At 73.8% G+C, this 115,343-nt stretch carries 94 protein-coding genes (2 of these 94 cut by a window edge); 46 read left to right on the forward strand and 48 right to left on the reverse strand.

Going from position 1 to position 115,343, the window contains the following annotated elements; genetic code table 11:
* The 3 genes in view from EV372_RS19320 to EV372_RS19330 are tightly spaced (each overlapping or abutting the next) and all read left to right on the forward strand, a layout consistent with a single transcriptional unit that may run on beyond the window.
* On the forward strand, positions 1-5,049 hold the 3' portion of the coding sequence (locus EV372_RS19320; protein ID WP_130397117.1) for a non-ribosomal peptide synthetase. 414 nt of this gene lie to the left of the window's left edge; the window shows 5,049 of its 5,463 coding nt (coding positions 415-5,463); its start codon lies off the left edge, out of view; it ends in the stop codon at positions 5,047-5,049.
* Positions 5,046-6,191 carry an NAD(P)H-binding protein gene (locus tag EV372_RS19325; protein ID WP_130397118.1) on the forward strand — a complete coding sequence of 382 codons (1,146 nt, stop codon included), beginning with the start codon at positions 5,046-5,048 and terminating at the stop codon, positions 6,189-6,191. Before EV372_RS19320 ends, EV372_RS19325 begins: the two co-directional genes overlap by 4 nt.
* Positions 6,188-8,146: a Gfo/Idh/MocA family oxidoreductase gene (locus tag EV372_RS19330; RefSeq protein ID WP_130397119.1), complete on the forward strand. Its 1,959-nt coding sequence runs from the start codon at positions 6,188-6,190 to the stop codon at positions 8,144-8,146. The genes EV372_RS19325 and EV372_RS19330 overlap by 4 nt, the downstream gene beginning before the upstream one ends.
* On the opposite strand, the gene EV372_RS19335 is transcribed toward EV372_RS19330, so the two are convergent.
* Entirely contained in the window at positions 8,136-9,356 is a 1,221-nt protein-coding gene (locus EV372_RS19335) for a cytochrome P450 (RefSeq protein ID WP_165436074.1), read from the reverse strand. The two genes, EV372_RS19330 and EV372_RS19335, sit on opposite strands and share 11 nt — an antisense overlap.
* Positions 9,357-9,580: 224 nt before the next feature.
* Here EV372_RS19335 and EV372_RS19340 point away from each other — a divergent pair, with 224 nt between their 5' ends.
* Both EV372_RS19340 and EV372_RS19345 read left to right on the forward strand, forming a co-directional pair.
* Positions 9,581-10,372, forward strand: coding sequence for a thioesterase II family protein (locus tag EV372_RS19340; protein ID WP_253797165.1), 792 nt, complete (start codon positions 9,581-9,583; stop codon positions 10,370-10,372).
* A 25-nt stretch (positions 10,373-10,397) separates the two neighbouring features.
* Positions 10,398-11,159 carry a methyltransferase domain-containing protein gene (locus tag EV372_RS19345; RefSeq protein ID WP_130397120.1) on the forward strand — a complete coding sequence of 254 codons (762 nt, stop codon included), beginning with the start codon at positions 10,398-10,400 and terminating at the stop codon, positions 11,157-11,159.
* 153 nt (positions 11,160-11,312) lie between these two features.
* Here EV372_RS19345 and EV372_RS19350 read toward each other — a convergent pair whose 3' ends face one another.
* Entirely contained in the window at positions 11,313-12,317 is a 1,005-nt protein-coding gene (locus EV372_RS19350) for an arabinan endo-1,5-alpha-L-arabinosidase (protein ID WP_130397121.1), read from the reverse strand.
* A gap of 932 nt (positions 12,318-13,249) precedes the next feature.
* Here EV372_RS19350 and EV372_RS19355 point away from each other — a divergent pair.
* Entirely contained in the window at positions 13,250-14,932 is a 1,683-nt protein-coding gene (locus tag EV372_RS19355) for a sodium:solute symporter family protein (protein ID WP_013152041.1), read from the forward strand.
* 49 nt (positions 14,933-14,981) lie between these two features.
* Positions 14,982-15,254: a hypothetical protein gene (locus EV372_RS19360; RefSeq protein WP_130397122.1), complete on the forward strand. Its 273-nt coding sequence runs from the start codon at positions 14,982-14,984 to the stop codon at positions 15,252-15,254.
* Positions 15,255-15,299: 45 nt separating this feature from the next.
* On the opposite strand, the gene EV372_RS19365 is transcribed toward EV372_RS19360, so the two are convergent.
* From EV372_RS19365 to EV372_RS19395, 7 genes are all read right to left on the reverse strand, one after another.
* Entirely contained in the window at positions 15,300-16,193 is an 894-nt protein-coding gene (locus EV372_RS19365) for an alpha/beta fold hydrolase (protein ID WP_130397123.1), read from the reverse strand.
* Positions 16,194-16,356: 163 nt separating this feature from the next.
* Positions 16,357-17,097: an SDR family oxidoreductase gene (locus EV372_RS19370; protein ID WP_130397124.1), complete on the reverse strand. Its 741-nt coding sequence runs from the start codon at positions 17,095-17,097 to the stop codon at positions 16,357-16,359.
* A gap of 324 nt (positions 17,098-17,421) precedes the next feature.
* The gene (locus EV372_RS19375; RefSeq protein ID WP_130397125.1) at positions 17,422-18,393 is read right to left on the reverse strand and encodes an RNA polymerase sigma-70 factor; all 972 of its coding nucleotides are present in this window, start codon (positions 18,391-18,393) and stop codon (positions 17,422-17,424) included.
* A gap of 319 nt (positions 18,394-18,712) precedes the next feature.
* On the reverse strand, positions 18,713-19,840 hold the full coding sequence (locus EV372_RS19380; RefSeq protein ID WP_130397126.1) for an MFS transporter: 1,128 nt from the start codon (positions 19,838-19,840) through the stop codon (positions 18,713-18,715).
* A gap of 155 nt (positions 19,841-19,995) precedes the next feature.
* Positions 19,996-21,528 carry a tripartite tricarboxylate transporter permease gene (locus tag EV372_RS19385; protein ID WP_197044450.1) on the reverse strand — a complete coding sequence of 511 codons (1,533 nt, stop codon included), beginning with the start codon at positions 21,526-21,528 and terminating at the stop codon, positions 19,996-19,998.
* 5 nt (positions 21,529-21,533) lie between these two features.
* On the reverse strand, positions 21,534-22,280 hold the full coding sequence (locus EV372_RS19390; protein WP_130397128.1) for a tripartite tricarboxylate transporter TctB family protein: 747 nt from the start codon (positions 22,278-22,280) through the stop codon (positions 21,534-21,536).
* The gene (locus EV372_RS19395; RefSeq protein WP_130397129.1) at positions 22,277-23,278 is read right to left on the reverse strand and encodes a tripartite tricarboxylate transporter substrate binding protein; all 1,002 of its coding nucleotides are present in this window, start codon (positions 23,276-23,278) and stop codon (positions 22,277-22,279) included. Before EV372_RS19395 ends, EV372_RS19390 begins: the two co-directional genes overlap by 4 nt.
* A 447-nt stretch (positions 23,279-23,725) precedes the next feature.
* On the opposite strand from EV372_RS19395, the gene acnA reads away from it, so the two are divergent.
* Positions 23,726-26,509 (forward strand): aconitate hydratase AcnA, encoded by a 2,784-nt coding sequence (acnA, locus tag EV372_RS19400; RefSeq protein ID WP_130397130.1) that lies wholly within the window; start codon positions 23,726-23,728, stop codon positions 26,507-26,509.
* A 111-nt stretch (positions 26,510-26,620) separates the two neighbouring features.
* Here the strand turns inward: acnA and EV372_RS19405 are convergent, their stop codons facing one another.
* From EV372_RS19405 to EV372_RS19415, 3 genes are all read right to left on the reverse strand, one after another.
* Entirely contained in the window at positions 26,621-27,562 is a 942-nt protein-coding gene (locus EV372_RS19405) for a GntR family transcriptional regulator (protein WP_130397131.1), read from the reverse strand.
* 128 nt (positions 27,563-27,690) lie between these two features.
* Positions 27,691-28,626, reverse strand: a complete 936-nt coding sequence (locus EV372_RS19410; RefSeq protein ID WP_130397132.1) for an alpha/beta hydrolase — start codon at positions 28,624-28,626, stop codon at positions 27,691-27,693.
* 380 nt (positions 28,627-29,006) lie between these two features.
* Complete coding sequence (locus tag EV372_RS19415) at positions 29,007-30,080, reverse strand: alkene reductase (protein ID WP_130397133.1); 1,074 nt, start codon at positions 30,078-30,080, stop codon at positions 29,007-29,009.
* A 113-nt stretch (positions 30,081-30,193) separates the two neighbouring features.
* Here EV372_RS19415 and EV372_RS19420 point away from each other — a divergent pair, with 113 nt between their 5' ends.
* A complete protein-coding gene (locus EV372_RS19420) occupies positions 30,194-30,571 on the forward strand; it encodes a MerR family transcriptional regulator (protein WP_130399004.1) in 378 nt (125 codons plus the stop codon).
* Positions 30,572-30,665: 94 nt separating this feature from the next.
* On the opposite strand, the gene EV372_RS19425 is transcribed toward EV372_RS19420, so the two are convergent.
* Entirely contained in the window at positions 30,666-31,175 is a 510-nt protein-coding gene (locus tag EV372_RS19425) for a hypothetical protein (protein ID WP_130397134.1), read from the reverse strand.
* A 307-nt stretch (positions 31,176-31,482) separates the two neighbouring features.
* Positions 31,483-32,139, reverse strand: a complete 657-nt coding sequence (locus EV372_RS19430) for a TetR/AcrR family transcriptional regulator (protein ID WP_130397135.1) — start codon at positions 32,137-32,139, stop codon at positions 31,483-31,485.
* A 54-nt stretch (positions 32,140-32,193) separates the two neighbouring features.
* Here EV372_RS19430 and EV372_RS19435 point away from each other — a divergent pair, with 54 nt between their 5' ends.
* The 4 genes from EV372_RS19435 to EV372_RS19450 all read left to right on the forward strand — a co-directional run bounded on the left by EV372_RS19435 (position 32,194) and on the right by EV372_RS19450 (position 35,888).
* Positions 32,194-33,168: an alpha/beta fold hydrolase gene (locus EV372_RS19435; RefSeq protein WP_130397136.1), complete on the forward strand. Its 975-nt coding sequence runs from the start codon at positions 32,194-32,196 to the stop codon at positions 33,166-33,168.
* A gap of 151 nt (positions 33,169-33,319) precedes the next feature.
* Positions 33,320-33,616 carry a hypothetical protein gene (locus EV372_RS19440; protein ID WP_130397137.1) on the forward strand — a complete coding sequence of 99 codons (297 nt, stop codon included), beginning with the start codon at positions 33,320-33,322 and terminating at the stop codon, positions 33,614-33,616.
* A gap of 324 nt (positions 33,617-33,940) precedes the next feature.
* The gene (locus EV372_RS19445) at positions 33,941-34,837 is read left to right on the forward strand and encodes an STAS domain-containing protein (protein ID WP_130397138.1); all 897 of its coding nucleotides are present in this window, start codon (positions 33,941-33,943) and stop codon (positions 34,835-34,837) included.
* Positions 34,824-35,888, forward strand: coding sequence for an acyl-CoA desaturase (locus EV372_RS19450; RefSeq protein WP_130397139.1), 1,065 nt, complete (start codon positions 34,824-34,826; stop codon positions 35,886-35,888). Before EV372_RS19445 ends, EV372_RS19450 begins: the two co-directional genes overlap by 14 nt.
* A gap of 225 nt (positions 35,889-36,113) precedes the next feature.
* Here the strand turns inward: EV372_RS19450 and EV372_RS19455 are convergent, their stop codons facing one another.
* The 4 genes from EV372_RS19455 to EV372_RS19470 all read right to left on the reverse strand — a co-directional run bounded on the left by EV372_RS19455 (position 36,114) and on the right by EV372_RS19470 (position 41,424).
* Positions 36,114-37,766 (reverse strand): CBM35 domain-containing protein, encoded by a 1,653-nt coding sequence (locus tag EV372_RS19455; RefSeq protein WP_130397140.1) that lies wholly within the window; start codon positions 37,764-37,766, stop codon positions 36,114-36,116.
* Positions 37,767-38,592: 826 nt separating this feature from the next.
* A complete protein-coding gene (locus tag EV372_RS19460) occupies positions 38,593-39,357 on the reverse strand; it encodes a cupin domain-containing protein (RefSeq protein ID WP_130397141.1) in 765 nt (254 codons plus the stop codon).
* Entirely contained in the window at positions 39,354-40,274 is a 921-nt protein-coding gene (locus EV372_RS19465; protein ID WP_130397142.1) for a DUF6807 domain-containing protein, read from the reverse strand. The genes EV372_RS19460 and EV372_RS19465 overlap by 4 nt, the downstream gene beginning before the upstream one ends.
* Positions 40,267-41,424: a Gfo/Idh/MocA family protein gene (locus EV372_RS19470; RefSeq protein ID WP_130397143.1), complete on the reverse strand. Its 1,158-nt coding sequence runs from the start codon at positions 41,422-41,424 to the stop codon at positions 40,267-40,269. Before EV372_RS19470 ends, EV372_RS19465 begins: the two co-directional genes overlap by 8 nt.
* 139 nt (positions 41,425-41,563) lie before the next feature.
* Here EV372_RS19470 and EV372_RS19475 point away from each other — a divergent pair, with 139 nt between their 5' ends.
* The 3 genes from EV372_RS19475 (at position 41,564) to EV372_RS19485 (ending at position 46,140) form a co-directional block, all read left to right on the forward strand.
* Positions 41,564-42,580 carry a LacI family DNA-binding transcriptional regulator gene (locus EV372_RS19475; protein ID WP_130397144.1) on the forward strand — a complete coding sequence of 339 codons (1,017 nt, stop codon included), beginning with the start codon at positions 41,564-41,566 and terminating at the stop codon, positions 42,578-42,580.
* A gap of 393 nt (positions 42,581-42,973) precedes the next feature.
* On the forward strand, positions 42,974-44,620 hold the full coding sequence (locus tag EV372_RS19480) for an amidohydrolase (protein ID WP_130399005.1): 1,647 nt from the start codon (positions 42,974-42,976) through the stop codon (positions 44,618-44,620).
* Between the two features lie 185 nt (positions 44,621-44,805).
* Positions 44,806-46,140: an MFS transporter gene (locus tag EV372_RS19485; protein WP_130397145.1), complete on the forward strand. Its 1,335-nt coding sequence runs from the start codon at positions 44,806-44,808 to the stop codon at positions 46,138-46,140.
* A gap of 244 nt (positions 46,141-46,384) precedes the next feature.
* On the opposite strand, the gene EV372_RS19490 is transcribed toward EV372_RS19485, so the two are convergent.
* Entirely contained in the window at positions 46,385-47,686 is a 1,302-nt protein-coding gene (locus tag EV372_RS19490) for a M20 family metallo-hydrolase (RefSeq protein ID WP_130397146.1), read from the reverse strand.
* Between the two features lie 229 nt (positions 47,687-47,915).
* On the opposite strand from EV372_RS19490, the gene EV372_RS19495 reads away from it, so the two are divergent.
* Entirely contained in the window at positions 47,916-49,064 is a 1,149-nt protein-coding gene (locus EV372_RS19495) for a helix-turn-helix domain-containing protein (protein WP_130397147.1), read from the forward strand.
* Between the two features lie 135 nt (positions 49,065-49,199).
* On the opposite strand, the gene EV372_RS19500 is transcribed toward EV372_RS19495, so the two are convergent.
* Together EV372_RS19500 and EV372_RS19505 are read right to left on the reverse strand one after the other, a co-directional pair.
* Positions 49,200-49,427 carry a hypothetical protein gene (locus tag EV372_RS19500; RefSeq protein WP_130397148.1) on the reverse strand — a complete coding sequence of 76 codons (228 nt, stop codon included), beginning with the start codon at positions 49,425-49,427 and terminating at the stop codon, positions 49,200-49,202.
* Positions 49,428-49,730: 303 nt separating this feature from the next.
* Positions 49,731-50,240: a TspO/MBR family protein gene (locus EV372_RS19505; RefSeq protein WP_130397149.1), complete on the reverse strand. Its 510-nt coding sequence runs from the start codon at positions 50,238-50,240 to the stop codon at positions 49,731-49,733.
* 169 nt (positions 50,241-50,409) lie between these two features.
* On the opposite strand from EV372_RS19505, the gene EV372_RS19510 reads away from it, so the two are divergent.
* A complete protein-coding gene (locus EV372_RS19510; protein WP_130397150.1) occupies positions 50,410-51,189 on the forward strand; it encodes an alpha/beta hydrolase in 780 nt (259 codons plus the stop codon).
* Positions 51,190-51,259: 70 nt separating this feature from the next.
* Here EV372_RS19510 and EV372_RS19515 read toward each other — a convergent pair whose 3' ends face one another.
* The 3 genes from EV372_RS19515 to EV372_RS19525 all read right to left on the reverse strand — a co-directional run bounded on the left by EV372_RS19515 (position 51,260) and on the right by EV372_RS19525 (position 55,254).
* Positions 51,260-51,730, reverse strand: a complete 471-nt coding sequence (locus EV372_RS19515) for a hypothetical protein (protein ID WP_130397151.1) — start codon at positions 51,728-51,730, stop codon at positions 51,260-51,262.
* 232 nt (positions 51,731-51,962) lie between these two features.
* Positions 51,963-52,823, reverse strand: coding sequence for an alpha/beta hydrolase (locus tag EV372_RS19520; RefSeq protein WP_130397152.1), 861 nt, complete (start codon positions 52,821-52,823; stop codon positions 51,963-51,965).
* 151 nt (positions 52,824-52,974) lie between these two features.
* Positions 52,975-55,254 (reverse strand): glycoside hydrolase family 3 C-terminal domain-containing protein, encoded by a 2,280-nt coding sequence (locus EV372_RS19525; protein WP_130397153.1) that lies wholly within the window; start codon positions 55,252-55,254, stop codon positions 52,975-52,977.
* Positions 55,255-55,355: 101 nt separating this feature from the next.
* Here EV372_RS19525 and EV372_RS19530 point away from each other — a divergent pair, with 101 nt between their 5' ends.
* The 11 genes from EV372_RS19530 to EV372_RS19580 all read left to right on the forward strand — a co-directional run bounded on the left by EV372_RS19530 (position 55,356) and on the right by EV372_RS19580 (position 71,204).
* The gene (locus EV372_RS19530) at positions 55,356-56,072 is read left to right on the forward strand and encodes a TetR/AcrR family transcriptional regulator (protein WP_486483998.1); all 717 of its coding nucleotides are present in this window, start codon (positions 55,356-55,358) and stop codon (positions 56,070-56,072) included.
* Between the two features lie 553 nt (positions 56,073-56,625).
* A complete protein-coding gene (locus EV372_RS19535; protein WP_130397154.1) occupies positions 56,626-57,021 on the forward strand; it encodes a Fur family transcriptional regulator in 396 nt (131 codons plus the stop codon).
* A 440-nt stretch (positions 57,022-57,461) separates the two neighbouring features.
* Positions 57,462-59,330, forward strand: coding sequence for an ABC transporter ATP-binding protein (locus EV372_RS19540; protein ID WP_130397155.1), 1,869 nt, complete (start codon positions 57,462-57,464; stop codon positions 59,328-59,330).
* Positions 59,327-61,069 (forward strand): ABC transporter ATP-binding protein, encoded by a 1,743-nt coding sequence (locus EV372_RS19545; protein WP_130397156.1) that lies wholly within the window; start codon positions 59,327-59,329, stop codon positions 61,067-61,069. Before EV372_RS19540 ends, EV372_RS19545 begins: the two co-directional genes overlap by 4 nt.
* Before the next feature lie 338 nt (positions 61,070-61,407).
* Positions 61,408-62,898, forward strand: a complete 1,491-nt coding sequence (locus EV372_RS19550) for an ABC transporter substrate-binding protein (RefSeq protein ID WP_130397157.1) — start codon at positions 61,408-61,410, stop codon at positions 62,896-62,898.
* Complete coding sequence (locus EV372_RS19555; RefSeq protein ID WP_486483999.1) at positions 62,898-64,769, forward strand: ABC transporter permease subunit; 1,872 nt, start codon at positions 62,898-62,900, stop codon at positions 64,767-64,769. Before EV372_RS19550 ends, EV372_RS19555 begins: the two co-directional genes overlap by 1 nt.
* Entirely contained in the window at positions 64,766-65,803 is a 1,038-nt protein-coding gene (locus EV372_RS19560) for an ABC transporter ATP-binding protein (protein WP_130397158.1), read from the forward strand. Before EV372_RS19555 ends, EV372_RS19560 begins: the two co-directional genes overlap by 4 nt.
* Positions 65,800-66,618: an ATP-binding cassette domain-containing protein gene (locus EV372_RS19565; RefSeq protein WP_130397159.1), complete on the forward strand. Its 819-nt coding sequence runs from the start codon at positions 65,800-65,802 to the stop codon at positions 66,616-66,618. Before EV372_RS19560 ends, EV372_RS19565 begins: the two co-directional genes overlap by 4 nt.
* Positions 66,619-66,851: 233 nt before the next feature.
* Complete coding sequence (locus EV372_RS19570; RefSeq protein WP_486484000.1) at positions 66,852-68,051, forward strand: MFS transporter; 1,200 nt, start codon at positions 66,852-66,854, stop codon at positions 68,049-68,051.
* Between the two features lie 582 nt (positions 68,052-68,633).
* On the forward strand, positions 68,634-69,947 hold the full coding sequence (locus EV372_RS19575) for an extracellular solute-binding protein (RefSeq protein WP_130397161.1): 1,314 nt from the start codon (positions 68,634-68,636) through the stop codon (positions 69,945-69,947).
* A 111-nt stretch (positions 69,948-70,058) separates the two neighbouring features.
* Positions 70,059-71,204 (forward strand): L-talarate/galactarate dehydratase, encoded by a 1,146-nt coding sequence (locus EV372_RS19580; protein WP_117198170.1) that lies wholly within the window; start codon positions 70,059-70,061, stop codon positions 71,202-71,204.
* Positions 71,205-71,377: 173 nt separating this feature from the next.
* Here EV372_RS19580 and EV372_RS19585 read toward each other — a convergent pair whose 3' ends face one another.
* Genes EV372_RS19585 through EV372_RS19595 form a run of 3 tightly spaced genes read right to left on the reverse strand, consistent with a single transcriptional unit; the run spans position 71,378 to position 73,874 of the window.
* Positions 71,378-72,667 carry a glycosyltransferase gene (locus EV372_RS19585; protein WP_130397162.1) on the reverse strand — a complete coding sequence of 430 codons (1,290 nt, stop codon included), beginning with the start codon at positions 72,665-72,667 and terminating at the stop codon, positions 71,378-71,380.
* Positions 72,664-73,278 carry a TetR/AcrR family transcriptional regulator gene (locus EV372_RS19590; protein WP_130397163.1) on the reverse strand — a complete coding sequence of 205 codons (615 nt, stop codon included), beginning with the start codon at positions 73,276-73,278 and terminating at the stop codon, positions 72,664-72,666. Before EV372_RS19590 ends, EV372_RS19585 begins: the two co-directional genes overlap by 4 nt.
* 47 nt (positions 73,279-73,325) lie before the next feature.
* A complete protein-coding gene (locus EV372_RS19595; protein WP_130397164.1) occupies positions 73,326-73,874 on the reverse strand; it encodes a hypothetical protein in 549 nt (182 codons plus the stop codon).
* Positions 73,875-74,120: 246 nt separating this feature from the next.
* Here EV372_RS19595 and EV372_RS19600 point away from each other — a divergent pair, with 246 nt between their 5' ends.
* On the forward strand, positions 74,121-74,777 hold the full coding sequence (locus EV372_RS19600) for a flavin reductase family protein (protein WP_130397165.1): 657 nt from the start codon (positions 74,121-74,123) through the stop codon (positions 74,775-74,777).
* Positions 74,778-74,924: 147 nt separating this feature from the next.
* On the opposite strand, the gene EV372_RS19605 is transcribed toward EV372_RS19600, so the two are convergent.
* Positions 74,925-75,968: an NAD(P)-dependent alcohol dehydrogenase gene (locus EV372_RS19605; RefSeq protein ID WP_130397166.1), complete on the reverse strand. Its 1,044-nt coding sequence runs from the start codon at positions 75,966-75,968 to the stop codon at positions 74,925-74,927.
* Between the two features lie 92 nt (positions 75,969-76,060).
* On the opposite strand from EV372_RS19605, the gene EV372_RS19610 reads away from it, so the two are divergent.
* Positions 76,061-76,750, forward strand: a complete 690-nt coding sequence (locus tag EV372_RS19610; protein ID WP_486484001.1) for a TetR/AcrR family transcriptional regulator — start codon at positions 76,061-76,063, stop codon at positions 76,748-76,750.
* 139 nt (positions 76,751-76,889) lie between these two features.
* A complete protein-coding gene (locus EV372_RS19615) occupies positions 76,890-78,857 on the forward strand; it encodes a M3 family metallopeptidase (RefSeq protein ID WP_130397167.1) in 1,968 nt (655 codons plus the stop codon).
* A gap of 179 nt (positions 78,858-79,036) precedes the next feature.
* On the opposite strand, the gene gcvH is transcribed toward EV372_RS19615, so the two are convergent.
* Positions 79,037-79,432: a glycine cleavage system protein GcvH gene (gene gcvH / locus EV372_RS19620; RefSeq protein WP_130397168.1), complete on the reverse strand. Its 396-nt coding sequence runs from the start codon at positions 79,430-79,432 to the stop codon at positions 79,037-79,039.
* 302 nt (positions 79,433-79,734) lie between these two features.
* Here gcvH and EV372_RS19625 point away from each other — a divergent pair, with 302 nt between their 5' ends.
* Together EV372_RS19625 and EV372_RS19630 are read left to right on the forward strand one after the other, a co-directional pair.
* Positions 79,735-80,502: an enoyl-CoA hydratase/isomerase family protein gene (locus EV372_RS19625; protein ID WP_130397169.1), complete on the forward strand. Its 768-nt coding sequence runs from the start codon at positions 79,735-79,737 to the stop codon at positions 80,500-80,502.
* A 215-nt stretch (positions 80,503-80,717) separates the two neighbouring features.
* A complete protein-coding gene (locus EV372_RS19630; protein WP_130397170.1) occupies positions 80,718-82,421 on the forward strand; it encodes an HD domain-containing protein in 1,704 nt (567 codons plus the stop codon).
* Between the two features lie 260 nt (positions 82,422-82,681).
* Here the strand turns inward: EV372_RS19630 and EV372_RS19640 are convergent, their stop codons facing one another.
* Entirely contained in the window at positions 82,682-83,803 is a 1,122-nt protein-coding gene (locus EV372_RS19640; protein ID WP_130397172.1) for an NADH:flavin oxidoreductase/NADH oxidase, read from the reverse strand.
* Between the two features lie 188 nt (positions 83,804-83,991).
* Between EV372_RS19640 and EV372_RS19645 the strand changes: the two genes are divergently transcribed.
* A complete protein-coding gene (locus tag EV372_RS19645) occupies positions 83,992-84,432 on the forward strand; it encodes a helix-turn-helix domain-containing protein (RefSeq protein ID WP_130397173.1) in 441 nt (146 codons plus the stop codon).
* Positions 84,433-84,616: 184 nt separating this feature from the next.
* Here the strand turns inward: EV372_RS19645 and EV372_RS19650 are convergent, their stop codons facing one another.
* Positions 84,617-85,624, reverse strand: a complete 1,008-nt coding sequence (locus EV372_RS19650) for an NAD(P)/FAD-dependent oxidoreductase (protein WP_130397174.1) — start codon at positions 85,622-85,624, stop codon at positions 84,617-84,619.
* A gap of 158 nt (positions 85,625-85,782) precedes the next feature.
* Between EV372_RS19650 and EV372_RS19655 the strand changes: the two genes are divergently transcribed.
* Both EV372_RS19655 and EV372_RS19665 read left to right on the forward strand, forming a co-directional pair.
* Positions 85,783-86,715 carry a hypothetical protein gene (locus tag EV372_RS19655; protein WP_130397175.1) on the forward strand — a complete coding sequence of 311 codons (933 nt, stop codon included), beginning with the start codon at positions 85,783-85,785 and terminating at the stop codon, positions 86,713-86,715.
* Between the two features lie 321 nt (positions 86,716-87,036).
* On the forward strand, positions 87,037-87,228 hold the full coding sequence (locus EV372_RS19665) for a DUF2795 domain-containing protein (RefSeq protein WP_130397177.1): 192 nt from the start codon (positions 87,037-87,039) through the stop codon (positions 87,226-87,228).
* Positions 87,229-87,240: 12 nt separating this feature from the next.
* Here the strand turns inward: EV372_RS19665 and EV372_RS19670 are convergent, their stop codons facing one another.
* Positions 87,241-87,996 carry a ZIP family transporter gene (locus EV372_RS19670; RefSeq protein ID WP_130397178.1) on the reverse strand — a complete coding sequence of 252 codons (756 nt, stop codon included), beginning with the start codon at positions 87,994-87,996 and terminating at the stop codon, positions 87,241-87,243.
* Positions 87,997-88,219: 223 nt separating this feature from the next.
* Here EV372_RS19670 and EV372_RS19675 point away from each other — a divergent pair, with 223 nt between their 5' ends.
* Both EV372_RS19675 and EV372_RS19680 read left to right on the forward strand, forming a co-directional pair.
* The gene (locus EV372_RS19675; protein ID WP_130399007.1) at positions 88,220-89,710 is read left to right on the forward strand and encodes an MFS transporter; all 1,491 of its coding nucleotides are present in this window, start codon (positions 88,220-88,222) and stop codon (positions 89,708-89,710) included.
* 14 nt (positions 89,711-89,724) lie between these two features.
* On the forward strand, positions 89,725-90,351 hold the full coding sequence (locus EV372_RS19680; protein ID WP_130397179.1) for a TetR/AcrR family transcriptional regulator: 627 nt from the start codon (positions 89,725-89,727) through the stop codon (positions 90,349-90,351).
* 215 nt (positions 90,352-90,566) lie between these two features.
* Here the strand turns inward: EV372_RS19680 and EV372_RS19685 are convergent, their stop codons facing one another.
* Positions 90,567-91,556 carry an ArsR/SmtB family transcription factor gene (locus EV372_RS19685; RefSeq protein WP_130397180.1) on the reverse strand — a complete coding sequence of 330 codons (990 nt, stop codon included), beginning with the start codon at positions 91,554-91,556 and terminating at the stop codon, positions 90,567-90,569.
* Positions 91,557-91,635: 79 nt separating this feature from the next.
* Between EV372_RS19685 and EV372_RS29475 the strand changes: the two genes are divergently transcribed.
* Complete coding sequence (locus tag EV372_RS29475) at positions 91,636-92,121, forward strand: cupin domain-containing protein (RefSeq protein WP_253797219.1); 486 nt, start codon at positions 91,636-91,638, stop codon at positions 92,119-92,121.
* A 63-nt stretch (positions 92,122-92,184) separates the two neighbouring features.
* Here EV372_RS29475 and EV372_RS19695 read toward each other — a convergent pair whose 3' ends face one another.
* Together EV372_RS19695 and EV372_RS19700 are read right to left on the reverse strand one after the other, a co-directional pair.
* On the reverse strand, positions 92,185-93,003 hold the full coding sequence (locus tag EV372_RS19695; RefSeq protein WP_130397181.1) for a lipase family protein: 819 nt from the start codon (positions 93,001-93,003) through the stop codon (positions 92,185-92,187).
* Positions 93,004-93,236: 233 nt separating this feature from the next.
* Positions 93,237-93,995 carry a hypothetical protein gene (locus EV372_RS19700; protein WP_130397182.1) on the reverse strand — a complete coding sequence of 253 codons (759 nt, stop codon included), beginning with the start codon at positions 93,993-93,995 and terminating at the stop codon, positions 93,237-93,239.
* Between the two features lie 116 nt (positions 93,996-94,111).
* Here EV372_RS19700 and EV372_RS19705 point away from each other — a divergent pair, with 116 nt between their 5' ends.
* Together EV372_RS19705 and mtnK are read left to right on the forward strand one after the other, a co-directional pair.
* Positions 94,112-95,824 (forward strand): FAD-dependent oxidoreductase, encoded by a 1,713-nt coding sequence (locus EV372_RS19705; protein WP_165436006.1) that lies wholly within the window; start codon positions 94,112-94,114, stop codon positions 95,822-95,824.
* An 81-nt stretch (positions 95,825-95,905) separates the two neighbouring features.
* Positions 95,906-97,186, forward strand: coding sequence for an S-methyl-5-thioribose kinase (mtnK, locus tag EV372_RS19710; RefSeq protein ID WP_130397184.1), 1,281 nt, complete (start codon positions 95,906-95,908; stop codon positions 97,184-97,186).
* A gap of 110 nt (positions 97,187-97,296) precedes the next feature.
* Here mtnK and EV372_RS19715 read toward each other — a convergent pair whose 3' ends face one another.
* The 5 genes from EV372_RS19715 to EV372_RS19735 all read right to left on the reverse strand — a co-directional run bounded on the left by EV372_RS19715 (position 97,297) and on the right by EV372_RS19735 (position 103,654).
* Complete coding sequence (locus EV372_RS19715) at positions 97,297-97,836, reverse strand: hypothetical protein (RefSeq protein WP_130397185.1); 540 nt, start codon at positions 97,834-97,836, stop codon at positions 97,297-97,299.
* A gap of 205 nt (positions 97,837-98,041) precedes the next feature.
* Positions 98,042-99,883 (reverse strand): IucA/IucC family protein, encoded by a 1,842-nt coding sequence (locus EV372_RS19720; RefSeq protein WP_130397186.1) that lies wholly within the window; start codon positions 99,881-99,883, stop codon positions 98,042-98,044.
* Entirely contained in the window at positions 99,880-100,509 is a 630-nt protein-coding gene (locus EV372_RS19725; RefSeq protein ID WP_130397187.1) for a GNAT family N-acetyltransferase, read from the reverse strand. The genes EV372_RS19720 and EV372_RS19725 overlap by 4 nt, the downstream gene beginning before the upstream one ends.
* Positions 100,506-102,011: a lysine N(6)-hydroxylase/L-ornithine N(5)-oxygenase family protein gene (locus EV372_RS19730; protein ID WP_130397188.1), complete on the reverse strand. Its 1,506-nt coding sequence runs from the start codon at positions 102,009-102,011 to the stop codon at positions 100,506-100,508. The genes EV372_RS19725 and EV372_RS19730 overlap by 4 nt, the downstream gene beginning before the upstream one ends.
* Positions 102,008-103,654 carry a pyridoxal phosphate-dependent decarboxylase family protein gene (locus tag EV372_RS19735; protein WP_130397189.1) on the reverse strand — a complete coding sequence of 549 codons (1,647 nt, stop codon included), beginning with the start codon at positions 103,652-103,654 and terminating at the stop codon, positions 102,008-102,010. The genes EV372_RS19730 and EV372_RS19735 overlap by 4 nt, the downstream gene beginning before the upstream one ends.
* Positions 103,655-104,140: 486 nt before the next feature.
* On the opposite strand from EV372_RS19735, the gene EV372_RS19740 reads away from it, so the two are divergent.
* Positions 104,141-105,394: a Kelch repeat-containing protein gene (locus EV372_RS19740; protein ID WP_130397190.1), complete on the forward strand. Its 1,254-nt coding sequence runs from the start codon at positions 104,141-104,143 to the stop codon at positions 105,392-105,394.
* A gap of 49 nt (positions 105,395-105,443) precedes the next feature.
* Here EV372_RS19740 and EV372_RS19745 read toward each other — a convergent pair whose 3' ends face one another.
* The 3 genes from EV372_RS19745 to EV372_RS19755 form a co-directional block, all read right to left on the reverse strand.
* Positions 105,444-106,088: a GOLPH3/VPS74 family protein gene (locus EV372_RS19745; protein WP_130397191.1), complete on the reverse strand. Its 645-nt coding sequence runs from the start codon at positions 106,086-106,088 to the stop codon at positions 105,444-105,446.
* A gap of 124 nt (positions 106,089-106,212) precedes the next feature.
* Complete coding sequence (locus EV372_RS19750) at positions 106,213-106,941, reverse strand: ABC transporter permease (protein WP_130397192.1); 729 nt, start codon at positions 106,939-106,941, stop codon at positions 106,213-106,215.
* A gap of 106 nt (positions 106,942-107,047) precedes the next feature.
* A complete protein-coding gene (locus EV372_RS19755; protein ID WP_130397193.1) occupies positions 107,048-107,932 on the reverse strand; it encodes an ABC transporter ATP-binding protein in 885 nt (294 codons plus the stop codon).
* Between the two features lie 409 nt (positions 107,933-108,341).
* Between EV372_RS19755 and EV372_RS19765 the strand changes: the two genes are divergently transcribed.
* The 3 genes from EV372_RS19765 (at position 108,342) to EV372_RS19775 (ending at position 111,404) form a co-directional block, all read left to right on the forward strand.
* Positions 108,342-108,944 carry a response regulator transcription factor gene (locus tag EV372_RS19765; protein ID WP_130397195.1) on the forward strand — a complete coding sequence of 201 codons (603 nt, stop codon included), beginning with the start codon at positions 108,342-108,344 and terminating at the stop codon, positions 108,942-108,944.
* A gap of 530 nt (positions 108,945-109,474) precedes the next feature.
* Positions 109,475-110,254, forward strand: a complete 780-nt coding sequence (locus tag EV372_RS19770; protein ID WP_130397196.1) for a DUF3159 domain-containing protein — start codon at positions 109,475-109,477, stop codon at positions 110,252-110,254.
* A 334-nt stretch (positions 110,255-110,588) separates the two neighbouring features.
* Positions 110,589-111,404: an SAM-dependent methyltransferase gene (locus EV372_RS19775; RefSeq protein WP_130397197.1), complete on the forward strand. Its 816-nt coding sequence runs from the start codon at positions 110,589-110,591 to the stop codon at positions 111,402-111,404.
* 201 nt (positions 111,405-111,605) lie between these two features.
* Here EV372_RS19775 and EV372_RS29480 read toward each other — a convergent pair whose 3' ends face one another.
* The 5 genes from EV372_RS29480 to EV372_RS19800 form a co-directional block, all read right to left on the reverse strand.
* A complete protein-coding gene (locus EV372_RS29480) occupies positions 111,606-111,734 on the reverse strand; it encodes a hypothetical protein (protein WP_275101186.1) in 129 nt (42 codons plus the stop codon).
* A 34-nt stretch (positions 111,735-111,768) separates the two neighbouring features.
* Positions 111,769-112,674, reverse strand: coding sequence for a carbohydrate ABC transporter permease (locus tag EV372_RS19785; RefSeq protein WP_130397198.1), 906 nt, complete (start codon positions 112,672-112,674; stop codon positions 111,769-111,771).
* A 1-nt stretch (position 112,675) separates the two neighbouring features.
* Positions 112,676-113,617, reverse strand: a complete 942-nt coding sequence (locus tag EV372_RS19790) for a carbohydrate ABC transporter permease (RefSeq protein ID WP_130397199.1) — start codon at positions 113,615-113,617, stop codon at positions 112,676-112,678.
* Complete coding sequence (locus EV372_RS19795) at positions 113,614-114,969, reverse strand: extracellular solute-binding protein (RefSeq protein WP_130397200.1); 1,356 nt, start codon at positions 114,967-114,969, stop codon at positions 113,614-113,616. The genes EV372_RS19790 and EV372_RS19795 overlap by 4 nt, the downstream gene beginning before the upstream one ends.
* Positions 114,970-115,037: 68 nt before the next feature.
* Positions 115,038-115,343, reverse strand: partial view of a sugar-binding domain-containing protein gene (locus tag EV372_RS19800; RefSeq protein WP_130397201.1) — the 3' portion only. Its footprint extends 1,539 nt past the window's final position; 306 of the gene's 1,845 nt are visible here — the last part of the coding sequence; its start codon lies off the right edge, out of view — the gene reads right to left on this strand; it ends in the stop codon at positions 115,038-115,040.

Genomic DNA, 115,343 nt, shown 5'->3' on the forward strand with positions numbered 1-115,343 from the left:
GTGCTTCCAACGATCCCGGAGACGCCGGTGCCGACCGCCGACCTGCGCGGTGCCGCCCCCGCCGAGGTCGAAGAGCGTGTGGACCTGGTGCGTCGTGAGCTGGCCTCCAGGGTTCCCCCCACCGACGTGCCGCCGCTGTTCGAGCTGCGCATGACGCGCTGCGACGACGAACTGATCCTGCACCTGTCGATCGACCAGCTCATCGTCGACTACGCCAGCCTGCTGCTGGTCCTGTCCGAGCTGGAGGACACCTACCTCGGCCGGGAGGGCGAGCCCCTGGAGATCGGGTTCCGCGACTACGTCCTGGCGCGCCGCAACCAGACCCTGACCGGCGAGTACGACCGGGCACGCGACTACTGGACCCGACGGCTGCCCACCCTGCCCCCCGCCCCCGACCTGCCGCTGCCCGCGGACGGCGGGCAGGTCGGCGCCTTCCGGCGCTTCGAGGAGGTGCTGAGCGCCGAGCAGCGCGCGTCCTTCGAGGCCAACGCCGTCCGCGCGGGCGTCACCGCCTCCGCCGCCGCGATGGCCGCCTACGCCGAGGTGCTGGGCCGCTGGAGCCGCAGCCCCCGCTTCACGCTCAACGTCCCCACCTTCACCCGCCTGCCCCTGCACGCCGACGTCGACCGCCTCGTGGGGGACTTCACCTCCGTCGAGCTCCTCGCCGTGGACCTGCGGCCCGCGCAGACGTTCGCCGAACGGGCCGCCACCCTGCGCGACACCCTGCTGGAGGACCTGGAGCACTCCCTGTACACCGGGAGCCAGGTCCTGGCCGACCTCACCCGTCGCAGCGACAGCGACACCGTGCTCATGCCGGTCGTGTTCACCAGCACGCTCGGCTCCGCGGCGGCCCGCCGCCCCGCGGCCGCGATCCGCCACGCCCAGACCCAGACCCCCCAGGTCTGGCTCGACTGCCAGGTCATGGAACGCGCCGATGAACTCGCCCTGAGCTGGGACGTCCGTGAGGGGGTCCTGGGCGGTGACACCGCCGCCGACCTCTTCGCCGCCTTCGCGGCCCTCATGACCCGCCTCGCGGAGGATCCGGACGCCTGGAACGAGGCGGCCCGGATCGAGCTGCCCGAAGCCACCCGCGCCGTCCGTGAGCGGGTCAACGACACCACCGCTCCGGTGCCGCGCGCCCTGTTGCAGGACGGGGTCCTCGCGGCGGCCGAGCGCGACCCCCAGCGCGTCGCCGTCCTGGACCGGGACCGCTCGCTGACCTACGGTGAGCTGGTCGCGCACGCGACGGCTGTCGCACGGGCGCTGGGCGCCAGCGGCGTCGGCGCGGGCGACCTCGTCGCGATCACGATGGAGAAGGGATGGGAGCAGGTCGCCGGTGTCCTGGGCACCCTGCTGGCGGGAGCCGCCTACCTCCCCCTGGACACCACGCAGCCGCCGCAGCGCCGCGGGGCGATCCTCGCCGATGCCGGTACCTCGGTGGTCCTGACCCAGTCCTGGCTGGTCGAGGAGGGCGAGTGGCCCCCGGGGTGCAGGACCGTCGCCGTCGACGCCCTCCCTCCCGTGCCCGGTCCCGCGCCGCGGCCCGACACCGGCCCCGACGACCTGGCCTACGTCATCTACACCTCGGGTTCGACCGGCGCGCCCAAGGGCGTCATGATCAGCCACGCCGCGGCGTTGAACACGATCACCGACGTCAACCGCAGGTTCGGCGTGACCGCCGACGACCGTGTCCTCGCGCTGGCCCAGCTCGGCTTCGACCTGTCCGTCTACGACATCTTCGGCCCCCTGGCGGTGGGGGCGGCCGTGGTGCTGCCCGACCCCGCGCGTCGCGGCGACCCCTCCGAGTGGATCGAGACCGTCCGGAACAGGCGGGTCACCTTCTGGAACTCGGTACCGGGACAGCTCCAGATGGTGCACGACTACCTGCGCGCCGACGACCCGCCCCTGCCGTCCCTGCGTGTGGCGCTGTTGTCGGGGGACTGGATCCCCACCGCCCTGCCCGAGGCCGTGCGCTCCTGGGCCCCGAACATGGCGGTGCACAGCCTCGGCGGGGCCACCGAGGCCTCCATCTGGTCCATCCACTACCCGATCGACCGGGTCGACCCCGCCTGGCGCAGCATCCCCTACGGCAGGCCGATGGACAACCAGACGTTCCACGTCCTCGACACGGCGCTGCGCCCCTGCCCCGACCTGGTCGTCGGTGAGCTGTACATCGGAGGCGTCGGACTGGCCCAGGGCTACTTCGGCGACCGGGAGCGGACCGAGGCCCGGTTCATCCGGCACCCGGAAACCGGTGAGCGCCTCTACCGCACCGGTGACATGGGCCGCTACTGGCCCGACGGGGTGATCGAGTTCCTCGGACGCGAGGACCAGCAGGTCAAGATCCGCGGTTACCGGATCGAACTCGGCGACGTCCAGGCGGCGGTGGAGTCGCTGCCGGAGGTGGGCGCCGCCGCGGTCGTACTCACCGGCGGACGCGGCACCGCGCCCACGGGCGCGGGTCAGAGCCTGACGGCCTTCGTCGAACCCGCCCGTCTGGACACCCCCCTCCCCATCCCCGAGACGCTGGTCCCCGCCGTCCGGAACGCCGCCCGGGAGGTCGGGCAGCGGGTGGACACCGCGGGGCTCGCCGCGTTCCGTGCCGCGCTCAGCGAGGCGGCCGCGGCTTCCGTCGCCGACACGCTCGCGCCGGTGTTCGCCGACGGCGGCGCGTACTCGCCGGAGGAGGTGTGCGACGCTCTGGGAGCGGCCCCCGCGCACCACCGGCTGGTACGGCGCTGGCTGAACGGACTCGTCGAGGCCGGACTCCTGGAGCGCACGCCCCAGGGGAGGCTGAGCGGCCTGAGGGCCCCCGGTCCGCAGGCCACCGACCGCGCCTGGGCCGAGGCCGCCCGGCTTGAGGGCAAGGCGGGGTGGAGCACCGAGCTGTTCGCCACGGTGCGTTCCAGCGCCGAGCGCCTGTCCGACCTGATCACCGGCCGCGAGGAGGCGGCCCGGCCGTTCTCCGGAGCCGATCCGCAGGCGCTGACCGCCGCCTACGCGGAGAACGCGAGCTCCTCGGCACTGCGTTCGGTCCTGGCCGCCGCGGCCGCCGAGATCGCCCGGACCCGGGACACCTCGGACCCGCTGCGGGTCATGGAGGTCGGGCTGCGCGGCGGCGGGGTGGCCGCCGACCTGCTGTCCGCCCTCTCCGACCACCCGGTCGACTACCTGGCGACCGACGGGTCGGCCCAGAACCGCTCCGCGTTCGAGCGGGACTTCTCCGACGACCCCCGGGTGCGCTGCGCCGCCTTCGACCCCGCGCAGGACCCGGCCGAACAGGGGCTGGCACGCAACTCCGTCGACCTCCTGGTCTGCGTCGGCGTCCTGGACAACCTCCCCGACGCGCACGCCGCCCTGGAGCGGCTCTCCACCCTGGTGGCCCCGGGCGGGTGGATGCTCCTGCTGGCCAACACCGATGACGACGACTACGCGCTCCGCGTCTCCGCGGAGTTCATGGCCGAGCACGCGGGGCCGTTCACCGACGTCCGCCAGGAGCGGGAGCAGACCTTCCTCCGCCACGAACAGTGGCGGGAACTGCTCGGCGACGGCGGCCGCCGGATCGCCGCGGAGTTCCCCGAGGACCCCGAGACGGCCCGGGCCTTCGGCCAGCACCTGTACCTGGTCCAGGCCAAACCGACCCAGGCCCCGGTGGCGGTGGAATCACTGACGCGCCGCAGCCACGAGCTGCTCCCCGAGTACTCGGTGCCCGCGCACTGGGAGATCGTCGACGCCCTGCCGAGAACGGAGAACGGCAAGCTGGACCGCGGTGCGCTGGAGAGGAGGTCGCTCCAGCTGGGAACCGGTTCCGCGGAGGAGGCCGGTGACCAGACGCCCCGCGACGACCTCGAACGCGCACTGGCGGACCTGTGGGCCGAGCTGCTCGAAACGGAGCGCATCGGACGCGACGACGACCTCTTCGCGCTGGGCGGGGACTCGCTGCTGGTGGCCCGGATCGTCGGGCGGCTGCGCGACGGGTTGGCCGGGCACGAATGGGACCTCGAATGGGAGGTCGTCCTGCGCCACCTGCTGCGCCGGCCGACCGTCGCGGGCCTGGCGGCCTACCTGCGCGAACTCTCCGCCCCCGAAGCGGAGGAGGAGGCCGAGAACTCGCCGCTGGTGGAGCTGATCGCGCCCCGGCCCGGCGCCCCGGTGACCGTGCTCGTGCACGCCGGAACGGGGACCCTGCTGCCGTACCGGCCCCTGGTGACCCGTCTGCGCGCCCGTTCCACCGCGGGACACGGGCTGGTGGGCCTGGAGCTGCCGGCACCCGAGGACTTCCGCAACGCCGACCCGAACGGGCTCATCGACCGCACGGCCGCCGAGTACGTGCGCGCCCTGATCGACGCCGGGCACACGCGGGTGGACGTCGTCGGCTACTGCGTGGGCGGGGTCATCGCCACCGAGGTGGCCCGTGGGCTCGCCGAGGCCGGTGCCACCGTCCGGAGCCTCACGGTCATCAGCAGCCACAGCCCGACCTTCCGTATCGACGACGAACTGCTCTCCGAGTACTCCTTCTCGCTCATGATGGGCATGGACCAGGCCCACATCGGGTTCCCCGACGACTCCGACCGCGTCGGTGAGGCCGTCTCCGCCCTGCTCGAACGCTCCCCGGAGGCCGTCCTGGACGGCGCGATCGCCGACCTGGACGGGGAGTTCGCCGATGTCGGGGCCTCCTTCGAGGCTCTGGAGGAGCTGCCCAGGATGGCCCGGGTGAAGCGCATGTGCGAGGCGCTGCCGCCCGAGCTGGCCGACACCTACCAGCCCGAGGGCCTGCTGCGGGCGCTGCGCACCTACCAGCAGAGCATCTTCGCGCTGAGCCGGCACCGGGCCGAACCCTACGCGGGCGACATCACCTTCCTGCGGCACAACGGCGCCTACCCCTTCCCGGGAAGCGCCGACACCATCGCCGACCACTGGGCGCGGATCTGCCTCGGCGAGCTGCGCACCCGCGACATTCCCGGCGAGCACTTCACCTGCATGACGGGCCAGAACGTCCCCACCGTGGACGACCACCTGCACGAGATCATCGAAGGGAAGACGTCATGATCGGCCTCATCGGCGCCTCGGGCGCGGTCGGCCGCCACACCGCCGCCGCCCTGGCCGAAGCCGGCGCCGGGCCGCTGCGCCTGGGCGCCCGGCGTCCTTCCGCCGTCCCCGCGGGCCCCTGGCCCGAGGGCAGCGAGACCGTCGCGGTCGACGCCCTGGACCCCTCCTCGCTCGCCCGGTTCAGCGAGGGCTGCACGCTGCTGGTCAACTGCGCCGGGCCGAGCTACCTGCTCAAGGACACCGTCGTCCGGGCCGGGCTGAGCGCGGGCGCCGACGTCGTCGACGTCCTGGGGGACGACCCCGTCCACGAGTCCCTGACGGAGTCGGGCGCGGTCGGGCCGGACCGCTGCGTCGTCCTGTCGGCCGGGACCGTTCCCGGCCTGGCCGGCCTCATCCCCCCCTGGCTCGCCGGAGCCGACCCCGCGAGGGGCCCGGCGCGCAGGATGACCGGCTACGCCGGCGGGCTGGAACACGCGACCGAGAGCGTGGCGGCCGACATCGTCCTCTCCCTGGACACCGGCGGGGCGGGCGGCGAGCGCTTCGGCCGCCCCCTGGCGGCCTGGCGACACGGCCGCCGCGCCGACAGGGTCCTGCGGGTGGCCGACGGAGCCGAAGTCCCCTACTTCCCCCACCGGGTCGCCCTGCACCCGCTCCTGACCGCCGAGGTGGAGCGCCTGGCCGCGCGGATGGGCCTGGCCGAGGCCGACTGGTACAACGTCTTCCCCGGAACGCAGGTGCGCGAACTGTTCACCGCGCTGCCGACGCTGCCCATGGGCAGCGCCGGGGAGCGGGCCGCGGTGACCGAGCGCATCCGGCGCGCCGCCGAGGTCGACGCCGCGGGGAGCGTGCCCTACTACCGCCTGGTGTTCAGCCTCTCGGGGCGGGACTGGGCCCGTACCTGCGTCGTGTACAGCGAGAGCAGCTACCGGCTCACCGGCGCGGTCGCGGCGCTCGCGGTCCTGGACGTCCTGGCCGGACGCGTCGGCAGGGGGCTGCACTACGCCGCCGAGGTGATGGACCCGCAAGCCACGGTGACGGCGCTCAGCGCGAACGGGGACGCGGAGTTCGCGGTCCACGAGCACGCCGCCGCGCTGCCCGCCCCCGGGGACGCGGACGCCGCCGTCGAGGACGGTGCCCTGTGAGCCCCCGGACGCCGCTGCGCGCCGTCGTCTGCGGCACGAACTTCGGCCGCCTCTACATCGACGCCGTCCAGCGCCACCCGGAGTTCACCCTGGCCGGGATCCTCTCCACCGGCAGCCGCTACTCCCGGGAACTGGCCGAACGGCACGGAGTGCCCTGCCACACCGCCCCGGAGGAGCTGCCGGACGACATCGACGCCGCGTTCGTGGCGGTTCCCGCCGCGGTCATGGGAGGCCGGGGCTCGGAGCTCGCGCGCACTCTGCTCGACCGGGGGGTGCACGTGCTCCAGGAGCACCCGCTGCACCCCGACGAGCTCTCGGAGTCCCTTCGCGCGGCACGGCGCGCCAAACGGCAGTTCCAGGTCAACACCCACTACCCGCACGTGGCCCCGGTGCGCGGCTTCATCGAGGCGGCCGCCAGGCTGAGGAAGCGGCAGCGCGTCCTGTTCGTCGACGCCGCGGCCCCGGTCCACGTCCTGGCCCCCCTGGTGGACATCCTGGCCCGGGCCTTGGGCGGCACACGCCCCTGGCGGCTGGGCGATCCGGCTCCGGTGCCCGGGGACGTCGCCGCGGCCGCCAACGGGGAGGCGCCGTTGAGGCTGCTGCACGGCGCCATCGCCGGCGCCCCGCTGACGCTGCGGGTGCACAACCAGCTCCACCCCGGCGACCGCGACAACCACTCCCTCTTCTGGCACCGTGTGGCGGTGGGCACCGAAGGGGGCGTCCTGACCCTGGCCGACACGCACGGCCCCGTGCTGTGGCACCCGCGGGTGCACTCCCCCCGCGACGCCGGGCACCGGCTGGTGTTCACGCCCGGGGCCGGGGCCGAAGCGCTCCGACTGCCCGCGTCGGCGGTCCTGGACCGGGTGGACCCCGCGCCCCGGATCTCCGACATCTTCTCGGAGCTGTGGCCCGCCGCGATCGGCGAGGCACTCGACGGCTTCGCCTCGGCGATCGCCGAGGGCGGGGACCCCCTCCGGTCGGCCCAGCACGACCTCGCGGTCTTCGCGGTCTGGCGCGACCTGATGGCGCGTCTGGGGCCGCCGGAACTGATCCGTCCCGCCGACCCCGAACCCCTGGCTCCCGCCGTGCTCGCGGGACCCGGTGCCCCGGACACGGCGGGGTCCGCCGGTCCCCGGGCCGGGGGGACCCGCGCGGCCCCCGCCGGTGAACCGGCCCGCCCGCACGCGGCGGACCTGTCGGACTACAACGAGGCCGCCGAGTTCTTCGACCTCGGCGCGCGAGAGCACACCGCCCGCACCGGACCCGCGGTCGTCGCGTGCCTTGCGGGGATCGATCCGGCCGCGGGACCCCTGGTGGACATCGGTGCGGGCAGCGGACTGGTCACCCGGCAGGTCGCGCGGGCCTACCCCGACTGCCGCCTGATCGCCACCGAACCCGCCGCGGGGATGCGCGCCCTGCTCACGGCCCGGGTCGGCGACGACCCCGACCTCGCGCGGAGGGTGACCGTCCTGCCCCACGCCGCGGAGCGCCTGCTGGAGCCGGGAGTCCTCCCCGAACGGCTGAGCGGGGTCGTGGTCTGCGGTGTGCTGGGCCACCTCGAACCCGACCTCCGCCGCGAACTGCTGCTGGGGCTGGCCCGGCGCCTGGCGCCCGGGGCCCCGATCGTGGTCGAGCTGACGGGGATGCGCGAGCCCACGACCATCCGTCCGACGCTCCTGCGCCACGCCGAACTCGGAGACCAGCGCTACGAGTGGTGGATGTCCGCGGAACCGGACGGCCCGGACCGGATGCTCCTCGACACCGAGTGGCGCGTCTTCCGCGGGGAGGAGCCCGTCCGCGAGGTCCGGGAGCAGTACCGCTGGTACACGCTGGAGCTCGCCCAACTCGCCCGGGAGTGCGGTCTGCGCCTCACCCCGCCGCCCGCGCCCCACGCCGAGAGCGTGCCCTACCTGGGTACGCTCACGGCGCGGGGGGACGGTTCGGTCACCACGTGACGAGTACCCGTTCGGGCCCGAAGGCGATTCCGTCGTGACGGAAGCGGACCGACGCGAACGGCTCGGCCGCCCGCAGCCCGGGCATCCGGTCGACCAGGGTGCCGATGGCGACGCCCAGTTCGAGGCGGGCGATGTTCTGGCCGACGCACTGGTGGATCCCGTAGCTGAACGCCACGTGGGTCCTGCCGGTGCGGTCGAAGTCGATCCGCTCGGGGTCGGGGAACACCGCGGGGTCGTGGTCGGCCGCCGCCAGCAGCGGGATGATCCCGTCGCCGGCGGGGATCACGGTCCCGCCGACCTCGATGTCCTCGGTCGCCGTGCGCAGCGCGATGGAGTCGCCCACGGAGAGCGCCCGCAGGAGTTCCTCGACCGCCTGCGGGAGCACCGCGGGGTCGCGCTGCAACCGGTCGAGCAGGTCGGGACGTCGCAGCAGCGCGAGCACGCTCAGCGCGATCTGGTTGGTGGTGGTCTCCCATCCCGCGACGATCAGGATGCTGATCGTGGTCACCAGCTCCTGCCGGGTCAGCTCGCCCGACCGCAGCCGCTCGTGCACCAGTCGGCTCAGCAGGTCCTCGCCGGGGTCGCTCTCCTTGGCGCGCACGGCGTCCTCCACCACGGCGCCCAGCGCGCCGATGCCTTCGCTGGCGCCCTCGGCGGTGCTGCCGCCCCCGCCGAAGACCTGCGAGCCCAGGGTCTCGGTGACGCGCCGAAACAGCTGGTCGCCGCGGCGCAGACCGATCAGTTCGCACATGACGGTGCTGGAGACCACGTGGGCGAAATGGGTCACCAGATCGGCCGGCGGTCCGTAGGCCAGCAATTCGTCGATTCGGTCGTCGACGATCCGCTGGATATCACGGCGCATCCGCCGGGCCTTGCGCACCGTCATCTCCGCCAGCAGCATCCGGCGGAACCGGGAGTGCTCGGGCGGGTCCATCCGGATGAACGGCGTCGTCTTCGTTCCGGCCTCCTGTTCACCCTCCACCAGCGCGGGGAAACCGGGGCGGCGGATGTCCGCGCTCACGCGGGGGTCGGCGAGTACCGAGCGGACCTCCTGGTATCCGGTGACGACCCAGGCCGTGCGGCCGGTGGGTAGGCGCACCTGGGCGACGGGCCCCCGTTCGCGCAGGTCGGCGTAGGCGCTCGGTGCCGAGAACGGGCACTCGCGCGGCATGGGAAAAGCCGGAAGCCTCGCGCGGTCGGCGTCGGACATACGCACACCAGCCCTTCTGTGCAGGGTTCAAAAACGGCAGGAAAAATTTCGGAGAAAGGGAGAAGCCGACTGGTCTTCACTGATAACTTTACAGCGCGCGGATGCGATTTCCAACCCGATTGGAAATATGCGATCCGAGATCAATGTCACCGGTGTCGCCAATGGCGGCGCCATTAAAAGCCATTCTCTTTTCTCCGGAACAGATCGCGAGGAGTGGAATTCCCATGGACCTGCGGCATTCGCCCATCAGCCCGTGGCTGCGTAGGCCCCAGCACCGCCCGCGCGCGGACGTGCGGCTCGTCTGCCTGCCCCACGCCGGGGGGTCGGCCTCCTCGCTGCGCCCGTGGCAGTACCTGCTGCCGCCCGGTATCGAGGCGCTGACCGTGCAGTACCCCGGGCGCGAGGACCGGTTCGGGGATCCCATGGTCGACACGATGCCCGAGGTCGTCGACGCGGTCGTGGACGCGCTCGATCCCCTCCTGGACCGCCCCTACGCGCTCCTGGGCCACAGCATGGGAAGCGCCGTGGCCTACGAGGTGGCCCTCGAAGCGCGCCGGAGGGCGATCCCGGCCCCGGTCCGGCTGTTCGCCTCGGGGCGGCCCGCGCCCCTGCACGTCAGGCCCGGCGACGTCCACCTGCGCGACGACGAGCACCTGGCGGCCGACCTGACCCGGCTGGGGGGCACCCCGCCGGAGGTCCTGGCCGACGAGGAGCTGCGGACCGCGGTCCTGCGCTACGTGCGCAACGACTACCGGCTGATCGAGACCTACCAGCCCACCCGGGCGGAACCGCTCGACATACCCGTGCACGTCTTCGTCGGCGCACAGGACCCGGAGTGCTCCGAGGAGGCCGCGGCGACCTGGAAGACCACGACGACCGGTGAGGTCACGACCGAGGTGTTCCCGGGCGGCCACTTCTTCCTCGCCCAACAGCGCCGCCTGGTCGCGGCGGCTGTCGCCCGCGCCCTGGGCCACGCACCGACCGAGACGGCGCCCACCTGGCCCAGCACACCCTGACGCCACTACGACAAGGGAGATCACCATGGTCGCCGACTACTACACGGCCTCGGCCGAGTTCTACGAGATGGTCGCGGCACGCCATGTGCGCACCAGCGCCGGACCGCTGCGCGCGGCGCTGGCCGGGGTCGTCCCCGGCACGGGCCCCGTCGTCGAGATCGGAGCCGGCACGGGCCGCATCACGGAAGTGATAGCGGAGGCCCTGCCGAGTGCCTCGATCATCGCCGCGGAACCGTCCGCGCCCATGCGGGCGATGCTCACCAGCCGGGTCGTCGGCAACGACGACCTGCGCCGACGCGTGACCATCAGCGCCGAACCCGCCCAACACCTGAGGCTGCCCGACCGGGTCGGCGCGGTCGTCGTCTTCGGAGTGGTCGGTCACCTCACCAAGGACGAGCGGCTGGCGCTGTGGCACGAGTTGAGGGCCCACGTCCCGCCCGGTGCGCCGGTCGTCGTGGAACTCATGGGCACCGGTTCCGCCAGGGCCGTTCCCCCCTTCCGCATGCTGCGGGAGCGCATCGGCGAGCAGACCTACGAATGGTGGACGCGGGCCGAGCCCGTCGAGGGCGCCGAGACCGAGGTCCTCCGGTGGGAGACCACCTGGAAGGTCCTCCACGGCGACACGCTGGTGCGCAGCACCAGCGACACCTACGTGTGGGAGAACCTCAGCATCGCCGGGCTCGCGGAGGAAGCCGGTATGACCGGGCGCCTGGTCGGCGATCCCGGTCTGCCCGGAGCCCCCGAGATCGGCGTCCTCACCTTTCCGGAGCCCGACCGGGGCCGCTGACCGGTCCCGTCGGCGGCGCCCCCGCCCTCCGGGGCGGGGGCGCCGTCCCCGCCGGGGTGCGGCCGTGTCCCGCTGGCGGGGCGGCTGCGCCCCGCCGCGGCTACCGCCCCCGGGCCCGAGGCGGGCCGGTTCCGGGACGCCACCGGAGCGGTGTCAGTGCACGTACGGCCATCCGGCGGAGTCCCAGCCGAGCCAGTTGACGCCCAGCAGCGCCGTGCCGTCGTCGGCGTAGTAGTGGTAGGCGAGGATGTCGTGGTCGGTGTCGGCGAAGACGTCCTGGTGGCCGGGGCCGTGCACACCGCCGTGGCCGGACAGGACCTCGGTGCCGCCGCCCGCGGTCATGGCCCTTCCGGCGCGGTCGCGGTAGGGGCCGGTGACGCTGGTGGAGCGGCCGACCATGATGCGGTAGGTGCTGTCCGCTCCCCGGCAGCACAGGTCGAAGGAGACGAACAGGTAGTACCAGCCGTCGCGCTGGAAGAGGGTCGGCGCCTCGACGGCGTCGCCGCCGCGGCCCGCGATCGAGTGCAGGACGCGGTCGCCGCGCTTGCCGGTCGCCGGGTCGATGCGCACCATCTTGATCCCCGACCAGAACGAGCCGAACGCCAGCCACCAGCGGCCCTGGCCGTCCACCTCCAGGTGGGGGTCGATGGCGTTGAAGTCGTCGGAGGGGAACGACTCGATGACCAGGCCCTCGTCGCGCCAGGTGCCCGAGTCCCCGCTGGTGCTGGTGGCCAGGAAGATCGCGGACCGGTTGGAGCCGAAGGTCGAGGCGGAGTAGTAGAGGCGGTACCGCCCGTCGGCGTGGGACAGGTGCGGGGCCCACAGGTTGCGTGCGCCGCCCGTGTAGGGGCTGGTCCAGGGGGCGCCGCCGGGGAAGGCCGGGCCCGCGTCGCGGAAGGCGGTCCGGTCGGCGGAGGTCTTCAGGGCCAGGTCGTCGCCGGTGTGGGCGACCAGGTAGCCGCCCCCGGGCCGCTTGACGAAGGACGGGTCGTGCACCCGGACGTCGCCGGTCACGTGGCCGGGTCCGGGGTAGTCGGCGGCCGCTGCGGGCCGGGCGCCGACCGCGTCGGCGGCGGTCGTGGTCGCGGCCAGCGCTCCCGCGGCCAGGGCGGAGCCCAGCATTCTTCGGCGGGAGAGGGTTCGCGGGTGTTCCGTCATGGGGAGCCTCCTCGGGCTCGGTTCTGGGGGGTGGGTGCCGCTGTGAGGCCGTGTTCCGGGTCGCGGAGTGTCCCGGAGCGGAGGGGCCCCGGTCCGGGAAGCGCCTGGATACCAGGGGAGACGGGTTCCGCGTCGCCGTGCGAGGACGTGTCATCCATGTGTTGTTAGCGCTAACAATGCGTGCCGCGGGAGCGGCGTGCTGCGGAGGCCGGAACGGGGGGTCGTGCGGGCGCGGAACGGGCCGCGCGTCGCGGTCCGCCCTCGGGCCGTCCGGGTGCGGGGGTGGTCCACCGGAAGTCCGTGTCGGCACCGGGGGTCGTGTGCCGTGGGGTGGGGCGGCGTGCATGGTGCGCGGTGGCGGAGGCGTCCCGTCACCGTGCGTGCATCGTAAGGTCGCGGTCGCGCAGCGTCAACCCTCCTTCGCGCACTGTCCGCCTCGGCGTTCCCGGTGCCGCCGAGCCGTCTCCGGCGGCGGCGTTTCATGAGAAACAGCCCCGGATGCACACGATAGGCGCGTTCCGGCGGGGTAGGTGCACAGGCGCCCCTGCCCCCCCGGCGCCCGAGGAGAAGGCTCCCGCGACGCCGCTCCCTCCGGTGCCCGCGACCCGGTACGGGGTCGCGAGCGCCACCCCGAACAGGGCGGCGCCAGACCCTTGACACGTCGGTGCTTGTGCAAGATGGTTGCTTACCTTGATGGTTAATGTTTGGTTCCGTGGAAAAATGTGGGGAATGGTCCTCATGCGCACGGCGCACATGCGTGAACGGAGTAAGAACATGGGCGCACCCCGTCCTGAGGTGGAGATACGGGTACCGGTTCGCGACGCCGCGTCCTGCGTCGCCCGAGATCCGGTGGTGACCCGCGCGCACCACGTCCGAAGGTGTGAACAGGCCTTCCACGCGGGGGCCGCCGCGTCGAGGGGGGACCAGCCGACGTGACCGTGCTAGCACAGGACTCCCTGCGGCTGGACGCCAACGCCATCGACTACACCCTGCTCGCGGTGTACTTCGCGTTCGTGCTGGGCATCGGCTTCATCGCCCGGCGTTCGGTCTCCAACAGCCTCGACTTCTTCCTGTCGGGGCGCTCCCTGCCCGCCTGGGTGACGGGTCTGGCCTTCATCGCGGCCAACCTCGGCGCCATCGAGATCATCGGCATGTCGGCCAACGGCGCCAACTACGGCATGCCGACCATGCACTACTTCTGGATCGGCGCCGTCCCGGCGATGCTGTTCCTGGGCCTGGTCATGATGCCGTTCTACTACGGCTCCAAGGTCCGCAGCGTCCCCGAGTTCATGCTCCGCCGCTTCGGCACCGCCGCCCACCTGCTCAACGGGATCAGCTTCGCGGTCGCCCAGATCCTGATCGCGGGCGTCAACCTCTTCCTGCTGGCGACCATCGTGGACGCGCTGCTGGGCTGGCCCCTGTGGCTGTCGCTCCTGGTCGCCGCCGCGATCGTCCTCAGCTACACCGCGCTGGGCGGGCTCTCCGCGGCGATCTACAACGAGGTGCTCCAGTTCTTCGTCATCGTCGCGGCGCTGCTGCCGCTGACCCTGGCGGGCCTGAACCGGGTCGGCGGCTGGTCGGGCCTGGTGGAGGAGGTCACCGCCTCCCCGCAGGGCGCCGAACAGCTCTCCGCCTGGCCGGGCAACGCGCTGACCGGTTTCGGCGACAGCTTCCTGAGCATCCTCGGCATCGTCTTCGGCCTCGGCTTCGTCCTCGCGTTCGGCTACTGGACGACGAACTTCGTCGAGGTGCAGCGCGCCATGGCCTCCAAGAGCATGTCGGCCGCGATGCGCACCCCCATCATCGGCGCCTTCCCCAAGCTGTTCATCCCGTTCATCGTCATCATCCCCGGGATGATCGCGGGCGTGAGCGTCTCGGAGATGGTCCAGCTCAAGGCCGGTGAGAACCCCGGCGTCGACTACAACGACGCGATCCTGCTGCTGATGCGCGACGTGCTGCCCAACGGTCTGCTGGGCGTGGCCCTGGCCGGTCTGCTCGCGTCGTTCATGGCCGGTATGGCCGCCAACCTCAGCTCGTTCAACACCGTGTTCACGTACGACATCTGGCAGGCCTACGTCGTCAAGAACCGGCCCGACTCCTACTACCTGGGCATGGGCCGGTGGGTCACGGTCGGCGCCACCGTCGGCGCCGTGGGCACGGCGTTCATCGCCTCGGGCTACTCCAACCTGATGGACTACCTGCAACAGCTGTTCTCGTTCTTCAACGCGCCGCTGTTCGCCACGTTCATCCTCGGCATGTACTGGAAGCGGATGACGCCCCACGCCGGTTGGAGCGGCCTGGCGGCGGGAACCCTGGCCGCCGTGGGCGTGTTCCTGCTCGCCGAGACCGGCGTCCTGGCCCTGTCGGCGCAGGGCGCGAGCTTCGTCGGCGCGGGAGCTGCCTTCGTGGTCGACATCCTCGTCAGCGTCGTGGTCACCATGTTCACCCGGCCCAAGCCCGACTCCGAGCTGGTGGGCCTGGTGCACTCGCTGACCCCGCGCGAGTCGCGCAAGGCCTCCACCACCGGTGAGGACGCCGGCTGGTACCGCCGGCCGGGGCTGCTCGCCGGGATCGCCCTGGTACTCGTCATCGTCCTGAACATCATCTTCGCCTGAGCGACCCCGAGAGGTGCACCGTGCTGAGACAAGCTGAGGAGGTCATCCGATGAGTGCTGACAGCCCCGGAAAGAGGAAGGGCCGCACCGCCTCCCGGGTCTTCGACATCCGCACGATCATCGCGCTGCTGTTCGCCGTCTACGGCGTCGTGCTGACGGTCATGGGGTTCGCGGCCACGCCGGAGCAGATCGAGCAGAGCGGAACGAACCTGAACCTGTGGTCGGGTCTGGGCATGCTGGCCTTCGCCGTGTTCATGGGCGGCTGGGCGCTGGTCAAGCCGCTCAAGGCCCCCGAGGAGCCGGGCCCCGGCACCGGGGCCTGATCCGCGCGGACGCACGGGCCCCGGGCGCGTCGCGCGCCCGGGGCCTCAGGCGCTGGGCAACCCCCGCAGCAGGTCCCGCACCAGGTCGGGGCGTTCGTGCAGCGCGAGGTGCCCCGCGCCCTGGACGGTGTGGACCGCGGCGTCCAGGAAGAGCAGGGCCGGGCTGTACAGCAGGTCCGGGGAGAAGAAGGGGTCGTGCGACCCGGTGGCGACGCTCACCGGGGTCCGCCGCCAGTGGTGGAGGGCCTCCGCGCGCAGCGGCCGGGGCGGCAGCACGTTGACCGCGCGGCAGGACCGGCCGACCAGGGTCGTCCACTCCAGCAGGGTGGTGTCCCGGGGTTCGGCCGAGCCGGGGCCGCACATGGCGCGCAGCAGCGCGGAGCTGGACCGGGCGTCGGGGTGGAACCTCCAGCGCACCAGGGCGGCGGCCAGGGCGGTGCCGCCGGTCGCCGGTGTCAGACCGCCGGGGTTGACCAGGCAGAGCCCGGCCACCAGGGGCCCGGGGGTCGCCGAGAGCGCGATGGCCGCGCCGACGCCGTGGCCCAGGACCAGGACCGGGCGGTCGGTGACCTGCGGCAGCACCTCGTCCAGCCAGCCGCCGTAGTACGCCGGGCGCCCGACCAGGGGACGGTCGCCGTCGCTGAGCCCGGGCTGCCCGGGCGGGTCGGCGACCAGCACGGGGCGGTCCTCGGACAGGACGCGGACGGCGTCCAGGAGTGTGGCCGCGCTCAGGACCGATCCGGGGAGCACGAGGACCGGGGTGCCGGGGCCTCCGGGGGCGGTGAAGACGCGGGTGACGCCCAGGGAACAGGGGACGGTCGCGAGCGGGGTGAGCGGGGACTGGGCGTTGAGCCTGTCCCAGCACCAGTCGTGGACGGCCTGTCTGGTGGTCCGGGAACGGTAGACGCGCTGTGCGGGAGAGGGGGCGGGGTGGTTCACGTTGCCTGGTTCCGTGGAGACGCCGGGGCCGGTGGACCCGACTGCCGACACACCTGACGCCCCATCGTACGCCCCCGGGAGGTGTTCGAACAGGGGGGGGAGTGCGCGGGGCCCGCGCCGGGTACGCGACCCGGTGCGGGCCCGGGTGGACCGGTGGCCCGGGTCAGGACCGCCGGAGCCAGTCCTCGTACCGCGTGGTGGCGGTGGGCACGGAGCCGTCACCGCTGACGACGCCGTCCGGGATGCCCGCGAACATCCCGGCGCTCTCGTCCCTGGTGACGGAGCGCCCGTCCGGGCGCGCGGCCAGGGTGATCTCCCCGAGCCTGTCGAGCCGCAGCACCTCGGGCCCGGCGATCTCGCGCCGTCCGTTCAGCGGTTCCCCCCGCGTCGTGTCCGCGACCGCGGCCGCGACGTCGGCGGAGGCGATGGGCCGCATCAGGGTGGAGGGCAGGCGCACGGTGTCCCCGTCCGTGGTCAACGCCATGATCGAGTCCACGAACTCGAAGAACTGGGTGGCGCGCACGATGCTGTACGGCACCCCGCTCTGCGCCAGGAGTTCCTCCTGGGCGACCTTGGCCCGGTAGTAGCCCAGCCCGGGAACCCGGTCGACGCCGACGATGGACAGGATGACGTGGTGGCCCACCCCCGCCTCCCGTCCCGCCGCGGTCAGGTTCTTCGTCGACCGGGTGAAGAAGTCCAGCGCGGCCCCGTCCTCGAAGGACGGGGAGTTGGTCACGTCCACGACCGCGTCCGCGCCCGCCAGGGCCTGCCCGAGCCCCTCGCCGGTGAGCACGTCGACGCCCGTCGACTGGGAGACGGCGACCGCCTCGTGGCCCCGCTCCCCGAGCAGGGAGACCACCTGCGAGCCGATGAGGCCCGTACCGCCGACGACCACGATCTTCATCGTTACCTCCTACGCCTGACAACCTGTGGCGTCCGGGGCGCGTGGGGCCCCGGTACGCCGACCGAGCGGCCGTCGCGGGCGGCTGGCGGGTTCCTCCGCCGCGCCTGCCGCGAACGGCGCGTGAGCGCCGCGGTCCGGACAACCGGTGCGGCCCTCATCCACTCGGACAGGGCAGCGGCCGCGTTTGTGACACGGACGGGCGGCCCGGGGGAGAGGACCTCACCGAGGGACGCCGAAGACCGGCTGCCGGCCGTGGCCGCGTGGCGGGGAAGGGTCCGCAGGGGCGCGTGCGCCCGCTGGGACACCTGGCGCCGGTGGCGCCGCTCAGCAGGTCGGTTCCCCGGCGCTCGACGGGTCCCCGGCGCCCGGCGGGCTCCCGGGAGCGCCGACGACGCCCTGCGAGGAGCGCCGGAAGGAGGCGATCTTGTCCGGGTTCATCACCCACAGGAGCTGGTGGATGCCCTGTGCCGAGGCGTCGATGGACAGCAGCGCGAAGGGCGTCCCGTCCCGCGACACCACGAGGCCGGGTCTCGTGTTCATCTCCGCGATCTCCGTGCGCGAGCCCGGCCAGAAACGCGGGGCGAAGGCCTGGAGGAGTCTGGCCACGCGGTCCCTGCCGGCGACGGGGACGCGGGCGCTGTTGCGCACCCGGCCCCCGCCGTCGGAGCGGCTGACCACGTCCTCGGCGAAGAGCGCCTCCAGAGCGGCCAGGTCGCCCGCCTGGGCGGCGGCCAGGAAGGCGCTCACCAGCTTCCGGTGCTCCTGCGGGCTCACCGGCTCGGCCCGACCGCCGGACAGGTGCCCGCGCGCGCGGCTGACCAGCTTGCGGGCGTTGGCCTCGCCGGTCCGTACGACGGCGGCGATCCGGTCGTAGGGGTAGTCGAAGGCCTCGCGCAGGACGTAGGCGGCCCGCTCCGTGGGGGTGAGCCTCTCCATGAGCAGGAGGAGGGCGAGTTCGACCGCCGCGCCGCGCTCCGCGCCGACCCCGGGGTCGGCGCCGGTGTCCACGGGCTCGGGCAGCCACGGCCCCACGTAGGCCTCACGGCGGACCCGGGCCGACTTCAGGACGTTGATGGCCAGGCGCGTGGTCGTCGTGGCCAGGAAGGCGGCGGGGTCCTCCACGACGCCGCGGTCCGTCCTCTGCCACCGCAGCCAGACCTCCTGGACCAGGTCCTCGGCCTCGGCCCAGCTGCCGAGCATCCGGTAGGCGATGCCGAACAGGCGCGGGCGCACACCGGTGAAGGCCCTCGCGGCCTCCTCCAGGGGGCCGGACTCCCGTGGGACGGCTGACTGCATGGGCGCGACCACCTTCACCGGTTCTGACCTGCTGCCCGGGCACGGGACACGCGCCCCTCGCCAACCTACCGGGGCACCGGCGGAGTGCCCGGCAGGCACGGTGGACCTGCGCGCCCCGGGGCACCCGGAGAACCCACGCGTCCCATGCGCATCGGGTGCCTGGTGCTGACCGTCCACCCGTGGTCGAGGGTGCTTGTGCGGCTCGCGCGTCGCAGGCGCACCTGGTTCTCCGTGGGCGTCTGTTTCGCGTGGTCGGGGCGGCCCCGTGCGCACCTGGCCCCTCACGCTTCCCGCCCGCCCCGCGAGCCCCGGAGGCGGGTCAGATCTGCTTGGCCGCCGTGACCGCCGACGCCACGAGCACCACCGCCGCGAACCACAGCGCCCCGGACGCGCCCACCGCGCCCGCGACCCCCGCGCCCACGGCCGGGATCCCCACCTGTCCGAGCCGGTTGCCCCAGATCCGCAGCGCCAGGGCGGCCCCGCGCGAGCCCTCCGGGGCTGCCGTGGCCACCGCCGACATCGTCAGCGGCTGGCCCAGGCCCAGCAGGAACCCCCCGACGGCCAGCACCGCGCCCAGCACGAACACGTTGCTGACCGGCAGGGCCACCGCCGCCATCGACAGGCCCGCGGCCCCGGCGCTGACCGCGATCAGCGTCTCGCGCGACCAGCGCCGCACCAGCCGGGACAGCACCAGGCGGGACAGCAGCGAGAACCCCGCGCGCAGGCTCAGCAGGACGCCGACCGTCATCGGCGAGATGCCGCGGTTCTCGGCGACCAGCGGCAGGTAGGCGGTGAGGATGTCCACGGCCGAGAGCAGCGCGAGGCTGGCGAACAGCCCCGAGGGCAGGCCCGGCCTGCGCAGCAGTTCCCGTGCGGGGGTCCTCCCCGACCCCTTCTTGCGCGAGGGCGCGGGCATGCGCACCCGGACGAAGGCCAGGATCGGCACCAGCCCCAGGCCGCCGGTCACCGCGGCGACGAGCAGGGCGGAGGAGGTCGCCGACAGCAGCGCGTCCCCCGAGGCGTCGGCCAGCATCGCGCCCGACAGCAGGGGGCCCACGAGCTGGCCCAGGGAGGCCGCCGCGGTGAACCACCCGAAGTCGCGGTCCAGGTTCCCCGGTGCGGCCAGGCGCGCGATGAGCCCCTGACCCGCGACCATGCACAGCAGGTGGCCCGTGCCCAGCACCGTGCTGGCCGCGGCGATCGCGAACAGGTCCGTGCCGTACGCCAGCAGCAGCGAGCCCGCGCCGAGCACCGCCGCGCCCAGGCCGACGATCCACGCCATGCGCCGGGACCGGTCGGTCGCCCGCCCCAGCGGGACCGCCACCAGCAGGGGCAGCAGCGCGTAGGCGGCGGTGACCAGGCCCACCGCCACGGCGTCGCCGCCCAGGGCGATCGTCCGGTACGAGACCAGGGGACGGGCGAGGTTGAGCGCGGTGTGGGTGAACATGACGCTCAGTAACAGCGGCCAGAGCCACGACGCCCCCCTGACGCGGCCTCTTCCCAACGTTCTCTCCCCCTCGTCCGTGTACTCCCCGCCCGACGCGACGGCGTCCCGGGGGCTGGGGGTCCCCCGGGGTCATCCGATGACGTGACCATCCGGTTCTACACGGTGTCCACCCGGCGCTCGTCGGCCGGGGTCGCGGACCGGCGCCGGTCCCGCACCCGCTTGACCGCGAAGACCGCCACCACCGCCACGAGGATGGTGTAGATGCCGACCGCGATGCCGCTGTCCAACAGGACCGACACGTCGCCCTGGCTCGCGGCCATCGCCCGGCGCAGCTCGCCTTCGGCCAGCGGTCCCAGGATGACGCCGATGAGGACCGGCGCCACGGGGATGTCGTACCTGCGCATCAGGAGCCCGAGGGCGCCTACCGCGAACAGCAGGACGACGTCGAACACCGAGCCCTTGACCGAGTACACGCCCACCGTGGCGAAGACCATCAACCCCGCGAACAGGTGGCGCTGGGGCAGGCGCAGGAGCCGCGCCCACAGCGGGGCGAAGGGCAGGTTGATCACCAGCAGCAGGAACGTGCCGATGAACATGCTGGCCAGCAGCGCCCAGACCAGGTCGCCCTCCTGCTCGAAGAGCAGGGGGCCCGGCTGCATCCCGTACTGCTGGAACGCCGCCAGCATCACGGCGGCCGTCGCGGACGTGGGCAGGCCGAGGCCGAGCAGGGGGACCATCGCGGTCGCCGTGGTCGCGTTGTTGGCCGCCTCGGGACCGGCCACGCCCTCGATCGCGCCCCGGCCGAACTCGCTGTCGCCGCGCCGCCTGGCGAGCGCCTTCTCGGCTCCGTAGGACAGGAAGGTGGGGATCTCGGCACCGCCCGCGGGGATCACGCCGAAGGGCAGGCCCAGCGCCGTTCCCCGCAGCCAGGGCTTCCATGAGCGGCGCAGGTCCGCCCGTCCCAGCCACGGCGTGCCCGACGCGACCAGCTGTCCGGCGGGGGCCCGGCCCGGCCGGAACCCCGTGTGCAGGACCTCGCCCACGGCCAGCAGCCCGACCGTGATCACGACGATGCTGACCCCGTCCAGCAGCTGCGGGACGCCCAGGGCCAGGCGGATGGCGCCGCTCTGGTCGTCGATGCCGACCACGCTGACGGCCAGGCCGATGCCCAGCGCGGCGATGCCCCGCAGGGGGGAGGAGGTCACGACGGCGGCGGTGCACACGAAGGCCAGGACGGCGAGCGCGAAGTACTCGGCCGGTCCGAACCCGAGCGCCAGGACCACCATGCGCTGGGCGAAGAAGGCCACGGCGGTCGTGGCCACGATGCCGCCCACGAAGGAGCCGATCACCGCCGCCGCCAGCGCCTGGGAGGCCCTGCCGCGCCGCGCCATGGTGTGGCCCTCGAACGCGGTGGCGATCGAGGAGCTCTGCCCGGGGGTGTTGAGCAGGATGGACGTGGTCGCGCCGCCGAACTGCCCGCCGTAGTAGATGCCCGCGAACATGATGAACGCCGCGGTCGGCTCCAGCAGGAAGGTCAGGGGGAGCAGGAGGGCGACCGCCATGGACGAGCCCAGCCCCGGAAGGACGCCCACGGCCGTGCCCAGGACCACGCCGAGGAGGCACCAGAGCAGGTTGACGGGGGTCAGCGCCTCGGCGAACCCCGACATCAGGAGGGAGAAGGTGTCCACGGTGTTCACAGGACCTTTCCGAGCAGGCCGCTGGGCAGCGACACGTCCAGCAGGCCGGAGAAGCAGATCTGCACGATCGCGGCCAGGGCCACGGCCACGCACAGGTCCAGCAGGGGTGAGCGCCGGTCCAGGGCGAAGCTGACGCCCCAGAAGAGCAGGGTGCCCGAGAGCAGCCAGCCGAGCGGTTGGAGCAGCAGGACGTGGGCGGTCAGGGTCGCGGCCATGACGCCCAGGGTGCGCCAGTCGCCGTGTTCGCTCTTCGCGTCGTCGGCTGCCGCCGGGGTTCCGGTGGTTCCGGCGGACGGGGAGCGCCGCACGGCCAGGACCGCGCGCACCCCCGCCACGCACGCCGTGACGCCCAGGAGGGCGCCCACGGTCAGCGGGAAGAACCGCGGGCCCAGGAAACCGCTGCTCTCCGGCACGCGGACCGCCATGCCTCCCACGAGCAGGAAGAGGGCCGTCACCAGGGTCACCGCGGGCACGGCCAGCGCCGTGCCGGGGGTGACGGGCGCGGGGTCAGCCGCGGGCTCGGGCTCCGGGGCGGCGGTGTCGGACCCGGCCCCGGGTTCCGGGGCGCCGGTGTCGGCGCCGGTCCGGCCGCCGGTCACGCTCCCGACAGCTTTCCCGTCGCCGTTCGCGGCCCCGGTCCGGGTGCTGGCCCGCGCCTCGCTCCCGCTCGCGGGCACGGTGCCCGTGCCGGTCTGCGCGTCGGTGTCCGGGGACTGCGCCCCGGCGGGTCTTTCTCGGGTCACGACAGTCCCAATCCCTCGATGATCTGCTCCAGGCGCGCGGTCTCCTCGGTGAGGAACGCGTCGAAGTCCTCCCCGGCGACGAACGCCTCCCGCCACCCGAAGCGCTCCACGGCCTCCTGCCACTCCGGCGTCTCGACCAGCGCGTGGGTCAGGTCCAGCAGGACCCCGCGCTGGTCCTCGTCCAGCCCGCCCGGCGCGGCCAGGCCGCGCCAGTTGGCCAGGTCCAGGTCCATGCCCGCCTCGCGCAGCGTGGGGACGTCCACGCCGGGCAGCGGTTCGGCGGCGGAGACGGCCAGCGCCCGCACCTTCCCGGCCTCGATCTGCGACTGGAAGCCGTTGTAGCTGGACACCGCGATGTCGGAGGTGTGCGAGAGCAGGGAGGTGAGCACCTCGCCGTCGCCCGAGTAGACGATGTAGTTCAGTTCGGAGGGCGAGACCCCGAGCCCGTCGAGCATCAGCGCCGCCAGCAGGTGGTCCGAGGTGCCGATGGCGCCCCCGCCCACCACGAGGTCGCGGGGCGCCTCGGTCCAGGCCGCGGCCAGGTCCTCCAGGGTCCGCAGCGGGGAGTCCCGGCGGACCGCGACCACGATGTAGTCCTCGGCCAGCCGGGCCAGCGGCGTGATGTCGGCCAGGGTGGTCCGCGAACCGGTGATCTCGATGCCGCCCAGGATCGAGCTGCCCATCACCATGAGCACGTCCCCGCGCCCGCGCTGCCGCGCCGTGTGGTTGAGGCCCACGGTGCCGCCGCCACCGGGCAGGTTGAGCACCTCGACCCCGCTGGCCAGGCCGTTCTGCTGGAGCGCGTACTGCGTCTGCCGGGCGACGGTGTCGAAGCCGCCGCCCGCCGCGGCGGGAACCACCATCTCCAGGCGCCCACCGCCCGTACCCGCTTCACGGGAGGTCTCGCCAGCGCGGACCTCCACCAGGGCACCGGCGAGGGCGACCGCTCCGATCGCACCCGCGATCGCCTCGCGTCGGCTCGGAGCCGTTATCTGCATTGCTCTCCCCCACGGGTCGGGTGACCGGTGCCGGGGCCCGGTCCCTGTGTGACGTGTGCCTCGTGAGGCGGGGCACACACCTGGAGATATTGCACCAATATGAACGCGAGTGCAATATGCGGAACCCGAGATCAGCGCTCGTCACCCCTGGGGAACCCCCCGGTTCGCCCCGCGTGGGACCGGGGGCGACGGGGGTGCGGTCGGCGCGGAGTACGGCGTTCCGACCTGGGTGGTCTCGTGCTTGTGGCGAGGTTCGGGCGTCCAAGCCCGCTGCAAGGACGCGGCGGAGGGGCGGGTCGGTCGCGGCCTGGCGGGACGCCTCGGGGGTCCGGCTGTCGCTCCCGGGGCTGGCTTCCTCCGGTGTTTCCACTTTGTACTAGTCTCTTTGCTAGAACAATCATGGGTGCTCCGGGAAACGGCGCACCCGAGGACCAGCGTGGGGGGACGATGGACGACTCCGGGGCCACAACCGCCAGAACCGCCGCGACAGCGGTACTCAACGCGGCCGGAAGCGAGTTCCGCTACGTCGCGCTCGACCGGCTGCTCACCCCCGACGAGCTGGACCGCACGCCCTACACGGTCCGCGTCCTGGTGGAGAACGCGGCCCGCCGGGCGCCCGAGGCCCTGCCCGCGGTGCTCGCCCGCGTGCGCTCGGGCGGCGGGGACTGCGAGGTCCCCTTCCACCCCAACCGGATGATGCTGCACGACACCACGTGCCTGCCCACGCTCACCGACCTGGCCGCCCTGCGCGACACGGTCACCGAACTGGGCGGCGACGCCGCGGACGTCAACCCGGTGATCGCCACCGACCTGGTCGTGGACCACTCCGTGATCGCCGAGGCGCACGGTTCGGCCGCCGCCTTCGCCCGCAACCTCGACATCGACTTCCGCCGCAACGCCGAGCGGTACGAGTTCGTCAAGTGGGCCGAGCGCAGCGTGCGCGGCTTCCGCGTGGTCCCCCCGGGCCGGGGCATCATCCACCAGGTCAACATGGAGACCCTCGCCCGCGTGGTCTGGCGCGAGGACGGTGGCGACGGCCCCGACCTCCTGTACCCCGACGTCCTCGTGGCCACCGACAGCCACACGCCGATGATCAACGCCATCGGCGTCCTGGGCTGGGGCGTGGGCGGCCTCCAGGCGCAGGCCGCCATGCTCGGCGAACCCGTGATGCTCAACTTCCCCGAGGTCGTCGGCGTCCGGCTCACCGGGAGCCTGCGGCGCGGCGTCACCGCCACCGACCTGGCGCTGACGCTGACCGAGCTGCTGCGCGCGACGGGTGTCGTGGACGCGTTCGTGGAGTTCTGCGGGCCGGGGATCGACGGCCTGTCCTGGTCGGCGCGCGCGGCGGTGGCGAACATGGCGCCCGAGTACGGCGCCACGTGCGCCTACTTCCCCTACGACCGCGAGGTCCGCGACTACCTGCTCCTGACCGGGCGCGAGGACGGGCACGTGGAGGCGGTGGACGCCTACATGCGCGCCCAGGGGCTGGTGCGCGGCGCGGACTCCCCGGAGCCGCGCTTCGACCGGCTCGTGGAGTTCGACCTGGACGCGGTGGAGCCCTGCCTGGCCGGGCCGCACCGCCCCGACCAGCGCGTTCCGCTGTCCCGGGTGCCCGCGTCCTTCCTGGAGACCGCCTCCGCGCCGGAGAGCGTTCCGGCCCCGGACACGGCGGCGGGCCCGGCCGCGGCCTCGGACCTGAACCCGGACACGGGCGCGACTCCGGCACCGGCTCCCCGTCCCGGCTCGGACGGTGCCGCGGGCACCGCGACGGGGGAGGACGTCTTCGGCGAACCCCTCCCGCGCGGACCCGTGGGCATCGCCGCCATCACCAGTTGCACCAACACCGCCAACCCCGCGCTGATGATTCAGGCGGGTCTGCTCGCGGCACGGGCCATGGAACGCGGCCTGCGCGTCAAGCCCTGGGTCAAGACCACCCTGTCCCCGGGATCGCGGGTGGTGGTCGGCTACCTGGAGAAGGCCGGGCTGATGGAGCCCCTGGAGGCGGCCGGTTTCCACACCGTCGGCTTCGGCTGCATGACCTGCATCGGCAATTCCGGACCCCTCGTCCCCGCACTGGAGGAACTGGCCGGGGAGGGACTGGAGGCCGCGGCCGTGCTGTCCGGCAACCGCAACTTCCCCGGCCGGGTCAACCCGCGCGTCTCGCACGCCTACCTGGCCTCGCCGCCCCTCGTCGTGGCCTACGCCCTGGCCGGAACGGTCCTGCACGACTTCGCCGCCGAGCCGCTCGGCCGCGACCGCGACGGCGATCCGGTGTACCTGGCGGACCTGTGGCCCGACGACGAGGAGGTCGCGCGCGTCGCGGAGAAGGCCGTCGACCCGCAGGCCTTCCGGGAGAACGCCGCCGCGGTCTGGGAGGGCACCGAGCAGTGGCGGGCGCTGGACGCGGCCGGGAGCACGCACTTCCCCTGGAGCGAACACTCCACCTACATCCGCCGACCGCCCTACCTCACCGGCGTGCGCCCCGAACCCGGCAGCGAGGTCCGGGTCGAGGACGCCCGGGTCCTGCTGTGGCTGGGCGACCACGTCACCACCGACCACATCTCACCGGCCGGGGCCATCCCCCGCAACAGCCTGGCCGGCGCCTACCTGCGGGAACGGGGCACCGAACCGCGCGACCTCAACCAGTACTCCACCCGGCGCAGCAACCCCGAGGTGATGCTGCGCGGCGCCTTCACCAACCCGGCCGTGGCCAACCTGCTCCTGCCGGAGGGCGAACGCGGCAGGGGAGGGCACGCCCGCGTCCTCGACGGCTCGCGCGTGGAACCGGTCTTCCACGCCGCCGCGACCTACCGCGAGGCCGGGGTGGACCTGGTGGTCCTGGCGGGCCGGTCCTACGGGACGGGGTCGAGCCGCGACGTCGCGGCCAAGGTCCAGGCCCTGCTGGGCGTGCGGGCGGTGATCGCGGAGAGCTTCGAGCGCATCCACCGCAGCAACCTCATCGGCATGGGGGTCCTGCCGCTGCTGTTCCCCGAGGGGAGCACCGCGGCCGACCTGGGGCTCGACGGCAGCGAGCGCCTGACCGTCCTCGGGCTCGGCGGGATCGGGGTGGGGGTGACGCCGCTCGTCCTCAGGGTCACCGGGGCCGACGGGAGCGCGCGGGAGCACACGGTGCTGCTGCGCCTGGACTCGGGGCACGAGGTCGCCTACCTGCGGCACGGGGGCACGATGCCCTACGTGGCGCGCCGCTTCGCGGACCGCCGTCCCGTCTGAGGCCGTCCCCGTCCGGCGAACGCCCGCGCGCCCGGCCCGCCGAACCGGGGGCGCGGCGGGCCCGGCCGTGGCCGCGCGCGTGCCGGGGACCGGCCACGGGACGGCCGCCCGTCACAGCAGGGCGGGCGGCTCCGCGCCGATCCCGGTCTTGATCCACCGGACCCGGTCCAGGTGCGCGTACAGGGCCCGGGAGGCCTCCTCGGTCCGCCCCTCCTCGAGCAGGTCCATCAGGAGCAGGTGCTCGCGGGCCTGGTGCACCATCCGCGTGCGGTCCACCTGGTGGCGGTACTCGATGAGCCTGCGCACCCGGTTCTGCCGACGCACCGCGTCGAGCAGGACCGGGTTGTTCGCGCACCCCACGAGCATCTCGTGGAACTCCGCCCCCGTCTGGAACAGGGTGCCGCGCGCCGACGACAGCGCCCTGCCCCGCACCAGGCCCTCCTGGCGCTCCCGGTGGAGCGCGAAGGCCTCCGCGTCCACCGCGAACCCCGGCTCCAGCAGCGCGGCGGGTTCCACGATCATCCGGAACCGGTAGCTGTGGTCGTGCCCCTCGGCGGTGGACAGCACCTCCTGGAACTCCCAGCCGCGGCCCGTCCGCCGCCGCACCAGGTCCTCGGCCTCCATCCGGACCAGGACCTGCTGCACGTGCCGGGCCGCCACCCCGTGGCGGCGCGCGATCTCCGCGGCCGTGAACTCCCGGTCGAGCCGGTCGTTGAGGAAGTCGTCCACCACGCGGAAGTACAGGTCCTCCTGCCCGTCCCGCTCCGGAACGGCGTCCACGGAGGCCAGTTCGCTGCCCGGCCGGGCGAGGAAGTACCCCCGGTTCGGGATGTGCTCGACGATCCCCATCTCGTCCAGCAGCGCCAGCGCGCGCCGCACCGGGGACCGCGACACCTGGAGCCGGTCGGCGATCCACTGCTCGGTCAGGTGCGCGCCCTCGTCCAGGCCGCCCGTCCGCGCCAGCTCGCTGATCTGGGTCGCGAGCGAGAGCGCGAGCGCGGAGGCCCGGCCGTCCGCGCTCTTCCTGGCGCCCGTCTCGACTGCTCCGGTCATGCGCGTTCCCGTCGTGTGGCTGCGTTCCCTCCCTATGATGCCGGTGCTTTCCGGCCGGGGGCGCGGATGCCCGGGCGTTCGGGGCCGGGCCTCGGGAGCGGGCGTCCGGGGTCGGGCCCGAACGGGTGTCAGGAGCCGTTCAGCTCGCGGGCCAGGGCCTTCTCCAGCCAGGTCCGTGCCCGGTCGAGGTAGTCGCGGGCGACGGAGGTCTTGGCGCCCCAGGAGTCGAACCCGTGGGGAGCGCCGGGCTCCAGGTGGAAGGTCGTGTCCACGCCGGCGGCGCGCAGCCTGTGCGCGTACTCGCGGGACTCGTTGTGGAACAGGTCGATGTCGCCGACGCCGATCCAGGCGGGCGGCAGGCCGCTGAGGTCCTCGCGGCGTGCGGCCACGGCGTAGCGCGGGACCGTGGCCGCGCCGGGGTCGGTGCCCAGGTAGGAACGCCAGCCGAAGCGGTTGACCTCGTTGTTCCAGATGCGGTGGCGGACCCTGTCCAGGTCGCGCCGGGCGGCGGTGCGGTCGTCGAGCATGGGACACAGCAGCCACTGCCCGACCGGTTGCGCGCCGCCCTCGTCGTGCAGTCGTTGGACGAGCGAGGCGGTGAGGCCGCCGCCCGCGCTCTGACCGCCGATCGCCACGCGCGCGGGGTCCACGCCCAGGGAGGCGGCGTTGTCCTGGAGCCAGGTCCAGGCGGCGTGGCAGTCGTCCAGGGCGGCGGGGTAGGGGTCCTCGGGGGCCATGCGGTACTCGGCGGAGACGACGGTGACGCCCAGCTGGCGGGCGGTGGCGTTGCACAGCGGGTCGTCCTGCACGGCGCGGCCCATGACCAGGCCGCCGCCGTGGATCCAGACGAGGGCGCCGTCCGAGTGCTTGTCGTCGGGGCGGTAGACCCGTACGCCGGGGGCCGCTTCCTCGGGGAGTTCCATGGTGACGCCGGGCAGGTGCTGGGCGTCCAGGTCCTCCATCAGCTTGCGTGTGAGTCGCAGGGCCCAGGGGCGGTGTACGGGGACTTCCGGTGAACGGAGCAGGGGGCCGCGCAGCTCCGGTGCCACCCTCGACAGCCTCATGGCAGCGGTCCTGGGACGGTGGTCGTCGGCACGCGGTGCCTCCCTCGGTTCGCGGGCGGGCGAGCGGGGCGTCGCGCCGTCCGCCGCCGGGCGGCGCGGATGCCGTCCGGAGCATACCGGAACGGGGTGTGGCGGTGGATGCCCTGGTCGCGTGCCCGGACATCCGGCGGGGCCCGCGCCCCGCGAGGCGATCCTGGAAGGCGGGGGTGCGGCGCCCCGGCGGCCCTTCCGGGGAGTTTTCCCGGAAGGGCCGCCGCGTTCCCGGAGTTTCCTCCGCTGCCCCGCGTCTTCCACGCGGTTCCACACGGACTTTCACGCCCGCGCGCGGACACCGGGCAGGACTGGCCGGAACCAGGCCATGACCAGCGCAGCCCTGGAACCTACGCGCTGTACTGGTACGCCGGGTAGGTCAGGTAACCCCGGTCGCCGCCCTGGTAGTAGGTCGCCTCGTCCACCGGCGCGAGCGGCAGCCCGGTGCGCAGCCGCTCCACCAGGTCGGGGTTGGCGATGAACGCGCGGCCGAAGCTGATGAGGTCGGCCCCCAGCCCCAGCCAGTGGTCGGCCTCCGCCCGGCCGACCTGCTTGGGGCCCATGGGGAGCACCGGGTTCATGATGAGGGCGCCCGGCCAGGCGCGGCGCAGCTCCAGCAGCAGTTCCTCGTCGGCGGTGGCTTCGAGGTGGACGTAGGCCACCCCGATCCGGGCCAGCTCGGCCAGCAGCGCGGTGTACAGCTCACGCACGCCCGTCTCCTTCACCCCCCAGAACCCGGCGCCGGGGGAGAGGCGGATACCCGTGCGCTCCGCCCCCACGGCGTCGGCGGTGGCGGCGGTCGCCTCGACGGCGAACCGGATCCGGTTGGCCACCGAGCCCCCGTAGGAGTCGGTGCGCAGGTTGGCGTTGTCCGAGAGGAACTGCGAGATCAGGTAGCCGTTGGCCCCGTGCAGCTCGACCCCGTCGAACCCGGCGGCGACCGCGCGGCGTGCGGCCCGGGCGTAGGACTCGGCCTGCTCGGGGACCTCGGCCTTCTCCAGCGCACGCGGCACCGGAACGGGCTGGGGGCCGCTCGGCGTGAACACGTTGCCCGTGGCCGCGACGGCCGAGGGGCCGACCGGCCGCGTTCCGGTGGTCTCGGGGTGCGAGACGCGTCCGCCGTGCATGATCTGGGCGAAGACGCGACCGCCGTTGGCGTGCACCGCTTCGGTCACCGGCTTCCAGGAGGCGACCTGCTCGTCGGTGTACAGCCCCGGCGTTCCCGGGTTGGACTGCCCCACCAGGCTCGGCTGCACCCCCTCGGAGACGATCAGCCCGGCGGTCGCGCGCTGGGCGTAGTACGCCGCCATGGACGGCGTCGCCAACCCGCCCTCGGCGGCGCGGACGCGGGTCATCGGCGCCATCACGACCCGGTTGGGCAGGTGCAGGTCGGCGAGCCGGTAGGGCTGGAAAAGGCTGGTCACGACAGGTTCTCCTCCGTGGGCGGTGTACCCCGGTCGGGTACGTCGACTACGCTAAAACCTCACATTGATGTGAGGGGCAAGCGGTTGTGCCGCAGGTCACGGGGGAGGAAGTCGTGCGCATCGGGGAACTCGCCAGGCGGACGGGCGTGAGCGTCCGGTCCCTGCGCTACTACGAGGAGCAGGGGCTGCTCACCAGCGCCCGCAGCGACAGCGGGCAGCGGCACTACACCGAGGCCGCCGTCGAGCGCGTCGCCTTCGTCCAGCGGCTGTACGCCGCCGGGCTGTCCAGCCGCACCATCGCCGAGGTGCTGCCCTGCGCGGAGGCGCCCAGCGAGGGGAACTCGGACGCGGCGATCGAGCGCATGGCCCAGGAGCGCGACCGGCTCACCGAGCACATCGCCGAACTGGTGCGCACGCGCGACACGCTGGACGGCCTGATGGAGGCGGCCCGCGTCTACCGGAAGCGGTTCCGCTCCGGCGCCGCCGCCTGACGCGCCCCCGCCTTTCCCGTCCCGTCCCGGTCCGTCCTGTCCCACTCCGTCTGGTCCGGCCCCATCGGTCGACGGGGCCGGGCCCGGGCATCGGTCAGCAGCGGTAGGTGGTGCCGTTGGCGGCGTTGCCCCAGTTGCAGGAGCTGATGGTGCCCGTGCTGGAGTTGTTGTCGGCGCTGCCCGGACGCTTCAGGCGCAGGTCGGGGTTGCGGCTGGTGCTGCTGTTGAGCAGGACGTGGCGGTCGTAGCCCCGGTAGATCTGGTGGTAGCCGTTGGAGTCGCGCCGGTGGGTGCCCCTGCCGGTGCGCACGTAGGCCGTCGCCCCCGCGGGCAGGTTGTAGGAGGGCAGCGGCCGCCCGTAGGTGTTGGTGGTGATGTCGGGGACGTACCCGCCCACGTTGACGGTGCGCGTGGTGACGTTCCTGATGAGGAAGTACTCCCCGTTGACGTTGCTGGAGGTGTCCGACCCGGCGGCGTTGGGGCGCACCTGGGTGACCATGAGCGCTCCGGTGGTGGAGGCGGCCTGTGCGGGGGCCGACAGCAGTGAGGCGGCGGTGACGGCGGCCGCGATGATCGCGGCGGCGCGCGGGGCAAGACGTGGCATGGACGCTCCTGAGGGGCTGATGGAAGCGTCATCGTTGCAGGAGTCATGCCTCATGCGCGGTCTTTTGAAAGTATTTGGCCTGGTTTGGCCAACGTGTACACCGGTCCGGTGGTACCGCGTCCGAGGTCGTGTCGATCAGTGCCGTCGCTGAAGCCGCCGAGGCCGGGGCCGAGACTCCGGCGCGCCCCCCGGGTGCGTCCCGCGGTTGTCGGCCCCGAAGACGCTGTCAGGGCGGACCCGGACAGGCCCCGGCGGGGCGCGGGTGGGGAACGCGGGCCGTGGGAGCCCCGCGCCGGTTCGCCGCCGGTCAGGAGAAGAGGACGCCGTCGAGCATGGCGACCAGCTCCTCGGCCGCCGCGAGCGGGTCGTAGTCGGGGTGGTCCAGGTGCTCGGCCACGATCGCGTCCATGCCGCCGCCGACGATCAGCGCCGTGGTGCGCAGGTCCGGCCCCTCCGTGCCCGAGTCCGCTCCGCGCGCCCGCCGGGCGGCCGCCATCAGGTCCGCCAGGGGGCGCCAGCGCTGGCTGGAGCGGCGGTCCTCGTCGCTCACCGCCGCGATGACCACCCGGGTGTGGCCCGGGTGGTCGCGCAGGTAGCCGACCATCGAGCGGATGTAGGCGGCGGGGGCCCGTTCGGCGTCGGCGCTCTCCACGGCCCGGCCCACGTGCTCGACCAGACTGCTGAGCGCGCTCTCGTGCGCCGCGCGCACCAGGGCGTCCTTGGAGCGGAAGTGGTACAGCACCGCCGCCTTGGTGATGCCCGCGGCCTCGGCGATACGGGCCAGCGAGGTGGCCGCGTCCCCGTGCTCGGCGATGAGCCGGACCGTCACGTCGATGAGCTGCGCGCGCCGCGCCTGCTCGGTCAGGGTGGGCCTGCGGGGCTCGCGCTCCTGTCTCCGTGTCGGCCCTTCTGGCTGCTCGTGCCTGTGTCCGGGTTCCTGCGACCGGGGGTTCTCTCTTGTCATGACTCCAGAACTTACCGTATGGTCAGATTACTTACCAATCGGTTAGGGGCTGTCATGCAGAAGAAGAAGCGCAACCGGTGGATCATCGTGGCGTGCGCCGTGGTCGTCGCGGTGCTCCTCGCCGCGATCGCCCTGCGCACGCCCTCCCCGGTGGGGCACTGGCGCTCGGCCGAGGGGCGGGAAGCCTTCATGCGCACCTACGAGGCGGCGATGGCCGACCTGCCCCGACCCGACGCCGAGATCGACGTGCGCACCGACTACGGAGTCGTGCGGATGTACCGCTTCGAGGGCGCGGGGGACCGGGAGGAACCGCTGGTCCTGCTGCCCGGCCGGGCGGCGCCCTCGCCGGTCTGGGCGGACAACCTGCCCTCCCTGCTGGAGGTCGCGGACGTCTACACGATTGATCTGCTGGGCGAACCCGGCATGAGCGTGCAGGACCGGCCGATCGAGGACGACGCCGACCAGGCGGCGTGGCTGCACCAGGCCCTCGACGGCCTGCCCGAGGAGGGGTTCCACCTGGTGGGGCTGTCGATCGGGGGCTGGTCGGCGACCAACCTGGCCGTCCGCGAACCCGCTCTCGTGGCCTCGGTGACGCTGGTCGACCCGGTGTTCGTCTTCGACGACATGCCCCTGGAGGCGGTCCTGCGCTCCCTGCCCGCCTCGCTGCCCTGGCTGCCGCGCTCCTGGCGCGACGGCTTCAACTCCTGGACCGCGGGCGGCGCTCCGGTGGAGGACGTCCCGGTCGCCCGGATGATCGAGTCCGCCATGCAGAACTACGCGCTCAAGCTGCCCCCGCCCGGCCGGATCAGCGAGGAGGCCCTCACGGACCTGGACATGCCCGTGCTGGCGTTCGTCGCCGGACGGTCGGTGATGCACGACCCCGACACCGCCGCGGCCACCGCCGAGCGCGCCCTGCCGCACGGCACAGTCGAGGTCTACCCGGAGGCCTCGCACGCGATCAACGGCGAGTACCCCGAGGAGGTGGCCGCCGACATCGACGCCTTCCTGGACGGGGCCGACCGGTCCTGAACCGGGCGCCCACAGGCCTCGGGACGGGTGCTGACCGTCCCGGAGCCGGGCGCCGAGCGACCCCGGGACGGATGACGACCGGCCCTGGGGCCAGCGGCGCGCTTGCTCCGGGGCGCGCTTGCCCCGGACCGTTCGCGGGCACCACACGGACATGCCCGAACGCACCGAGGACGGACGCTACGTCGTGGTCTCCGGTCGCCGTTGGCGCGCGAGCGACCCGCAGTTGCCGGAACCGGTACGCGAGCGCCTGGTGAGATACCTGATGTCCGCGCGCAGGGACGTGGCCGCCGCGCTGCGCATCGGGGATCCGGACGCCGAGGGGCGTGCGCGCGCACGCATGGCCCTGGCCAAGCACGGCCTGGGCGAGCGCGGCACGCCCTGGTGGGAGCTGGCGGAGGCCGACCGCCGGCACCGCTGGGAGGAGGCGCTGCGCCGCCTGGACCCCTGAGCGGCGGCGCTGAGGACGCACGACGCGGGCCGAGGACGGCCCGGGCGCCGCCGTCGCGCCAGGGGAGGGCGAAGGGCACGGGTGTAGGATGGAGACCGAGCGGGGATGACATCTCGTTCAGAGGGAGCCCGGCTCGCCGGGTCAAGGGTATGACGATGACACACGGTCCGGACTTCGAGGTTCGGACCGCCGTGCCCCCGGTACCGGCCCGGGAGCCGCGCCCCTTCCCGCCTACCCGTGACGCGCGCACCGCGCTCATGTTTCTTCGTCCGGAGCGGCCTAAGCACGACCCGTCCGCCCTGGGGATTGCGGAGCACTCAACTCATGGCTCCTTTCACGCAACACCCGCCCACCGTCGCCGACACCCCTCCCTCGGTCCCCAGGCTGAGGCTGAACTCCACCCCGTACCGCGGCGCCGTCCTGGACGGCGGCTGGTGGCCCAGGTCCGGTGACCCCGTCGCGGAACTGCCCGGACTGGTCCTGGCCCTCGACGCGTACCGGGGGACCGTCCACGGGCTCGAACTGGGGGTGACGGGCTGGCGGACCAGGCCGGAACTTCTCGCGGTGGCCGGACGCGCGGTCCACCTCTCCTGGTCGCTGGACATGCCCGCGGACCTCCTGGTCGCGGTCGCGTGCAACGGTTCGCGCACCCGCCTGTTGGTGGTTCCCCCCGGGACGGGGGCGTTCACCGCCTCGTCCGCGCTCGACCTGGCGGCCCTGGCCACCAACACCGCCCGGGCCTCGGAGATCATGGGCGTCGCGAGCACGCTTCCCCCTCCTCCCAGGACGGCGCCGGAGGAGAACTGGGAGTCCGAGGGCGGGCTGCTCCACGAGGCGGAGGTGCCCGCACGGACGTCCCGTCGGCCCAGGAGCACAGAAGCCGTGCCGCGGGAGGAACACACCGGTCCCCGACAGGTGCTCGTCCGGGTCCGCGGCGAGATCGACCTGGCGACGGTCCCGTCGTACCGCGACGACCTGTTCGACGCGCTCCGCACGGACGCCGACAGGGTGGTCGTCGACCTGTCCGGGGTGACTTTCTTCAGTGCGGCGGGCGTGTCCCTGCTGGCAGCGGCGTGGATACAGGCCGAAGCGCTGGGTGTGGACCTGAGGCTGGCGGCTCCGTCGGAACAGGTCCGCAGAGTCCTGGGACTCCTCGGAACGCACGAGCTCTCGCCGGTGTACGCGACGACGGAGGAGGCCATGCTTGATGACCGAAGGTGACCAGACGGATTCCGCCAACGCCACGCGCACACGACAGCGGAGGGGAAGCGACTTCGCCGTCCTCTCCCGGACCGTGGACGAGTCCGGGCTGCTGAGAAGGAGACCGGGCCACTACGCGCTGCGCATCGCCGTCACACTGACCCTGCTCGCCGCGACCTGGACGGCCTTCGTGCTGATCGGGCCCTCCTGGTGGCAGATGCTGACGGCCGCGGTGCTCGCGGTGCTCTTCACCCAGACGGCCTTCATCGGGCACGACGCCGGGCACCAGCAGGTCTCCGCCAACCAGAGGGTCAACCGCCTGATCGGGCGGATACACGGAAACCTGCTGGTGGGACTGGGATTCGGCTGGTGGGTCGGCAAGCACGACCGCCACCACGCGCACCCCAACCACGAGGGAAGGGACCCCGACATCGCCGGGGCCGCCCTGGCCTTCAGCCGGGACCAGGCGCTCCTGCGCCGACGGGGACCGGCCCGGTGGCTGGCCCGCAGCCAGGCGTGGCTGTTCTTCCCGATGCTGCTCCTGGAGGCCTTCCACCTGCACGTCGCCTCGGTGCGCGAGCTGGCCGGGGACACGCTGCCGGTGCGGACCCGCGTCCTGGAGGGCGCGCTGCTGGCGCTCCACCTGGGCGGCTACCTCACGATCGTCCTGCTCACGCTCACCCCGCTCCAGGCGCTGTGCTTCGTCCTGGTGCACCAGGGCCTGTTCGGCCTGTACATGGGGTGCTCCTTCGCGCCCAACCACAAGGGCATGCCCGTCCTCGAAGAGGGGACCAGGGCGGGTTTCCTGCGCCGCCAGGTCCTGACCTCCCGCAACATCCGGGGCGGGCCGCTGACCGACCTGGTCCTGGGCGGGTTGAACTACCAGATCGAGCACCACCTGTTCCCGTCGATGCCCAGGCCCAACCTGCGCCGCGCGCAGCCGCTGGTCCGGGCCGCGTGCGAGCGGTACGGGCTGGCCTACCACGAGACGGGCCTGCTGCACTCCTACGCCGAGGTGCTGCGGCACCTGCACAGGGTGGGCGGACCGCTGCGCCCGGAACTGGAGTACTGAGCCCCCTCGGCCCGTGGCGCGGCGGTTCCGGCACGCGAGCCGCCCGGGACCGCGCACGTCCCGTGGGACGCCCGGCGCCCCACCGGGCGTGGGAAGGCCCCGGCCAGCGGACTTCACCGCTGGTCGGGGCCTCCTGTTTCTCGGGTGCGGGTGCGGGTGCGGGTCCGGGGACCGAACCGTGGCGGGCGCCTCGGTCGCGTCAGCGCACCCCGGCCGCGGCGCCGGTTACGGCGTGACCCGCTGGCCCCCGAAGGTCACCACCAGGGTGCCGTCGGCGGCGTAGGACCAGTCCAGGCCGCCGTCGTAGGAGGAGCACCGCGACCCGTTCGAGCCGGACCAGAACTGGTTGGAGCCGTCGGCGTCGCCGATGATCCGGTCGTTGGAACCGCTGTCGCACGAGGTGTTGCCGCGGAACACCGAGGAGCCGTCGTCGAAGTTGAAGTTGCGCTCCTCGTTGCCGATGCTGACGTTGTCCGACACCGTCATCGAGCCCGGGTTGCTGTTGTAGGTGAACCCGTGCTTGCCGTTGTCGTAGGCGATGTTGCCCGTGATGACGTGGTCGACCCCGATGTCCTCGCCGCCGAGCTTGAAGCCGTTGCGGTCGCCGTTGCCGGCCTGGGAGCCGTCGCTGAGGATGCCGTTCTCGTAGGCCAGGGAGTCCTCGATGGTCACGGTGCCGATGGGACCGGTGTCGTCCTTGGTGTAGAGGTCCCAGCCGTCGTCGATGTTGTTGTGGGCCACGGCGTAGCGGAAGACGTTGCCGGGGCCGGAGGTGAGCTTGGCGGCGAAGCCGTCGGCGTCCTCGCCGTCGGAGTCGGCGTTGTCGTGCGACTCCGCGCTCAGGACGAGGTTGTGGGCGGGCCAGTCGCTCTCGGGGGTGCTGGAGACGCGGCGCGAGAGCTGGAGGCCGGTGTCGCGGTTGAAGCGGGTCACCGTGCGCTCGATGACGTTGTGGCTGCCGCTGACGAAGATGCCGTTGTCCCCGGCGTGCTCGACGACGATGCCCTCGACGTGCCAGTAGGACGCCTCCAGCGCCAGGCCGCGGTTGGCGGAGTCCTCGCTCTGGGCGGAGAAGTTCAGCACCGGGGTCTCGCCCGGGTAGGCGGACAGCTCCGTGCGGTTTCCGGAGGTGCCGTCCTCGCCCAGCGGGATGGTGACCGTGTCCGAGAAGGAGTAGGTCCCGCCGCGCATGTGGATCGTCCCGCCGGGCTCGATCCGGTCGATGGCCGAGGTGAGCGTGGTGGGGTCGGACTCGGTGCCGTCCGCGCCCGCGCTGCCGCCCGGGGCCACGTACAGCGCGTCCGAGGTCGGCGGGTTGCCGTCGTCGCCGCCGTCGTCGTCGCCTCCGCCGTCGTCGCCTCCGCCGTCGTCGCCTCCGCCGTCGTCGCCTCCGCCGTCGTCGCCACCGCCGCTGGTCTCCACGTCGAGGTAGTCGACGTTGGGCATGCCCTGGGAACCGGTCGGGTCGAACCGGATGGTGTTGGCGCCCTCGGCCAGCTGGACGGTGAGCGTCTTGGTCGCCCACGCGTCCCAGTCGCCGGTGCCCTCGAAGGAGGCCGACGCCGCCCGGGAGCCGTTCACGAGGACGTCGGCGGGGCGGGCGGAGGAGGTGCCGTTGGCGAAGCGCACGGTCAGCGTGGCCGTTCCCGAGGCGGGGGCGTTCACGCTGAACTGCACGTGGGCGCCCTCCTCGTTCTCGGTGTCGCAGAACCCGCTGCCGGAGTAGCCCGGCCACTCGGTCTCGATGCTGCCGTTGCAGGAGGCCGAGGAGCCCTCGGCCTCGTAGCGGGTGGTGGCGGCGTGCGCCGCGGTGCCGGAAAGCGTGACGAGCGTGCCTGCCAGCAGGGCGGCGCACGCGAGGGCGGGTCTGGTTCTCATCGTTCGTCTCCAGGGGGGTTGGTGCGTCTGACCAGTGGGACGTTGGACGGAAGGGTCGGGAGGAGGGAGCCGGGGGCGGGCGCCCCCGGGTGCGGACGGTGTGGCACGGCCGGTGCCGTGCGGTCGGCGCGGCGCGGAAAGTGCGGCGCGGTCGGTCACGGGGTGGTGCGGACACGGGGCCGGCCGTGCCGGTGGACGGTGGCGCCCGTAGTTCGGAAAGCGCTTTCAAACGAGAAGTTAAGTGTTCGTTCCCAGCGCGTCAACGGTCTTGTTCTCCGGGCGCTTTCGTGTTAATAGCGCGGAGTTCCTCCTGCTCGGAGCGGTGGCCCTTTTCTCGCAGGTGCTCTGTGTCAGGGTTCGTGGCGCTCGGTCGCGGTGGCGGTGGTGCGCGGGCAGCGCGTCGAGGCGTCCGTTTATGTGTCCGCTGGGGGGTCAGAGGCATGAGTGGCGAACGGTGTTTCGGTCGTGTTCGCGCGACGTGCTTCGCGAGGGTGTTGACCTGGCCTGACGGCATGGCCGGAGACGTCGAACCAGGTGATACGGAAAGCCCTTACCAGGACATTGGTGAACGCTGGCACCGTCATCCCGCGCCCCGGCATCGTCTCGTGAGTCCCGCGCCCCAGGGGCGGGCCCCGGTGACCCCCTCGGCGATCGGCTCGGCGTCGCCGTCCCCGATCAGCCTCAGGTCACCGGCCAGCCGATGACCTCCTCAGGGGGCGGGACCGCTGGAGCTCGGGCCCCGAGGCGGTCGGTGCTCCCGGGACTGTTGAGGTCTCCGGGGCTTGCCGAGGTGCCCCAGGCCTCCGAAACCGAGGAGGCCCGGGGCCTATGGGGTCTCCGGGGCTCCCGGGGATTCGCTGCTCTCGGGAGCGTCCGCGACCCGCCACGTGCGCAGGCGTCCGCACATCCCGAAGGCCCGGGGCCCCGGCCTCGGCTCGGTGCGCACCACGGCCGCCTCCCGCATGATCCCCGGATCGCCCCCGGCCAGCGCCGCGAGCTGCTCCCGGGTGCGCTCCACCTCCCGTTCCACGCCCTCGCGCCAGATCTCCCGCCACTCCCGCACCCTCGGGCGCACCACCTCCGCCGCGAGCCGGTGGAACTCCTCCAGCGCCCCCGCGCCCTCCTCCCGGACCGACGCGACCAGCTCCCAGTAGCCCCGCAGGGCCAGGTCGCGCCGGGCCCGCGCCCGCTCCGCGCGCAGCTCCTCGGGCCCCTCCGAGGGCAGGGCCGCCGCGGCGGCGTAGGCCCCGGGGTCGGCCAGCACCCCGCGCGGGAAGGTGAACACCGCGTCGCCCGCCTCGGGCAGGCCCGCGTTCTGCATGACCACGGTGATCTCCAGCCCGCCGGAGTTCACCAGCCGGTGCACCGTGCCCGGGGCGAACCACAGCACGGCACCGGCCGCGAGCGGGTCGGCCGCGACGCCCCGCGGGGTGACCGTGTGCACCTCGCCCTCGCCCGCGACCACCACGTAGGCCTCCGACGACGCGGTGTGGACGTGGGGCGTGCCGCCGTGCAGGCCGTCGGGCGCCTCCCAGTCGTAGACCCGCAGGCCGCTGACGGCGGTGCCGCCGGGGAAACGGGGTGTGTTCACGGCGTGTCCTCCCCGGGCGCGTACTCCCGCGCGAGCGCACCGGCCTCGTCGGCGGCGCACACCCGGTCGACGAACACCAGGCGGTGGCGCAGGCCCAGGGTGTGCTCCGGTTCCAGGACGATCTCCTCGTCGAAGGACGGCGAGGGGCTGAACACGGGGAAGGGCTCGGTCCGCACGAACCACCTGATCGGGACGGCGGCGCTCGTGGTCCCGGCGTAGGCCAGGACGGTCGCGCCCCCGTCGATCTCGTCGTGCTGGCCGCTGAAGGCGATCCAGCCCGCCTCCGTGCCCATGACGTCGGCGCCGGTGAGGCCGGTCGCGCTGACCACGTCGCCGCCGGTCCACGACCGGGGGCCGCGCCAGAAGAGCCCCGTGTAGCCCGCGGCGGCGCGTCCGTGGGTGGTGGGGCTGCCCAGTTCGAGGGTCTTCCCGCGCACGTTGGTCAGCGAGGACGCGAAGTCCAGCGCCCAGATCCCCCGTTCGCGGTCCGCCGAGTGGAACCGGTGGGTGCGCACCTCGGCGATCCACCGCTCGCCGCCCGAACTCCTCCAGGCCAGGCGCTCGGTGACCGAGACGCCGTCGCCGTCGCGGGCGACGGAGGTGAACCCCTCGTGGCCGATGCCGCCGTTGTTGCCCAGCCACCGGTAGCCCTCGCCGCGGACGAAGGTCGGACCTCCCCAGAAGTTCTGTCCCGAGACGTGGGACCAGGTCATCTGGAGGCCCTTGTGCCACCGGTGGTCCCACGGCCGGAACGCGGTCAGCGGCGCGCCGCTGAGGGTGCGCAGGGGGTGCAGGTAGGGCTTGGGCGACTCGGTGGCGGGGGCGTCGGGGCGCAGCACGTAGCGCGCGATCTCGACTCCGCCCACCGCCACGGTGAGCGCGTCGTCCCCTTCGGTCAGGGTGGGGGTCTCAGACACCTGTGGTCTCCTCCGTCCTGGTGAGGACGGCCGCGGCGGTGTCCGCGTCGCCCCCGTGCATCGCGTGGTAGAAGCCGTCGTCGGGGGTCAGGTCCCGGCGCCGCGCCGTCGTGCCGGTCAGGGCCGACCGGTACATGCCCGTGACGAGTTCGAGGGCGCGCCGCCCGTCGGGGCCGCTGGCGCGGGGCCGCTCCCCGCGTTCCATCGCGTCGAGCAGCGCGGCGAGCTGCGCCCGGTGCGAACTCGGCTCGTCCTCCACCGGCGGCCAGGACGCGACCGCGTCGGTGTCGCGCACGTGCGGCGCGGGGGTCCAGCGCCAGTGCGCGTTGTCGTAGCCGTAGAGGTGCTCCAGCTCGACGGTGGCGTGCTCGAAGTCGAAGCGCAGGTAGCTGGTCTCGCGGGGGGAGAGCAGGCTGTTGGCCACGGAGACGGTCGCGCCCGACTCCAGTCGCACGATCGCCATCGACACGTCCTCGGTCTCGGTGGTCCGGGCGGTCGTGGACATCACGGCCGTGACCTCGGACCAGTCGCCGAGCAGGGAGAGCATGAGGTCCATCTGGTGGATGCCGTGGCCCATGCTCGGGCCGCCGCCCTCGGTCGCCCAGCGTCCGCGCCAGGGGACCTCGAAGTAGTCCGGGGCGCGGAACCACAGGGTGTTGCACACGCCGACGAGCGGGCGGCCGAGCGTTCCCTCTGCCAGGTGGCGGCGAAGGCGCTCGGCGCCGGAGCCGAACCGGTGCTGGAACACGTAGCTGACGAAGGGGCCGCCTCCGCCGCCGGGACCGGATTCGCTCCCCTCGTGGGCGCAGGCCTCGTCGTACTCGGCCAGGGACAGCGCCGGCGGTTTCTCGCACCACACCCAGCACCCGGCGTCCAGGCTCGCGATCACCGCGTCCTTGTGCGCGACGGGCGGCGTGCACACGATCACCAGGTCGGGGGACTCGGCGCGCAGCAGGGCGTCGAGGCCGGTGTAGCGGCCGGGAACGCCCCACTCGTCGGCGGTCGCGGCCACGCGGGAGGCGTCGAGGTCGGCCAACGCGACCACCTCGACCCTGTCCCCCAGGGCGGCGAGCGCCGGCAGGTGCCTGCCCCGGGTGATGCCGCCGCTTCCGACGACGGCTACGCGAATCGGTGGTCTGGGACTCGGCACTGGCACACCCCTCGGATCACGAACCCATGGTGAACGTTCACTTTCTGCGGCCGGGTCTAAAATAGTGATCGTTCACATCCACCGTCAAGACCGATCCCGCCGACGGACGCCGCCGACGGGCCCGCCCGAGGAGGAGCCGATGGCCGAGCCCGAACCGCCCAGGCGCCGACCGACCATCATGGAGGTCGCCCGCCTGGCGGGCGTCTCCCACCAGACCGTCTCGCGCTACCTGCGCTTCGAGGGCGGGCTCAAGGAGGCGACCCGCGAGCGCGTCGACGTCGCGATCCGGGAGCTCAACTACCGTCCCAACCTCGTGGCCCGGTCGATGCGCACGCGCCGGACCGGGCGCCTGGCGATCCTCCTTCCCGGTGTGCCCGGCGCCAACCCGAGCCGGTTGCTGGCCGGGGCCATCGCCACCGCGCACGCGGAGGGGTTCGTCGTCGAGGCGGTGAGCGTGGACGGCGGGGTCGGGGCCCGGACCGAGCGCATGCTCGAACTCGCCGGGTCGGGCCAGGTGGAGGGCGTCCTGTCCCTGGCCCCCGTCGCCCCCGACAGCCTCCGGGGCGCGGACGAGGGCGCCTCCGTGGTCGTCTCCGCCGACTACGACGACGAGATGCGCGGTCTGGGCGAGATCGCCGACGGGTCGGTCGTCGCCGACCTCGTCGAGGGGCTGGCCAAGGCCGGGCACCGGCGCTTCCTGCACGTGTCCGGCCCCCTCCAGTACGCCTCGGCGCGCGGGCGCAGGCGGACCTACCTGGAGGCGGTCGAACGCCTGGGGCTGGAGTCCCACGGCGTGTTCGACGGCGACTGGTCGGCCGAGTCCGGCGCCGAGGCCGTGCGCTCCCTGCCCGAGGACAGCGGGGTCAGCGCCGTCATCGCGGGCAACGACGTGGTCGCGGCGGGCGCGGTCCGCGCGGCGGTGGAGCGCGGGTGGAGCGTGCCGGGCGACCTGAGCGTGACGGGGTGGGACAACAACCCGGTGGGCGCCTACCTGTCGCCCTCGCTCACGACGGTCGACGTGGACCTCGAACGGCTGGGCGTCAACGCCATGCGCCGCCTGGTCGCGGCCGTACGGGGCACGGTGGCGGAGGTCGGACGCGAGCCGCTCAACACGATCCTGTGGCGCGAGTCCACCGGACCGGGCCCCTGGCGCTGACGGGCCCCGAGCGCCCGCGGCTGACCCCGGGGAGCGCACCGGGGGTCCGGACCGCCCTCCGCCCCGCACATGTGACTGTGCGATGTGACACCGCGTAGGTAACGGCGTAGGACGTGCGTGTTTCGGAAATGTCGCGCGCCGGGCGGTCGTTGTGCACATGCCTATCGCCGCGTGCCCAATCCGATGCGAATCGCCATTGTTCGCCAGCTCACAGTTGCTGCAACCTGGAAGGAAATCCCAGGTGGGGGCGGCGTGAACCGCGCGGCACCGGCAGACGCGGAAGCGCGCGCGTCCGCCCCGGCGCGGGCGGGTCCACGCCCGCCGCCGAGCCCGCGCGCGGTGCGTCCGCCGCGACCGTCCCGACCGCTGCACCCCATGGAGAACGCCTCCAGCATGCTCGACCTCAAACTGACCAACGCCCGCATCCGCACGGTCGACGACGACCGGCCCTTCGCCACGGTGCTCGGCATCGCCGCCGGGCGCGTCCTCGGACTGGACGAGGAGGTCGCCGACCTGCCCGCGCGCAGGACGGTCGACTGCGGCGGCGCCGTGATCGTCCCCGGGTTCGGGGACGCGCACAACCACATGGCGTGGTTCGGACAGTCGCTCGCCGAGCTGGAGCTGGAGACGGTGTCCACCCTGGACGCCCTCTACGACGCGGTCGCCCGTGCGGCCGCGACGCTGCCCGAGGACACGTGGATCGTCGGCTCCGGCTACGACGACGCCCTGCTCGGCGCCCATCCCGACCGCCACGGCCTCGACCGGGCCGGGGGCGGCCGACCCGTGTGGCTCAAGCACCGCTCCGGCCACATGTGCACCGTCAGCAGCGCGGTTCTGCGCCAGGCCGGGATCGACACCGCCGTGTCCGACACCGCCGCGGCCGACCCGGACGGGGGAGTGATCGTCCGCGACGGCGCGGGCGCCCCCACCGGCCTGCTCCAGGAGCGCGCGCAGGAACTGGTGACCGCGCTGGTCATGCCCTACCCGGTGACCGAGCTCGCCGACGCGCTCGCGCGCGCCTCCCGGGTCTACGCCTCCGAGGGCCTCACCCACGTCGTGGAGGCGGGCATCGGGCGCGGGCTGATCGGCCGCACCCCCGTGGAGGCCGCCGCCTACCAGCTCGCCCGCGACCGGGGCGAGCTGCTTCCCCGGGTCGAGCTCATGGTCGCCGCCGACAACATGCACCCGCTGGGCGGGCACGCCGACGACGGGATCGACACCGGCATCGACCTGGGGCTGCGCACCGGCTTCGGCGACGACCGGCTGCGCCTGGGGCCGATGAAGATCTGGCTCGACGGATCCCTCATCGGCCGCACCGCGGCCGTCACCGAACCGCTCTGCGGGCACGGCCACGGCGTGTACCAGAACTCCCCGGAGGAGATGCGCGCGCTGGTCGTGGCCGCCCACCGGGCCGGATGGCGCGTGGCCGCGCACGCCATCGGCGACGACGCCGTCGACGTCGCCCTGGAGGCGTTCGCCGAGGCGCAGCGCGCGCTGCCGCGCCCGGACGTGCGCCACCGCATTGAGCACGCGGGCGTGGTGCGCCCGGACCAGCTGCCCCGCATCGCCGAGGCGGGCCTGGTCCCCGTGCCCCAGCCCCGGTTCCTGTACGCCCTGGGCGACGGCATGGCCGCCGCCGTGGGCCCGGACCGCGTGCCCTGGCTCTACCGGCACCGCTCCTTCCTCGACCACGGGCTGCGCGTTCCGGGCAGCTCGGACCGGCCGGTCGCCCCGGGTGCGCCGCTCCTGGGCATGGAGTCGATGGTGGAGCGCATGACCGCCTCGGGGACCGTTCTGGCCGCCGACGAGCGTGTCAGCGCCGAACAGGCCCTGCGGGCCTACACGATGGACGCGGCCTGGGCCAGCCACGACGAGCACCGCCGGGGCAGCCTGACCCCGGGCAAGCTCGCCGACCTGGTGGTCCTGGACCGCGACCCCGTGGACACCGCGGAGGAGGGCATCGGCAGGATCCGCGTCCTGGCGACCCTCGTCGGCGGGGAGTGCGTGCACGGGGCGGACGACCTCGACGGTCTGACCTGACCCGGCTCGGCCGGACCGGCGAGGTCCGGCCCGACCCGGCCTGACACGACCCCGGCCCGGTCCGATCCGGGCCCGGTCCTGCCCGTGTCCGACGGGCGGCACCGGGCGGACGCCCGCCCGGCCCCGTCCCATCCCCTGAACACCGCGCCGCCGCCGGCGCGGACAGCGAATAGGAGAAAGCAACGATGAGTGACCTCGACCCAGAGGCGACCGGGGAGCGCCCGGCACGCGGCGGGCCGGTGGTGAGCGGTCGCGAGGCGGGCCGGATCGCTTTCGCGGCCTTCGTCGGCACCGCACTGGAGTGGTACGACTACTTCCTCTTCGGCACGGCCGCCGCGCTCGTGTTCAACCGGCTGTACTTCACGACGCTGGACGCCACGGCCGCCACCCTGGCCGCGTTCGCCACCTTCGGCGTCGGCTTCGTCGCGCGCCCCCTGGGCGCGGTGCTGTTCGGCTGGATGGGCGACCGGATCGGACGGCGACCAGCGCTGCTGATCACCGTGGTCTCCATCGGTGTGGCCACCGGCCTCATCGGCCTGCTGCCCGACTTCGCCTCGATCGGCATCGCCGCTCCGCTGCTGCTGGCCCTGCTCCGGCTCGTGCAGGGCGTCGCGGTCGGCGGCGAGTGGGGCGGCGCGGTGACCATCGCCGTCGAGCACGCCCCGCCGGAGAAGCGCGGGCGCTACGCGGCCCTGCCGCAGATCGGGTCGCCCGTGGGCACCCTGCTCTCCTCGGGCGCGTTCTCGCTGGTCCTGCTCCTGCCCGCCGAGCAGTTCGACTCCTGGGGCTGGCGCCTGCCGTTCCTCGCGGCCTTCCCGCTGCTGCTGGTCGCGGTCTACATCCGCCAGAAGGTGGAGGAGTCGCCGGTCTTCGAGGAGATGGAGAAGCAGGAGGCGCGCTCCAAGGTCCCCGCGGTCGACGTGTTCCGCCACGCGTGGGGCAGGCTCCTCATCGCGATCGCGTCCGCCATGCTGGGCGTCGGCGGCTTCTACGTCATGACGACGTTCGCCATCAGCTACGGCACCGACACCCTCGGGCTGTCGCGCAGCCTCATGGTCAACGCCACCCTGGTCGCCGCGGTGGTGCAGATCGGCGTGATCATCTACTTCGGGCGTCTGGCCGAGAAGCTCGGGCCCGGGCGCGTCACCATGTGGGGCGGTATCGCCACGGCGGTGATCGCCTTCCCGGTGTTCTGGCTGATCGACACGACCTCGCCGGTGCTCGTGGTGCTGGCGGTGGCCGGGGGCGTGGGCTTCCTGTCCATCGCCTACGCGGTCTCCGGCGCGCTGCTCACCGAGCTGTTCCCGGCGAACCTGCGCTACAGCGGCGTCGCGCTGGCCTACAACCTGGCCGGTGCCCTGAGCGGCTTCCTGCCGTTCATCGCGACCGCCCTGCTGGAGAGCGCGGACGGCCGGTCCTGGGTCGCCTCGGCGCTGTTCCTGGGGATCGCCCTGGTCACGGCGGTCGGCGGCTTCTACGGCGAGCGGCTGCGCGTGCGCGACGACGTGGTGGTGCGCTGACACCGCAGGAGGGAAAGCGACGGGCGGTGACCGGTAGCCCCGGTCACCGCCCGTTCCGCCGTCCTGGTCCGTTCCGCACCGCGCACGGGGCGTCGGCGGGTACCGCGCCGCCCGGTGGCGGGGCGGCCGTCCTTCCCGGCGCCGGGTGCCCGTGTTCGTGCTTCGCCCCCGGACGCGGCGAGGGGCCCGCGCGACGTCGCGCGGGCCCCTCGGTGCTCTCCGGCCCAGGGGCCGGGCGGTGCGCTCACGCGCGTCCGGGCGTGTAGGACCCGTCGGCGGCCAGCTCGCCCGCGCCGAGCCTCCGGACCACGTCGGTGAGCACCGCCAGGCCCGCGACCAGGTCGGAGTCCTCGGTGTACTCGCCCTCGTTGTGGGACACGCCCCCGACCGAGGGGACGAAGAGCATGACCGTGGGCACGCGCTCCTTCATGTTGATCGAGTCGTGCCCGGCCACGGTCATGACCTCGCCGCTGCTCAGGCCCAGGCTCCGGGCGCTGGCGCGGGCCAGGGCCACGCCCTCGGGCTGGTAGGGGTTGACGCCCCAGGAGTGGGAGAGGGCCTGCTCCACGGTGACGGAGGCCGCCGCCTCGATGCGGGCGACCTGCTCCTGGAACAGCCGGTCGGCCTCGGCGAGCACCTCCTCGTCGTGCGAGCGCAGGTCGAGCAGCAGCTCGACGCGCGAGGGCACCACCACCGGCGAGTTCGGGTAGACGTCGAACTGTCCCACGGCCGTGTGCAGGACCCCGGGGAACCGGTCGGCCAGCTCGCGCGCGGCCACGACCAGCATGGAGGCGCCCACGAGCGCGTCGCGGCGGTCGGCCATCACGGTCGCCCCCGAGTGCGCCTGCTCCCCGTGAACGGTGACCGCGTACTTGCGCGCGGCCCAGCTGGCGCTGACCAGGCCGATCGTGGTGGAGGACTCCTCCAGGACGCGCCCCTGCTCGACGTGGATCTCGGCGCAGAAGGCGGCCTCGGGACCGTCTCCCTCACCCAGGAAGCCCGTCGGGGCCAGGGCCTCGGCCACCGTGACCCCGGCCGCGTCGCGCGCGGCCAGCGCCGTCTCCAGCGGGAGCGCGCCGGTGTAGACGGCGCTGCCCATCATGGAGGGCGTGAAGCGCGAGCCCTCCTCGTTGAACCAGTTCACGACCGCGAGGTTGTACACGGGCGCGGGGGCTCCGGCGGCGGCGTCCTGCTCGGCGATCCGGAAGACGGCGTGGGCGGCGGCCAGCACGCCGTAGGCCCCGTCGTAGCGCCCCGCCGTGGGCTGGGAGTCCATGTGCGAGCCGACGACCACGTAGGGGGCGCCCGGCACCCGCTCCAGCAGGCCGAACTGGTTGCCGACGCGGTCGTAGACCACCCGCAGCCCCCGCCCGACCAGCAGTCCCTCCAGCCACCGCCGCTGGGCGATGTCGGGCCCGGTGGCGGCCTGCCGGTCGACGCCCCCCGACGGCGTGGCGCCGAAGGCGCTCATGGCCCGGAAGTCCTCCAGGAAGCGGGCGTCGGCGGATGCCGCGTCCTGTGACGGGCCCTGTTCGTGTGCGGTCATGGCGGTGTTCCTCTCGGAGAACGTCGGGTCGCGGAGGCCGGGCGTGGGCCACGTCCATCCTCGCCACGCGCCCCGCGCCGCTCAATCGTCATCCACACAAGATTCCCCGGGGGTGCTGTGCATGTGCACATAGACTCGGTACCGGGTGCTGAGCGCGGGTGCCGGCGCTGGACTCCGCACGCCGAGCCCGGAAGCCGGAAGCCGTCGAGACGTACGAAGGGAGGCGGCCGTGACGGACCCCGCGGAGCAGGCCCCGCCCGCCGACGGGCCCCGGTCCTGGGCGGGCATGGTCGAACGGCTCGCCGAGGACCGGGAGAACCTCGTCGAGGACTTCCTCCAGCGCCTGGCGGCCCTGGGCAACTACACCGACGGCATGGTCCCCGACACCGACCTGCGCCAGAGCGCCACGGAGACCTTCGACATGCTCACCCGGCGGATCGCCGGGGTGCCCCTGCCCGACCACCTGCGCGACCTCTCCACCCGCCTGGGCGTGCGCCGGGCCCGCCAGGGCGTGGCGCGCGAGCACCTGCTGGAGGCGGTCCGGCTCGACTTCCGCGTGCTCTGGGCGGGTCTGGTGCGCGCGGGCGGGCCGGGGTCCTCGCAGATCCTCGTGCTGCACGCCGAGGAGATCCTCACCACGGTCGAGCAGTACATCAGCGACGTGCAGGCCGCCTTCCTGGAGGAGCGGGCCGCCCTGGAACGCGACTCCCGGGCCGCGGCGGCCCAGGCGTTCTCCCGGCTGCTCAACTCCGGGAGCCGGGCCGCCGCCGTGGCCTCCGAGGTGGCGGGCACCCTGGGACTCCCCGAGCACGGGACCTTCGACGTGGCCTTCGTCGCGGCGCCCCCGGAGCGGGAGCAGCGGCCCGCGGCCCGGGTCCGCGAACGCGGCGGGGGCCTGGCGTGGGAGTTCGACGACGGCGTCGCCCTGGTGCGCGAGACCGCCCGGACGCCGTGGCCGGACCTGCCCCCGGGGGCTCCGGGGGGACTGGTCGCGCGGGTGCGGGGGCTGGCCGCGGTCCCGGCCTCCGTCGAGGCGGCCCGCGTCCTGTCCGGTTACGCCGGCACCGGCGGCGGGTTCGTCCGGGAGGAGGACGTCTGGTCCGCCATCGCCCGCGACCAGCTGCGCGGTCTGATCCCCGGTTTCGGACGCGACCGGGTGGAGCGCTTCGAGCGGCTCGACGCGGACAGCCGGGCGCGGCTGCTGGAGACGCTGACCCACTACGCCGCGACGGGATCGGTCAAGGCCACCGCCGAGGCCCTGTACTGCCACCGCAACACGGTGGTCAACCGGCTCCAGGCGTTCCGCGAGACCACGGGCCTGGACCTGACCGTCCCGGCCGAGGCGGCCCAGGCCCTGGTGCTGTTCTCGGGCCGCTAGCGGACGGGGCGGCCGCACACGGAGCACGTGCGGCCCGGGAGGGGTTCCGGGCCGCACGTGAGGACCTCCGTGCTCTGGCGCTCGTACTCCGACGCTGTCTGGGGGTTCTTCCGAGGGAGGCGTGTGGGGGCGCCGCTACTTCACGCTCACCGCCGTGAAGACCTCGGCCTTGCCTCCGTCCTCCTCCACGGTCTTTCCGGTGGAGGCGAAGTCGAAGGAGGCGTCCTCACGCTTGAAGCGGTAGCTCTTCTGTGGGGAGGCCACCTTGGTGAAGGTCCCGTCGAGGTCGCGGATGCCGACGAAATCGACGGTGTCGGGCACGACCAGCTTGATGCGCTTCATGCTCGGCTGGATGATCCGCATGCTTCCTCTTTCTTTCTCGGTACTCCTCCTGTGTGACGGCAGCACTCTCCGTCTGGTGTCCAGGTCATTCCCCATAACGGAACGATAAAAATCAGGACAGCGATTTTCGTGTGTCCCGTGTCGCTCCGGCGGTGCGCGCCGAACCCGGGTGAACGTGGTGAAAGGAGTGTGTGAACTGCGGGAACACCCTCTGGCGGTCGGATCGGGGCCGGGTCCTGAGCCGGGCAATCTACCCAGGGCCACAAAGGGGTTTCTTTGCTGGCCGAAAACCGTCCCGGGGTTGCGCCCGCGACGTTTCGGGTCTCAGCCGCCGGTGTTGAGCCACCAGACGGAGAGGTTGAGCGCGGTCGCGAAGACCGTCCAGGCCCAGTAGGGCACCAGCAGGACCGCCGCCCACCGGGACCGCCGGGCGAACAGCACGATGGTCGCCGTCAGCGCCACCACCAGCAGGCAGATGTCGACCAGGGCCACCCCGCGCAGACCGGCGGCGAAGAACAGCGGCGTCCACGCCGCGTTCAGCGCGAGCTGGACGAAGTAGAGCGTCAGCTCGGGGCGGGCGCCGCGCCAGCCGCGGCGACGCCAGACCAGCCAGCCCGACACGGCGATCATGGCGTACAGCGTGGTCCACACCGGGCCGAAGACCCAGGAGGGCGGGGCCCACGAGGGCTGGCGCAGGGCGGCGTACTCCGCGGCGGTGCTGGTGCTGGAGAGCACCCCGACGAGCGCGGCGGCGGCGACGGCGGCGGCGAACCCGGCCAGGCCCAGCAGGGACGCGCGGGCGGAGGGGGCGGGTGAGGCGGTCGCGGCGGTCATGGCTACTCCCCGGAATCGGCGGCTGGACGGTGCGGCGCCCGGTCCGCTCCGGAGGCCGTCCGGTGCCGGAGTCCGGTCGAGCCGGTGTCCGTGCGGAGGCGGTCCGCGACCGTGTGTCCCTGTACCGCTACCTCCGTTCTTCCCTCAGTAAACAAGTATCTTGGAAAGCGTGAAGAAAAAGAACCGGGAACGCGGCCGCGCCGCCAAGGCGCTGGGGATCGCCGCGCTCGCCCTGACGCTCCTGCTCGTCCTCGCGGTCGGCGGCTTCGCCGTCTGGGCGCTCAACCCCTACCCGGCGGAGCCGCGGGCGCTGCGCGAGGCCGCGGCCACCCCCGGCGTGGAGGTGGCCGTCACCGACGACGCCGTGGTCGTCGGTTCGACCCACGCCCCTCCCGAGGCCGGAGTCGTCTTCTACCCGGGCGCGCGCGTCGCACCCGAGGCCTACGCCGCGCCCTGGGCGCTGGTCGCCGCCGACACCGCCGTGCGGGTGGTCATCCCGCGGATGCCGCTGAACCTCGCGGTGTTCGACACCGACCGCGCCGACCGCGCCATCGCCGACCACGGCGACGGCGTCGACGCGTGGTACGTGGGCGGGCACTCGCTGGGCGGAGCCATGGCCGCCTCCCACCTCGGCGGACGCACGGACGACACGGTCGTCGGACTGGTCCTGTGGGGCTCCTACGCCACGGAGGGCGCGGGCCTGGCCGGGCGCGAGGACCTCGCCGTCATCTCGGTCTCGGGCAGCCGCGACGGCCTGTCCGATCCGGCGACGGTCGAGGAGAACCGCCTGAACCTGCCGCCCGACGCGCACACGCACCAGGTCCGGGGGATGAACCACGCCCAGTTCGGCGCCTACGGGGACCAGTCGGGGGACCTGCCCGCCGACATCGACGACGCCGAGGCCCACCGCCGCCTCGCCGAGGTGACGGGCGGCTTCCTGGACCGGTAGGGCCCGCACGTGCCAGGAGCCCGCACCCCCGGGGCGGTACGGACTCCTGGCACGAGGGGGATGGAGTGTTTCACGCGGCGGCGGAGCGGGAGCCGCGTACCAGCACCACGGCGGCCAACAGCGCGTCCTCCGCCTCGTCCAGCGCGGCCTGGACATGGTGACCGTCCGGAGCCGAGTGCACGGCGATGAGCGCGTGCGCCGCGCACATCGCCGCCTCCGCCGCCGCACCCGGCCGCGAGGGGGCCGGGTCGGTCGCCCACTGCCAGTCGCTGACGGTCCGCTCCATCCTGCGGTACAGCAGGGCCTGCCCCACCTCCCGGTCCTGTACCGCGTGCGCCCACGCGTTCGGCGCTCCCTCGGCGGGGCGCACCGAATCCGGACCGGCCTGGATCTCCGCCGCGGCGATCAGACTCTGCGCGAGCGCGGGCACATCCTCCTCGTGCGCGCCGCCGCTGCGATGCTGGGGATCGAACACGGGAGAGAGCCCCAGAGCGGTCAGCGCACGCACGATCGGTCCGGGGTCGCCGATACCCTGCGTCATCTCAACCTCCGGCTGTCTGCTTTGGCACATCTCCAGCCCTCTACCCAGTCATCGGCCACTTCCCGAACGCATTCCCAGCGTTTTCGTCGAAAAACTCGGATGAGTACTACGGAGGTGCAACGACACGGCCGCGTGTCGGGTTCCTACCGTCCGTCGCGGACCACGTGAGTTCGGGGTGTCCAGGCCCCGCCGGAGCCGACCCCGGGGGACGGGGCCAGTCGGCGGGGGCGGCTCACCCGGTGAGGAAGCCGCCCAGGGCCGCGGCCAGCTCCTCGGGGGCCTCCTCGGCGACGTGGTGCCCCGAGTCGATGCCGTGGCCGCGGACGTCGTCCGCCCAGGACCGCCAGACACGCAGCGGATCGCCGTACAGCTCCTCCAGGTCGTCCCGCAGCGACCACAGGACCAGCGCGGGGCACCGGACGCGGACCCCGGCGGCGCGGTCGGCCTCCTCATGGGCCCGGTCGACGGTCAGACCGGCGCGGTAGTCCTCCAGCATCGCCCGCACCACCTCGGGATCGCGTACCGCCCGCCGCCACTCCTCGTGGTTCTCCCGGCCCATGCTCCGCGGGTCGCCGGTGTACCAGCGGTCGGGGTCGGCGTTGATGACGCGCTCGGGGACCTCCGGCTGGGCGAAGAAGAACCAGTGCCACCACCGCGTGGCGAACTCGGGCGTGATCCGCGACAGGTGCTCGCTGATGGGCAGGCAGTCGATGAGCGCCACCCGGGAGACCAGTTCGGGGCGGTCCAGGGTCAACCGCAGGGCCACGTAGCTGCCCCGGTCGTGGCCGACGAGCGCGAACCGGTCGTGGCCCAGCAGGCGCATCACCGCCGCCATGTCCGAGGCGACCGCGCGTTTGGAGTGGTTGGCGTGGTCCGGCGAGGGCGCGGGGCCGCGCGAGCGCCCGTAGCCCCGCAGGTCGGCGCAGACCACGGTGAAGCCCCGTTCGACCAGGAGGGGCGCGACGCGGTGCCAGGTCGCCGAGGTTCGGGGGTGGCCGTGCAGCAGCAGCACGGCCGGGCCCCGGCCGCCGTGGCGCACGAAGACGGTCGCGTCGCCGAGCGGGACGTACTGGGAGGTGAAGCCGTCGAACATCGCCCCAGTATCCCCGCCGCCGCCCCGCCGGTACAGGCCCCGGCGCGGACCCCTCCGGCCGTCGGGCCGCCCCTGTGAGGGCGGCCCGACGGATCGGGGCCGCGTCGCGAGCGCGGTCCCGGAGCGCGGCGGGCCCGGCCGGGCCGGCCGCTCAGTCCCCGGCGTTGATCCTCGCGACGAGCGCTTCGAGTTCGTCCAGTCCCGTGGGGCCGAAGCTCGCCAGGCGGCGGATCGGGATCGATGCCATCATCCGCGCCATGTCCACCCCCATGGCGTTGTCGGAGCCCTCGGCCGCCGGAGGCGTGAAGGCCCGGGCGAGGAGGGCCGCCCCCCTGGAATCGGCCATGACCTCGCCCAGCGTGGAGTCGAGCGTCACCGGCAGGCGCAGCGCGTCGCCCTCGACGGCGATCGCCGCCGTGGCCCGCAGGTCGCGGCTCGAAGCGCCCGCCGACACCACGTACTCGCCGCCCTCGACGACCCAGCGGTCGGCCCGCACCTCCCAGTACGCCAGGTCCTCGCGCGACAGCAGGACGCTGACGCGCTCGCTGTGACCGGGTTCCAGGGTCACGCCAGTGAAGCCCTTCAGCTCACGCGGCGCCCGCGACACGGCCGAGTCGGGCTTGGCGACGTAGAACTGCACGACCTCGCGCCCGGCCCGCTCCCCGGTGTTGGTCACGGTCAGGTGCGCCGTGATCCCGGTGCGGTCCTGCTCCAGTTCGAGGTCGGAGTAGGCGAAGCTCGTGTACGACAGGCCGTGCCCGAAGGGGAAGGCCACCTCCATGTCGCGGGCGTCGTACCAGCGGTAGCCCACGTACAGGCCCTCGCCGTAGAGCACCGCGGAGTTCTCCCCGGGGAAGTTGAGGTAGGCGGGGGTGTCCTGCAACCGGACCGGCACCGTCTCGCCGAGCCGCCCCGACGGGTTGACCCGGCCGAACAGCACGTCGGCGACCGCGCCGCCGCCCGCCTGACCCAGGAGGGCCCCGTCCAGGACCGCGGGGGCCAGCTCGGCGACGGGGGCGAGCCGCAGCACGCCGCCGTGGGAGAGCACGACGACCGTGCGGGGCTGCGCCCGCACGACGGCCGCGAGCAGGTCGAGCTGTTCGGCGGGGAGTTCGATGTGCTCGCGGTCGAAGCCCTCGGACTCCTGGTGCTCGGCCAGGCCCAGGAAGACCACGGCGGTGTCCGCCGCGGACGCGGCGCGCACCGCCTCCTCGCGCAGGGCCGCCGCGCCGCCCGGTTCCGTGCCGTCCTGCGCCTGGTCGGCGTAGCCGGGGGCGAAGGCGACCGCGCCGGAACCGGCCAGGGCGCGGATCTCCTCCAGCGGGACGTCCACGCGCGTGGGGTTGACGTGGGAGCTGCCGCCGCCCTGGTAGCGCGGGTTCCGGGCGAAGCCGCCGATCACCGCAAGTGAGCCGCCCGGGTCGAGCGGCAGGAGCGCGCCGTCGTTCTTGAGCAGGACGACGCACCGCGCGGCCACCTCGCGGGCGAGGGCGTGGTGGTCCTCGACCTCCCGCGCGCCGACCTCCAGGGCGCGTTCGGTGTCCGCCGCGCCGTCTTGGCGGGAGCCGCGCGCCCTGGCGGCCAGGGCGGCCACGCGGGAGGCGGCCGTGTCCACGTCCTCCGTCGAGCAGGCCCCGGCCTCCACGGCCGCGAGGAGCCGCGCGTCGCTCGCGCCGCCGTCACCGGGCATCTCCAGGTCCAGCCCGGCGGCGACCGCCGCGGGCCGGTCCTGCACCGCGCCCCAGTCGCTCACGACCACGCCGTCGAAGCCCCACTCCTGGCGCAGCACCGTGGTGAGCAGCCAGTGGTCCTCCGAGGCGTAGACGCCGTTGATGCGGTTGTAGGAGCACATCACGGTCCACGGGGCGGACGTGCGCACGACCCTCTGGAAGGCGCGCAGGTAGATCTCGCGCAGCGTGCGCGGGTCGATGTTGGAGCTGGAGCGCATCCGGTCGTGCTCGGCGTTGTTGGCGGCGAAGTGCTTGAGCGAGGCGCCCACGCCGGTGCTCTGGAGGCCGCTGACCCAGGCGCCGCCCAGGACACCGGTGAGGAGGGGGTCCTCGGAGAAGTACTCGAAGTTGCGCCCGCCGCGCGGGTCGCGCTTGATGTTGATCCCCGGGCCCAGGAGCACGTCCACGCCCAGCGCCCCGGCCTCGGCGCCCAGGGCCGCGCCCACCCGCCCGACCAGGTCGGGGTCCCAGCTCTGGGCCAGGCCGACGGCGGGCGGGAAGCAGGTCGCGGGCAGGCTCTCCGCCAGGCCCAGGTGGTCGGTGGCACCGGCCTGTCGGCGCACGCCGTGCGGCCCGTCGGTGAGCACGAGCGAGGGGACGTCCCCCACGGCCTTGGTCGTCCAGAAGTCGGCGCCGCTGCTCAGCGAGGCCTTCTCCGCCAGTGTGAGCCCGCTCAGGTCGGGGTTCGGGTCGTGGGTCATGGGTGGCTCGCTCCTGTCCAGAGGAAACGGAGGGCTGTGGCGCGTCCGTGCGAAAACAGTACGTCATGCGGTTTTCGCGCGGCAAGTGCTACAGTCGCGCCATGGCGAGACGGGGTTCGTACGCGAAGGGCGTGGCCAAGCGCGGGGAGATCCTCGACGCGGCGCTCACCGTCATCGGGCGCGACGGGTACAGCCGCGCGACGGTGCGCGAGATCGCCGACGCGGTCGGACTCAGCCAGAACGGCCTGCTGCACCACTTCGGGAGCAAGGAGCGGCTCTTCGTGGAGGTGCTGCGCCACCGCGACGAACTCGACCTGCTGGCCTACGGGGAGGGCGCCGACCGGGGGTCCGGGGCCGACGGCCGGAGTCCTGACGCCGCTGAGGGGCGCCCCGACATCGCCGACTCGCTGGTCCGGCTGGTCCGGCACAACGCCGAGGTGCCCGGCCTCGTGCAGCTGTACTCGCGTCTGTCCGCGGAGGCCGCCGAGGAGGAGCACCCCGCCCACGACTTCTTCCAGGAGCGCTACGCCAGGGCCCGCGGGATCATCGCGGAGGAGATCCGGCGCCTCCAGGGGGAGGGGCGGCTCTCCGCGGAACAGGACGCCGACCGCCTGGCGGTACTGTGCGTGGCCCTCATGGACGGCCTCCAGACGCAGTGGGCGTACGACTCCGGCGTGGACATGGCCGACCACATGGCCCACTTCCTCGACCTCGTCGGCCCGAGGCCCGCCGCGCCGGATCCGGAGCGGGAGGGACGGGCCTCCGAGGGCGCGGCCCCTGAGGGCCCGGCTCGCGGGGGCTCCGCCGGCGAGAGGTGACCCGGGGCCCCGCCCGCCCGGAGCCGGGCGTCCACCCGCGGAAACCGGGGCGGCTCCGCCCGACGCGCGGGCGACCCGTCCGCGGGCGACCCGTCCGCGGGCGGCCCGTGGCGGCGCCGTCGCGGGCCGGGGCGCGGCGGCCCACCCCATGAGCGCCCTCCCGCCCCCGGCGAGCGCCTCGGCGGCCGGGGCGTGCTCGTGTGCGTCCAGGGGGACGGCGCGCGTGGCGCCGTGGTGGGGCCAAACGCCCATGGCCCTGCGGTGGAAGGGGGAGTGCGCGGGGCCGCGAGCGCGGGGCCGTGCGCCGACGTTCGGGTTCTCCGGGGGCGAACCCCGGCTGCCTCGCGGACCCGGGGGAGCGGATTCCGGTGTGGTTGGGGAGGTTTTGAGGTGATACGGACGCGATCGTGGTACGGTTATGAAAATCATTTCCATGCAGTCTGTGTCACATGACCGGAGGCCCGTGACGTGTCTGGAGGCAGGCGACGGCGCCCGGCGCCGGGGACGGCGGGCACGCCGTTCACCGTGAGGACCGACCGGGCGGCGGCCTGAGATGCCCCGGGTGTCCCAGTACGACGACGTCGTCCTCAAGGCCCTGGGTCGGAGCACGCGCTTCCGCAGCTGTCAGGAGATCCACCTCGCCCTCTCCGGAGGGCGCTCCCGTGCCCGCAGGCCGCCCAGCCTGTCCACCGTCTACCGCACGCTCCACCGGCTGGCGGAGGAGGGCGTCCTCGACACCCTCCACTCGCCCGGGGGAGAGCGCCTCTACCGGCTGTGCAGGACCTCCTCCCGCCACCACCACCTGCTGTGCCGGGTCTGCGGGCGGGTGGAGGACATCGCGCAGGCGGACGAGCTGGGGAGTGTCGTCGAACGCATCCGCGAGGACAGCGGCTACGGCTCCCTGGACTACTCCTTCGAGCTGTCGGGCGTGTGTCCGGGCTGTACCTAGGCAGCCCGCACACGACCCCGGCGCGGCCCCGGTGGGGGTCCGCCCGGTGCGGGCGACACCGCCGCCGTCGGTTCCGCCGCCCTCGCCCGGGCGGCGGACGCCGACTCCCCTGAACCGCACCCCCGTCGCACGGGACCACGCGATCGTCCTGTCGGCGGGGGTGCACCCCGCCCCGCCCGAGGCCGGGGTCCCGCACCGCCCGGACCCGGCGCCGGCCGTCGCGTCCGGCCGCTGAGCGAGCACCCCCCGACCACGCCGCAGACACTGGAGGACACCATTTCCGCCATCGACCACCACTCACCGGTGGCCGGGTTCTTCGATCCCGTCGGCCGCCGGTACAGGGCCGCCGGCACGCCCGTTCCGTGCGCTGCGCCGAGCGGCCCGGACACCGTGCGCGGCCCCTTCGCCGGCACCGGCGCGGAGACCGGGGCGCTGGCCGGGTGAGCGCCGCACAGGACACCACCCCGCACACGCGGATCCCGCCGGAACCGGAGACCGGCCGCGCGACCTCCCCGCTCGACGTCCTCCTGGAACCCGTCAGGGGCCGCGTCCGCGCCGCCGTGGCCCTCCAGGGCCTGGCGGGCGCGCTCGGCCTCGTCCCCCTGATCTGTCTGGCCGAGGCGGCCGCCGCGCTGCTCGCCGACGGGCCGACCGACACCGCCCTGGTGTGGACGCTGGTCGCGGTCGCGCTGGCCGGAGCGGTCGCCGCCCTGGCCGCGGGCACCGCCTCCACCCTGGTCGGCCACCTGGCCGACAACGACATGCAGCTGTCCGTGCGGCGCGCCCTGGCCCGCCACCTGGGGAGGGTCCCGCTGGGCTGGTTCTCCGGCCGCGGCTCGGGCCGGGTCAAGAAGGCCCTGCACGACGACATCGAGGACGTCCACTCCCTGGTCGCCCACACCCTGCCCGACCTGGCCGCCGTCGTCGCGGTCCCCGTGGTCGCCCTGGCCTACCTCGCCCTCGTGGACTGGCGTCTGACCCTGGTCGCGGTGCTGCCGGTGGCCGCGGGCGTCCTGCTGTTCGCGCGGGCCATGGCCGGGTCGATGCGCAAGATGGCCGAGTACGCCGAGGCGATGGGCGCGATCAACACCGCGACCGTGGAGTTCGTCGACGGCATCCAGGTGGTCAAGCACTTCAACGGGCACCGCAGGGCGCACGAGCGCTTCACCCGGGCCGCCGACGCCTTCGCCGACTTCTTCGTCTCCTGGTCGCGCGCCACCACCCCGGTCACGGTCGCCTCCTTCCTGCTGCTGTCGGCGCCCACGGTCACCGTCACCGTGGTGGCGGCGGGAGCGGGCTTCGCCGCCCTGGGCTGGAGCGAACCCGTGTCGGTGGTGGCCTTCGCCCTGCTGGCCCCGGCGCTGTGCGCGCCGATGAACCTGATCGGCTCACGGGTGCAGCAGATCCAGGCGGCGCGGGCCGCCGCCGGACGGGTCCGCGACCTGCTCGCCACCCCGCCCCTGCCCGAGGGCTCCGGCGCGGGGCCGCGGGGCGCCCGCGTGGTCTTCGACGGGGTGCGCTTCGCCTACCCGGCCCAGGACGGCGCCGAGGGGGACGGAACGGGGGAGGAGGTCCTGCGCGGTGTGGACCTGGTCCTGGAGCCGGGCACCGTGACCGCCCTGGTCGGCCCGTCCGGCGCGGGCAAGAGCACCCTGGCCACCCTGCCCGCGCGCTTCGCCGACGTCACGGCGGGCGCGGTCACCGTAGGCGGGGCGGACGTGCGCGACATCCCCGCCGAGGAGCTGTACCGCACGGTCGGCTTCGTGTTCCAGGACGTGCGGCTGCTGCGGGAGACCGTGGCCGACAACATCGCCATGGGCCGCCCCGGGGCGACCCGGGAGGAGGTGGAGGAGGCCGCCCGCGCCGCCCGCGTCGCCGAACGGATCGGGGCGCTGCCGCGCGGCTACGACTCCGTGGTGGGCGAGGACGCCGACCTGTCCGGCGGCGAGGCCCAGCGGGTCTCCATCGCCCGCGCCCTGCTCGCCGACACCCCCGTGCTGGTTCTGGACGAGGCCACCGCCGCGGTGGACCCGGTGTCGGAGGCGGCCATCCAGGACGCCCTGAGCGAACTGGCCCGGGACCGCACGGTCCTGGTGATCGCGCACCGTCTGAGCACCGTGGCCGGGGCCGACCTCATCGCGGTCATGGACGAGGGGCGCGTGGTGGAGCGCGGCACCCACGGGGAGCTGCTGGCGCGCGGCGGCCGGTACGCCGACCTGTGGCGAGCCCAGCACCCGGACGCCGGTGACGGGGCCGTCAGCGACGACGCCGGTGACGGCGCACGAGACGAACCGGGAGAAGACCAGTGATCCGCGCCTTCCTCAAGGCCCTGGGCCCCGAGCAGGTCGGGCCCATGCGCGCGAGCCTCGCCCTCACCACCTTCGTCTCGGCCCTCCAGGGTGTGCTGTTCGCCCTCCTGGTGCCCGTGCTGACCCACCTCCTGGGCCCCGACCCGGACCGGGCCGGGCCCTGGACGGCCGTCCTGCTCGCCGCCACCGCCGCCTACGCGGTCCTGCGCGCGGGCAGCCTCTACCTCAACTTCCGCGTCGGCGGCGCACTCTCGCGGGGCCTGCACCGCCGACTCGGCGACCACGTCGTCCGCCTGCCCCTGGGGTGGTTCACCGGCGGCCGGGTCGGGGAGCTCAACCGCCTCGCCACCGACGGCGTCTCCCGGGCCACCAGCCTGCCCGTGCACCTGTACCCGCCCCTGGCCGACGCGGTGGTCACCCCCCTCGTCTCGGTCCTGGCCCTGTTCGTGTGGGACTGGCGGATCGCGCTCGCGGCCGCCGCCTGCCTGCCGCTGCTGTGGATGGTCTTCACCCTGTCCGGGGAGGCGGTCGGGCGCAACGACGCCGCCCGCGACGCCGTCACCGACGAGGCCGCCGACCGGGTCCTGGAGTACGCCCGCGCCCAGCCCGTGCTGCGCGCCTTCGGCAGGACGGACAAGGGCGGCCAGCGCCTCGACGCGGCGCTGGAGGCCGAGCACGGCGCCGCCCGCCGCCTGCTGCTGCGCGCGGTCCCCGCCCTGCTCGGCTACTCCTTCGCGGTGCGCCTGGCCTTCGGCCTGCTCCTGGTGGCCACCGTGCTCCTCACTCTCGGCGGCACCCTCGACGCGCCCCTGGCGGTCGCGCTGCTCGTGCTCGTGGCCAGGTTCGTCCATCCCCTCTCCGGCGCGGCCGACCAGGGGTCCGCCCTGCGGATGGCGACCAACGGGCTCGACCGGATCAACGCCGTGCTGGAGGCGCGCCCCCTCCCCGAACCGGAGGCGCCGGTGCCGCCCCGGGGCGCGGACGTGGAGTTCGACGACGTGTCCTTCTCCTACGCACCGGACGGGCCCCGCGTCCTGGACGGGGTCTCCTTCCGGGCCGCTCCCGGGACGCTCACCGCCCTGGTCGGGCCCTCGGGTTCGGGCAAGACCACCGTGGCCCGGCTGCTGGCGCGCTTCCACGACGCCGACGCGGGCAGCGTGCGCATCGGCGGGGTGGACGTGCGCTCGGTCGGCGGCGAGGAGCTGTCCCGGCACGTGGCGATGGTCTTCCAGGACGTGTACCTGTTCGACGCGAGCATCGCCGAGAACGTGCTCCTGGCCGACCCCGCGGCCACACGGGAGGACCTGGACCGGGTGGCCGCCGCCTCCGGCCTCGACGCGGTGGTGGCCGCGCTCCCCGACGGGTGGGACACCCGCGTCGGAGAGGGCGGCGCCTCGCTCTCGGGAGGACAGAAGCAGCGGGTCTCCATCGCCCGCGCCCTGCTCAAGGACGCGCCCGTGGTCGTCCTGGACGAGGCGTCGGCCGCCCTGGACGCGGAGAACGAGGCGCTGCTGACCGCGACCGCCGTCTCCCTGGCGCGGGAGCAGCGCACGGTGCTCGTCATCGCGCACCGGCCCGCCACCGTGGCCGCCGCGGACCGGGTGGTCTTCCTCGACGCCGGACGCGTCGCCGAGACCGGGACCCCGGCGGAGCTCCTCGCCGCGGGAGGGCGCCACGCCGAGTTCGCCCGCGCGCGCGAGCGGGCCCGGGGCTGGAGGCTGACCGCCCAACCCTCCTGACCGTGGCCGACGGGCCGACCGGGACCGGTCCCCGACCGCGTCCGCGCGCGGGGGAGTGGCGGGCCTCACTCCGCCGCGTGGTGTGGGCCTCTCGTGCGGGTCCGGACCGCCTATGACCCCGGCGACCGAGAGCCCCTGGGACAAACCGGGTATCCCCTTCCACGCCGGACTTCCGCGCCCCTCAGCGCGGCGGTCCGGCGTGCCCCTTCGTGCCGCTTCGTCCCTGTTGGGCGGGGCATGGGGGGTCAATAATGAAAACGGTTGTCATATGCTGCTCTGGTCCGCTGAGGCGTCCGCGCGCCGCGGCGGCCTCCCGCCCCCGACCCGGAAGAACCGCCGTGCACCTGCGCAAGATCCCTCCCGGCGCCTGCCTGGCCGCCGCCTCCGCCCTCCTGCTGACCGCCTGCCTCCCCTCCGGCGGCGGCACCGCCGCCTCCGAGGAGGACGGGCGCATCGCGGTGGCGATGCTGCTGCCTCCCAGGTCGGCCCTCTCGCCGCTCACCGACGACGCCTTCAAGCTCTCGCGCTGGAGCACCGCCGAGACCCTCGTCGTCCTGGACGAGGTCGGCGACCCCCTGCCCGGCCTGGCCACCGACTGGACCCAGGTGGACGACACCACCTGGACCTTCACCATCCGCGACGGGGTCACCTTCCACGACGGCACGGAGCTGACCGCCGACGCGGCCGCCCACTCCCTGGAGTACGCCGCGCAGGCCTCGCCCAAGCCGCGCATCCTCGACGGCGTCGAACTCGGGGTCGAGGCCGAGGGCGACACGGTCACCGTCACCACCGCCGAGGCCGACCCGCTCGTCCCCCAGCGCCTGTCCTCGCCGCAGCTGTCGATCCTGGCCGAGAGCGCCTACGAGGGCGACACGGTCAGCCCGGTCGGCACCGGCTCGGGCCCCTTCGAGCTGGTCGAGGTCAACGGCACCACCTCCGCGAGCCTGAACCGCTACGACGGCTACTGGGGTGAGGCCGCCCTGGCCCCGGGCATCGACGTCAGCTTCGTGCCCGACGGCACCGCCCGCGCCGCCGCCCTGCGCACCGGCGAGGCCGACGTCGTCGAGGCCGTGCCCACGTCCCAGGCCGCCCTGCTGGACCAAGAGCTGATCACCGAGGTGCCGATGCCGCGCACCAACACCCTCTACCTCAACACCCAGGACGGGCCCTTCACCGACCCCGGCCTGCGCGCCGCCGCCCGCGAGGCCATCGACCGCCAGGTGCTGGTGGACGGCGTCTACGAGGGGCGCGCGGACGCGGCCGAGGGCCTGCTGGGCCCCGCGCTGCCCTGGGCCGCCGACCGCCCCGAACGCCAGGACTTCACCGAGGCGGCCGACCCCGACGGGGCCGCCATCACCCTGGCCACCTTCACCGACCGCGCCGAGCTGCCCGAGGTCGCCACCGTCCTGGAACAGCAGCTGGAGGACGCCGGGTTCGAGGTCGAACAGGTCGTGCGCGAGTACGCCAACATCGAGGAGGACGCCCTCAACGGCGAGTTCGACGCGTTCATCCTCTCCCGCGCCACCGTCCTGGACTCCGGCGACCCCGCCGCCTACATGACGAGCGACTTCTCCTGCGACGGCTCCTTCAACATCGCCCAGCTGTGCGACGAGGCCGTGGACACGGCGCTGGAGGAGGCCGAGCGCACCCCCGCGGGCGAGGAGCGGCGCGCCGCGATCCTGGAGGCCGAGGCCGCCGTCCTGGCCACCGACGCCGCCATTCCCATGCTGCACGAACGCGTCATCCAGGGCGACGCCGCCAACGTCGTGGACTCGGCCAAGGACCCGCGCGAGCGCCTGCTCGTCACCCCGCGGACCCGGCTGAACTGATGGCCGCCGCCGCTCCCGACCGCACCGGCGCCCCCGGTCACACCGGCGCTCCCGGCCGCAGCGGCGCCCGCGGGGCCGGGTGGCTCCTGCCCCTGGTCTCGCGCGCCGCCGCCCTGGTCCTGGTCACGGTCGTCGTCGGGCTCCTGCCCTGGCTGTCCGGGCGCGACCCCGCCCTGTCGGTGCTGCGCGCCCGCTCGGCCGAGCAGGCCCCCACACCCGAGGTGCTCGACGCCATCCGCGAGGACCTCGGCCTGGCCGACGGCCCCGCGGTGACCCTCGCCCGCTGGTTCGGCGGCGTCCTCCAGGGCGACCTCGGCCGGTCCTGGGTCTCCGACGCGCCCGTACTGCCCTCGGTCGTCTCGGCCATGGGCGTGTCCCTGACGGTCATGGGCGCCGCGCTCGCCGTCGCCCTGCTCGTCGCGGCCGTGCTGTGCGCCCCCACTCTGGTGCGCGGGGCGCGCGGCACCCTGCGCCCGGGCGGGTCGGGCAGCGGGGCCGCCGCCGCGATGCTCACGGCCCTGCCCGAGTTCCTCGTCGCCGTCCTGCTCATGGTCGCGCTCTCAGTGTGGCTGGGCTGGCTGCCGCCCTACGGCTGGCAGGAGCCGGTGAACCTCGTGCTCCCGGCGCTGGCGCTGGGCCTGCCCGCGGGCGGGCTGCTGGGACGGCTGCTCGACGACGCGCTGCCCGCCGTCCTCACCGAGCGCTGGGTGGGGCTGTGGACGGCCTCGGGCTGCTCCCCGGCCGCCGTCGCCGCCGCGGCCCTGCGCCGGGCCACCCCCGCCCTCATCCCCCAGTTCGCCATGGTCGTCGTCGGCCTGACCGGCGGCGCCGTCGCGGTGGAGACGGTCTTCGCCGTCCCCGGGATCGGCCGCACCGCTCTGGGCGCCGCCCAGTCCCAGGACCTGCCGCTGCTCCAGGGCGCCGTGCTCGGCCTGGTGCTGCTCGGCACCGCGGCCGGGATCGCCGCCCAGGCCGCCCGCCGCCTCCTGCTGGGCCCCGGCCTGAACGACGCGGCCCTGGCCCTGCCCCCGCCGCCCACCGCCCCCGCGGGGGCGGTGCGCCGCGCGGTGCCCGCGGTGTGCGCGGCGCTGATCCTGGCGGTGTGCCTGTGGGGACTGACCCGCGACGCCATGACGGTCGAGGTGGCCCAGCGCCTCGCCGCCCCCTCCTGGGACCACCCCCTGGGCACCGACGCGGTCGGCCGCGACGTCCTGGCCCGGCTCGGGCACGGCGCCCTGGCCACCGTGGGCACCGCGGCGCTGGTGTGCCTGGCCAGCCTGGCCGCGGCCCTGCTGGTCGGGTTCGCCCCGGCGCTGTCGGCGGGCGCCTCGGAGATGGCCAACGCCCTGCCCCCGGTGATCGCCGGAATCCTGGTGGCCGCCATCGCCGGACCCGGACCCCTCGGCGCCGCCGTGGCCGTGGCCCTGGTCTCCTGGCCCCCGCTGGCCGCGCACACCTCCGCGCTGGTCCAGGAGACGCGCGCGGCCGCCTACCTGACCGCGCAGCGGGCCCTGGGCGCCGACGCCCGCTGGATCCTGGTCCGGCACGTGCTGCCCGCGGTCCTGGGGCCGGTGGCCCGCCACGCCGTGCTGCGCCTGCCGGGCATCGCGCTGGCCATCGCCTCGCTCGGCTTCCTCGGCCTGGGCTCGCAGCCGCCCTCGGCGGAGTGGGGCCTGAGCCTGTCGGAGTCCCTGGCCTACGTGGAGCGCGCGCCCCTGGCGGCGCTGGCCCCGGCCGCCATGCTCCTGCTGCTGGCCGCGTTCGCGGTCTCCTCGTCCACGCTTCCCCAGGGCTCGTGGACACCCGCGCGGGGCCCGGCTCCCCTCTTCTCCGGCCCGAAGGCCGAACCCTCCCCGGAAGGACGCAGATGAGCGACGAGGCCCTGCTGTCGGTCCGCGACCTGCGGGTCACCCTGCCCGGACGGCGAGGGGGCGGGGTCCGCGCCGTGCGCGGGCTCTCCTTCGACGTGCGCCCCGGCGAGGTGCTCGCGCTCGTGGGGGAGTCCGGGGCGGGCAAGTCGGTCACCGCCCGCGCCGTCCTGGGCATGGCGCCCTACGGCGCCTCCGTCACCGGAAGCGTCCGCCTGGACGGACAGGAGCTGGTCGGCGCACCGCCCGCCGTCCTGCGGCCCCTGCGCGGGCGGCGGATGTCCCTGGTGCCCCAGGACGCGCTCGCCGTGCTCAGCCCCGTGCACACCGTGGGCGCCCAGCTCGTACGGGCCCTGCGCTCCGTGCGCCGGACGAGCCGGGCCGCGGCGTGGGAGCGGGCGGTGGCCGCACTGGACCGGGTCGGCATCCCCGACGCCGCCCGGCGCGCGCACGCCTACCCGCACGAGTTCTCCGGCGGCATGCGCCAGCGGGCGGTCATCGCGATGGCCACGGTCAACGAACCCGACCTGGTGTTCGCCGACGAGCCCACGACCGCCCTCGACCCCAGGATGCAGGCCCGGACGCTGGAACTGCTGTGCGGGCTGCGCGAGATGACCGGTACCGCGGTCGTCCTGGTCACCCACGACCTGGGCGTCGTCGGCGGCTACGCCGACCGGGTGGTGGTCGTCTACGCCGGGCGCCACGTCGAGTCGGGCCCGGTGGGGCCGGTCCTGACCCGGCCGCGCGCCCCCTACACCGCCGGCCTGGTCGCCGCGCTGCCCCGGCCCGGTACCGGGGACCGCCGCCTGCCCGCCATCGCCGGAACGCCCCCCTCACCGGAGGCGCTGCCCGGCGGCTGCGCCTTCGCGCCCCGCTGCCCGCTGGCGGAGGACCGGTGCCACGCCGAGGAGCCCTCACCCGCGGTAGCCGGGGAGTCGGGCAGGCTGGTCTCGTGCCACCGCTGGCAGGACCTGCCCGACCCGGCTTCCTCCCTGTTCACGGACATCGCGCACACACCACGAGAAAGGACGCCATGACCACCCCACCGCTGCTGAGCGTGCGCGACCTGGTGGTGCGCTACCCGGGCCGCACCCGGCGGGCCGCCCCGGTGACGGCCGTCGACGGGATCTCCTTCGAGATCGGCGCGGGGGAGACGCTCGCCCTGGTCGGGGAGTCGGGGTGCGGCAAGTCCAGCACCGCCGCGGCCGTGATCGGACTGCGCCGCCCCCAGGGCGGGACGGTGCTCTTCGAGGGCCGGGAGCTGACCGCCATGGGTGAGAGGGAGCTGCGCGCCCTGCGCCCCGCCATCCAACCGGTGTTCCAGGACCCCTACGGCTCGCTCAGCCCGCGCCTGCGCGTGCGCGACGCCGTCGCCGAACCCCTGCGCATCCACGGCCGCTGGGACCGCGCGACCGGCCCCGCCCGGGTGGCCGAACTCCTGGAGAAGGTCGGACTGGACCCCGCGCACGGCGACCGGCTGCCGCACGAGCTCTCCGGCGGGCAGTGCCAGCGCGTGGGGATCGCCCGCGCGCTGGCCTGCGAGCCGCGCCTGCTGGTCCTGGACGAACCGGTGTCGGCCCTGGACTCCTCCGTGCGCGCCGGGGTGCTCAACCTGCTCACCGGTCTCCAGGACGAACTGGGGCTGGGCTACCTGTTCATCTGCCACGACCTGGCGCTCGTCGGGCACGTCGCGCACCGCGCGGCGGTCATGCGCGCGGGGCGGCTGGTGGAGACCGGCCCCGCCCACCGGGTCTGCTCCGACCCCGCCGACCCCTACACCCGCGAACTGGTGGAGGCCGTCCCGGCCCTCCCCGGCGCCTCCGGGGGCCGGCCGCTGCCGAGCGCCCCGTGAGCCCGGCACGGCAGCCCCGCGGGAACGGACACGAAAGCAAGAGCGGGCACGGGAACAGGAGCGGGGACAGGAACGAGAGCGGGAACGGGAGCAGGACCGGAACCGGGAGCCGGGCCGGGAACGGGGCCCGGAACAGGGCTGGGAGTGAGACCGGGGCCGGGAACGAGAGCGGGAACAGGAGCGGGAACGTCCTGTCCCGTACCACCGCCCGCGGGGCCGCGGCGCTGCGCGACGTGTGCGGCCTGCCCGCGCTGCCCCTGCTGCTGATCGGCTCGCAGTTCGCGTTCAACGTCGGCTTCTTCGCGGTCCTGCCCTACCTCGCCGACCACCTCGGCGGCGCCCTGGGCCTGGCCGGGTGGCTGGTCGGCCTCGTGCTGGGCCTGCGCACGTTCAGCCAGCAGGGGCTGTTCGTGGTGGGCGGCACGCTCACCGACCGGTTCGGCGCGCGCCCGGTGGTGCTGGCGGGCTGCGCGCTGCGCGTGGCCGGGTTCTGCTGGCTCGGCTTCGCGCAGGGCACCGCGTCGGTCATCGCCTCGGTCCTGCTCATCGGCTTCGCCGCCGCGCTGTTCTCCCCGGCCGTGGAGACCGAGATCGTGCGCCAGGCCGTGCGGCACGAGCGGAGGACCGGTGGACCCCGCACCCGGATGCTCGCCCTGTTCTCCGTCGCGGGGCAGGCGGGAACCCTCGTGGGCCCGCCGCTGGGCGCCCTGCTGCTGCTCGGCGGCTTCCGCGCCGCCTGCCTGGCCGGGGCCGCGGTCTTCGCCGCCGTGCTGGCCGGGCACCTGCGGCTGATGCCCCGCACCGCGCCGGGCGCGCCCGCGTCGGCCGACCGGGGGACGCCGCGCCTGCGGGAGGGGCTGCGGCTGCTGCTGGGCAACCGCGGGTTCCTGGCGCTGAGCCTGGCCTACAGCGGCTACCTGCTGGCCTACAACCAGCTCTACCTGGCCCTGCCCGCGGAGGTGGAGCGGGCGACCGGCTCCCAGACCGCGCTGGGCTGGCTGCTGGCCTGGGCGTCGCTGCTCTACATCGCCACGCAGATGCCGGTGCTGCGCTGGACCTCCGCCCGTCTGACGCGGCGCGCGACGCTGGTGTGGGGGCTGGTGCTGATCTGCCTGGGCTTCGCCGGGGCCGCCGCGTCGATGCCGGTCGGCGCGCTGGGCGGACTCGTGCCCTCCGTGGTGTTCGTCACCGCGCTGACCCTGGGCCAGGTGCTCATCGTGCCCACGGTGCGGGCCTGGATCCCCGACCTGGTCGAGGACCGCCACCTGGGCCTGTTCACGGGCGCGCTGTCCTCGCTGTCGGGGCTGGTGGTGCTCCTGGGCAGTGTGCCCGCGGGGGCGCTGCTGGACCTGGGCGGGCCGCTGCCCTGGCTCCTGCTCGCCCTGGTGCCGCTCGCCGGAGCGGTGCTGGTCCCCGGCCGGGGCCGTCCCTGAACAAGGCGCGGCCCCCGGTCCGCCGGACTGACAGATGCCCCGGAGCAGGGCGCCCGTCGGCGCCGCCCTCACCACGGCGCGGTGTCGCCCACGGGTCCACGGCGGGTCGCCTCACCCACCGGCGCGGCCCGCGGTGAACGGGCGCGCCCAACGACGCGGGTGCGGGCTCTCGCCCCACGGGCTTTCGCTGCGCACCGGGGGAGGGTAAGCGCTTTCCGTATCGAAGGGCAAGGGCTGTCCCGCAAGTTCGCCCCGACGTGGAACCCAGTCCGCCCCGGGTCGCCCTTCGCGCTCGGGCGTGCGGCTTCTGTGGCGGGCTCGGCCCGAGGCGGCGCCGGTGCGGCGGGGTGGTCCACCAGGCGGTCCATGGATGTGAACCATTGACACCCATGTGAATGCGGTGCTAGAAACTGACCATCCTAGTCCTTGGATAGCGCTTACCAGACCACTTCGAGCCGTTTCTCCCCTGTGTTCCCACGCACACGTCCGTGTCCGCGTCCCCCCGGACGGCCGGGCGCGGACGCCCCCACCGAAGCCACAGCCGCCACCGGCGCGAGCCGGAAGCCGAAGGGAAACACCACCATGCGCGTACCCCCGGGCCGAGTGCGCCGACACGGCCGCCGCGGCACCGCCCTGTCCGCGACCGCCGCGGCCGCGGCGACGGTCCTGCTCGCCTCCGCCTGCTCGGGCTCCGACGACGGCACCGTCGAGCTGCGCTTCTCGTGGTGGGGCTCCAACGAGCGCCAGGCCACCATGCTCCAGATCATCGAGAACTTCGAGGCGGACAACCCCGACATCCGGATCACGCCGGAGACCACCGACTGGTCCGCCTACTGGGACCGCCTGGCCACCACCACTGCGGCCAACGACTCCCCGGATGTCCTCATGCAGGAGGAGCGCTACCTGCGCGAGTACGCCGACCGCGGCGCCCTGCTCGACCTGAGCGAGGCCGAGGGCCTGGACCTGTCGCTGATCGACCCGCTGGTCGCCGAGAGCGGCCAGCTGGACGGGCAGACCTTCGGCGCGGCCAGCGGCGTCAACGCCTACTCCATCCACGCCGACCCCGAGGCCTTCGCCGCCGCGGGGGTGGAGATGCCCGACGACGACACCTGGACGTGGGCGGACTACGTCGAGATCGCCGGGCAGATCAGCGAGGGCACCGGCGGCGAGATCGCCGGCGCCCAGAGCATGAGCTACAACGAGGCCGGTTTCCAGGTCTTCGCCCGCCAGCACGGGGAGGCGCTCTACAACGAGGACGGCAGCCTCGGCTTCTCCCAGGAGACCCTGGAGGCCTGGTACGAGATCACCCAGGACCTGCTGGAGAACGGCGGCCAGCCCAGTGCGGCCCGGAGCGTGGAGATCCAGGCGGGCGGCATCGACCAGTCGGTCGTGGCCACCGGCGAGGGCGCCATGGCGCACTTCTGGAGCAACCAGCTCGGCAACGTGGTCGAGGCCTCCGGGCGCGAGATCCAGCTCCTGCGCTACCCGGGCGAGACCGAGTTCGACCGGACCGGCCTGTTCTTCAAACCGGCCATGTTCTACTCGATCTCCGCGGGCTCCGAGCACCCCGCGGAGGCGGCCCGCTTCGTCGACTACATGCTCAACGACCCGGCGGCGTCCGAACTGCTCCTGGCCGACCTGGGCCTGCCCGCCAACACCGAGGTCCGCGAGGCCATCCTCGACGACCTGCCCGAGTCCGACGCCCGGATGGCCGAGTTCATGAGCGAGATCGAGGACACGATCGTGGACGGCAACCCGCCCGCGCCGATCGGCGCCGGTCAGGTCGTGGACATCAGCAGCCGCGTCAGCGACGGGCTCGCCTTCGGCGACCTCACCCCTGCCGAGGCCGCCGAGCAGTTCATGGCCGAGGTCGAGGCGGCCGTCGAGACCTCCTGAACCGCCCGGCGCGGCCTCCGGCGCGGGCGCCCGCGCCGGAGGCCGCCCGAGGGGCCGACAGGCCACCGGCCACGCCCGCACACGCGCACGACCACGAAGCAAAGGACGTCCATGACCCCGCACGCCGGAGCGGCCACGCAGGACCGCATCACCAGCGTCACGATCTCCTCGGTCACCCTTCCCCTGAACACGCCCATCAGCGACGCCAAGGTCCTCACCGGGCGCCAGCGGCCGATGACCGAGGTCGCGATGCTCTTCGCCGAGATCACCACCGAGGCCGGTCACGAGGGCGTCGGGTTCGGCTACTCCAAGCGGGCGGGCGGCCCGGGACAGTTCGCCCACGCCCGGGAGGTGGCCTCCGTCCTGCTGGGGGAGGACCCCAGCGACACGGGCAAGATCTGGGACAAGCTCGTCTGGGCGGGCGCCTCGGTGGGCCGCAGCGGACTGGCCACCCAGGCGATCGCGCCCTTCGACATCGCACTGTGGGACCTCAAGGCCAAGCGGGCGGGCCTGCCGCTGGCCAAGCTCCTCGGCAGCTACCGCGACTCGGTGCGCTGCTACAACACCTCGGGCGGCTTCCTCCACGCCCCCGTGGAGGAGGTCATGGAGAGGTCGGCCGCGGCGGTGGCCGACGGCATCGGCGGCATCAAGCTCAAGGTCGGCCACCCCGACAGCGCCACGGACCTGGCCCGGGTCGCGGCGGTGCGCGAGCACCTGGGCGACGGCGTGCCGCTGATGGTGGACGCCAACCAGCAGTGGTCGCGCGCCGACGCCCAGCGCATGTGCCGGGCCTTCGAGGAGTTCGGACTGGTCTGGATCGAGGAGCCGCTGGACGCCTACGACTTCGAGGGCCACGGGCGCCTGGCCGCGACCTTCGACACCTCCATCGCCACAGGGGAGATGCTCACCAGCGTCGCCGAGCACGCCGAGCTGATCCGCCACGGGGGAGCGGACATCATCCAGCCCGACGCCCCCAGGATCGGCGGCATCACACAGTTCCTCCAGGTCATGGCGATGGCCGACCGGCGCCACCTCCAGCTGGCCCCGCACTTCGCGATGGAGGTCCACATCCACCTGGCCGCCGCCTACCGGCACGAGCCGTGGGTGGAGCACTTCGAGTGGCTCGACCCCCTCTTCAACGAGCACCTGGAGATCTCGGGCGGGCGCATGCACCTGTCCGACCGGCCCGGCCTGGGGGTGACCCTGAGCGACCGGGCGCGCGCGTGGACGGTCGACACCCACCGGGTCAAGGCCTGACCGCAGCGGTGTCCGGGCCGGGACGAGCCCCGGCCCGGGCACCGGTCAGCGGGCGCCGGTCCGGGACGCGCCGGGGCCGGGGTCCGCGCGGTCGGCCCGTCCGCACGGCGGCGCCGTGCGCGGACCCGCCGGGGGCCGAGGCCGACGAGGAGCGCGGACCCCGAGGGCCCGGCTCAGGAGTTCCCGCTCCGGACGACCTCCTCCAGCAGCCGCACGGCCGTGCCCGCGCCGTCCTCGGCGCGCACCCGTTCGCCCAGGACGCGCGCCCGTTCCGCGAGGGCTGGATCGCCGACCGCGCGGGCCAGGGCCGAGGCCAGGGCGTCCGCGGTCAGGCGCTGGCCCCGCAACGGGGCGACGGCGGCCCCGGCCTCGTGGGCCCGCTGCGCCCAGAACGGCTGGTCGCCCCAGAAGGGGCACCCGACCTGCGGTCTGCCCGAGGCGAGCGCGGCGCCGGTGGTCCCGGCGCCGCCGTGGTGCACGACCGCCGCGCACCGAGGGAACAGCCGCTCGTGCGGAGCCCCGTCGATGACCAGCACGTCGTCATCACCGGTTTCGGCGGTGATGCCGCCCCGGCCCGAGGCGACGACCGCGCGCACTCCGGCCCGGCGCACGGCTTCGCCCACCACGCGTCCGGTGGCCGCGGGGTCGGCGGTGGGCAGGCTGCTGAACCCGACGAACACCGGCGGCCTCCCGGCGTCCAGGAACGCCTCCAGCTCCGGGGAGGGCCGCCACCGCGTGTCCGGCGGCGGGAACCAGAAGCCGGTGGTGCGCACCCGCGGCGGATAGTGCGTACGCGGCGGGAGCAGGTGGCGGCTGAACGCCTGGAGCACAGTGGACGGGCTCCCGTCCGGCTGGCGCAACGGGTCGTGGCGCCCGGCCCTTCGGGGCAGGCCCAGCCCGTCCCGGAACTCCTCGACCACCGCGCGCTGCCCGCTCAGGGCGAGGGCGGCCAGCCGGTAGGTCAGCGGGTTGAGCGCCGCGGGCACCCACCGAGGCCAGGGCACGCCGGGGGCGGGGAAGGCGCGGGTGGGCACCCAGGAGGGCTGGAGGGCCACCGGGACGGAGGGCACGCCCAGGCGTTCGGCGATGTGCCCTCCCGGCATGCCGGGGATGTGCACGACCACGTCCGCGTCCTCGTCGGCGACCCCGGCCATGTCCTCGTGGACCCTGCGCATGAGCGGGGTGATCCGGCGCAGCAGGGCGGCGGCGTGCACGGCGCCGCGCAGCCCCCGCAGTCCGGTGTCCCTCACTCCGTCCAGCTCGGGATCGCCCATGAGGGTGTTGGGGCCGTCGTCCACCGGGCGGTAGGCGACACCGTGCTCGGCGGCCAGTGGGGCGGCGGAGGCGGGGCCCGCGACCACGCCGGTGTGTCCGGCCGCGTCCAGGGCCCTGGCCAGGGCAAGGAAGGGCTGGACGTCTCCGCGGGTGCCGTGGGTGAGCAGGAGGGCGTGCACGCCGGTCATTCCTTCCGGGGGGTGAGACCCCGAGCGACGATGTCGATCAGCAGGTCGAGGGTCTGGTGGTAGTGCTCCGGCGCCGCCAGCCGGTCGGCGTTCACCGGTAGGAGCAGGACGGCCTGGAGGACTCCGACGATGGCGGCCGGATGGGCGTCCACCAGTTCGCCCGTCCCGCGCCGGGCGTCCACGAACGCGCTCAGCGCGGCCGCGGGGTTGTCGGGGGAGGAGGCGGCCCGGGACGGGGCGACCCTGCGCGCGACCGCGTCCATCTCCTCGGGGTGGGTCACGAGCCGTCCGTACAGGGGGTTGCGGGCCAATTCGTCCAGGCTGGCGCGCAGGAACCGCCGCAGCCCCTCGCGGGTGTCGTCGGTGCTGTTCAGGGCGTCGTCGATGACCCGCTCCCTGACCTCGGCCATCTGGCGCAGCATCAGCTCCAGGTAGAGGGCCTCCTTGGAGTCGAAGAAGGCGTAGAAGCTGCTCTTGGCGATACCGGCGGGCGCGACCAGTTCCTCCAGGGAGGTCTTGCGCAGCCCACGGGTGGTGAACAGGGCGCGTCCGGACTCCAGCAGCAGGCCGGTGATGCGTTCCTTCTCCTGCGCGGAGAACGCGGGTGGCACGGTGGTTCCTCCCTCGGTCGACGGTGTCCGCGGACAGTGTCTCGCGGTCAGCGTGCGGCGGCCGGTGCGCGCACGTCCCGCTTCCCGTGCCGGCGGCCGCTCAGGGACAGGGGGAGCGAACGCCAGCGCGCCACGGCGACCACGACCGCGGTGATCACCGCCATGGCCAGGCCCAGGGGGAGCACGGTGGCCAGCCCGTCCGAGCCGGAGTTGGCGACGGTCCAGGCGATCTTGACGACCAGGCCGCCGTTGACGACGACCAGGCCCCAGCCCAGGGAGCGGCACCAGAACGCCGCGCACAGCGAGCCGAGCAGTGCGGGCACCAGCGGCAGGGTGACCCAGGTGATCCAGGTGGGGTCCGTGAACAGTTCCCGCTCCATCTCCAGGACCCCGGCCATGGCCGGGTCGATCTCCTCGGGCGCGGGGAACCAGAAGAAGCTGGAGAGCATGGCCGCGATGGTCAGGGCCAGCGGCACGGGCCTGCGCGTCCAGCAGAAGTAGGCGATGGGCAGGAAGAACAGCGGTCGGACGTACCAGCTCAGCGGGTTGAGGTGGCGCGGCCAGGCCCAGGCGAGGAAGTCGGTGAGCAGGTCCATGGGGGGCTCCGTTCGGCGAGTGCTTGAAACTATAAAAACACTTTGGTTATTTGTTTTCAAGAGGGCGGGCGCCGCTGCGGGCGCCGCCGTCCCGGCCGGGGGGCCGATGGCCGGCGGCCGGAGCCCGTCGCCGAACGTTCTGGCCAGCGCGGGCGCGGGCGTGGGGGCACGCCCGCCGGTCCGATGGGGTGAGGGCCGGGAACGGTTCGGCCGCCGCCGAAGTGTCGGCCTCCTAGAGTCCCGGTCATGACCACCGACCAGCGAACGGCTCCGGGGCACGCCGCCGCGGCCGCGCCCCTCGCCCACCGCGCCATCCGACCGCGCATCCTCTACTTCGGCACCCCCGTGGTGCTGCTCTCCACCGTCAACGAGGACGGCACCCCCAACCTCGCCCCGATCTCCTCGGCCTGGGCCCTGGGGTACCTGCTGGTGCTGGGGCTGGGGGCCACCGGGCAGACCGCGCGCAACCTGGCGGCGCGCCCCGAACTCGTGGCCAGCTTCCCCGCCGCCGAGGACTGGGCCAGCGTCGAGCGGCTGGCCCCGCTCACCGGGCGCTCGCCCGTGCCCCCGGGCAAGCCGCCGGGCTGCCGTTTCGAGGCCGACAAGTTCGCCGCCGCGGGCCTGACCCCGCAGGAGTCGCAGCGGGTCGCGCCGCCCCGCGTGGCCGAGTGCCCGTTGCAGCTGGAGGCCCGGGCGGTGCGCGTGGACGCCGACGCCTCGGGCGACTTCACCGTGGTCCAGGCCGAGGTGCTGCGGGTGCACGCGGACGAGCGCCTGGTGGTGCCCGGCACCGACCACGTCGATCCCGCGCGCTGGAACCCGATGATCTACAACTTCCGCCACTACTTCGGGCTGGGGCGCCAGCACGGGCACTCCCACCGCTCAGAGACGCCCGGCTTCTGACGGCCACGAACATGCCGGCGCCCCGTCCCGCCTCCTTCCCCGCTGACGGTGCGCGGCAGGGGAGGAGGCGAAGCCGCGCGGACGGGCTGAGGACGGTACCGCCGGGGGCGGCGCCGTCGGCCAGCCCGTCAGCGGCCGGACCCGCGTTCAGTCCAGGTCGGACATGTCGAGCACGAAGCGGTAGCGGACGTCGTTGCGTTCCAGGCGTTCGAGGGCCGTGTTCACCTGGGACGACGGCAGCAGCTCGATGTCGGCGGTGATGCCGTGTTCGGCGCAGAAGTCGAGCATGGCGGCGGTGGACGGGCGTCCGCCGCTGCCCGCGGAGCTGAGACTCTTGCGGCCGATGAGCAGGTCGGTGGTGTCGACGGTGACCGGGCCGAGGTGGCCGAGGTGGCTGAGGGTGCCGTCCATGGCGACCGTGCCCAGGTAGGGGGCCAGGTCGTGGGGAGCGGAGACGGTGTCGATGACCACGTCGAACCGGTCCCGGACGGCTTCCATCTGCCCGGCGTCGGTGGAGACGACGAACCCGTCGGCGCCGAGGCCGCGTGCCTCCTCGGCCTTGTCCGGGCTGCGGCTGATGACAGAGGTCGTGGCGCCGAGCGCGACGGCCAGTTTGACGGCGAGGTGGCCCAGGCCGCCCAGCCCGGCCACGGCGACCGTGCTGCCCGGGCCCACGCCGAGGGCCCGCAGGGGTTCCCAGACTGTGACCCCGGCGCAGAGCAGGGGCGCCGCCGCGGCCGGATCGAGGCCCGCGGGCAGCCGGTGGGCGAACCCCTCGCTGACGAGGTACTCGCGGGAGTAGCCGCCCAGGGTGGTCGTCCCGTCCCGCCGGTCGCTGCCGCCGTAGGTCAGGGTCGGGAACTCGCGGCAGAAGTTCTCTTGTCCGGCCCGGCACGGGGGACACGTCCCGCACGAGTCGACGATGTTGCCGACGGCCACGGGATCGCCCGGGGTGAAACCGGTGACCGCGCCGCCGACCTCGGTCACCGTGCCCGTGAACTCGTGCCCCGGCACCAGGACTCCGTCCGCGTCGTTTCCGTGCGCGCGCAGGGCGTGCAGGTCGCTGAAGCAGACACCGCAGTAGTCCACCCGTACCGCGACGTCGTCCGGGCGCAGGTCCCGGCGCTGGAGGGACGCGCGTCGCAGGGTGCGCGTCGCGGGGTCCGCCTGCCAGCCGGTGGTGGTGCGCATCTCTCTCCCTAAACAGACTGTTCGGTCTATTTGAGTCTAGGCAGACTTCACCGGTTCCGCAAACAAACCGGTCGGTCTGCTAACGTGGGGGCATGCCCGACCAGCCGATGCCCGACCAGCCGTCGAGCGCGCGCGGAGCCGCGACCTACCAGCGGATCATCGACGCCGCCACGCGGGAGTTCGCCCGGTACGGCATCGCCGGAGCCCGCGTCGAGCGGATCACCGCCGCCGCGCGGACCAACAAGGCGCAGCTCTACGGCTACTTCGGCAACAAGGAACGGCTCTTCGACGCGATCTTCCTCGCCTCGCTGGAGCGCATCACCAACGTCGCCCCCATCGACGCCGACGACCTGGCCGACTGGGCCGTGCGCCTCTACGACGAGTACCTCGCGCGCCCCGACCTCATCCGCCTCGCCACCTGGGCCCGTCTGGAACGGCGTCCGGAAGGGCACCTCGTCGCGGAGCACGAGAGTTACGACGACCACAAGCTCCGCGCGATCGCCGAGGCCCAGGCCGCCGGACGCGTCAGGCGGGGCGACCCCTTCGACGTGATGGCCGTGGTCATCGCCATGTCGATGGCCTGGTCGCCGGTGAGCAACGTCTACGCCGCCACCGCGGCGGAGCCCCCGGACGCGCACGAGCGGCGGCGGGCCCTGCTGCGGGACTGCGTCCGCCGCGCCGTCGCCCCGGAACAGGCGGCGACCGGGGGCCGTGAGCCTGGGCCGACCGCGACCGGCGACGCTCCCGGGCGTGCGGGTGACACGGGGCGGGGAGCAAGGTAGAACAGCACGAGCGCCCCGAGCACCGGAGCCCGCCCGGCCGAGAACCCTGACGCCGCGGAGTCCGGCGCGTGTTCCACAGCTCCGCCGCGCACCACCGCGGGGGAGCGGGGCCGGTAACGACGAACGAGGAGCACGATCCTTGACCGACAACCCGTTCCTGTCCCCGAGCGAGCTTCCCTACCGGCTCCCCGACTTCGCGGCCATCCGCGAGGAGCACTTCCTGCCCGCGTTCGACAAGGGCGTGGCCGAGCACCTCGCCGAGGTGGACGCGATCGTCCGCGACCCGCGGCCCCCGACCTTCGACAACACCATCGCGGCACTGGAGCGCTCCGGCGCGCTCCTGGCCAGGGTGGAGACCGTCCTGCACACCCTGGCCGGTTCCGACGCCACCGACGGCATCGAGGAGATCGAGCGGGAGATCGCCCCGAGGGCCGCCCAGCACCGGGACGCCATCTCGCTGAACCGGGACCTGTGGGAGCGCGTGCGGCAGGTCACCGCCTCCGACCCGCAGGAGGCCTGGCTGCTGGAGCGGTACCGCCTCGACTTCGTCAAGGCGGGCGCCGACCTGGACGACGACCAGCAGGCCCGGCTGCGCGAGCTCAACACCGAACTCGCCGGACTGAGCACCGAGTTCTCCCGCAACGTGGTCCGGGCCACCCGCGAGGCCTCCCTCGTCACCGGCGACGTCTCCGACCTCGACGGCCTGGACGAGGCGCACATCAGCGCGATCGAGCGGGACGGGGAGTACGTCCTGCCCCTGCTCAACACCACCGTGCAGCCCGCGCTGGCCCAGCTCACCGACCGGGCCACCCGCGAGCGGCTCTACACCCTGAGCGCCGAGCGCGCCCCCGAGAACCTCGACATCGCCGCGCGCATGGCCGTCCTGCGCGCCGAGCGGGCCGCGCTGCTCGGCTACCCCGACCACGCGGCCTACACGGTCGCCGACCAGACCGCCAAGACCGTCGACGCGGTCGAGGAGCGGCTCGGCCAGCTCGTCGGACCCGCCCGGCGCAACGTCGAGAAGGAGGCCCGGGCCCTGGCCGAGCACGCCGGGCACGACATCGAGCCCTGGGACTGGCCCTTCTACGCCGAGCAGGTGCGCAGGGAGCGCTACGACTTCGACGACAGCGTCCTGCGCCCCTACTTCGAACTCGGCAGGGTGGTCCGGGACGGCGTCTTCCACGCCGCGACGCTGCTGTACGGGATCACCTTCGCCGAGCGGCCCGACCTGCGCGGCTACCACGAGGACGTGCGGGTGTGGGAGGTGTTCGACCGGGACGGCTCGCCCCTGGGGCTGTTCCTGCTGGACCCCTACGCTAGACCGACCAAGCGCGGCGGCGCGTGGATGCACAACCTGGTCGACCAGTCCTTCCTGCTGGACGAGCGGCCGGTGGTGGTGAACAACCTCAACATCACCAAGCCCGCCTCGGGCCCCACCCTGCTCACCTTCGACGAGGTCGAGACGGCCTTCCACGAGTTCGGCCACGCCCTGCACGGGCTGCTGTCGGCCGTGCGGTTCCCGCGCGTGCAGGGCACGAGCGTGCCGCGCGACTTCGTGGAGTTCCCCTCCCAGGTGAACGAGATGTGGGCGACCTGGCCGGAGGTCCTGTCCCACTACGCCCGCCACCACGAGACCGGTGAGCCGGTGCCCGCCGAACTCGTGGAGCGCCTGACGGCCGCCCGCCAGTTCAACCAGGGCTTCGCGACCTTCGAGTACCTGGCCGCGGCGCTCCTGGACTGGTCGTGGCACCGCCTGGCCCCGGGCGAGGCCGTGGAGGACCCGGCCTCCTTCGAGGCGCGCGCCCTGGAGGCGGCGGGGGCCCTGCACCCCCTGGTCCGTCCGCGCTACCGGTCGGCGTACTTCATGCACGTGTTCGCCAACGGCTACAGCGCGGGCTACTACTCCTACGTGTGGAGCGAGGTCCTGGACGCCGAGAGCGTGGAGTGGTTCACCGAGAACGGCGGCCTCACCCGGGAGGGCGGGGACCGCTTCCGGGAGAGGGTGCTGTCCGTGGGCGGCGGTGTGGACCCCATGGAGGCGGTCCGCGACTTCCTGGGCCGCGAGCCCCGGATGGAGCCCCTGCTGGTCCGCCGCGGGCTGGTCTGACCCGTAGCCGGGCACACCGGGAGGCGGTGCGCCCGGCCCCTGCGGTCCGCGTCCGGCGGGCCCGGCCCCGCCGCCCGCGCGGCCGGGCCCCGGCAGGGGGCGGGCCGCCGACCGGCGGGGACTCGACGGGCCCGCCGGGGCCGCCTGCCCGGGAGAGGGCGCGCGCCCGCCTGCGGGCCCTACCCCTCGGTCTCCTCCCGGATCAGCTCCGCGTAGGCCTCGGCGTCGAGCAGCCCGTCCACCGCTCCCGGGTCCGTGGGCCTGGCGCAGAAGAGCCAGCAGTCGTAGGGGTCGTCGTTGACCTGCTCGGGCTCCTCCGCGAGTTCGGTGTTGACCTCGACCACCTCGCACGCGAACGGCGCGTAGAACTCCGACACGGCCTTGACCGACTCCACCGTGCCCACCGCCTCCTCGGCGTCGAAGCCCTCCCCGGCCTCGGGCAGCCCCAGGAAGACCACGTCGCCCAGTTGCCGCTGGGCGAAGTCGGTCAGTCCGACGGAGACCGTGCCGCCGGGCTCCCGGCGGACCCATTCGTGGGTCGTGGTGTAGAGGAGGTCGCCCGGAATGCTGGCCATGGCAGAACCCTTCGTGTCTTCGCGTCCTCGAAGCGCGATCGCCGCTGATAGGCGACCGGCAAGGCCAGTGTGCTGGACCGGCGGGCGCGCGGGGGCGCCTTTGGCGCAACCGGGGGAGGGGAGTCGGCCCGACGGTTTGCGCCGCACGCCGCGGGCGTGGTGCGGGTGAATCCCAGTGCCCGGTCCGTCCGGTTCCTCCGGCCTCGACCGCGCGGGCGTTCGGGAGGGGGCGGTCGCCCGCGATTGTCCTACTCGGCGGTAACATCGTCGCCGGTCACACCGAACGCACGGGAAGGCGTCCGATGAGCGAGGAACTGTCCGTCCGCCTCGACGGCCATGTGGCCGTCCTGGAGATCCACCGGCCTCCCAACAACCACTTCGACCACGCCCTCCTCAAGGAGCTGGCGGACACCGCCGAGGAACTGGTCGCCACCGGCGACCGCCGCGCCCTCGTGGTGTGTTCGGAGGGCAAGAACTTCTGCGCCGGGGTGGACTTCGCGGCGGGCGGGGTCGGCGACACCCCGGTCCGGACCCTCGCCGCCATCTACGGTGAGGCGCTGCGCCTGTTCTCCCTGCCGGTGCCCGTGGTCGCCGCCGTCCAGGGCGCGGCGGTGGGCGGCGGCCTGGGCCTGGCCTGCGCGGCGGACTTCCGGGTGGCCGCGCCCTCCACCCGCTTCCACGCCAACTTCGGGCTCCTGGGCCTGCACCAGGGCTTCGGGCTGAGCGTGTCCCTGCCCGCGATCGTCGGCCGCCAGAAGGCCGCCGACATGTTCTACACCGCCCGCCGGGTGACCGGCACCGAGGCCCACGCCATCGGCCTGGCCGACCTGCTGGTGGACGAGGCCACCCTGCGGTCGGCGGCCGTGGACCACGCCCACCGCATCGCCGCCTCCGCCCCGCTGACCGTGCGCTCGATGAAGGCCACGCTCCGCGCCGACCTGCTCGCCGCGCTGCCCGCCGCCCTGGACCGGGAGATCGTGGAGCAGAACAAGCAGCTCGGCACCAAGGACCACGAGGCCGGGGTCAGCGCCTCCCTGGCCCGGGTCAGGCCCTCCTTCACCGGCGAGTAGCCGCGGTCGCCCGCCGCCCCGGGTATGCCGCGCAGCGGTGTCCGGGGCACGGGGACCGCCACCGGGTCGCGGGGTCCTGGAGGCTCTCGTCGGGCGCTCGGTCCGGCGTGCGCGGGGGACCGGCCCGGGGCGCGGACTCCGGATTCCCGGTCCCACGGCGGCCTCCGGTCACTACACTGTTCGGACTCGGATCAGTGTGCGGACAGGGGGTCCCGATGGGCGCACCCGATGTGACGGCGTCCACCCAGTGGTGGCAGGGGCTCAACGCGGCCAAGGCCACCTCCACCCCCGCCGACCGGGTCCGGGCCCTGGTCAGGGAACACCAGCGCTGGTACCCCAGGGCCGACGTGGCGCTGCTGAGCCGGGCCTACGCCGTGGCCGAGCACCTGCACAAGGAGCAGAGGCGCAAGAGCGGCGAGCCGTTCATCATCCACCCGGTCGCCGTGGCCACCATCCTGGCCGAGATGGGCCTGGACACCGCGACGCTGGTCGCCGCCCTCCTGCACGACACGGTGGAGGACACCCCGTTCAGCCTGGCCCACCTCGCGGCGGAGTTCGGCACCGAGGTCGGGGTCATGGTGGACGGCGTCACCAAGGTGGACCGGTCCATGTACGGCAGCGCGGCGGCGGGGGAGACCTTCCGCAAGATGGTGGTGGCCGCCCGCGACGACCTGCGCGTGCTGCTGATCAAGCTCGCCGACCGGCTCCACAACCTGCGCACCCTCCAGTTCCAGCCCCCGCACAAGCGCGTCAAGATCGCCCAGGGCACCCGGGAACTCCTCATCCCCCTCGCGGAGCGGCTGGGGGTGTACCGGCTCAAGCGCGACCTGGAGGACCTGTGCTTCGAGTACCTGGAGGGTGAGGACTTCGAGCGGATCAGCACGCGGGTGGCCCGGGTCCGCGAGGGCTGCGCCCACGAGATCGACGCGCTGCGCGTCTCCCTGCGCGACGGCCTGGCCTCCTTCCGCGTCAAGGCGCGGGTGGAGGTGCGCTCCCGCCACCCGTACTCGGTGTTCACCTCCGGCACCGGCCTGACCGGCGACCCCGACCCGCTGGACACCGTCCGGTACGTGGTCGTGGTCAAGGGTGACGAGCGCAACGCCTACCTGGCCCTGGGGGCGGTCCACGGGAGGTGGAAGCCCTATCCGGCCAAGTTCCGCGACTTCATCGCCACCCCCCGGTACAACCTGTACCGGGCGCTGCACACCACCGTCCTGACCGAGTCCGGCCGCCGCGTGCAGATCATCATCTGCGACTCCCACGCCCAGCAGGTCTCCGAGTACGGCATCATCGCCGACATCCGCCAGGCCACCGGCAGGGACGGCCGCCTGACCACCGAGCGCACCACCGACCCGGAGTGGCTGACCCGGCTGCTCGGGTGGCAGGAGCAGGCCTCGGCCGAGGAACTCCTGGAGGGCGTGCGCACCGACCTCGCCGACAGCATCACCGTGCTCACCGGGGAGGGCCAGGTCCTCACCCTCCCCGAGGGCGCCACACCGGTCGACGTGGCCTACGCGCTCGGCGCCGACACCGGTGACCGCTACTCGGCGGCGGCCATCGACGGCCGTCTGGTCAGCCCCGCGACCCGGGTCCGCGAGGGGGAGACGGTGCACATCATCACCAAGTCCGTGCCCGCCCCCGACCGGGGGTGGCTGGACTCGGTCAGGACCGGCAGGGCGCGGGTCGCGATCGCCGCCTGGCACCGCACGCGCGCCCACGAGCAGGCGGAGCACACCGGCCGGGAGCGGATGATCGCCCTGGTGGGGGCGGACCGGCTCATCGAGGCCGAGTCGTCGGGGGCGATGACCGGGGTGGCGCGCCGTTCGGGGTACCCGTCCCTGGAGGAGCTGTACGTGGCCCTGGGCTACGAGCAGGTCAGCTCCGAGGACGTGGCCGCCCTCCTTCCGGCGTCGGCCTGAGTACGACCCTTTCGACGGCGCTCCGGACGTCCCGGGGGTTCCGGGACGCCCGGAGCGGTTACGGCTGACGCGTTCGTGGGCGGCGCCCGTCACGGGCGCCGCCCACGAACGCGTTCCCCCCCGGCCGGGAGCGCGGGGGGGAGTCCGCTCCCGGCACCGGTCACGCCCGAGCCCGCGCGGGGCCTTCGCCTCCGACGGGTTCGGCGGGCGGCGGACCCGGAGCGGTGTGCTCCGGGCCGCGCGGCCCGGACCCGCCCGGTTCAGGCCCCGCTGGCGACCCGCGGGCGGCCGACCGCGTAGCCGTACTGCTCGGGCCAGTGCGACTCCGCGCCCAGCTCCTGGGCCGCGCGGTGGGCCCAGTAGGGCTCGCGCAGCAGCTGCCGTCCCAGGAACACCGCGTCGGCGCGGCCCGAGGCGACGATCTCCTCGGCCTGGGCGGGTTCGGTGATCGCTCCGACCGCGCCGGTGGGCAGGCCGGTGGCACCGCGGACCCGCTCGGCGAAGGGCACCTGGTAGTTCGGGCCCACGGGGATGAGGGCGTCGGCGACCAGGCCTCCGGTGGACACGTCGAGGAGGTCCACGCCCCGGGCCTGGAGCTCCTTGGCGAGCAGGACGGTGTCCTCGCCGGTCCAGCCCTCGCGCTCGTCGGCCTCGTTCTCCGTCAGCCAGTCGGTGGCCGAGGTGCGGAAGAACACGGGCAGGTGCTCGGGCCACACCTCGCGCACGGCCTCGACGACCTCCAGCGCGAAGCGCATCCGGTTCTCGGGGCCGCCGCCGTACTCGTCGGTGCGGTGGTTGGTGGCGGGCGACAGGAAGGAGTGCAGCAGGTAACCGTGCGCGCCGTGCACCTCGACCACCTGGAATCCGGCGGCCAGCGCCCGCTCGGCCGAGGCCGCGAAGTCGCGGACCAGCTGCCGGATCCCGTCGGCGGTCAGCTCGGTCGGCGCGGCGTAGCCGGGGAAGGCCTCGGCGCCGGGGCCCACCGTCGGCCAGCCGCCCTCGGACTCGGGGACGGACCGTCCGCCCAGCCAGGGCTTGTCGGTCGAGGCCTTGCGCCCGGCGTGCGCGAGCTGGATGGCCGGTACCGCGCCGTGGGCGCTGATCGCGGCGGTCACGCGCTTGAAGGCCTCCTGCTGGCGGCTGTTCCACAGGCCGAGGTCCCAGGGGCTGATCCGTCCGTCGGGTCGCACGCCGGTGGCCTCGACCATGACCAGACCGGCCCCGCCCGCGGCCCGGTCGGCCAGGTGCGCGAGGTGGAAGTCGGTCGGGGCGCCGGTGTCGGGTCCCTCGGAGGCGGCCGAGTACATGCACATCGGGGACATCCACACGCGGTTGGGGATCTCCAGCGACCTCAGCTTCAAGGGGGTGAACAGCGTGCTCAAGGGGTGTCCTTCCGTCTGCGGCGGGTGGTCGGCGTCCATCGGGGAGCGGGTCCGGCGCACGGAGGCCGAACTCTAATACGATGAATGTCGTACTACGGTAAGCAACGTACTACGAGGATTGTCAAACTACGACCGCCCTCGTACTTTGTGGTGGAAGTCGCACGGCGCACGGCAGCGGAGGTCATGGCATGCCCGGCAGGGAACGAAGGGCCCGAAGCGGTCGGCAACTGGAACACCCGCCCGCGGAGGAGATCCGGGTGGAGACGGTCATGCACGCCCTGGCCGACCCCGTGCGCCTGCGCATCGTGCGCGAACTGGCCCGGGGCCACGACGACATGGCCTGCATCGCCTTCGAACTGCCGGTGAGCAAGTCCACCTCCACCCACCACTTCCGCGTGCTGCGCGAGGCGGGGGTCATCCGCCAGTACTACGAGGGCACCTCGCGCATGAGCTGTCTGCGCGAGGAGGACCTCGGTGCGCGCATGCCCGGGCTCCTGGAGGCGGTCCTGCGGGCCGTGCGCATCGCCGAGGGCGACGACGCCGCCAGTGAGTCCGCCGCCAGTGAGTCCGCCGAGGGAAGCCCTGACGGGGCCGCCGCCGAGGTGGGCCCCTCCGGCCCGGCGTCCTGACCGGAAGGGGCGGGGCGGGCGGGCGCGGTCGGCGGGCCACGGCCCCGCCCTGCCGATCCCTCCTTCGAAGCAGTGGCGCCGCCTCCGAAGCAGCGGTGCCGTGATCGTGTTCCGGCCGGGTGGGGGCCCGCCCTCCGAGGGGCGCCGGAGGACGGTCCGGCGCCTCCGGTCGGGCGGGCAGGGTTCAGCCCGCGACGCGCCCCCGCGCCTCCGGGGCGCCGAGGGCGGCGCGGGCCGCCGCGGCCGCCGCCGCGTCGGCGGCGATCAGGTCCGCGTTGAGCGCCGCCCCCGCCTGCGTCCCCGACGCCGCCGCGACCGGGACGTTCGCCGTCACGTCGGCGACGTTGCCCGCGGCCCACACCCCCTCGACGCCGGTGAACCCGCCCGCCTCCACGGCCAGCTGCGCGCCCATCCCGGTCGGGTGCTCCGTCAGCGCCAGCCCCAGGTCGGCGAGGAAGTCCGCGCGGGCCGTGAACCGCGGCGCCACCGCCAGCGTGTCCACCGCGATCTCCTTGCCGGAGGCCAGGCGCACACCCGCCAGCCGGTCCCGGTCGTCGACCTCCAGGCCGCGGACCTCGCCCTCGACCACGCCGACGCCCAGCGCGGCCAGCTGCTCCCACTGCTCGTCGCCCAGGTGGACACCGGTGTGCAGGAACAGCGTCACCCGCGACGACAGCTGCCGGAACATCAGCGCCTGGTGGAACGACCCCGGCCCGGTCCCCAGCACCCCGACGGCCGTGTCGCGCACCTCCCAGCCGTGGCAGTACACGCAGTGCACCACGTCCCGCCCCCACAGCCGCGCGAGGCCGGGGACGTCGGGCAGCTCGTCCACCAGCCCCGTGGTCAACAGCAGCCGCCGGGCCACCGCCCGGCCCCCGTCCCCGGTGCTCACCACCAGGTTCCCGTCCTCCCGGCGCACGCCCGCGACGCGGCCGGACACGATCCGCCCGCCGTAGGAGGCGACCTCCTCGCGCCCCAGCCGGAGCAGTTCCAGCGGCGGGACCCCGTCCCGGGACAGCAGGCCGTGCGCCCCGGCCGCCGGGGCGTTGCGCGGCTCCCCGGCGTCGACGACCAGCACCGAACGGCGGACCCGGGCCAGCGTCAGCGCGGCCGACAGTCCCGCCGCACCGCCCCCGACCACCACGACGTCCCACGCCTCACCGGATGCCCGTACCAACTCGTTCTCGCTCATACCGCCACGATGCGGCCGCGGCGCCGCGTTGCCAAAGTCCTTTGCCGTTCCGGCAAAAACCGGGCGGCCGCGCGCGTTGTGGGCCCGCTCCGGCCACACGGTCCCGGCCCTGCCATGCACCGGTGGCGTTTTCCCGGGAAAAACGGCACCCTGAGGCGATGACGGATACGCGGTACCGCGGTTCAGGGCCCTACTGCTACTCCAGCTGCCTGATCATGATGCTGGGCGGGGACGCACCCGACATCGCGGTGGTCGAGACGGTGACCGGCAGCCCCTTCGGCGTTCAGCTGGAGGACGGGCTCGCCTTCTTCGACCCGTGCGGCTGGAACCCCGAGACCGGTGTGGACGAGGCGCTGACCGCCCTGGGCTGGACGGCTCGGACCACCAGCGGCGGCGACGCCGACACGGCGTTCGGCCGCCTCAACGCGGCCCTGGCCGACGGCCCGGTCATGGTCGGCCCCGTCGAGATGGGCCACCTGCGCCACCAGCCGGGTATGACCGGGCCGGTCGGGGCGGACCACTACGTCGTCGTGCTCGGCGCCGACGACGCGCACGTGACGCTGCACGATCCGCAGGGCTACCCCTACGCGCGGCTGCCGCGGGCCGACTTCACCGCCGCATGGCGGGCCGAGAGCGTCGCCTACGCCGAGCCGTACACGATGCGCACGGAGTTCGCCCGGGCCAGGCCGGTCGACACGCTCCAGGCGGTCGACGCGGCCGTCCCCCGGGCGATCGACTGGCTCGGCGGAGCCAACGCGGACGCGGCACTGGCCCTCGCGGACCTGGTCGAGCGCGGCTGCGGTCGGGAACTGCGCGGCCACCTGGTCGACTTCGCGGTCCGGGTCGGAGCCCGGCGCCTGGCTGACGCCGCGGCCTGCCTGCACCGCGTCGGCCACACGGCCGCGGCCGCGACCCTGACCGGGCAGGCACGCCTGGTCGGATCACTGCAGCACCCGCTCGTCACCGGCGACGACGGCGCAGCCGCCGCGGTCCTGCGGGAACTCGCCCCCGCCTACGGTGTTCTGCGCGACCAGCTGGCCGGGTCCCGGAAGCGGGAGGGCCCGACTCCGGTGCGCACGGGCACCGTGTGACGCCTGGAGTCGTGAACGCCTCCGCGCGGGGCGCGTCCCGCGCCGCCGGGGCCGTCGCCGTCCCGCCGCCTCCGGTCCTGTGCCGCGCCCCCGGCGCCGCCGTGTTCCCCTTCGTCCGTGGATTCGCGCATACCGCGACCCTAGGAACCGGGCCCCGTCCGCGGTCTCGGCCGATCGGCCCGGTCGCGGCGCCGGTCGGCTGCCTTCCCGGGCCGGGAGACGGAGGCGCCCCCTCTTTGCCCTCCGGTGGTATTCCCGCGCGCGCCGTCCGGGTAGCCGACGGGAGTCCGTCGCACGAGCACGCGAACCCGGGAGGAACCCATGGCCGACCTCAACCCCGTCGAACTCCAGAAGGCGCTCAAGGGAGCCGACTACCCCGCCAGCCGCGACGACCTTGTGTCGCTGGCGAAGGGCAACGGTGCGGGCGACGACCTGGTCCGGAAGCTGTCCAACGCCGGTACGAGCCGGTTCGAGGGCCCCGACGACGTGCAGAAGGCCCTCTTCGGCGAGTAGCGCCCCCGCCGCTCAGGCGTGGGAGAGCGCGAAGGAGACCAGGAACCCGCAGACGGTGATGACGCCGATGGCCAGATGCGTGTCCTCGAAGGCCTCGGGGATCATCGTGTCGGCGATCATGGCCAGGATGGCCCCGGCCGCCACGGCCGTCACCGTCGCCACCACGAACGCGGGCAGCCCGCCCACCACGGCGTAGCCCACCATGGCGGAGACCATGCTGGCGGCGGCGATGGCCCCCCACACGCCGAAGACGTACCCCTTGCCGCGACCCGCCCGCCGCATGCCCGCCGAGCTGGACAGCCCCTCGGGGATGTTGCTGATGAACACCGCCGCCACGGTCACCATGCTGACCGCGCCGCCCTGGGCCAGGCCGACGCCGATGACCGCCGACTCCGGAACGCCGTCCAGCAGCGCCCCCAGCGCCAGCGCGAGGCCCGACCCGGTCTGCTGGCCCTCCGAAGGCTGCTTCCTGGGCTGGCCGGACCGCTTGCGATGCCGCGCCCCCCGCCGGGCGAGTGCGATGTTGCCCACGGTGTAGGCGCCCGCGCCCGCGAGGGTGCCGACCACCGCCGGGGCCAGCCCGGCCTCCGCGTGCGCCTCGGCGATCAGCTCGAACGAGACCGCCGACAGCAGCACCCCGGCGCCGAAGGCCATCACCGAGGCGATCACCAGGCGCGGAATCCGCAGGGCGTACCCCAGCACCGCGCCCGCCAGCAGCGCCGACCCGGCCAGCAGCCCCCAGGCGCCCGCCTCCACCACTCCCGGCATTCCCAGCCCCTCCCGCTACCGGCGCGCAGCCGAACAGCACGCCTTCCCTTACGGGTGGTAGCAGGAAGGGGCGCCGGGTGCCGCGCGGCGCGCCCCGCAGGTCCGCGAACGCCCGCGCGCCAGGGGAAGACGGCACGTCCGCACCAGGGGAGCGGGCGCGAAACTGTACCGGATGTAAGGTAAATTTCGGCCCATGGGCTCACATCAGACGCACGCGACGGCCATGACGGCGACACGCCGGTGGCTGCTGCTGGTGACCGTGGCGGCCGGACTGCTGCTCGTCACCGTGGACAACACGATCCTGTACACCGCCCTGCCGACCCTGACCGCTCAACTGGGGGCGACGGGCGCGCAGAGCCTGTGGATCATCAACGCCTACCCGGTGGTCATGGCCGGTCTGCTGCTGGGCAGCGGCACGCTGGGCGACCGGATCGGCCACGTGCGCATGTTCGTGGTCGGGCTGGTGGTCTTCGGCCTGGCCTCGCTGGTCGCCGCGTTCTCCCCCACGGCCTGGGTCCTCATCGCCTCGCGCGCGCTGCTGGCGGTGGGCGCGGCGGCGATGATGCCCGCCACCCTGGCGCTGATCAGGATCGCCTTCCCCATCGAGCGCGAACGCAACATCGCCATCGCGGTCTGGGGCAGCGTCTCGGTGGTCGGCGGCGCGCTGGGGCCGATCGTGGGCGGGGTCCTGCTGGAGTTCTTCTGGTGGGGGTCGGTCTTCCTCCTCAACGTGCCCGTGGTCATCGTGGCGCTGGTGGCGACCGCGCTGATCGCGCCGCCCAACGTCCCCGACCCCGGCAAGCACTGGGACCTGGTCTCCTCGCTCCAGGCCATGGCCGGGCTGGTCGCCTCGGTGCTGGCGATCAAGGAGCTGGCGCACACGCCGCCGCGCTGGCCGCTCTTCGCCGTCGCCGTGGTCGTGGCCGTGGTGGCCTTCGTCCTGTTCACGCGCCGCCAGCGCCGCCTGGAGGACCCGCTGCTGGACTTCGCGGTCTTCCGCAACCCCGCCTTCACCTCCGGCGTGCTGGCCGCGGCGTTCTCGATGTTCGCCATCGGCGGCATCCAGCTCGTCACCACCCAGCGCTTCCAGCTGGTCGTGGGCTTCACACCGCTGGAGGCCGGTCTGCTGGTGGCCGCCGTGGCGGCGGGTTCGCTGCCGACCGCGCTGCTGGGCGGCGCGTTCCTGCACCGGACCGGCCTGCTGCCCCTGATCGCGGGAGGGCTCGCCGCGGGCGTGGCGGGTGTGGTCGTCTCGGTCCTGGGCTTCCAGACGGGCATCGGCTGGCTCGTCGCGGGTCTGCTGCTGACCGGCGCCGGGCTGGGCGCAGCGATGTCGGTGGCCTCCACGGCGATCATCGGCAACGCGCCCGCCAGCCGCGCCGGGATGGCCTCCTCGGTGGAGGAGGTCTCCTACGAGTTCGGCAACCTGACCGCGGTGGCCCTGATGGGCAGTCTGGTCACCTTCGTCTACGCGGCCGCCGTCCAGCTGCCGCCGGGCGCCCCGGACGCCGCCGGGAGGAGCCTGGCCGACGCCCTGGCCTCGGCCGGGGGCGACGACGCGGTGGTCGCCGCGGCCCACGCCGCCTTCGACACCGGCTACCTGGTGGTCATGGTCGTGGTCGCGGCGGTCCTGGCGTGCGGCGCGGCCCTCACCTGGCGGCTGCTGCGCCACCATGGTCCCGGCACGTCCTCGTCGGCGTACGCGGACCACTGACACCGGGGGAGAGCATGCGCAAGAGCAACCGGACACAGATCCTGGACGCGGCCTTCCGCGTCGTCCAGCGCGACGGCGTCAGGGCCCTGACCTACGAGTCGGTGGCGGCCGAGACGGGTCTGACCAAGGGAGGGCTGCTCTACCACTTCCCCTCGCGCGAAGCCCTGCTCCAGGCCCTGCACGAACACCTGGCCCAGGGCTGGGACGACCACCTGGCGGAGGCCGCCGGGAGGAGCGCGGACCGGGCCACGCTCCGCGAGCGCCTGGCGGCCTACGCCCGCGTGGCCGCGCACAGCTCCACGCGCGCCGAGCTGCTGCTCCTGCTGGAGACCGCGAACGAACCGGCCACGCGCGCCCCCTGGGACGAGGTGATGGGGCGCTGGACGTCCGAACCGTCCGCCGGGCCGCTGACGCCGGAGGAGATGGAGCTGTTCGTGCTGCGCCTGGCGGCGGACGGCCTGTGGCTGTACGAGTCGCTGTCCAGCGGCACGCTCCCGACCCCGCTGCGCCGACAGGTCGCCGAGCACCTGGCCCGCGCCATCGCGCCCGAGCAGGACCGGGACGCGCCGGTTCCCGGCCCGGACGCTTCGCAGGCCCCGGACGCGAACCCGGAACCGGAGACGGGCCCCGGGGCCCGCTGACCGGGCGTCCCGGGGTCCCCCGACCGGGGGTCGAGGTCTCCTGGCCGGGCGGACGCTCCCACCGGCTTCCGCCCGCCCCGCGACTTCGGGGCACACACTCGCACCGGTCGTTCGCCCCGCGGCCTCCGGGAGCGCGCCCCCCGCTCCTGAGCTTGCGCCCCACGGCTTCCGGGCGTGCGCTCCGTGCCGGGGAGCGCACGCGGGTCCGCCGCCCCTCAGGCCCCTCCGCTCACCAGGGCCTCGCCCAGCGGCGTGCGCGCGTGCATCACCCGTGTGCCCTCCCGGCGGCCCTCCACCAGCCCCGACCGCCGCAGGATCGACAGGTGGTGCGAGGCGGTGGAGACCGCCATCGCGCAGTCCCCGGCCACCTCCGACGTGGACCGGGGCCCGTCCAGGGCCAGCAGGACGCGGGCGCGCCCCGACCCGAGCAGTTCCTCCAGCGCCTGCGCGGCGGCCGTGCCCTCACGCGTCCACGACGCCGACAGCCCGTGCACCGGATAGAACAGCGTCGGCTGCACGGGCGGCTCGGTGAGCACCGAGCAGTGCGGCGCGCTCATCACGGAGGGCGTGAGCACCACGCCGCTGCCCTCACAGGCCACGTCCTCGTCGTGCCTGCGCATCCCGACCTCGATCGCGTCCCGGTGCCAGCCCACGGACTCGTGCAGCGTGCCCACCATCGCCGCCACGCCGCCCGCGCCCATGCGCCGCACCCGCAGGTCGATGTCCGCGCCCAGCAGACGCCGGATCTGCGGCCAGTGCGGGGCCAGCGCGGCCTCCCAGACCGCCGTCCAGGCGTCCGAGACCAGCGCGCGGGTGCGCTCGGGGTGGGCGAACATGTCCGCCACCAGGGCGTGGCGGCGCCCCCGCGAGCGCGCGAGCACCTTGGTCAGGTCGGCCCGGACGGCTTCGGGCGGCACCCGTCGCAGGCGCTCGGCCTCCTCCTCGGGGGTCATGTCCCAGAACGGGGCGGCCGTGAGGAAGTCGGGGAAGTAGCCCTCGCGGCCGATCACCGTGGCCAGGTACTCGAACGACCGCCTCGGCAGCGACCCCCGCACCGCGCGCAGCCAGCCCCACTGGAGCGGATGGCTTGAGGGATCGAGCAGGACCCGGACCGCGTGGCACAGCTCGTGGCCCGGTGAGACGCCGAACCGGATCGCCGAGACGTCGGCCGCCCCGATCCGGAAGCGGACCCTGTTTCGACGCACATCGAAAGTGTAGAGCGCGGCGTGCCCGCCCGGCCATGGTGGAGCCACACCGAGACGGGCACACCGAAGGGACAGCGCGATGAGGTCCGCACCGCTCCACCACCATGAACCCGCCGCTCCGGGTAGCGGAGCCGAGGCGTCCGACAGGTACTCCTCCGACGGCCCCTCGACGGCCCACGGACCCGTCGGGATCCACCCCGGGGTCGAGTCCGCGGAGAGCACGACACACGACCGGGTGGTCCCCGCCGACGAACTCCGGATGGGCGACTCGCGCACGCTGCGCTTCGAGGGCCGCACCCACGGCTCGGGGATCTCGTTCTTCCTCGTGGACAACGACCCCGGGCAGGGGCCCGGCCCGCACCGCCACCCCTACACCGAGACGTGGACCGTCCTGGAGGGCGAGGCCGCGTTCACCTTCGGCGACCGCCGGTTGGCCGCCGGGGCGGGCGACACCCTGGTCGTCCAGCCCGGGGTGTGGCACGGCTTCACCAACACCGGCACGGGAAGGCTGCGCGTGATGTGCGTACACGCCTGCGACACCATGATCCAGGAGTGGAGGGACTGACCCCGGCCGGACGGCGCGCGCCGCCGGGCCCCGTGCCCGCCGGGCCCCGTGCCCGGCGGCGCCTCAGAGCGCGGCGGCGTCGAGGCGTTCGACGTAGGCGTCCATGGAGTGGTCGCGCACGCCGTCGGCACCGGGGGAGAACGGGTCGGCCGTGTGCCCCCGGAAGGAGTCGGCCAGTCCGCCCACCAGCGACATCCGCTCCTCGTGCACGCGGCCCCGGGCGTCGATGTAGCGCATCTCGGCGACGTGGCGGTACACGGGCTCGGGCGGCACCTGGGCGACGACGTCGTTGTTGTTGACGAAGCGGAACATCCGGTCCCCGAACGCCTCGTCGTAGGCCTCGGCCAGGTCCGCGTCACAGGTGCGCGGCTGGCCGAAGGTGTGGACGCCGTCGGCCAGGACGCCGTCGGAGAAGTACACGCGCGCCGCGGCCAGCATGGCCAGCGCGCCGCCCAGGCTGTGGCCGGTGAACCACACCGTCTGGCCCCCGGTGCGGAACTCCCGTACGGCGTCGCGGATGCCGGGGTAGACCGCGTCGAGCGCCTCGTCGAACCCCCAGTGGACACTGCCCCGGCCCGCCTGGTGGGGGACCATGGGGGCTCCCGCGTCGGAGAGCCAGTCGCGGATCTCGGTGGGCTCGGTGCCGCGGAAGGCGGTGACGATCATGTCGTCGCCGGCCATGGTGTAGGCCTGGGTGTCCTGGAGGGGGAAGGGCGGTTGGAAGGGCACCTGGAAGGAGCGCACGCGGTCGAAGCCCCACCCGTGCGCGGTGGCCTCGATCTCCGCCTCGTCCTCGTAGGCCAGCCGCGCCGCGTGGGCGAGGCACCGCGCGTGCGCCAACTGGTAGCCGGTGGCGGTGTGGTCGAAGACGATCTCGGTCATGCGCGTGTCCCTCGACTCGGCAGGGTTCGTCACTGTGCGTAGCAGATCTGTCCCATGCCCGAGGTTGGCAAACACGCCGGGTTGCGGTGGTCCGGGTTTCGGGTCTCCGAAAAGGCCAGATCAGAGGGGGTTCCTGAGGGTCGGTGCTGGCCTGTGGGTGGTCGTCCCGAGAGGGGCGGCGCGTCGCCCCTCGTGGTCGCCCTGCTCCGGCGGTGCCGGTCCCGCCGACGTGTTCAGGGGGTCTCGGACTGGAGCCGGTGTTCCCTGGTTCCGTTGCCGGGGAACGGGCCCTCCGGTACGTGGTCGGCGGAAAAGCGCGGCGCGGCGGGCAGCGCGGCGGCCAGTTCGGTGAATTTCTCGCCCAGCGGGCGGATGACGTTCTTCTCCACCTGGTAGTAGTCCGTCAGAACGGCCAGGGGAACACGGCGCAGATGCCAGCTTCCGGTCAGGTTGCAGTCGATTCCGGGATCGGGGTGGAAACTGCCGGTGAGCCAGCCGTCCCGTTCCGCCTCGAAGGTGGTTTCGAGACGAAAATGGTTGAAAATGTTCTGCGCGGTGGTAAGAACCGGTTCGTCGGGGTTCTGCGGACGCGGGTCGGTGACACCGAACCAGCATTCGGGATGCGGGGAGTTGCGCACGTAGGCGTCGCCGAAACCGAGCCAGGGCCAGACGAAGGCGACCAGTCCGGCGTCGGCGATGCGGCAGTCGTCGGGGTTCGCGTCCGCGGGGACGCGCGCGGCGTCGACGTAGAAGCGGCCCAGCCAGCTGGGCAGCCACAGGTAGTAGGGGTAGGCGCTCTCGTCCGAGAGCAGATAGCTGTTGGCGTTGGAGAACAGCGCCTTTCCGGCCACCGGGCGCAGCCGGGTTCCGTATTCGGGAAGGGAGAAGCGGACGCTGAGGACCTCGAAGAAGGACCGGATGTCGCGAAAGTACTCGGAGAGTTGGTCGTGTGCGTTCGCGGTCTCCTGAAGTACCTTCGGTCGAAAGATCATGCAACTCCCCGCTTCTGAAGGAAAGATAAAAAAAGTAAGATTTGGCTCTCAGTATGTGCGCGATGGCCGTTGGTTGGCAAGGGATGGCGTTGGGTGGAAGTGTGGGTGGTGAACCTGTGATTCCAGGGAATGGAGATCCCCGTGATGAATTCCTGGAGGTCGCGGTCGTCGGTGCGGGACTCGCCGGGTGCCACGTCGCCGCACGGCTCGCGCGGGCGATGGGCGGCGGTCGGATCGGCCTCTTCGAGCGCGGCCCCAGGGTCGGCGGCAGGCTGTACTCGGTCCGACTGCCGGACGGCGACGGGCCGTGGGCGGACCTGGGCGCCATGCGGATCCACACGGGTCTGCGCCGGGTCCTGGGCCTGGTCGGGGACCTCGGGTTGTCCGGGGACCTGGTGCCCTTCGATTTCGGGCGGCCGGAGAACCTGTTGCACCTGAGGGGGACCGCGCTGCGCCGCCGGGACCTGGCCCGGACACGGGTGCCCTACCGGATGCGGCCTGCCGAACGCGGGCTGTCCCCCGACGCCCTGGCCGCCGTGGCGGCCGAGACCCTGGTCCCCGGGTTCGCCCGGGGCCGCCGCGTCCACCACGAGGCGCTGGCCCGGGGCGAGCCGCTGCGGGCGGCGCACTCCCTGGCGGACTTCCGGACGCGCTGCCGCTCGGTGCTGCCGCGCGGCCCGGGCGGCCCGCGGCTGGAGGAAACGACCTGGGCCGACGCCCTGGGCGCCGTGCTGAGCGCGGACGCGGCGGCCTTCGTCCACGACGCGGGCGGCTACGACGTGGCCGGAGGGGGCGAGGGCGCGGCAGCCCGGCTGGACCTGCTCTTTCGCACGCCTCCCGACGCCGAGTACCTGTGCCTGCGCCGCGGCATGGAGAGTCTGCCCCGGGCCCTGCACGAGCGCTTCACCCGCGCGGGCGGACGCACCCGTACCGGGCACCGGCTCCTGCGAATCGACCGGGAGGGAGGAGGCGGCTGTGAGGGGGCGGGCGGCCGCGGCGCCGCCGAACGCGGCTACCGGCTCACCTTCGGGCGCGAGGACCGGCTGGGGCGAGCGCTGCCGGGGCACGTCCGCGTCCGTGCCGACGCCGTCGTGCTGGCCCTGCCGCCGGGGCCGCTGGGTGACCTCGAACCCACCGGCCTGCCCTTCGACGGCCGGTCGGCCGCCGACCTGGAGACGGTCGAGGCCGTGCCCGCGTTCAAGCTCTTCCTCCTCTACCCGCGGCCGTGGTGGCGCGACCTCGGGCTGACCCGGGGGAGGAGCACCACCGACACCCCGCTGCGCCAGCTCTGGTACGGGAGCACCTGCCAGCCGCCCGGTACCGGCAGCGGTCAGGGCCCCGCGCCGATGCTCGCTGCCTACCCCAGCGGAGCCTCGGTGGCACGGTGGATCCGACCCGCGTCCGGCCCGGACGCACCGGCGCGGGGTCCGGCCGGGGACCGCGGGTGGGGCCCGGAGCGGGACTCCGCGTTCCCCGCGTCGCGGTACGCACCGGCGCCCTGCGCCGCCATGGTGTCCCGCGCCCACACCCTGCTCCAGCGCGTGCACGGACTCCACGCGCTCCCGCCCCCGCTGGCCGCGTGCTGGCAGGACTGGAGCCGCGATCCCCACCGGGGGGCGTGGCACACGCGCCGCCCGGGCCACGACCCGCGCGTCCTGGGACGGCGCATGGCCCAGCCCGCCGCGCGCGAGCGCGTGCACGTCGTCGGCGACTGCTGGACCCACGACCCCGGATCGGTCGAGGGCACCCTCGACAGCGCCGAGGCGGTCCTGCGCGACCACTTCGGCCTGGCCGCGCCCCACTGGTACGGCGACGCCGACACCCTCTGACCCGGACCCCACCGGTACCGGGAGGACGACACCCGCCGACCCGGGCCCGGGCGGCACACCACGACCACCGGAGGAGCCCTCGTGACCGACACCGTCCCACCGCAGCGTGCCGGGACCGACGCGACCGCCCTGGCCGCCCGCCTGGCAGCGGTCCCCGCCCTGCGCGACCGGCTCGGAGGGCGGACCGCGGACTGGCGCGTCGACGAGATCGGCGACGGCAACGTCAACTTCGTGTACCGGGTCCGCGGACCGGCGGGAACCCTGTGCGTCAAGCAGGCCCCGCCCTACGTGCGTGTGGCGGGGGACTCGTGGCCGCTGACCCCCGAACGCGCCGTCCACGAGTACCGGGCCCTGGAGGAGCACGGCCGGGCCGCCCCCGGCGCGCTGCCCGCGCCCCTGCACCTGGACCGGGCCCGACACCTGCTCGTCCTGGAGTACGTGGAGGGCCACACCGTCCTCCGCCACCGCCTGGCCGGGGGCCACCGCCACCCGGGGCTGGGGGAGCAGGTGGGCGACTACCTGGCCCGCACGCTCTTCGCCACCTCCGACCTGGCCCTGCCCGCCGCCGACAAGCGCGCGCTGGTCGCGGAGTTCGAGACCAACACCGAGATGTGCAAGATCATGGAGGACATGGTCTTCACGGAGGTCTACACCGACTTCCACCGCAACCGCTGGACCACCCCCCACCTGGACGGGGAGGTCGCGCGGATCCGCGCCGACACCCGCGTGGCCGTCGCCGCGTCCCGGCTCAAGAACCGCTATCTCACCAGCAGGGAGGCGCTGCTGCACGGCGACCTGCACACCGGCTCGGTCATGGTGGGGGAGTCCGGCAGCCGGGTCTTCGACCACGAGTTCGCGTGCTTCGGCCCCATGGGTTTCGACGTCGGCGGGTTTCTGGCGCACCTGTTCATCGCCTACTTCGCCGCGGACGGCCGCCGCGGCGCGGACGGGGACGCGTCCCCCGAGGACGTCCAGCAGGTGTGGCTGCTGGAGACCGTGGAGGAGACGTGGAACGTGTTCCGAGAGCGCTTCCTGTCCCTGTGGCGCGCGTCGGGGCGCGGTGACGCCTACCCGCCCGCGCTCTTCGGCGGTGCCGACGGGGCCGCCGCCCTGGAGGCCGAGCGCGGTGCCTACCTGGACCGTGTGTTCGGCGACTCCGTGGGTTTCTGCGGGGCGGAGCTCATGCGGCGCCTGATCGGCTTCGCCCGCCCCGACGACCTCACCGGGATCACCGACCCTGCGGCGCGCGCCGCCTGTGAGCGCGGGGCGATGCGGTTGGCGCGGTCCCTGCTGGTGGACCGCGCTGAGCACAGGACAGTGCGGGACCTGACCGACGCGGCCCGGAACCAGCGGCGGGGGTGATGCCGGGGCCGCCACCGGCCCCGGCGTCATATCCGGCATAAACGGACAAAAGTGAATCTACGCCGTAAAGGCGCTGCGTTTCCGGCAGAACCAGAGACCGGATGCCGAGATCACGAGGACAAGTAGCCGTCCACCCACCGCTCGAAGGAGTCGCCGTAGCGGTCCCGCGCGCCCTCCAGCACGGCGGCGACCTCGGCGTCCGTGGGCAGGCCGCGTCCGAAGTGCTCCCGGAGCCAGGCGCGGTACCGGACGCGCCGGGGCCCGTCCTCGTCCTGGGGCTCCCCGCGCAGGTAGGGCGGGTAGCCGTGGTCGACGCCGATCTCGGAGTCCGCGCCCAGGAGCAGGACCAGCCCGCGGGGGTTCTCGGCCACCACCGCCACGGCGCCCTCGTCGCCGAGGACGACGACGGGCAGGTCGGCGGGGTCCTCGCGGTCGTCGCGACGCCACAGGGCGTAGACGGAGCCGGAGCCGTTGGCCAGGGCGAAGGGGATGAGGCGGGACCGGAACGCCGGGTCTTCCGGCCAGCCCGCCAGCTGCTCGGGGTCGCCGTAGTCGAGCGTCTCGAAGCCGTCCGCGACGAAGTCACCGGCGGCCCGCTCCTCCAGCTCCCTGAGCAGGTTCAGTTCCGGCACGGGCGAGTAGTGGACCACGTCTCCTCCTGGGCGGTGCGGTGCGCGGGCCCGAAGAACGTACCGCGCCACCACGACACCCGGGCGGCCCTGCGGCGCGGACCGCCGGGGGAGGGCGCGCGGCCCTTCCCCCGGAGCGGACGCGGCGTGCGCTGGCCCCGTCGGACCGCGGGCCCCGCTGTCCCGCCGTGCCCACCGGACCGCGGAACCCACCGCCCCGCCGCGCCTACCGGGGCGGGGGACGGAACCCGGCGATGGGGTTCTCCAGCGTGCCGACCAGTTGCAGGCCCGCGGACGGGTCCTCCAGGTCGACCATCTGGCGGTTGTCGCGCAGTTGCAGCCGGTTCAGGCACGAGAGCGCGAAGCGTTCCGCGAACAGGTCGTCGCGCGCGAAACGGTCGGCCAGGTGGGGCGCCGACGCCTGGTAGTCGGCGACGCAGGCGGCCACGGTGCGCCAGAAGTCGGTCTCGGACAGGACGCCCTCACCGGCGAGGATGCCGTTGAGGAAGCGCAGGAAGCAGTCGAAGACGTCGGTGAACAGCGACAGCACCCGCATGTCGTCGGGCACCGCGCCCTGGACCCGCTCGACGCCGGGGGGCAGTTCGGCGTCGTCGTTCATCACCGCGATCTCCTCGGCGATGTCCTTGAGCAGGACCCGCTGGGGCACCCCGTCGCGCAGGACCAGGATGACGTTCTCCCCGTGCGGCATGAACACCAGGTCGTGGGCGTAGAAGCAGTGCAGCAGGGGGACGAGGTAGGCGTCGAGGTAGCGGCGCAGCCAGTCCGCGGGCTCCAGGCCCGACTCGGCGATGAGCTCCGCGGCGAGGGACCTCCCCCGGGCGTCGGTGTGCAGCAGCGAGGCCATCGTGGCCAGGCGCTCGCCGGACCGCAGCCGCCCCACCGGGCTCTCGCGCCACAGCGCGGCGGTCATCTTCAGGTAGGGCGACTTCTCCGTCGAAGCCTGTGCGTAGTGCGTGGTGCGGTAGCCCACCGCGGCCAGCTCGCGCAGGACCTCCACCCGCGTGGCGCGCAGGACGGGGTCGTCGGCCACGACCGAGGCGACCCAGTCGTTGATGGCGGGGGTGGCCTCCATGTACTTGGCGGACAGCCCGCGCAGGAAGCCCATGTTCAGCACCGACAGCGCCGTCTTGACGTAGTGGCGCTCGGGGGCCGAGGTGTTGAAGAAGGTCCGGATGGACTGCTGCGCGCGGTACTCGTCGGGGCCGTGGCCCAGGCACACCAGGTCGCGGCGGGCGACGTCGGCGGCGAAGGTGACCGCCAGCCGGTTCCACCACTGCCAGGGGTGGACCGGGATCAGGTGGTAGTCGGCGGGGTCCAGGCCCATGTCGGTCAGGCGCGCGTCGAAGACGGCCAGGGTCTGGGCGCCGAGTTCGCCGCGCAGCAGCTTCTCGCGGTCCAGGTCGGCCGAGCAGCTGAACGTCGTGCGCTCGCGCCGCGCGGCGACCCACACCAGCCGCACCGGGACGGCGGCCTCGGGGGCGTAGGCGCGGTACTCCGCGGCGTCGAAGCCCAGGCGTCCGTTGTTGGCGACGAAGCACGGGTGGCCCTCGGTCATCCCCGCCTCGATCTCCTGGAACCCGGCGCGAGCCAGCTCGGCGGCGCTGGGCTGGGCGCCCGACATGCGGTAGGCGCTGCTGGCCAGGGTGCTGGTGATCTCCTCCAGGTAGACGGGCAGGACGTCCTCGTCGAGCGTGAGCGTCTTGCGCAGGTCCAGGATCAGGTCGAGGGCGTCCAGGGGCAGGTGCGCGCCGTCGTGCCGCAGGTCGCGGCGGACGATGCTGCCGGCCTCGATCCGCCAGTGCTCCAGGGCCATGACGCGGGCCGCGAACCGGTACTCGACGCCCCCGTCGTCGCTGGTGACCGAGAAGAGGCCGTCGGGGCCGGGTTCGGGGGTGATCAGCCGTTCGTGGGCGAACTCGGCCAGGGCCTTGCGCACGAGCAGCCGGTTGGCGCGCTCCCAGGTCTCGGGGGCCAGGTGGGTGACCGCGTCGCGGGGGTCGGAGAGGCGGGGCTGGCGGGGGTCGGGTCCGGTGGCGGGCGTGGTCATCGGCCGATGCCTCCTGTGGTCGGGGCCGCGGCGACGGCGGCGCGGAACTGGGCGCGGGTGCAGGTGCTCAGGTGGGCTTCCTTGTCCTTGAGGGTCACGGTGGTGAGGACCCGGAAGCCCATGGCGGCGTTGAGCGCGTGGACGGCGGTGTTGCGCACGTCCGGTTCGACGACGACGCGCCGGGCGGCGGGGTCGGAGAGGACGAGTTCCATGACGGTGGTGATCACGGCGCGGGTGAAGCCGTGTACGGGTGTGTCGGTGGGCGCCACCAGGAAGTGCATGCCGGTGTCGCCGGGGAGCACGGGGTAGTGGTCGGCGAGTTCGCTGTGGCCGGGGTCGTAGCGCTCGACCAGGAACCGGGGGGTGCCGCGCCACTCGCCGACGTAGGCGTGTTCGTGCGGGGAGGCGGCCATGGCGCGGTAGCCGCGGGCGACGTCCTCCTCGGTGGCCTCGGACATGAGCCAGAAGTGGGATTTGGGGTGGGTGAGCCAGCGGTGCAGGAGGGGCGCGTCGGTGTCGGGGTCCACGGGGCGGACGCTGAACTCGCCGAGTTCGGGGTCGGTGCGGGTGAAGACGGCCGCGGCGGCCTGGTGGGGCGCTGGCCGCGTCGGTGTCCGGTCTGTCATCGGCGCGCCGCCTTCCGTGCCGGGCCGGAGGCCGGGACGGCCGCCTCCAGCGCGCCTTCCCCGGTCGCGCCGCCGCCCCGGGTGTCGGTGTCCGGTGCGTCCTGCTCGGGTGCGCCGAACTCCTGGAAGGCGATCGAGCGCTCGACGGCGTAGGGCTCGCGGCCCAGCATCGCGCGCAGGATGCAGGAGTTGCGGTAGGCGCCCATGCCCAGGTCGGGGGAGACGAAGCCGTGCGTGTGCAGTTCGGCGTTCTGCACGAAGACGGCGCCCCGGGCGAACCGCGGTCCGCGGCCGTCGTCGGGGGAGCCCTCCGCGCCGGGCGCGTCCTGTCCGGCGAGCGGCGCGTCGCGGTCGACGCGGTAGTCGCGGCGCACCGCGAAGCGTCCGGAGTCGTCCCAGGCCAGGCGGTCGGTGATGGGTTCCAGGAAGTCCGGCATCCGGTACTGGTAGCCGGTGGCGAGTACCAGGCCCTCGGTGTCGAGGGTGAAGTCGCGCCCCTGGTCGGTGTTGCGCAGGTCCAGGGTGTACGCGCCGCGCGCCGCGTCGTGGCGGGCGCCGGTGACCTCGGTACCGGTCATCAGGCGTACGGGCGGCGGGCCCAGGCGGCTCTTGACGTAGAGCAGGTCGTAGATGGCGTTGATGAGGTCGGAGTCGATCCCCTTGTACAGGTTCTTCTGCGAGGCCACGAGGCGGTCGCGGGTGGTGGCCGGGAGCGCGTGGAAGTGGTCGGCGTACTCGGGGGAGGTCATCTCCAGGGTGAGCTTGGTGTACTCCAGCGGGAAGAAGCGCGGGGAGCGGGTGACCCAGTTGAGCTGGTAGCCGTGTTCGTCCAGGTCCTGGAGCAGGTCGTGGAAGATCTCCGCGGCGCTCTGTCCGCTGCCGACGACCGTCACGCTGCGCTTGTCGCGCAGCCGCCTCCCGGCGGGCAGGTAGCCGGAGCTGTGCACGGCGTCGCCGGGCAGGTCGCGGCAGGGTTCGGGCAGGTAGGGGGGTGTGCCGGTGCCGAGCACCAGGCGCCGTGCGCGGTGGGTGTGCCGGGCGCCGGTCGCGGTCTCGGTGCTGTGCAGCAGGTAGAGGGCCTGGTCGGGGTCGTACTCCACGGACTCCACGCGCTGGCCGAAGCGGACGGCGTCGCCCAGGCGCCGGGCCGCCCAGCGGCAGTAGTCGTCGTACTCGGCGCGCAGGGGGTAGAAGCGCTCGCGGATGTAGAAGGGGTAGAGCCTGCCGGTCTCCTTGAGGTAGTTGAGGAAGGAGAAGGGGGAGGTGGGGTCGGCGAGGGTGACCAGGTCGGACATGAAGGGGGTCTGGAGTTCGGCCTCCTCCAGGAGCATGCCGGAGTGCCAGGAGAACTCGGGTTTCTCGTCGAGGAAGAGGCCGTCCAGGCCGGGGATGGGCGCGGTCAGGCAGGCCAGGCCGAGGTTGAAGGGGCCGATGCCGACGGCGGCGAAGTCGTGGACGCGGCCGGGGTCGGCGGTCGGGGCGGGCTGGCGGCTGGTGGTCAACGGGACCTCCCGGTGGTGGTCGGCAGGGCGGGGGCCGCGTGGGCCGCGGTCGGGGCCGGGCGGTCGGGGGTGTCGCGTCCGTTCACGAAGTGGTCGACGTGCGCGGCGATCAGGTCCAGTACCTCGGCGACGTCCTCCCGGGTGGCCCTGGGGTTGAGCAGGGTGAGTTTGAGGTGGGGCCTGCCGTCGACGGTGGTGCGGGCCACGAAGGCGCGGCCCGAGGCCAGCAGCGCCTCGCGTGCGTAGCGGTGGGCGGCGTCGGCGGTGTCGGGGTCGGCGCCGGGCACGGCGCAGCGGAAGACCAGGGTGCTCAGGCTGGGCCGGGTGACCACGGTGAAGCGCGGGTCGGCGTCGAGCAGGGTCCAGGCCGTGGCGGCCAGGTCCAGGACGCTGTCGAAGAGGGCGCCCACGCCGTCGGCGCCCATGACGCGCAGGGTGAGCCACAGTTTGAGGGCGTCGAAGCGGCGTGTGGTCTGAAGGCTCTTGTCGACCTGGTTGGGGGAGAGCAGGGGGGTGCTGCCGTCCGAGCGCGAGTTGAGGTAGTCGGCGTGGTAGGTGACGTGGCGCAGGACGTCGCGGTCGCGGACCACGATCGCGCTGGAGCTGACCGGTTGGAAGAAGGACTTGTGGAAGTCCACGGTGACGGAGTCGGCGCGTTCGACGCCCTCCAGCAGGTGGCGGTGGCGCGAGACCAGCAGGCCGCAGCCGTAGGCGGCGTCGACGTGCATCCACACGCCGCGCTGCTGGCACAGGTCGGCGATGCGGGGCAGGGGGTCGATGCTGCCGAAGTCGGTGGTTCCGGCGGTGGCGACGACGGCGATGGGCAGGAGCCCTTCGGCGCGGCATCGGCGCAGCTGGGCGGCGAGGGCGTCGGGGCGCATGCGGCGTCTGTCGTCGCAGGCCACGGTGATGACGGATTCGTAGCCCAGTCCGAGGAGGGCGGCCGACTTGGCGACGCTGAAGTGTCCGGCCTCGGAGGTCAGGACGCGCATCCGGGGCAGGATTTCGGCCAGGCGGGTGTCCTGGCCCTCCTCCGCCTTGGCGCGTTGGTGGGCCTCGTCGCGCGCCATGAGCAGGGCCTGGAGGTTGGACTGGCTGCCGCCGCTGGTGAAGACGCCGTCCGCGGTCTCGCCGAAGCCGACGCGTTCGCACGTCCAGTCGATGAGCCGCTGTTCGATCAGTGTGCCCCCGGCGCTCTGGTCCCAGGTGTCGAGGGAGGAGTTGACGGCGGACAGGACGGTCTCGCCGAGCAGGGCGGGCAGGACCACGGGGCAGTTGAGGTGTCCCATGTAGCGGGGGTGGTGGAAGTAGACGGCGTCGTCGAGGTAGACGCGTTCGAGTTCGTCCAGGGCCGCGGTGGGGTCGTGGAGCGGTTGGTCGAGGTCGACCTTGTCGAGCTGGGGGCGCAGGTCCTCGGCGGTGGCTCCGGTGAGCGGCCGGTCGGCTCCGGCGATGCGCCGGGCGACGCGGGCCGCGGCCTCCCCGGTCAGGTCGCGGTAGCGTTCGGCGCTCCGGGCGTCGAACAGCTGTGTCCGGGGGTCGTCGGGGTCCTGGTCGGAGGGGGGTGTGGGCTCGGGCCTGGTGCCGAGGGCACCGGCGTTCCCGTGCAGCGGGCCCGGTGCGGACCGCGCGAGGGAGCTCATGGATCATCCTCCTGGAAACGGGCATGCCGACAGCATCCGCAAAGCGGATGTGGGCGTAGGGTGAGGAACTTCGCGAACACTCTTATGTAGGGCGCCCTAACTAAGGGGAGGCTAGCCTAAGCGTTCGGGCCCGTACAGTGTGAGGAGGGTTACAGTGGCGACCGTGGTGGTCGCACGGAGTGACCGAAAGGCGCTGGCCAGGGGAAACGGACGTGACGCAGGGTGATGTGGCCTTCGTGAGAGGCGCACATCCGACACGGCGGACTTTTTTCGGGGGAGGGATGTTTACGCCTCCCGGCGCCTTCGCGGTGCTTCGGGAGGGGCCCGCGACCCGGCCCCGCGCCGGGGGAGCGGTCGGCGTCGTGCGGGACGGTGCAGTACGCCGCCGCAGGGTCGGTGTGGCCGGTTGCGGACGCGAGCCCCGGTGCGGCGCGCCCTTCTGCGATCATCGGAGCCGACCGTCCCCCTGCGCGCGGAAGCGGTGCCATGGCCCACCCCCCACACGACGGCGCACCCTCCCGAGGCGACTCCCGACCGCCCCGGGGCACGGCGGTGCGTCGGAGGCGGACGCGGCGCCTGACCAGGATCGCGGCCCCGCTCCTGGCCCTCCTGCTCGGAAGCACCTCCTGCGGCCTGGTCGGGGAGTTGACCGAGGAGCAGTGGGAGGTCGCCGTCACCGTGGGCGCGCTCTCGCCCGGCCCTCTCGCGCCCCGTGAGGACCACAGCCTGGTCTGGTCCGGCAGCGAGGTCCTGGTCTGGGGCGGTCATGCCGACGGGCAGTTCGACTCCTTCTCCGACGGTGCCGCCTACTCTCCCGGGAACGACACCTGGCGTCCCCTGGCCGACAGCGGGCTGGAGCCCAGGTCTGGCCACAGCGCGGTCATGGTCGAGGGACGGATGCTGGTCTGGGGCGGGTTCACCCCGACCTTCGAAGACGAGCGGGACGGGCACATGGCCAGGGACGGGGCCTTCTACGACCCCGAGCGCGACGTCTGGGAGCCGATCGCCCCGGCTCCCGAAAGCAGGTCCCTGGCGCGCGGGGTGGTCGCCGACGGTCACGTCGTCTTCGGCGGCGGGTACGGCGAGCAGGGTGACGGGGAGGGCGGCGAGGAGGGCTTCCTGGTGTACTCGCCGGAGGAGGACGCGTGGCACACCGCTCCTCTGCGCCGCGACGCCGAGCACTCCACCGTCTACGACCTGGTGGCCCTGGACGGCACCGTGGTGGCCGTCGGCGGCTCCCGCGAGGGGATGTTCCTGGCGACGCTGCACGTCGGCGGAGAGACCGCGTCCGTCCAGGACTTCTCCGGCCTCACCGACGCCGAGGAGGACAACCTCCATGTCGGGCTGGCGGTCTCGTCCGAGGGCCGCGCTCTCCTGGCGCTGAGGGGCGGTGAGAGCGTCAGCCTGTACGAGTTCGGGCCGACCGGTGCGGAGCTGGTGGACGAGGTGAATCGCGCCGACTTCGGCCCTCCGGTGCCGGAGTTCGCCCTCGGCACGGGGGAGATGGGCCTCGTGGAGGGGCTGGGACTCCTGGCGACCGGAACCGGCGAGATCAGCCTGTGGGACGTCGGGGCCGGGAGGGCCCGCCGCTTCCAGACCGAGGCGCTGTCGGGGCACTGCGGCCCCCTCGTGCCCGTTGCCGAGGACGCGTTGGTCGGCTGGGGCGGTCTGGGCTGTGAGCCAGCCGGTGTCCGGGTCGACGTCTCCGTGCCCGAACCGGGGGAGCCGTCGGCTTCGTGACCGGGCGGCCGGGCGGCTTGGCGGATGCGGATGAGCGCGGCCGCGCCGGTCAGGCGGACGCGCCCTTGCCGGTGGCCATGACGGCCGTGCGGACCGCGTTGCGCAGTCCGGGGGCGGCGGCGTCGAAGCGTTCCTGGACCGCCCTGACCGCGGGCCGGTGCCGCCAGCGCTCGTTGGGGGCGAACACGGTCCACACGTCGCCCTCGGTCGCGATCGCGACCAGGGCCGCGTCCTGGAGGGGCACCGCCGCCGCGTCGCCGCCGCCCAGGACCGCCTCGCGCGTGCGCTCGCGCAGCCGGTCCACCTCCTCGGGGCGGTCGAGGGTGACCGTGCGGGTGGGGAAGACCCCCAGCGTCCGGCCGCGCCTGACCGTGACCGACCCGTTCGCGACGAGCCCCTCGCGCACCATCTCCTCGGCCCTGCCCATCCGGGGGTAGAGGAGGTTGATCCAGTGGTGCGGCGCGTTGGGGGACAGGTCGGACAGGACCCGGGCCAGGAACGGGTCCCGGGGCGCCCGGGCGATGGCGCGCGTCACCTTGCCGTCGCGGGGGCGCAGCAGCCCGCCCAGGGTCAGGTCGGCCAGCGCCGCGGCGCACAGCAGCTGGCCGCGGTAGCCGGCGCTGACGGGGTCGAACCGGTTCTTGCCGGTGTCGTAGCTGAGCAGGTAGAGCCGCTGCGGCAGCGTCAGGTCCATGTCGTTCTCCTCTCGAAGGCGTCCCGGCGGGGCGCCCGCCCGCGGCGGGCGCCCTCGCGGGCCCGGTCGGTGCCTGTCGCGGAAGTACCCCGCCCGCGTGTGCGGGCGGCCCGCGCCGGGGCCCTCACCTGCGCGGTTCCCAGCGGAAGATCCGGGTGGCCGCCGCGACGGCGACGACGACCCAGGCCAGCGTGGGCGCCAGCAGGAACAGGGAGTCGGCGACCGGGACGCCGCCGCTCCAGGCGTTGACGACCAGCTCCGAGGCCGAGCCGCCAGGCAGCAGCCGCTTGAGCAGGGTCAGCTCCTCGGTGCCGGTGAACCCCACCCACCCGGAGACGGCCAGGACGCCGATCATGATGGGCAGCGTGGTCACCTGGGCGTGGTCGGGGGAGTTGGTCAGCCCGGCCGTGGCCAGCCCCAGGCCCGCCATCATGACCATCGTCGCGAGGACGGCCGCCACCAGCAGGAGCAGGTTGTCCGGGGCGCCGCCGACCACGGCCAGCACGGCCAGGATCACGGCCACCTGGACCAGCGTGACCGCGGTGACCGGGAGCAGCAGCCCGGTGAGGATGCTGGCGTCGCCCGAGGCCGTGGAGCGCAGCCGCTTGAGGAAGAGGTTCTGCCGCCGGGAGGCGAGCGTGGTGACCGAGGTGGTGTAGAGCCCCATGGTGACCACGAGGAACACCAGGATCGAGGCGATGGCGCCCAGGTCCACGGCCTCGCGCAGCGCGGGGAAGGTCTGGTGCATGTAGATGTAGAACGCGCTGGAGGCCGCCGGGACGATGAGCATGGTGACCAGAACCAGCCGGTTCCGGAAGATCTGGATCAGCTCGCTCTGAGCGATCGGGAGCATGGTGCGGGTCCTTTTCCTGGAAGGTGCGGGGGAGTCGGGGCGGTGGACGCCGTCCGCCGCGCGGCGGGGCGCGGGTCCCCGGGGACACGGGTCCCGGGAGAACGGCCTAGTCGTCGCCGATGGAGCGGAAGACGTCGTCGAGCCGGGTCGGCCCGGCCTCCAGCCCCCGCAGTTCGACCGCGTTGTCCTGCGCCCAGCCGAGCAGGGTGTACAGGTCCTTCTGCAGACCGAGGGTCTCGACGAGGAACGCCCCGTCGCCCTGGCGCGCGGCCTGGACCGGCGGCGTCGGAGCGGTGTCGGGCAGGGAGAAGCGGATCGTGGCCGGAAGGGTCTGCGTCAGCTCGGCCACGGTCCCCTCCCGGTGGAGGGACCCCTTGTGCATCAGTCCGATGCGGTCGGCGCGCTGCTGGGCCTCCTCCAGGTAGTGCGTGGTCAGCACGATGGTCGAGCCGTCCTCGCGCAGCCTGTCCACGGCCTCCCACAGCCCGTCCCGGGACTGGATGTCCAGTCCGGTGGTGGGCTCGTCCAGGAAGATCAGCTCCGGCGACCCGTACGCGGCGGTGGCGAAGTCCAGCCGCCGCTTCTCGCCGCCCGAGAGCTGGGACACCTTGGTGCCGGCCTTGGCGGTGAGGCCGACCATGCCGAGCACGCGTTCGACCGTGTCCGTGCGCCGGGTGAGCCCGCCGACCAGCCGGACCGACTCCTTCACCGTCAGGTCCGGGGAGAACCCGCTCTCCTGGAGCATGATGCCCACCCGGGGCCGCACGGCGCGCCGGTCGCGCGGGTCCTGGCCGAAGACCCGTACGGTGCCCGAGGTGGCGGTGCGGTGGCCCTCGACGGTCTCCAGGGTCGAGGTCTTGCCCGCGCCGTTCGTGCCGAGCAGCGCGTAGAGCTCCCCGCGTCCCACCTGGAGGGACAGGTCCCTCACGGCGTGGAAGTCCCCGTACTTGAGGTTGAGCCGTTCGACGTCGATGACTGCTGTGGAGGTCATGTGTCCATTGCAGCGCCCGCCGCGCTCCGGGGGCAGTGGGACCACGTCACCACCCGGCCGTGACGTTTGTCGGGGCGAGCCCATGACGCGGTGTCACTGGTGGGCGCGGCGCGATCGGCGGAATACTGGGGCGGACCCCTGCCCTCGAACCCGGAGAGCCGCACATGGACACCCGGCCCCCGTCCACGGCCGCCCCGGCCCTCCTTCCGCCGTCCCGCCCGACCGGGACGCCGGTCCGGGACGACCCGTCGGCGTCCCATGGTTGCGCCGCCGTGGCCGTTCCGCGCGAGCGCGTGGCCGACAGCGGCGGCGAACTCACCGTCCACCACGACCACGGCCGGTCCACCACCGCCGCGCGGTTCCCGCGCCCGGCCCCGGCACAGCGCACGACAACGCGGAAGGACAACCCATGACCACCGTGGTACTCGCCGACGACGAGGCCCTCCTGCGCAAGGCGATGGCCGCCCTGCTCCCGCTGGAGGGCGAGATCACCGTGCTCGCCGAGGCGGAGGACGGGGAGGAGGCCGTGCGGGCCGTGCTGGACCACCGGCCCGACGTGCTCGTCATCGACCTGGAGATGCCCAACGTGGACGGGCTCGGCGCCGTCGAGCGGATCCGCCGTGAACTGCCGGACCAGGTGATCCTCATGCTCACCCGCCACGCCAGGCCCGGCGTGCTCCGCAAGGCGCTCAAGCTCCGGGTGCAGGGGTTCGTCAGCAAGTCCGCGGAACCGGCGCACATCGCCTCGGTCATCGCCAACCTGCACCAGGGCAAGCGGTGGATCGACCCGGACGTCTCCGCGCTCGCCGTCATCGACGACTGCCCGCTCACCGACCGCGAGGTCGACGTGCTGCGGGCGACCAGCGAGGGCTACTCGGTCGCCGACATCGCCGCCCAGCTCCACCTGGCGGAGGGCACGGTGCGCAACTACCTCTCCAACGCGATGCAGAAGACCCAGACGCGGACCCGGCACGAGGCGGCGCGGTACGCGCGCGAGCACGACTGGCTGTGAGCCTTCGGCGTCGCCCGCGCGGGCGCCCGCGCAGGCGCCGCCGGAGGCTGGAGGGACCGATCCGCGGCGCCGTCCTTCGACGCGCCCGGGCCGGTCCGGGGCCGGGGCCGTTCCGCGTGCTCCCTGGGAGGCCGCCTCCTGCCTTCCGGACGGCCGCTTCCGTTTCCTGTCGCCCCGTGCGAGGCCGCGGGGACCCCTGTGAGGCAGGGGAGGGCAGCCCGGGCGGCCGTGCTGCCGTGACACATCGGTGACCTCGTGTTTCGCGTTCCACCAGTGACACCACGTCATGGTCGGTCGCAGCGCGACGTCACGGCGAAGTGGTGACGCCGTCGCACTGCCCGAGGAGCGCGCGAGCCGGTGGAATAGGGGACATGAGCTTCACACCGGCCACCGCCGGCAGGCACCCGGAGCGAACGCGGAGCACCCTGTCGCCCCTTCCCCGCACGGGGGCGGCCCGGATGCGATCGCGACCGCGACGGGGCGTCGACCCGGCACCGGAGCCGGACCCGGACGTGAAAGAGAGGGACGACATGGCACGCAGCGACACGACCGCCGCCCGGAACCTCCTCGACTCCCCCGAGCACACCGACCCGACGACCTCCCCGGACGGAGTGACCGTGACCGAGCACCTCCCCGCCCAGCCCCAGCCGTCCCCCAGCCCCGCCGTGCCCGAACAGCCCGTCGACGCCAGGCAGGCGGCGATGGACGCGGCGGGCGGCCCGTGGGGCATGGTCCTCTCGGCGATCCCGGCCCTGGTCTTCGCGGGGGCCGTCGCCTTCGTCCCGCTGCCGGTCGCCGTCGGGATCGCGATCGCCCTGGCCGTGGTGATCGCCGTGGTGCAGCTCTGGCGCGGCAAGCCCTTCAGCTCCGTGTACGGCGGGGTGCTCGGCGTCCTGATCGCCGGAGGCGTCGTCACCTGGACCGGGTCGGCCAACGACTTCTTCGTGATCGGAATCTGGGCCGCCCTGGTGCTGGGCGTGGTCGCGCTCGCCACGACCCTCATGAACCGGCCGGCGACCGGCGTCATCTGGAACGCCGTGCACGGCGGCACCCACGCCTGGCGTGAGGACCGGCCCACGCTGGTCGCGCACCACGTCGCCACGTTCGCGGTGCTGGTCATGTGCGTTCTGCGCTTCGTGGTGCAGGGATGGCTCTACCTGGCCGACTCCACCGGCTGGCTCGCGGTCGCCGACACCGTGATGGGCTTCCCGCTGACGGCGCTGGTCGCCGTGGTGGTCATCTGGGCGTTCCGCCGTTCCACCAAGCGCCTGATCAAGTCCTCCGGCTCCGAGGCCGCCGGGCGGAGCTGACCGGCCCCACCGGCCTCCGGGCCGCCCGTCCGCAACACAACCCCGACACCCCGCCGCCGCGCCGCCCCACCGCCGCGCCTGGCGGGGCCCTTCCCTTCCCTGGGGGGAGCACATTCCCCTGGGGTACGCGCACCTTCGGCGCCGGGGGCTTTCCCTTTCGTGGGAAATACCGCCCGTGAGTGGAGAATTCGGGCATTCGATGGAGGACGTGCACACACGGTGTGGATAGCATCGACGCGAGCAGTTTCCCCGACCACGGCGGTATTCCGGCTCCGTGGGCACCGGGGGCTGCGTTCCGTGACGTCCGCCCCCGTCTATCGAGGTAGATGCCCAGATGACCGACGATGCGTCCACTCCCGCCTCCGCCGAACGCCCGCCGCGGATCGACACCACCCGGACCCACTCGGCCCGGATCTGGAACTACTGGATGGGCGGCAAGGACAACTACCCGATCGACCGGGAGGCGGGCGACGCGGTCGCCGCGGGCTTCCCCGAGATCGTGGACCTGGCCCGCACCAGCCGGGAGTTCCTGATCCGCGTCGTGACCCACCTGGCGGGCGAGGCGGGCATCCGCCAGTTCCTCGACATCGGCACCGGCATGCCCACCGCCAACAACACCCACGAGGTCGCCCAGACGATCGCCCCGGAGGCCCGCGTGGTCTACGTGGACAACGACCCCCTCGTGCTCGCGCACGCCCGCGCGCTGCTGGTCGGCACCCCCGAGGGGGTCACCGACTACATCGACGCCGACCTGCGCGACCCCGACGCGATCCTGGAGCGGGCCGCCCAGACCCTGGACTTCGACCAGCCCATCGCGCTCATGCTCATGGGCGTCCTGGGCCACGTGCCCGACGACGAGGTCCTGCCCGTCGTGCGCCGCCTGGTGGACGCGCTGCCCCCGGGCAGCTACCTGGCGAGCTACGACGGCACCAACACCAGCGAGGCCTACAACGAGGCCATCGAGGTGGGCAACAAGCAGGGTGCGGTCCCCTACCTCCTGCGCAGCCCGGAGGAGGTCGCCGCCCGCTTCGAGGGCCTGGAGCTCCTGGAGCCGGGCGTGGTCCCCTGCCCCCTGTGGCGCCCGGCTCCCATCGAGGTCGGCTCCCGGCGCGGCATGGACCAGTACGGCGGCGTGGCCCGCAAGCCCTGACGCCGCGCGGACGCCCGCCGCCGCCCGCGAACCCCCGCGCCGCGTGCGTGCCCGCCGCCGGTACCGGGTGGTGGAGGCGCCCGGGGCGGGCGGCCCCGCTCGCGCGCGGGGCCGCTGGTGCTCGGATACCGCGGCCCCGCCGCCGCACACGGTGCACGCCGGATCCGCCCGGGGCCGGGCCGCGGGCGGATCCGGCCGCGCTCAGGGCGCGGGGTAGACCTCCGCGCGGTCGATGGTGACGATGGCACCGCTGGACTCGGCGGGCCCGTCACCGGTGGCCGTGACGGTCAGGGTGTGCTCGCCGGGGCCGGGTTCGGGGCTCAGGTACACGCGCTGCTCCCCGACCCGGCGCGCGGACCGGTCCTCACTGGCCGCCCAGACCCGTCGTGGCGACGCTGTTGACGATCTGGCGCTGGAACAGCATGAACACGACCACCATCGGCGCCGCCGCCACCATCGACGCCGCCAGCTGCGAGGCGTAGAAGGTGCCGTAGGAGTCCAGGATGTTGGGGATGCCCACGGGCAGCGTCATCAGGGCCGGGTCGGTCGTGATGATGAACGGCCACAGGTAGTTGTTCCAGGCGGTGATGAACACGAAGATCGACGCCGCCGCCAGGATGGGCCGCGACAGCGGCATGATCACCGTGGTGAACAGCCGCCAGTAGGAGGCCCCGTCCATGCGGGCCGCCTCGTCCAGCTCGCGCGGCACCGCGTCGAAGAACCGCTTGAGCACGAACACGATGACCGGCGCCACCAGCTGCGGCAGGATCACCGCCGCGTAGGTGTCCACCAGGCCCAGCGACACCATCTGCTGGAACAGCGGCACGATGAGCAGCTGCGGCGGGACCACGATCGCCGCCACCGTGAGGGCCATCAGCGCCGCGCGGCCCCGGAAGTCCATGCGCGACATCGCGAAGGCCGCCGGGGCCGCCACCGCGATCGTGAGCAGGGTGACCAGCACGGCGACGACCAGGCTGTTGAACAGCCACATCTGCACGTTCCCGGCCTCGAACAGGTTGCGGTACTGCTCCAGGGTGAACCCGCTCCCGGGGACCAGGGTCGGCGGCAGCGCGACCGCGTCCCCCTCGGTCTTGAACGAGGTGACCAGCGCCCACACCACGGGGGCCAGCCACAGCACCGCGAGGACCGCCAGCGCCGACACCGCGGCGATCCGCGGTCCGCGGCCCCCTCCCAGCATCAGGTCGCGCTGCCTTGCGCGGTCCAGGGCCGCCTCGGCCCGCCGCGTCGAACGCATGCTCCGCGTCGCCATGTCAGACCCTTCTCCGCGCGCTGATCCACAACTGGAAGGCGGCCACGCCCAGGACGAGCGCCAGGAACAGGTAGGAGACGGCGGCGCCGTACCCGAACCGGTAGCCGGTGAAGCCCACGTCGTAGATGTAGAGCAGCAGCGAGCGGGTCGCCTCGCCCGGGCCGCCCCCGGTGAGCAGGTAGATCTGGTCGAAGACCTTCAACGAGGCCAGCACCTGCAACAGCAGGACGACCACGGTGGTGCCCCGCAGCTGGGGGAGGGTGACGTGGCGCAGGCGGGCCCCCGCCCCCGCCCCGTCCAGCGCGGCGGCCTCGTACAGGTGGCCGGGGATCGACTGGAGGGCGGCCAGGTACAGCAGGAAGTTGAACCCGACCGTCCACCACACCGTGGTCAGCGCCACCGACCACATCGCCACGCCCTCGTCGGTCAGCCAGCCCAGGCCCTCCATCCCCAGCAGCCCCAGCGCGTGGTTGAGCAGGCCGAAGTCCTCCACGTACAGGAACTTCCACACCAGCGCCACGGTGGCCACCGGCAGCAGGAACGGCAGGAAGAACGACAGCCGCCACAGCCACTGCCCGGGAAGCCCGGTGTGCACCAGGACCGCCATGGCCAGCGCGACCACCACCAGGGGGACGGTGGTGACGAGGGTGAACAGGACGGTGTTGCCCAGGGTCCGCCACACCATCGGGTCGCCCAGCGCCTCGGCGTAGTTGCCCAGCCCGACGAACGCGCCGCCCGCCCCGTTGAGGGCGGTGTCGGTGAGGCTCATCCACAGGCCGCTCACCAGCGGCCAGGCCAGGAACAGCGCGTACACCAGGAGGAAGGGCAGCAGGAACGCCAGGGGCGAGTCCGCCGGGCGCCGCCACAGCCGCCGCGCGCCGCCGGGGCCGCCCGGCGGGGAGCCCGCGCGGGCGCGGGCGGGGGCTTGGGTGGTCACGCTCATTCCAAGCCTCCCGGGTTGGTGCGGGCGGCCCAGGAGTCCAGGGTCCGGCCCAGGTGCTCCACCGCCGCCTCGGGCCCGTCGCCGGTCAGGGCCGTGCGCAGCGCCTCGCTCACATCGGAGTGGAACCGCGATCCGGCCCCGGCGAACCACACCTCGGGGTCGAGCACGGGGGTCTCGCCGGCGGCGGCGTAGTCCGACTGCGGGTCCAGCGCCAGGTACTCCGGCGACTGGGCGATCGGCGAGTAGGCCGGGATGTGGCCCGCCTCGCCCCAGATCAGGCTGTTGCGCACCATGAGCGCCACGAACTCGTGGGCGGCGCGCACCCGTGCGGGGTCGGGGTCGCCCTGGCGGGGCAGCACGAAGGCGTGGGAGTCGGCGTACCCGCCGGGCCGGTCGAAGACCGTGGGGAAGGGGGCCGCCCCCAGGTTCTCCACGTGTTCCGACAGGTAGGGCAGCTCCCACTCCCCGCACACGAGCATCGCCGAGCGTCCCGAGGCGAAGGCCGCCAGGGCGGTGGGGTAGTCCAGGTTCGGCTCCGACGTCCGGCCGTCGAGCAGCTCGGCGAGGAAGGAGTACACGCGCAGCGCCGCGTCGCGGTCGAACACCGCCGGTCCGCCCTCGGGCAGCTCCATGGACGCGCCGGTCTGGTCGTACAGCATCCAGAACAGCCGCCACCCCTGGGAGTCGTCGTTGACGTGCCCGTAGGAGACGCCGTTGCCGCCCCCGGCCTCGGCCAGCGCCCGGGAGGCCGCGAGGAACCCCTCGGGGGAGTCCATCCCGGTCAGCTTCCCGTCCCCGTCGAGCAGACCGGCCCGGTCGGCGACCCCGGTGTCGTAGAAGACGATCACCGGGTGGGTGTCCAGCGGGACGGCGTAGGTGGCGCCGTCGTGGATGCCGCGTTCCCACAGGTCGGGCACGAAGTCCCCGGCGGTGACCCCGAACTCGGCCAGCAGGTCCAGGTCGAAGGGTTCGAGCAGCCCGCCGGGGGCGTACCCGGGCAGGCGGGACAGGTGCAGCACGGCCGTCTCGGGGGCCCGGCCGCCCACGGAGGCCACCGCCAGCTTGGTGTAGTACGGCGGCCCCCAGGCCAGCGTGCTGGGGGTGACGTCCAGGTGCGGGGCCTGTTCGCGCACCGCGTCCAGCATGGTCTGCACCCGGGCGCCGTCGCCGCCCTGGAACAGGCTCCAGAACCGCACCCGCGCGGTCGGTCCTGAACCGGGGGCGGGGGCGCATCCGGCGGCGCCCAGGGCCGAGCCCAGGGCGAGGGCTCCCGTGCCCAGGAGCGCGCGGCGCCGCGAGAACGGCGGTGGAGGCCCGGTCGGCGGGCTGGGTCTGCGTGGTGGGTGCGGCATCGGCGGACTCCAAGGGGAGGGCGGGGGGTGGTGGGGGCGGTGGTCCCCGGGGCGTCCCGGGGACGCACTCACCCGGGCCGACGGTCGGCCTTCTCGTACGCGGCGGTCCTGCGCTGGGCGGCCGCGATGCGGGCGGTGTCGAGCTTGTCGCCGCGGTCGAACCGGTAGACGCCGTTGCGTTCCTGGAACACGTCGGTGAGCTGCGTGTAGCAGTAACCGAACATGTCCGGGTCCTCCAGCAGAACACCCGTCAGACCCTCGAAGCGGGTGTGGAACTCCTCCGCGGTCCTGGGGTCGTCGCCGTACCCCCACGACTGCTCGCCGCCGTCGGTGCCGGGGTCCCAGCGGATCCCGCCGAACTCGCTGCAGAAGTA

It is taken from the genome of Nocardiopsis sp. CNZ308 (assembly GCF_004217075.1).

Coding starts and splice junctions, on each gene's coding strand:
- EV372_RS19325 (WP_130397118.1), top strand. CDS start 5,046: ATGATCGGCCTCATCGGCGCCTCGGGCGCGGTCGGCCGCCACACCGCC.
- EV372_RS19335 (WP_165436074.1), bottom strand. CDS start 9,356: ATGTCCGACGCCGACCGCGCGAGGCTTCCGGCTTTTCCCATGCCGCGC.
- EV372_RS19340 (WP_253797165.1), top strand. CDS start 9,581: ATGGACCTGCGGCATTCGCCCATCAGCCCGTGGCTGCGTAGGCCCCAG.
- EV372_RS19345 (WP_130397120.1), top strand. CDS start 10,398: ATGGTCGCCGACTACTACACGGCCTCGGCCGAGTTCTACGAGATGGTC.
- EV372_RS19350 (WP_130397121.1), bottom strand. CDS start 12,317: ATGACGGAACACCCGCGAACCCTCTCCCGCCGAAGAATGCTGGGCTCC.
- EV372_RS19360 (WP_130397122.1), top strand. CDS start 14,982: ATGAGTGCTGACAGCCCCGGAAAGAGGAAGGGCCGCACCGCCTCCCGG.
- EV372_RS19370 (WP_130397124.1), bottom strand. CDS start 17,097: ATGAAGATCGTGGTCGTCGGCGGTACGGGCCTCATCGGCTCGCAGGTG.
- EV372_RS19375 (WP_130397125.1), bottom strand. CDS start 18,393: ATGCAGTCAGCCGTCCCACGGGAGTCCGGCCCCCTGGAGGAGGCCGCG.
- EV372_RS19380 (WP_130397126.1), bottom strand. CDS start 19,840: ATGTTCACCCACACCGCGCTCAACCTCGCCCGTCCCCTGGTCTCGTAC.
- EV372_RS19395 (WP_130397129.1), bottom strand. CDS start 23,278: ATGCAGATAACGGCTCCGAGCCGACGCGAGGCGATCGCGGGTGCGATC.
- acnA (WP_130397130.1), top strand. CDS start 23,726: ATGGACGACTCCGGGGCCACAACCGCCAGAACCGCCGCGACAGCGGTA.
- EV372_RS19405 (WP_130397131.1), bottom strand. CDS start 27,562: ATGACCGGAGCAGTCGAGACGGGCGCCAGGAAGAGCGCGGACGGCCGG.
- EV372_RS19410 (WP_130397132.1), bottom strand. CDS start 28,626: ATGAGGCTGTCGAGGGTGGCACCGGAGCTGCGCGGCCCCCTGCTCCGT.
- EV372_RS19425 (WP_130397134.1), bottom strand. CDS start 31,175: ATGCCACGTCTTGCCCCGCGCGCCGCCGCGATCATCGCGGCCGCCGTC.
- EV372_RS19430 (WP_130397135.1), bottom strand. CDS start 32,139: ATGACAAGAGAGAACCCCCGGTCGCAGGAACCCGGACACAGGCACGAG.
- EV372_RS19435 (WP_130397136.1), top strand. CDS start 32,194: ATGCAGAAGAAGAAGCGCAACCGGTGGATCATCGTGGCGTGCGCCGTG.
- EV372_RS19440 (WP_130397137.1), top strand. CDS start 33,320: ATGCCCGAACGCACCGAGGACGGACGCTACGTCGTGGTCTCCGGTCGC.
- EV372_RS19445 (WP_130397138.1), top strand. CDS start 33,941: ATGGCTCCTTTCACGCAACACCCGCCCACCGTCGCCGACACCCCTCCC.
- EV372_RS19450 (WP_130397139.1), top strand. CDS start 34,824: ATGACCGAAGGTGACCAGACGGATTCCGCCAACGCCACGCGCACACGA.
- EV372_RS19455 (WP_130397140.1), bottom strand. CDS start 37,766: ATGAGAACCAGACCCGCCCTCGCGTGCGCCGCCCTGCTGGCAGGCACG.
- EV372_RS19475 (WP_130397144.1), top strand. CDS start 41,564: ATGGCCGAGCCCGAACCGCCCAGGCGCCGACCGACCATCATGGAGGTC.
- EV372_RS19480 (WP_130399005.1), top strand. CDS start 42,974: ATGCTCGACCTCAAACTGACCAACGCCCGCATCCGCACGGTCGACGAC.
- EV372_RS19485 (WP_130397145.1), top strand. CDS start 44,806: ATGAGTGACCTCGACCCAGAGGCGACCGGGGAGCGCCCGGCACGCGGC.
- EV372_RS19490 (WP_130397146.1), bottom strand. CDS start 47,686: ATGACCGCACACGAACAGGGCCCGTCACAGGACGCGGCATCCGCCGAC.
- EV372_RS19500 (WP_130397148.1), bottom strand. CDS start 49,427: ATGCGGATCATCCAGCCGAGCATGAAGCGCATCAAGCTGGTCGTGCCC.
- EV372_RS19505 (WP_130397149.1), bottom strand. CDS start 50,240: ATGACCGCCGCGACCGCCTCACCCGCCCCCTCCGCCCGCGCGTCCCTG.
- EV372_RS19515 (WP_130397151.1), bottom strand. CDS start 51,730: ATGACGCAGGGTATCGGCGACCCCGGACCGATCGTGCGTGCGCTGACC.
- EV372_RS19520 (WP_130397152.1), bottom strand. CDS start 52,823: ATGTTCGACGGCTTCACCTCCCAGTACGTCCCGCTCGGCGACGCGACC.
- EV372_RS19525 (WP_130397153.1), bottom strand. CDS start 55,254: ATGACCCACGACCCGAACCCCGACCTGAGCGGGCTCACACTGGCGGAG.
- EV372_RS19530 (WP_486483998.1), top strand. CDS start 55,356: ATGGCGAGACGGGGTTCGTACGCGAAGGGCGTGGCCAAGCGCGGGGAG.
- EV372_RS19535 (WP_130397154.1), top strand. CDS start 56,626: ATGCCCCGGGTGTCCCAGTACGACGACGTCGTCCTCAAGGCCCTGGGT.
- EV372_RS19555 (WP_486483999.1), top strand. CDS start 62,898: ATGGCCGCCGCCGCTCCCGACCGCACCGGCGCCCCCGGTCACACCGGC.
- EV372_RS19560 (WP_130397158.1), top strand. CDS start 64,766: ATGAGCGACGAGGCCCTGCTGTCGGTCCGCGACCTGCGGGTCACCCTG.
- EV372_RS19565 (WP_130397159.1), top strand. CDS start 65,800: ATGACCACCCCACCGCTGCTGAGCGTGCGCGACCTGGTGGTGCGCTAC.
- EV372_RS19575 (WP_130397161.1), top strand. CDS start 68,634: ATGCGCGTACCCCCGGGCCGAGTGCGCCGACACGGCCGCCGCGGCACC.
- EV372_RS19580 (WP_117198170.1), top strand. CDS start 70,059: ATGACCCCGCACGCCGGAGCGGCCACGCAGGACCGCATCACCAGCGTC.
- EV372_RS19585 (WP_130397162.1), bottom strand. CDS start 72,667: ATGACCGGCGTGCACGCCCTCCTGCTCACCCACGGCACCCGCGGAGAC.
- EV372_RS19595 (WP_130397164.1), bottom strand. CDS start 73,874: ATGGACCTGCTCACCGACTTCCTCGCCTGGGCCTGGCCGCGCCACCTC.
- EV372_RS19600 (WP_130397165.1), top strand. CDS start 74,121: ATGACCACCGACCAGCGAACGGCTCCGGGGCACGCCGCCGCGGCCGCG.
- EV372_RS19605 (WP_130397166.1), bottom strand. CDS start 75,968: ATGCGCACCACCACCGGCTGGCAGGCGGACCCCGCGACGCGCACCCTG.
- EV372_RS19610 (WP_486484001.1), top strand. CDS start 76,061: ATGCCCGACCAGCCGATGCCCGACCAGCCGTCGAGCGCGCGCGGAGCC.
- gcvH (WP_130397168.1), bottom strand. CDS start 79,432: ATGGCCAGCATTCCGGGCGACCTCCTCTACACCACGACCCACGAATGG.
- EV372_RS19625 (WP_130397169.1), top strand. CDS start 79,735: ATGAGCGAGGAACTGTCCGTCCGCCTCGACGGCCATGTGGCCGTCCTG.
- EV372_RS19630 (WP_130397170.1), top strand. CDS start 80,718: ATGGGCGCACCCGATGTGACGGCGTCCACCCAGTGGTGGCAGGGGCTC.
- EV372_RS19645 (WP_130397173.1), top strand. CDS start 83,992: ATGCCCGGCAGGGAACGAAGGGCCCGAAGCGGTCGGCAACTGGAACAC.
- EV372_RS19650 (WP_130397174.1), bottom strand. CDS start 85,624: ATGAGCGAGAACGAGTTGGTACGGGCATCCGGTGAGGCGTGGGACGTC.
- EV372_RS19655 (WP_130397175.1), top strand. CDS start 85,783: ATGACGGATACGCGGTACCGCGGTTCAGGGCCCTACTGCTACTCCAGC.
- EV372_RS19665 (WP_130397177.1), top strand. CDS start 87,037: ATGGCCGACCTCAACCCCGTCGAACTCCAGAAGGCGCTCAAGGGAGCC.
- EV372_RS19670 (WP_130397178.1), bottom strand. CDS start 87,996: ATGCCGGGAGTGGTGGAGGCGGGCGCCTGGGGGCTGCTGGCCGGGTCG.
- EV372_RS19675 (WP_130399007.1), top strand. CDS start 88,220: ATGACGGCGACACGCCGGTGGCTGCTGCTGGTGACCGTGGCGGCCGGA.
- EV372_RS19680 (WP_130397179.1), top strand. CDS start 89,725: ATGCGCAAGAGCAACCGGACACAGATCCTGGACGCGGCCTTCCGCGTC.
- EV372_RS29475 (WP_253797219.1), top strand. CDS start 91,636: ATGAGGTCCGCACCGCTCCACCACCATGAACCCGCCGCTCCGGGTAGC.
- EV372_RS19695 (WP_130397181.1), bottom strand. CDS start 93,003: ATGACCGAGATCGTCTTCGACCACACCGCCACCGGCTACCAGTTGGCG.
- EV372_RS19700 (WP_130397182.1), bottom strand. CDS start 93,995: ATGATCTTTCGACCGAAGGTACTTCAGGAGACCGCGAACGCACACGAC.
- EV372_RS19720 (WP_130397186.1), bottom strand. CDS start 99,883: ATGACCACGCCCGCCACCGGACCCGACCCCCGCCAGCCCCGCCTCTCC.
- EV372_RS19725 (WP_130397187.1), bottom strand. CDS start 100,509: ATGACAGACCGGACACCGACGCGGCCAGCGCCCCACCAGGCCGCCGCG.
- EV372_RS19735 (WP_130397189.1), bottom strand. CDS start 103,654: ATGAGCTCCCTCGCGCGGTCCGCACCGGGCCCGCTGCACGGGAACGCC.
- EV372_RS19740 (WP_130397190.1), top strand. CDS start 104,141: ATGGCCCACCCCCCACACGACGGCGCACCCTCCCGAGGCGACTCCCGA.
- EV372_RS19745 (WP_130397191.1), bottom strand. CDS start 106,088: ATGGACCTGACGCTGCCGCAGCGGCTCTACCTGCTCAGCTACGACACC.
- EV372_RS19750 (WP_130397192.1), bottom strand. CDS start 106,941: ATGCTCCCGATCGCTCAGAGCGAGCTGATCCAGATCTTCCGGAACCGG.
- EV372_RS19755 (WP_130397193.1), bottom strand. CDS start 107,932: ATGACCTCCACAGCAGTCATCGACGTCGAACGGCTCAACCTCAAGTAC.
- EV372_RS19765 (WP_130397195.1), top strand. CDS start 108,342: ATGACCACCGTGGTACTCGCCGACGACGAGGCCCTCCTGCGCAAGGCG.
- EV372_RS19770 (WP_130397196.1), top strand. CDS start 109,475: ATGGCACGCAGCGACACGACCGCCGCCCGGAACCTCCTCGACTCCCCC.
- EV372_RS19775 (WP_130397197.1), top strand. CDS start 110,589: ATGACCGACGATGCGTCCACTCCCGCCTCCGCCGAACGCCCGCCGCGG.
- EV372_RS19785 (WP_130397198.1), bottom strand. CDS start 112,674: ATGGCGACGCGGAGCATGCGTTCGACGCGGCGGGCCGAGGCGGCCCTG.
- EV372_RS19790 (WP_130397199.1), bottom strand. CDS start 113,617: ATGAGCGTGACCACCCAAGCCCCCGCCCGCGCCCGCGCGGGCTCCCCG.
- EV372_RS19795 (WP_130397200.1), bottom strand. CDS start 114,969: ATGCCGCACCCACCACGCAGACCCAGCCCGCCGACCGGGCCTCCACCG.